98 protein-coding genes and 3 pseudogenes (2 of these 101 cut by a window edge) are annotated in these 113,672 nt (G+C 72.8%); 53 read left to right on the plus strand and 48 right to left on the minus strand.

From position 1 onward, the window contains the following. Positions 1-1,076 carry the end of a GTP-binding protein gene (locus tag ACFYOH_RS14640; RefSeq protein ID WP_388625457.1) on the plus strand. Its footprint begins 1,114 nt before the window's first position, so 1,076 of the gene's 2,190 nt are visible here — the last part of the coding sequence; its start codon lies beyond the left edge, outside the window; its stop codon occupies positions 1,074-1,076. A gap of 69 nt (positions 1,077-1,145) precedes the next feature. Then, positions 1,146-3,026, plus strand: coding sequence for a cellulase family glycosylhydrolase (locus tag ACFYOH_RS14645; RefSeq protein WP_388625459.1), 1,881 nt, complete (start codon positions 1,146-1,148; stop codon positions 3,024-3,026). Positions 3,027-3,092: 66 nt separating this feature from the next. On the opposite strand, the gene ACFYOH_RS14650 is transcribed toward ACFYOH_RS14645, so the two are convergent. Next, positions 3,093-4,346: a YncE family protein gene (locus ACFYOH_RS14650; protein WP_388625462.1), complete on the minus strand. Its 1,254-nt coding sequence runs from the start codon at positions 4,344-4,346 to the stop codon at positions 3,093-3,095. 150 nt (positions 4,347-4,496) lie between these two features. Here ACFYOH_RS14650 and ACFYOH_RS14655 point away from each other — a divergent pair, with 150 nt between their 5' ends. From ACFYOH_RS14655 to ACFYOH_RS14670, 4 genes are all read left to right on the plus strand, one after another. Then, positions 4,497-5,159 (plus strand): TetR/AcrR family transcriptional regulator, encoded by a 663-nt coding sequence (locus tag ACFYOH_RS14655; protein WP_388625464.1) that lies wholly within the window; start codon positions 4,497-4,499, stop codon positions 5,157-5,159. 144 nt (positions 5,160-5,303) lie between these two features. After that, positions 5,304-6,329, plus strand: a complete 1,026-nt coding sequence (locus tag ACFYOH_RS14660) for an alcohol dehydrogenase (protein WP_388625467.1) — start codon at positions 5,304-5,306, stop codon at positions 6,327-6,329. Positions 6,330-6,533: 204 nt separating this feature from the next. Then, positions 6,534-6,671, plus strand: a complete 138-nt coding sequence (locus tag ACFYOH_RS14665) for a hypothetical protein (RefSeq protein ID WP_388625469.1) — start codon at positions 6,534-6,536, stop codon at positions 6,669-6,671. A 103-nt stretch (positions 6,672-6,774) separates the two neighbouring features. Then, positions 6,775-7,233 (plus strand): MarR family winged helix-turn-helix transcriptional regulator, encoded by a 459-nt coding sequence (locus ACFYOH_RS14670; RefSeq protein ID WP_388625472.1) that lies wholly within the window; start codon positions 6,775-6,777, stop codon positions 7,231-7,233. Positions 7,234-7,282: 49 nt separating this feature from the next. Here the strand turns inward: ACFYOH_RS14670 and ACFYOH_RS14675 are convergent, their stop codons facing one another. Next, on the minus strand, positions 7,283-7,648 hold the full coding sequence (locus ACFYOH_RS14675) for a nuclear transport factor 2 family protein (protein ID WP_388625474.1): 366 nt from the start codon (positions 7,646-7,648) through the stop codon (positions 7,283-7,285). Between the two features lie 175 nt (positions 7,649-7,823). On the opposite strand from ACFYOH_RS14675, the gene ACFYOH_RS14680 reads away from it, so the two are divergent. From ACFYOH_RS14680 to ACFYOH_RS14695, 4 genes are all read left to right on the plus strand, one after another. Continuing rightward, complete coding sequence (locus ACFYOH_RS14680) at positions 7,824-8,129, plus strand: hypothetical protein (RefSeq protein WP_388625475.1); 306 nt, start codon at positions 7,824-7,826, stop codon at positions 8,127-8,129. A 632-nt stretch (positions 8,130-8,761) separates the two neighbouring features. Next, positions 8,762-9,847, plus strand: a complete 1,086-nt coding sequence (locus ACFYOH_RS14685) for an S-(hydroxymethyl)mycothiol dehydrogenase (RefSeq protein ID WP_388625478.1) — start codon at positions 8,762-8,764, stop codon at positions 9,845-9,847. Further along, positions 9,847-10,476, plus strand: coding sequence for an MBL fold metallo-hydrolase (locus ACFYOH_RS14690; RefSeq protein WP_388625480.1), 630 nt, complete (start codon positions 9,847-9,849; stop codon positions 10,474-10,476). Before ACFYOH_RS14685 ends, ACFYOH_RS14690 begins: the two co-directional genes overlap by 1 nt. Before the next feature lie 49 nt (positions 10,477-10,525). Further along, positions 10,526-11,314, plus strand: a complete 789-nt coding sequence (locus ACFYOH_RS14695; protein WP_388625483.1) for an SDR family NAD(P)-dependent oxidoreductase — start codon at positions 10,526-10,528, stop codon at positions 11,312-11,314. Positions 11,315-11,318: 4 nt separating this feature from the next. On the opposite strand, the gene ACFYOH_RS14700 is transcribed toward ACFYOH_RS14695, so the two are convergent. Both ACFYOH_RS14700 and ACFYOH_RS14705 read right to left on the minus strand, forming a co-directional pair. Next, positions 11,319-12,707, minus strand: coding sequence for a pyridoxal phosphate-dependent decarboxylase family protein (locus ACFYOH_RS14700; RefSeq protein WP_388625960.1), 1,389 nt, complete (start codon positions 12,705-12,707; stop codon positions 11,319-11,321). 243 nt (positions 12,708-12,950) lie between these two features. Next, positions 12,951-13,756, minus strand: a pseudogene (locus ACFYOH_RS14705) (LysR family transcriptional regulator); the annotation flags it as partial. Between the two features lie 11 nt (positions 13,757-13,767). Here ACFYOH_RS14705 and ACFYOH_RS14710 point away from each other — a divergent pair. Both ACFYOH_RS14710 and ACFYOH_RS14715 read left to right on the plus strand, forming a co-directional pair. Next, positions 13,768-14,367 (plus strand): maleylpyruvate isomerase family mycothiol-dependent enzyme, encoded by a 600-nt coding sequence (locus ACFYOH_RS14710; RefSeq protein WP_388625962.1) that lies wholly within the window; start codon positions 13,768-13,770, stop codon positions 14,365-14,367. A gap of 113 nt (positions 14,368-14,480) precedes the next feature. Continuing rightward, positions 14,481-15,176, plus strand: coding sequence for a L,D-transpeptidase family protein (locus ACFYOH_RS14715; protein WP_388625486.1), 696 nt, complete (start codon positions 14,481-14,483; stop codon positions 15,174-15,176). 42 nt (positions 15,177-15,218) lie between these two features. Here ACFYOH_RS14715 and ACFYOH_RS14720 read toward each other — a convergent pair whose 3' ends face one another. Further along, positions 15,219-16,421 carry a Gfo/Idh/MocA family protein gene (locus ACFYOH_RS14720; protein ID WP_388625489.1) on the minus strand — a complete coding sequence of 401 codons (1,203 nt, stop codon included), beginning with the start codon at positions 16,419-16,421 and terminating at the stop codon, positions 15,219-15,221. A 134-nt stretch (positions 16,422-16,555) separates the two neighbouring features. Here ACFYOH_RS14720 and ACFYOH_RS14725 point away from each other — a divergent pair, with 134 nt between their 5' ends. Both ACFYOH_RS14725 and ACFYOH_RS14730 read left to right on the plus strand, forming a co-directional pair. Next, on the plus strand, positions 16,556-17,704 hold the full coding sequence (locus ACFYOH_RS14725) for an ROK family protein (RefSeq protein ID WP_388625492.1): 1,149 nt from the start codon (positions 16,556-16,558) through the stop codon (positions 17,702-17,704). A gap of 99 nt (positions 17,705-17,803) precedes the next feature. After that, positions 17,804-17,989 (plus strand): hypothetical protein, encoded by a 186-nt coding sequence (locus ACFYOH_RS14730; RefSeq protein ID WP_388625495.1) that lies wholly within the window; start codon positions 17,804-17,806, stop codon positions 17,987-17,989. Positions 17,990-18,086: 97 nt separating this feature from the next. On the opposite strand, the gene ACFYOH_RS14735 is transcribed toward ACFYOH_RS14730, so the two are convergent. Beyond that, a complete protein-coding gene (locus ACFYOH_RS14735) occupies positions 18,087-19,478 on the minus strand; it encodes a S1 family peptidase (RefSeq protein WP_388625497.1) in 1,392 nt (463 codons plus the stop codon). Between the two features lie 134 nt (positions 19,479-19,612). After that, on the minus strand, positions 19,613-20,401 hold the full coding sequence (locus tag ACFYOH_RS14740) for an SAM-dependent methyltransferase (RefSeq protein ID WP_388625964.1): 789 nt from the start codon (positions 20,399-20,401) through the stop codon (positions 19,613-19,615). Positions 20,402-20,588: 187 nt separating this feature from the next. Here ACFYOH_RS14740 and ACFYOH_RS14745 point away from each other — a divergent pair, with 187 nt between their 5' ends. Both ACFYOH_RS14745 and ACFYOH_RS14750 read left to right on the plus strand, forming a co-directional pair. Further along, positions 20,589-21,803: a MalY/PatB family protein gene (locus ACFYOH_RS14745; RefSeq protein ID WP_388625500.1), complete on the plus strand. Its 1,215-nt coding sequence runs from the start codon at positions 20,589-20,591 to the stop codon at positions 21,801-21,803. Positions 21,804-21,813: 10 nt separating this feature from the next. Next, positions 21,814-22,200, plus strand: a complete 387-nt coding sequence (locus tag ACFYOH_RS14750; protein ID WP_388625503.1) for a PPOX class F420-dependent oxidoreductase — start codon at positions 21,814-21,816, stop codon at positions 22,198-22,200. Positions 22,201-22,298: 98 nt separating this feature from the next. Here the strand turns inward: ACFYOH_RS14750 and ACFYOH_RS14755 are convergent, their stop codons facing one another. Both ACFYOH_RS14755 and ACFYOH_RS14760 read right to left on the minus strand, forming a co-directional pair. Beyond that, positions 22,299-22,718 carry a Zn-ribbon domain-containing OB-fold protein gene (locus ACFYOH_RS14755; protein WP_388625505.1) on the minus strand — a complete coding sequence of 140 codons (420 nt, stop codon included), beginning with the start codon at positions 22,716-22,718 and terminating at the stop codon, positions 22,299-22,301. Positions 22,719-22,876: 158 nt separating this feature from the next. Then, entirely contained in the window at positions 22,877-23,623 is a 747-nt protein-coding gene (locus tag ACFYOH_RS14760) for a TetR family transcriptional regulator (protein WP_388625508.1), read from the minus strand. Between the two features lie 262 nt (positions 23,624-23,885). Between ACFYOH_RS14760 and ACFYOH_RS14765 the strand changes: the two genes are divergently transcribed. After that, the gene (locus ACFYOH_RS14765) at positions 23,886-24,737 is read left to right on the plus strand and encodes a hypothetical protein (RefSeq protein ID WP_388625511.1); all 852 of its coding nucleotides are present in this window, start codon (positions 23,886-23,888) and stop codon (positions 24,735-24,737) included. Here the strand turns inward: ACFYOH_RS14765 and ACFYOH_RS14770 are convergent. Beyond that, entirely contained in the window at positions 24,724-24,882 is a 159-nt protein-coding gene (locus ACFYOH_RS14770; RefSeq protein WP_388625514.1) for a hypothetical protein, read from the minus strand. The genes ACFYOH_RS14765 and ACFYOH_RS14770 overlap by 14 nt on opposite strands. A gap of 23 nt (positions 24,883-24,905) precedes the next feature. Between ACFYOH_RS14770 and ACFYOH_RS14775 the strand changes: the two genes are divergently transcribed. Further along, complete coding sequence (locus tag ACFYOH_RS14775; protein ID WP_388625517.1) at positions 24,906-25,547, plus strand: peptidoglycan-binding protein; 642 nt, start codon at positions 24,906-24,908, stop codon at positions 25,545-25,547. A gap of 234 nt (positions 25,548-25,781) precedes the next feature. Beyond that, entirely contained in the window at positions 25,782-26,255 is a 474-nt protein-coding gene (locus ACFYOH_RS14780) for a flavin reductase family protein (RefSeq protein WP_388625965.1), read from the plus strand. Between the two features lie 274 nt (positions 26,256-26,529). On the opposite strand, the gene ACFYOH_RS14785 is transcribed toward ACFYOH_RS14780, so the two are convergent. From ACFYOH_RS14785 to ACFYOH_RS14810, 6 genes are all read right to left on the minus strand, one after another. Beyond that, positions 26,530-28,956 (minus strand): SpoIIE family protein phosphatase, encoded by a 2,427-nt coding sequence (locus tag ACFYOH_RS14785; RefSeq protein WP_388625520.1) that lies wholly within the window; start codon positions 28,954-28,956, stop codon positions 26,530-26,532. A 162-nt stretch (positions 28,957-29,118) separates the two neighbouring features. Beyond that, positions 29,119-29,499 (minus strand): hypothetical protein, encoded by a 381-nt coding sequence (locus ACFYOH_RS14790; RefSeq protein WP_228618288.1) that lies wholly within the window; start codon positions 29,497-29,499, stop codon positions 29,119-29,121. A 446-nt stretch (positions 29,500-29,945) separates the two neighbouring features. Next, a complete protein-coding gene (locus ACFYOH_RS14795; RefSeq protein WP_388625967.1) occupies positions 29,946-30,863 on the minus strand; it encodes a MurR/RpiR family transcriptional regulator in 918 nt (305 codons plus the stop codon). Between the two features lie 78 nt (positions 30,864-30,941). Continuing rightward, positions 30,942-33,116 carry a phospholipid carrier-dependent glycosyltransferase gene (locus ACFYOH_RS14800; protein ID WP_388625524.1) on the minus strand — a complete coding sequence of 725 codons (2,175 nt, stop codon included), beginning with the start codon at positions 33,114-33,116 and terminating at the stop codon, positions 30,942-30,944. 92 nt (positions 33,117-33,208) lie between these two features. Next, the gene (locus tag ACFYOH_RS14805; protein ID WP_388625527.1) at positions 33,209-35,116 is read right to left on the minus strand and encodes a phosphatase PAP2 family protein; all 1,908 of its coding nucleotides are present in this window, start codon (positions 35,114-35,116) and stop codon (positions 33,209-33,211) included. Between the two features lie 208 nt (positions 35,117-35,324). Beyond that, positions 35,325-36,224 carry a BadF/BadG/BcrA/BcrD ATPase family protein gene (locus ACFYOH_RS14810; protein WP_388625529.1) on the minus strand — a complete coding sequence of 300 codons (900 nt, stop codon included), beginning with the start codon at positions 36,222-36,224 and terminating at the stop codon, positions 35,325-35,327. A 283-nt stretch (positions 36,225-36,507) separates the two neighbouring features. Here ACFYOH_RS14810 and ACFYOH_RS14815 point away from each other — a divergent pair, with 283 nt between their 5' ends. From ACFYOH_RS14815 to ACFYOH_RS14835, 5 genes are all read left to right on the plus strand, one after another. Continuing rightward, positions 36,508-37,653: an ROK family transcriptional regulator gene (locus tag ACFYOH_RS14815; protein WP_388625531.1), complete on the plus strand. Its 1,146-nt coding sequence runs from the start codon at positions 36,508-36,510 to the stop codon at positions 37,651-37,653. Between the two features lie 304 nt (positions 37,654-37,957). Beyond that, positions 37,958-39,289: an ABC transporter substrate-binding protein gene (locus ACFYOH_RS14820; RefSeq protein WP_388625534.1), complete on the plus strand. Its 1,332-nt coding sequence runs from the start codon at positions 37,958-37,960 to the stop codon at positions 39,287-39,289. Between the two features lie 136 nt (positions 39,290-39,425). Continuing rightward, positions 39,426-40,403: a carbohydrate ABC transporter permease gene (locus ACFYOH_RS14825; protein ID WP_388625537.1), complete on the plus strand. Its 978-nt coding sequence runs from the start codon at positions 39,426-39,428 to the stop codon at positions 40,401-40,403. Between the two features lie 18 nt (positions 40,404-40,421). Then, positions 40,422-41,300 carry a carbohydrate ABC transporter permease gene (locus ACFYOH_RS14830; RefSeq protein ID WP_388625541.1) on the plus strand — a complete coding sequence of 293 codons (879 nt, stop codon included), beginning with the start codon at positions 40,422-40,424 and terminating at the stop codon, positions 41,298-41,300. A 5-nt stretch (positions 41,301-41,305) separates the two neighbouring features. Continuing rightward, positions 41,306-43,135, plus strand: a complete 1,830-nt coding sequence (locus ACFYOH_RS14835) for a hypothetical protein (protein WP_388625544.1) — start codon at positions 41,306-41,308, stop codon at positions 43,133-43,135. Between the two features lie 6 nt (positions 43,136-43,141). Here the strand turns inward: ACFYOH_RS14835 and ACFYOH_RS14840 are convergent, their stop codons facing one another. Further along, the gene (locus ACFYOH_RS14840; RefSeq protein ID WP_388625547.1) at positions 43,142-43,804 is read right to left on the minus strand and encodes a nucleoside/nucleotide kinase family protein; all 663 of its coding nucleotides are present in this window, start codon (positions 43,802-43,804) and stop codon (positions 43,142-43,144) included. 85 nt (positions 43,805-43,889) lie between these two features. Between ACFYOH_RS14840 and ACFYOH_RS14845 the strand changes: the two genes are divergently transcribed. Then, positions 43,890-44,630, plus strand: a complete 741-nt coding sequence (locus ACFYOH_RS14845) for an HAD family hydrolase (RefSeq protein WP_388625550.1) — start codon at positions 43,890-43,892, stop codon at positions 44,628-44,630. Beyond that, positions 44,627-46,990 carry a glycoside hydrolase family 65 protein gene (locus ACFYOH_RS14850; protein WP_388625552.1) on the plus strand — a complete coding sequence of 788 codons (2,364 nt, stop codon included), beginning with the start codon at positions 44,627-44,629 and terminating at the stop codon, positions 46,988-46,990. The genes ACFYOH_RS14845 and ACFYOH_RS14850 overlap by 4 nt, the downstream gene beginning before the upstream one ends. A gap of 29 nt (positions 46,991-47,019) precedes the next feature. Here ACFYOH_RS14850 and ACFYOH_RS14855 read toward each other — a convergent pair whose 3' ends face one another. Then, positions 47,020-47,913: a M48 family metalloprotease gene (locus ACFYOH_RS14855; RefSeq protein ID WP_388625555.1), complete on the minus strand. Its 894-nt coding sequence runs from the start codon at positions 47,911-47,913 to the stop codon at positions 47,020-47,022. Further along, entirely contained in the window at positions 47,910-48,293 is a 384-nt protein-coding gene (locus tag ACFYOH_RS14860; protein ID WP_388625558.1) for a BlaI/MecI/CopY family transcriptional regulator, read from the minus strand. The genes ACFYOH_RS14855 and ACFYOH_RS14860 overlap by 4 nt, the downstream gene beginning before the upstream one ends. Positions 48,294-48,460: 167 nt before the next feature. Between ACFYOH_RS14860 and ACFYOH_RS14865 the strand changes: the two genes are divergently transcribed. The 3 genes from ACFYOH_RS14865 (at position 48,461) to prcB (ending at position 51,853) form a co-directional block, all read left to right on the plus strand. After that, positions 48,461-49,948, plus strand: a complete 1,488-nt coding sequence (locus ACFYOH_RS14865; protein ID WP_388625968.1) for a hypothetical protein — start codon at positions 48,461-48,463, stop codon at positions 49,946-49,948. Further along, positions 49,945-50,925, plus strand: a complete 981-nt coding sequence (locus ACFYOH_RS14870) for a YbhN family protein (protein ID WP_388625561.1) — start codon at positions 49,945-49,947, stop codon at positions 50,923-50,925. Before ACFYOH_RS14865 ends, ACFYOH_RS14870 begins: the two co-directional genes overlap by 4 nt. A gap of 73 nt (positions 50,926-50,998) precedes the next feature. Beyond that, positions 50,999-51,853: a proteasome subunit beta gene (gene prcB, locus ACFYOH_RS14875; RefSeq protein WP_388625564.1), complete on the plus strand. Its 855-nt coding sequence runs from the start codon at positions 50,999-51,001 to the stop codon at positions 51,851-51,853. 219 nt (positions 51,854-52,072) lie between these two features. On the opposite strand, the gene ACFYOH_RS14880 is transcribed toward prcB, so the two are convergent. Genes ACFYOH_RS14880 through ACFYOH_RS14895 form a run of 4 tightly spaced genes read right to left on the minus strand, consistent with a single transcriptional unit; the run spans position 52,073 to position 54,402 of the window. After that, a complete protein-coding gene (locus ACFYOH_RS14880; protein ID WP_388625567.1) occupies positions 52,073-52,738 on the minus strand; it encodes a response regulator transcription factor in 666 nt (221 codons plus the stop codon). After that, a complete protein-coding gene (locus ACFYOH_RS14885; protein ID WP_388625570.1) occupies positions 52,692-53,447 on the minus strand; it encodes a phosphatase PAP2 family protein in 756 nt (251 codons plus the stop codon). The genes ACFYOH_RS14880 and ACFYOH_RS14885 overlap by 47 nt, the downstream gene beginning before the upstream one ends. Next, positions 53,444-53,743, minus strand: a complete 300-nt coding sequence (locus ACFYOH_RS14890) for a hypothetical protein (protein ID WP_388625573.1) — start codon at positions 53,741-53,743, stop codon at positions 53,444-53,446. The genes ACFYOH_RS14885 and ACFYOH_RS14890 overlap by 4 nt, the downstream gene beginning before the upstream one ends. Next, positions 53,743-54,402: a DedA family protein gene (locus ACFYOH_RS14895; RefSeq protein ID WP_388625576.1), complete on the minus strand. Its 660-nt coding sequence runs from the start codon at positions 54,400-54,402 to the stop codon at positions 53,743-53,745. Before ACFYOH_RS14895 ends, ACFYOH_RS14890 begins: the two co-directional genes overlap by 1 nt. 216 nt (positions 54,403-54,618) lie before the next feature. Between ACFYOH_RS14895 and efeU the strand changes: the two genes are divergently transcribed. From efeU to ACFYOH_RS14920, 5 genes and pseudogenes are all read left to right on the plus strand, one after another. Next, entirely contained in the window at positions 54,619-56,649 is a 2,031-nt protein-coding gene (gene efeU, locus ACFYOH_RS14900) for an iron uptake transporter permease EfeU (RefSeq protein ID WP_388625579.1), read from the plus strand. Positions 56,650-56,705: 56 nt separating this feature from the next. After that, positions 56,706-57,977, plus strand: coding sequence for an iron uptake transporter deferrochelatase/peroxidase subunit (efeB, locus tag ACFYOH_RS14905; RefSeq protein ID WP_388625581.1), 1,272 nt, complete (start codon positions 56,706-56,708; stop codon positions 57,975-57,977). A 102-nt stretch (positions 57,978-58,079) separates the two neighbouring features. Next, positions 58,080-59,237: a HoxN/HupN/NixA family nickel/cobalt transporter gene (locus tag ACFYOH_RS14910; protein WP_388625583.1), complete on the plus strand. Its 1,158-nt coding sequence runs from the start codon at positions 58,080-58,082 to the stop codon at positions 59,235-59,237. Between the two features lie 68 nt (positions 59,238-59,305). After that, a pseudogene (locus ACFYOH_RS14915) lies at positions 59,306-59,781 on the plus strand (DUF5709 domain-containing protein). A 398-nt stretch (positions 59,782-60,179) separates the two neighbouring features. After that, positions 60,180-61,313, plus strand: a complete 1,134-nt coding sequence (locus ACFYOH_RS14920) for a molybdopterin-dependent oxidoreductase (protein ID WP_388625586.1) — start codon at positions 60,180-60,182, stop codon at positions 61,311-61,313. 144 nt (positions 61,314-61,457) lie between these two features. Here the strand turns inward: ACFYOH_RS14920 and ACFYOH_RS14925 are convergent, their stop codons facing one another. Continuing rightward, complete coding sequence (locus ACFYOH_RS14925) at positions 61,458-61,664, minus strand: hypothetical protein (protein WP_388625588.1); 207 nt, start codon at positions 61,662-61,664, stop codon at positions 61,458-61,460. Positions 61,665-61,817: 153 nt separating this feature from the next. Here ACFYOH_RS14925 and ACFYOH_RS14930 point away from each other — a divergent pair, with 153 nt between their 5' ends. Continuing rightward, complete coding sequence (locus tag ACFYOH_RS14930) at positions 61,818-63,668, plus strand: glycoside hydrolase family 15 protein (RefSeq protein WP_388625590.1); 1,851 nt, start codon at positions 61,818-61,820, stop codon at positions 63,666-63,668. Between the two features lie 91 nt (positions 63,669-63,759). Next, positions 63,760-63,993 carry a hypothetical protein gene (locus ACFYOH_RS14935; RefSeq protein ID WP_388625593.1) on the plus strand — a complete coding sequence of 78 codons (234 nt, stop codon included), beginning with the start codon at positions 63,760-63,762 and terminating at the stop codon, positions 63,991-63,993. 13 nt (positions 63,994-64,006) lie between these two features. Here ACFYOH_RS14935 and ACFYOH_RS14940 read toward each other — a convergent pair whose 3' ends face one another. From ACFYOH_RS14940 to ACFYOH_RS14965, 6 genes and pseudogenes are all read right to left on the minus strand, one after another. Continuing rightward, on the minus strand, positions 64,007-65,326 hold the full coding sequence (locus tag ACFYOH_RS14940) for a hypothetical protein (protein WP_388625595.1): 1,320 nt from the start codon (positions 65,324-65,326) through the stop codon (positions 64,007-64,009). Positions 65,327-65,393: 67 nt separating this feature from the next. After that, the gene (locus ACFYOH_RS14945) at positions 65,394-68,132 is read right to left on the minus strand and encodes a SpoIIE family protein phosphatase (protein WP_388625597.1); all 2,739 of its coding nucleotides are present in this window, start codon (positions 68,130-68,132) and stop codon (positions 65,394-65,396) included. 83 nt (positions 68,133-68,215) lie between these two features. After that, positions 68,216-70,726: a SpoIIE family protein phosphatase gene (locus ACFYOH_RS14950; protein WP_388625599.1), complete on the minus strand. Its 2,511-nt coding sequence runs from the start codon at positions 70,724-70,726 to the stop codon at positions 68,216-68,218. A gap of 170 nt (positions 70,727-70,896) precedes the next feature. Further along, positions 70,897-71,634, minus strand: a pseudogene (locus tag ACFYOH_RS14955) (2-phosphosulfolactate phosphatase). A 29-nt stretch (positions 71,635-71,663) separates the two neighbouring features. Continuing rightward, positions 71,664-71,951, minus strand: a complete 288-nt coding sequence (locus ACFYOH_RS14960) for a DUF1232 domain-containing protein (RefSeq protein ID WP_388625602.1) — start codon at positions 71,949-71,951, stop codon at positions 71,664-71,666. Positions 71,952-71,982: 31 nt separating this feature from the next. Then, positions 71,983-73,152 (minus strand): hypothetical protein, encoded by a 1,170-nt coding sequence (locus tag ACFYOH_RS14965; protein ID WP_388625604.1) that lies wholly within the window; start codon positions 73,150-73,152, stop codon positions 71,983-71,985. 327 nt (positions 73,153-73,479) lie between these two features. On the opposite strand from ACFYOH_RS14965, the gene ACFYOH_RS14970 reads away from it, so the two are divergent. After that, on the plus strand, positions 73,480-73,872 hold the full coding sequence (locus ACFYOH_RS14970) for a PadR family transcriptional regulator (RefSeq protein WP_388625970.1): 393 nt from the start codon (positions 73,480-73,482) through the stop codon (positions 73,870-73,872). Next, positions 73,869-74,870 carry a hypothetical protein gene (locus ACFYOH_RS14975; RefSeq protein ID WP_388625607.1) on the plus strand — a complete coding sequence of 334 codons (1,002 nt, stop codon included), beginning with the start codon at positions 73,869-73,871 and terminating at the stop codon, positions 74,868-74,870. The genes ACFYOH_RS14970 and ACFYOH_RS14975 overlap by 4 nt, the downstream gene beginning before the upstream one ends. 235 nt (positions 74,871-75,105) lie before the next feature. Here the strand turns inward: ACFYOH_RS14975 and ACFYOH_RS14980 are convergent, their stop codons facing one another. Beyond that, positions 75,106-76,470 carry an FAD-dependent oxidoreductase gene (locus ACFYOH_RS14980; protein ID WP_388625610.1) on the minus strand — a complete coding sequence of 455 codons (1,365 nt, stop codon included), beginning with the start codon at positions 76,468-76,470 and terminating at the stop codon, positions 75,106-75,108. A gap of 216 nt (positions 76,471-76,686) precedes the next feature. On the opposite strand from ACFYOH_RS14980, the gene ACFYOH_RS14985 reads away from it, so the two are divergent. Further along, entirely contained in the window at positions 76,687-77,745 is a 1,059-nt protein-coding gene (locus ACFYOH_RS14985; protein WP_388625612.1) for an NAD-dependent epimerase/dehydratase family protein, read from the plus strand. A 33-nt stretch (positions 77,746-77,778) separates the two neighbouring features. On the opposite strand, the gene ACFYOH_RS14990 is transcribed toward ACFYOH_RS14985, so the two are convergent. Then, complete coding sequence (locus ACFYOH_RS14990) at positions 77,779-79,566, minus strand: NlpC/P60 family protein (RefSeq protein ID WP_388625614.1); 1,788 nt, start codon at positions 79,564-79,566, stop codon at positions 77,779-77,781. Positions 79,567-79,925: 359 nt separating this feature from the next. Here ACFYOH_RS14990 and ACFYOH_RS14995 point away from each other — a divergent pair, with 359 nt between their 5' ends. Next, positions 79,926-81,911, plus strand: coding sequence for a DUF1996 domain-containing protein (locus ACFYOH_RS14995; RefSeq protein WP_388625617.1), 1,986 nt, complete (start codon positions 79,926-79,928; stop codon positions 81,909-81,911). A gap of 47 nt (positions 81,912-81,958) precedes the next feature. Here ACFYOH_RS14995 and ACFYOH_RS15000 read toward each other — a convergent pair whose 3' ends face one another. Further along, positions 81,959-82,636, minus strand: coding sequence for a lipoprotein (locus ACFYOH_RS15000; protein WP_388625620.1), 678 nt, complete (start codon positions 82,634-82,636; stop codon positions 81,959-81,961). 128 nt (positions 82,637-82,764) lie between these two features. Then, entirely contained in the window at positions 82,765-83,709 is a 945-nt protein-coding gene (locus tag ACFYOH_RS15005; protein WP_388625623.1) for a GNAT family N-acetyltransferase, read from the minus strand. Positions 83,710-83,813: 104 nt separating this feature from the next. On the opposite strand from ACFYOH_RS15005, the gene ACFYOH_RS15010 reads away from it, so the two are divergent. The 3 genes from ACFYOH_RS15010 to ACFYOH_RS15020 all read left to right on the plus strand — a co-directional run bounded on the left by ACFYOH_RS15010 (position 83,814) and on the right by ACFYOH_RS15020 (position 86,924). After that, on the plus strand, positions 83,814-84,272 hold the full coding sequence (locus ACFYOH_RS15010; protein ID WP_388625626.1) for a flavodoxin family protein: 459 nt from the start codon (positions 83,814-83,816) through the stop codon (positions 84,270-84,272). Positions 84,273-84,448: 176 nt separating this feature from the next. After that, the gene (locus tag ACFYOH_RS15015) at positions 84,449-86,623 is read left to right on the plus strand and encodes an acetoacetate decarboxylase family protein (protein WP_388625628.1); all 2,175 of its coding nucleotides are present in this window, start codon (positions 84,449-84,451) and stop codon (positions 86,621-86,623) included. Between the two features lie 37 nt (positions 86,624-86,660). Continuing rightward, a complete protein-coding gene (locus ACFYOH_RS15020; RefSeq protein ID WP_388625631.1) occupies positions 86,661-86,924 on the plus strand; it encodes a hypothetical protein in 264 nt (87 codons plus the stop codon). A 165-nt stretch (positions 86,925-87,089) separates the two neighbouring features. Here the strand turns inward: ACFYOH_RS15020 and ACFYOH_RS15025 are convergent, their stop codons facing one another. The 3 genes from ACFYOH_RS15025 to ACFYOH_RS15035 form a co-directional block, all read right to left on the minus strand. Further along, a complete protein-coding gene (locus ACFYOH_RS15025; protein ID WP_388625634.1) occupies positions 87,090-87,887 on the minus strand; it encodes an SAM-dependent methyltransferase in 798 nt (265 codons plus the stop codon). 41 nt (positions 87,888-87,928) lie between these two features. Beyond that, entirely contained in the window at positions 87,929-88,582 is a 654-nt protein-coding gene (locus tag ACFYOH_RS15030; protein ID WP_388625637.1) for a GNAT family N-acetyltransferase, read from the minus strand. Between the two features lie 535 nt (positions 88,583-89,117). Then, a complete protein-coding gene (locus ACFYOH_RS15035) occupies positions 89,118-89,738 on the minus strand; it encodes an ATP-binding protein (RefSeq protein WP_388625640.1) in 621 nt (206 codons plus the stop codon). A 607-nt stretch (positions 89,739-90,345) separates the two neighbouring features. Between ACFYOH_RS15035 and ACFYOH_RS15040 the strand changes: the two genes are divergently transcribed. From ACFYOH_RS15040 to ACFYOH_RS15050, 3 genes are all read left to right on the plus strand, one after another. Then, positions 90,346-91,221, plus strand: coding sequence for a helix-turn-helix domain-containing protein (locus ACFYOH_RS15040; RefSeq protein WP_388625642.1), 876 nt, complete (start codon positions 90,346-90,348; stop codon positions 91,219-91,221). A gap of 64 nt (positions 91,222-91,285) precedes the next feature. After that, positions 91,286-92,101, plus strand: coding sequence for an SAM-dependent methyltransferase (locus ACFYOH_RS15045; RefSeq protein WP_388625645.1), 816 nt, complete (start codon positions 91,286-91,288; stop codon positions 92,099-92,101). Positions 92,102-92,590: 489 nt separating this feature from the next. Then, positions 92,591-93,091 carry a hypothetical protein gene (locus ACFYOH_RS15050; protein ID WP_388625648.1) on the plus strand — a complete coding sequence of 167 codons (501 nt, stop codon included), beginning with the start codon at positions 92,591-92,593 and terminating at the stop codon, positions 93,089-93,091. 353 nt (positions 93,092-93,444) lie between these two features. Here ACFYOH_RS15050 and ACFYOH_RS15055 read toward each other — a convergent pair whose 3' ends face one another. Then, positions 93,445-94,599, minus strand: a complete 1,155-nt coding sequence (locus tag ACFYOH_RS15055) for a PP2C family protein-serine/threonine phosphatase (protein ID WP_388625650.1) — start codon at positions 94,597-94,599, stop codon at positions 93,445-93,447. Between the two features lie 288 nt (positions 94,600-94,887). Here ACFYOH_RS15055 and ACFYOH_RS15060 point away from each other — a divergent pair, with 288 nt between their 5' ends. The 3 genes from ACFYOH_RS15060 to ACFYOH_RS15070 are packed head-to-tail and all read left to right on the plus strand — an operon-like array spanning position 94,888 to position 96,580. Continuing rightward, positions 94,888-95,565, plus strand: coding sequence for a hypothetical protein (locus ACFYOH_RS15060; protein WP_388625653.1), 678 nt, complete (start codon positions 94,888-94,890; stop codon positions 95,563-95,565). Further along, positions 95,562-95,840, plus strand: a complete 279-nt coding sequence (locus tag ACFYOH_RS15065) for a hypothetical protein (RefSeq protein ID WP_388625655.1) — start codon at positions 95,562-95,564, stop codon at positions 95,838-95,840. The genes ACFYOH_RS15060 and ACFYOH_RS15065 overlap by 4 nt, the downstream gene beginning before the upstream one ends. Then, positions 95,837-96,580, plus strand: a complete 744-nt coding sequence (locus ACFYOH_RS15070; RefSeq protein ID WP_388625658.1) for a metallophosphoesterase — start codon at positions 95,837-95,839, stop codon at positions 96,578-96,580. Before ACFYOH_RS15065 ends, ACFYOH_RS15070 begins: the two co-directional genes overlap by 4 nt. A gap of 504 nt (positions 96,581-97,084) precedes the next feature. Here ACFYOH_RS15070 and ACFYOH_RS15075 read toward each other — a convergent pair. Further along, positions 97,085-98,338, minus strand: a complete 1,254-nt coding sequence (locus ACFYOH_RS15075; RefSeq protein WP_388625972.1) for an MFS transporter — start codon at positions 98,336-98,338, stop codon at positions 97,085-97,087. A gap of 376 nt (positions 98,339-98,714) precedes the next feature. Between ACFYOH_RS15075 and ACFYOH_RS15080 the strand changes: the two genes are divergently transcribed. After that, positions 98,715-99,071, plus strand: a complete 357-nt coding sequence (locus tag ACFYOH_RS15080) for a DUF6343 family protein (protein ID WP_388625661.1) — start codon at positions 98,715-98,717, stop codon at positions 99,069-99,071. Positions 99,072-99,665: 594 nt separating this feature from the next. Here the strand turns inward: ACFYOH_RS15080 and ACFYOH_RS15085 are convergent. After that, complete coding sequence (locus tag ACFYOH_RS15085) at positions 99,666-100,655, minus strand: aldo/keto reductase (protein WP_388625663.1); 990 nt, start codon at positions 100,653-100,655, stop codon at positions 99,666-99,668. Between the two features lie 900 nt (positions 100,656-101,555). Between ACFYOH_RS15085 and ACFYOH_RS15090 the strand changes: the two genes are divergently transcribed. The 3 genes from ACFYOH_RS15090 (at position 101,556) to ACFYOH_RS15100 (ending at position 106,252) form a co-directional block, all read left to right on the plus strand. Next, on the plus strand, positions 101,556-101,705 hold the full coding sequence (locus ACFYOH_RS15090; RefSeq protein WP_388625666.1) for a hypothetical protein: 150 nt from the start codon (positions 101,556-101,558) through the stop codon (positions 101,703-101,705). A gap of 133 nt (positions 101,706-101,838) precedes the next feature. After that, on the plus strand, positions 101,839-102,720 hold the full coding sequence (locus ACFYOH_RS15095) for a hypothetical protein (protein WP_388625669.1): 882 nt from the start codon (positions 101,839-101,841) through the stop codon (positions 102,718-102,720). A 157-nt stretch (positions 102,721-102,877) separates the two neighbouring features. Beyond that, complete coding sequence (locus ACFYOH_RS15100; RefSeq protein ID WP_388625671.1) at positions 102,878-106,252, plus strand: pyruvate carboxylase; 3,375 nt, start codon at positions 102,878-102,880, stop codon at positions 106,250-106,252. Positions 106,253-106,279: 27 nt separating this feature from the next. Here the strand turns inward: ACFYOH_RS15100 and ACFYOH_RS15105 are convergent, their stop codons facing one another. The 8 genes from ACFYOH_RS15105 to ACFYOH_RS15140 all read right to left on the minus strand — a co-directional run. Next, a complete protein-coding gene (locus tag ACFYOH_RS15105) occupies positions 106,280-106,741 on the minus strand; it encodes a hypothetical protein (protein WP_388625674.1) in 462 nt (153 codons plus the stop codon). 91 nt (positions 106,742-106,832) lie between these two features. Next, on the minus strand, positions 106,833-107,609 hold the full coding sequence (locus ACFYOH_RS15110) for a polysaccharide lyase family 7 protein (protein ID WP_388625676.1): 777 nt from the start codon (positions 107,607-107,609) through the stop codon (positions 106,833-106,835). Positions 107,610-107,732: 123 nt separating this feature from the next. Beyond that, positions 107,733-108,941 carry a carbohydrate-binding protein gene (locus ACFYOH_RS15115; protein WP_388625679.1) on the minus strand — a complete coding sequence of 403 codons (1,209 nt, stop codon included), beginning with the start codon at positions 108,939-108,941 and terminating at the stop codon, positions 107,733-107,735. Positions 108,942-109,065: 124 nt separating this feature from the next. Beyond that, complete coding sequence (locus tag ACFYOH_RS15120) at positions 109,066-111,237, minus strand: TIM-barrel domain-containing protein (protein ID WP_388625974.1); 2,172 nt, start codon at positions 111,235-111,237, stop codon at positions 109,066-109,068. 689 nt (positions 111,238-111,926) lie between these two features. Further along, the gene (locus ACFYOH_RS15125; RefSeq protein WP_388625682.1) at positions 111,927-112,343 is read right to left on the minus strand and encodes a PaaI family thioesterase; all 417 of its coding nucleotides are present in this window, start codon (positions 112,341-112,343) and stop codon (positions 111,927-111,929) included. Between the two features lie 47 nt (positions 112,344-112,390). Next, on the minus strand, positions 112,391-112,606 hold the full coding sequence (locus ACFYOH_RS15130; protein ID WP_388625684.1) for a tautomerase family protein: 216 nt from the start codon (positions 112,604-112,606) through the stop codon (positions 112,391-112,393). Positions 112,607-112,633: 27 nt separating this feature from the next. Continuing rightward, complete coding sequence (locus tag ACFYOH_RS15135; RefSeq protein ID WP_388625687.1) at positions 112,634-113,563, minus strand: SDR family NAD(P)-dependent oxidoreductase; 930 nt, start codon at positions 113,561-113,563, stop codon at positions 112,634-112,636. 45 nt (positions 113,564-113,608) lie between these two features. Further along, a protein-coding gene (locus ACFYOH_RS15140; protein ID WP_388625689.1) for an SDR family oxidoreductase crosses the window boundary here: on the minus strand, positions 113,609-113,672 show its final stretch. 749 nt of this gene lie beyond the right edge of the window; only the last 64 of its 813 coding nucleotides appear in the window; its start codon lies beyond the right edge, outside the window; the stop codon is at positions 113,609-113,611.

The raw sequence follows: 113,672 nt of genomic DNA on the forward strand, positions 1-113,672 counted from the left end.
CCGACGTCCGGCAGGACCGCGCAGGTGCCGGGCGGATCGTCAAGGTGTGGGGGCTCGGCGGTGTGCGGATCGGTGACGCGATCGGGCGGCCGGGGAGGGCGTACGCGCACCACTTCGCGCCGCCCACCCTGGAGACCGTCGTCGTGCCCGGTCCCGGCGCCGACCGGCGCTCGCTGCACCTCGCGCTCACCCAGCTCGCCGAGCAGGACCCGCTCATCGGGGTCCGGCACGACGAGTTGCGCGGGGAGACCTCCGTGTCCCTCTACGGCGAGGTGCAGAAGGAGGTGATCCAGGCGACCCTCGCCGAGGAGTACGGCCTGGTCGTCCGCTTCCGCGAGACGACGACCCTGTGCATCGAACGCCCCGTCGGCACCGGACACGCCGTGGAGTTCAACAAGAAGGACGCCAACCCGTTCCTCGCCACCGTCGGTCTGCGCGTCGAGCCCGCACCGCCCGGCTCCGGGGTGGAGTTCCGCCTGGAGGTGGAGCTCGGCTCGATGCCGTACGCCTTCTTCAAGGCCGTGGAGGACACCGTCCGCGAGACGCTCGGTCAGGGACTGCACGGCTGGCGGATCCCCGACTGCACGGTCACCATGACACACTCCGGCTATTCGCCCCGGCAGAGCCACGCCCACCAGGGCTTCGACAAGAGCATGTCGAGCACCGGTTACGACTTCCGGTGCCTGACCCCGCTGGTCCTGGCCGAGGCGCTGCGCCGGGCGGGCACCCGGGTGCACGAGCCCATGCACCGCTTCCGGCTTCAGGCCCCGGCGGACACGCTCGGCGCGCTGCTCCCGGTGCTGGCCCGGCTGGGCGCCGTACCGGAGACCACCGGGGCACTCGGCGCTGCCGTCGCGCTGGAGGGCACGGTGCCGGCCGCCCGGGTGCACGAGCTGGGGCAGCGGCTGCCCGGACTCACCCGGGGCGAGGGCGAGCTGGAGACCGCGTTCGACCACTACGCGCCGGTCACCCGCGGCACGGTCCCGGAACGGCCGCGCACCGACCAGAACCCGCTGAACCGGAAGGAGTACCTGCTCAACGTGACACGCCGGATGGGAGATCGAGCAGCGAGCTGACTGGTGGTCAACTTACTCAAAAGTCACAAGGTGTTGACGCTGTCCGGACATCGCCGGACTGTAGTGGACATGCCGAATATTCGGATGCGTCTGCTGGTTGTCCTGGTCGTCCTCAGTGGACTCCTGACGGTGGCGGGCCTCCCGCCCGCCACCGCCGCGACCCCCGCCATCTCCTTCGCCCTCCCCACCGACTCCCTCTGGTTCGACGGCGCCCCGCTCACCGTGCAGGGCGGCCGCTTCAACGACGGCCAGGGGCGCGAGATCGTCCTGCGCGGCTACAACGTCTCCGGCGAGACCAAGCTGGAGGAGAACGGCGGCCTGCCCTTCGCCTCTGTAGCCGACGCCCGGAAGTCCGCGGCCGCGCTGCGCGCCCTCGGTGGCGCGAACACCGTGCGCTTCCTGTTCTCCTGGGCGCACGCCGAACCCGTGCGCGGCCAGGTGGACACCGGCTACCTGGCCGCCGTCACCGAGCAGTTGCGCACCCTCCTGGACGCGGGCATCCGCGTCTTCCCTGACTTCCACCAGGACCTGTACTCCCGCCACCTGTTCAACAGCGGCAGCTGGTACACGGGCGACGGTGCGCCCAAGTGGGCGGTGGATGCGGGGAGTTACCCGGCCGAGTCGTGCGGCATCTGCCTCTTCTGGGGCCAGAACATCACCCAGAACGCCGCCGTGCGGCAGGCGCAGTACGACTTCTGGCACAACACCTACGGCCTCCGGGACGCCTTCCTCACCACCGCGCAGACGGCCATGACCTACCTCCGACAGCACCTGAACGCCGCCGAGTTCGCGGGCATCACCGGATTCGACCCGTACAACGAGCCCTATGCCGGCAGTTACGACTCCGGGCAGACCTCCCGCACCTGGGAGAGGGACCTGTTGTGGCCGTTCTACGAGAAGTTCCGCGCCCGCATGGACGCCGCCGGCTGGCAGGACAAGCCCGCCTTCGTGGAGCCCAACCTGTTCTGGAACGCCAACATCTCCACCCAGAAGCAGGAGGGCGGCCTGCTGGACGCGGGCGCGCTCGGCCCGGGCTACGTCTTCAACACCCACTTCTACGACCAGATGGCCATCTCCGGCATCCTCATGTGGGGCAAGGCGGCCGACGGCCAGTACGCCTCCGACTTCGCGACCGTCCAGGACCGCGCCGCTGCCGCCGGCACCGCGGCCGTGGTCAGCGAGTTCGGCCACCCCTTGTCCGGCACGGTCTCCGACAAGGCGCCGACCGTGCTGAAGGCCATGTACCAGGCCCTAGACTCCCGCCAGCCGGGCGCGAGTTGGTGGACGAACCCCGCCGCCTCCGGCCCGGTGCTCTCCGGCACCCAGTGGCAGTGGGACCTCTACAGCGGCCGGCATCACGAGCTGATGAACGGCAACCCCGACAAGGTGCTCAGCTCCGGCGACGCCTGGAACGACGAGGACCTCTCCGCCGTACGCCTGGACGACTCCGGGAACGTCACCCTGCGCCAGGACGCCAGGCTGCTGGACCGTCTCTACCCGAGCGCCACGGCCGGTACGGCCCTCGCCTTCACCTACGAGGACCGCTCCCGCGACGGCTCCACGACCCTCACCTGGAACCCGGTGCCGTCCTCGCTGCCGAACGTGGCGAAGCTGGTGGGCTCGGGCCGGTACGGGTTGCTGGTGTGGCGCTCCGGCGACGGCAGCGCCCCCACCGAGCTGCACCTGCCGGCGTCCTTCCCCACCGCGTCCACCACCGTCGTCTCCGACCTGGGCACGGCCTGTGCCCCGCCCGCCTACACCGGCGCCGCCACCCCGGTCGCCGTCGCCCCCGAGCCGGGCGGCACCGGCAGCCGCCGCCTGCTGCTCACCGACACGGACTCCGGCGCCCTGCACTACGCGCTGGTGACCGACGGGGCCGGCGCGCCCTCGGCGGACCTGCTGAGGGCGGCGAAGTCCGAGCTGGACGCGTGGGCGGCGGCGCGCTTCTGAGGCCTGGTGAGCAGGAGCCGTACGGCCCCCGGGAGGAGTGGGGTCACCCCGGGAGCCGTACGGCGCTCAACTCCCCGCCGGGCCCGTCCAGTCGGCCTGGACGTGCCCCAGCCGGACGCGCTGTGGATGGTCGCCGACCGGCACGGACAGCACCTTCTGGCCGGTGGCGAAGTCGATGGCCGTGACCTGGTCGGCGCCGGCCTCGGAGATGACGCAGTCCTTGCCGTCGCCGCTCACGGTCGCCCAGTACGGCGTGGCGGCGGTGATCAGCGGGCCGACGTCGAAGGAGGCCCGGTCGACCACGGTGGCGTAGTTGTCCATCGTCCCGGCGACACACAACTTGGTGCCCCCCGGGTTCATCGAGATGCCGTGGTGGCGCGAGTCCAGCAGCCAGGTGGTGCGGTCCGGGTTCGTCGCCGGGTTCTCCGGCAGGGTCTTCACCCGGGTGATCTTGTCGGCGGCGACGTCGTACTCCAGGAAGCCGTTGAAGAACGACACCTGGAAGTACAGCTTGGACCAGTCGGGGGTGAAGGCGGCGGGCCGGACGGCGTCGGAGAAGTCCTTCAGCCCGATCGCGTCCAGCCGCTGCCGCATGTCGATGGTCCTGACCTGCTTCAACGTCGTCGCGTCGACGACGGTGATGTGCCGGTCGCCCTTCGTCCAGTCCCAGCCCGGAGCGTCGAGGGAGGTGGTCACCTCGCCGATGGACATGTTCCAGATGTACTTGCCGCCGTTCGTGAAGAAGTTCTCGTGCGGCTTGTCGCCGGTGTCGAACTCGCCCAGCTCCTTGCCGGAGTCGATGTCGAGCACCTGCACCTTGTTCGCGGTCGAGGCGGAGACCGCGACCCGGGTGCCGTCGGGCGAGACCGCCATGTGGTCGGCGCGGTAACCCGCCACCGGGAAGCGCCAGTTGATCCTGTCGGTGGCCAGGTCGATGGACACCACGTCGGCGAAGCTGGGCCGGGAGACGACCAGGGACCTGCCGTCGGGCGTGGAGTACATGTCGTCCACGTACTGGTCGTGTCCCTCGCCCACCTGGTTGCGGATGGACGTGTAGTAGATCCACTTGATCGGGTCGGCGTTGATCTCGGCCAGCCGCGCCGCCTTGTCGGGGACGACGTTGATCCGGCCGATCTTCGTGAAGTCGCCGGAGGACTTGATGACATCGGCGGTGCCGTCCCAGTTGTTGCCGACGAACAGCACCTCACGCAGGCCGTCGGAGGCGCCGCTCGCGGCGGACGCGGCGGTCGCCGGGCCGGCGACGGTCAGGGCGAGGGCGGCGGCCACGGAGCACAGGTGCCTGGTTCTGGAGGCAGGCATGACTGCTCTCCTTCCTCGGGGGGTGTGCGGGGAATCTGAACACGGGTGCATTCACAGTGAACTTACTGAAAAGTAAGGAACGGATGGGCTGCTCGACAAGATGTGTGCACGACAAGATTGGGTGACCGGTGGCGGACGGAGGGGGAACACGTGGCGGGCAGGCTCAAGGCGCCGACGGGCCGCTACGGCGGCAGATCCGCCGAGGAGCGGCAGGCCGAGCGGCGCAGGCGGTTCCTGGACGCGGCCCTGGAACTGTTCGGCGGCACCCCCGGCTACCGGGCCACGACGGTCGCCGCGCTGAGCCAGGCCGCCGGTCTGTCGACCCGCCAGTTCTACGAGGAGTTCCGCACCCTGGAGGACGTCCTCGCCGCGCTGCACCTCCAGGTCAACGGCTGGGCCGAACAGGCGGTGCTGGACGCCCTCGCCACGGCGGACGGCCTGCCGCTGGCCGAGCGGGCCGGCGTGCTCTTCCGGGCCTACGCCCGCGACGTCACCTGCGACCCGCGCCGCATCCGTATCACCTTCGTGGAGATCGTCGGCGTCAGCCCCCGCCTGGAGGAGCAGCGGCTGGCCCGCCGGGCCCGCTGGATCGACCTCATCCGCGCCGAGGCGGACGCGGCCGTGGCGCGGGGGGAGGCGGCGCCCCGCGACTACCGCCTCGCCGCGACGGCCTTCATCGGCAGCGTCAACGGCCTGCTGCACGACTGGAGCGCCGGCTGGGTGGACGCCACGCTCGACGAGGTGGTCGACGAGCTGGTGCGGCTGTTGCTCGGCATGCTCCGGCCGGAGGGCTGGCGGCCCCGGGGCGGGTGACCGGGCAAGGGCGTCCGGGCCGCGGGCCGGTGCCGGGCCCGTGGAGCGAGGCCGGCACGGGTCCGAGGGGCTCGACGCGCGCGATCGGCCCGGAGCTGGTGTGCTGGACCTCAGGTCTGTCGTACCCGTTCTCCGGAGAAGCGCATGAGTACGTATCGAGTCGCGCAGGTGACCGCTCCGAACGGCACGTTCGAGCTGGTCGAACGAGAGGTGCCGCAGCCCGGGCCGGGCCAGGTGAGGATCGCCGTGGAGGCGTGCGGGGTCTGCCACAGTGACGCCCTCTTCGTGAGCGGCGGACTACCGGGCGTGACCTTCCCCGAGGTGCCCGGGCACGAGATCGCCGGGCATGTCGAGGAACTCGGCCAGGGCGTGCTGGAACGGGGCTGGAAGGTCGGTGACCGGGTGGCGGTCGGCTGGTTCGGCGGCAGCTGCGGGCACTGCAAGCCGTGCCGGCAGGGCGACTTCATCGTGTGCCCGAACCTGAAGGTCCCGGGGTGGGCCTACGACGGAGGCTTCGCCGAGAAGGTGATCGCGCCCGCCGACGCCCTCGCCCGGATCCCGGAAGGCCTGTCGGCGACCGATGCGGGACCCATGGCCTGCGCGGGCGTGACCACGTTCAACGGGCTGCGGCGCAGCTCCGCCCGGCCGGGAGACCTGGTCGCCGTGCTCGGGCTCGGTGGTCTGGGGCACCTGGGGGTGCAGTACGCCGTCGCGATGGGCTTCGAGACCGTGGCGATCGCCCGGGGCGCGGAGAAGGCCGACTTCGCCAAGCGACTGGGCGCCCACCACTACGTCGACAGCACCTCCGGCACGCCGGTCGCCGAGGCACTGCAGTCCCTCGGCGGCGCCCGGGCCGTGCTGGCCACCGCCGGGAACTCCGACGCCATCACGGCCACCGTGGACGGGCTGGGCCCCCGCGGTGAGCTCGTGGTCATCGGAGCCGACACCGCGCCGATGGGCGTCAATCCGGCCCAGCTGCTGATGGCCGCGCGCGTCGTGCGGGGCCACCCGTCCGGCACATCGCAGGACGTCGAGGACACCATGGCCTTCAGTACCCTGCACGGCATCCGTCCGACGACCGAGACCGTGCCGCTGGACGCCGCCGGCGAGGCCTACCAGAAGATGCTCGCCGGCAAGGCGCGCTTCCGGATGGTCCTCACCAACGGCTGACCCCTGAGGGCCGGCTCCGGCCGGCTCGTCAGCCGCCGAGCCGCTCCAGTGCCGCGAGTACCGGGGCCGCACCGTCCTCGTCGCGGATGCGGGCGCCCAGCGAGCGCGCCCGCTCCCGGTCCGCCCGCCCCCGGGTGACCCGCACCAGGGCCGGGGCCAGCGCGTCGCGGTGGTGCGAACTCCCCTGTCGCGGCGAGCGGTCGCATGCCCGAGCAGGGCCAGCGAGGCGGACAGCAGCAGGACCTCGGCCTCCCGGGCCGCGGTGAGCAGATCCTCGGTCATGCGCCCGACCAGCCGCCGCGCCAGGTCCACCACCCGCAGCAGCTTCCCGGAAACTACTGAGGGAGGCAGCGGGTGCAGGACTCGGTGGACCGGCACGTGGTCGTCTGGGCGCGCGAGCTGGAGTGGCTGGACCCGGTGCGGGAGGCCATCGCCGGCCCGGCTGATGATCCTGGCCCGGCACACGGCGCAGGCCCGCCGGGAGGTGCCGGACGCCGACGGCCTGAAGTACTGGCAGTACAAGGTGCCGTTGACGCTGCGCAGGTCCGGACCGCCGTACGAGTGCAGTCCCTCGGGGCTCGCCGAGCGGCTGGGCCTGACCCGGGGCGCGCTGTCGGCCCGGCTCGGGCCGATCGAGGAGACAGGACTGATCACGCGCACGCAGGAGACCGGTGACCGCCGGCGCGTACGGGTCCGGCTCACCGAGGCCGGCCACGCCGCCTTCGAAGCACACGCGGCAGCGGAGGACACGGGCGAAGGCGCGCTGCTCTCAGCGCTGACCGAAACAGAACAGCGCACACTGGCGGAACTGCTGCGGAAGCTGGTCCTGGCCGTAGAGGGCGAGCCCGGGGCAGCCGCCCCAGGCTCGCCTGCGCCGAGAAGGTCCAGGTCAGCCGGGAGGTGACCCGGACCCTCGCGAATCTCCTTCCGGCACCTGCCATACCGGGGTGCGCCTACTCGTCCCAGGCCTGGATGATCAACTGGTCGGCAATCTTGCCGTCGCGCAACGTGACCATCGACTCGGCGAGGACGCGGGTGCCGTCCCCGTACTGGCAGGACTCACTGAACGCGGCGTGATCGCCCTGGACGACGCACCGGTCCAGCTTGTGTGTCATGTCGCGGCTGTAGATGTCGTCCAGCAACTCGGCGATCTGACCCCGCCCGCGCAGCACGGTGGGGTGGCTGGGCTGGTTGTTGCGGTCGACGATACGGATCTCCGCGTTGTCGGCGTAGAGCGACAGAAGGGTGTTCCCCGTGTTCCCTTCTATTCCCCGGCGCAGTGTCTCGATGTCGAAGGCGGAACCTGTCGCGGTGCCCATGGGTGACCTCCTTCGGGCGCCCGCGGCCCGGCGGGGCGCGGACCGCACGGACCCCCACCCTTCGAGATTCCCCCGGCCCGGCGGCCACGGCAAGCGCAGACGGCGGGCTCCGCCTCACGAGTGAGCGAGGGCCGCCGCCCGTGTCCGGCCGGGGTCCGCGGCCGTTGCTGAGAACATGATCTCAACACGACGTATCGTCGCCGCCCTCGGCCTCGCCGCCGGGGTCACGGGCCTTGCCGCACCGCTGGCGAACGCGGCCGGCGCGAGCGCACCGCACCCCGGGCAGATCAACCCCATGGCCGTGCTCGACTCGCTCACCGTCAGCGACATCCCCGCCCAGCACAAGGCGCAGGTCCCGCGGGTCTCCCAGCAGGTGCGCTCGCTGAACCAGGTCAGCCAGCTGAACCGGCTGAACGAACTGCACCAGGTCACCGACCTCGTGGCACCCGCGACGGGCCTGCTGCCGGCCGTCCAGGCCTGACCCGCACGCGGACACGAGGGGCGCAGGGCATCTGCGCGAGGGCCGTTCCCGGCGGGGCGGCCTCAGTGCCGCACGGCCGCCGGAAGCGGCCCAAGCCGCTGTACGACCCCGGTGGCGGCCCTCACCCCTGTACGGCCCCGGAGCCGGTGCTCGGCCCCGACCGCAGCGCCGCCCAGTCCCGGGACAGCGCGAAAGAGCCGCTGCGCTTCGCGGAGGCGGTCGGTCGGCTGCACCGCGACCGGAGTCCGCACCTGGCTCGAACAGGGCGCGGGTGACGGGCTTCACCCGCCTGCTCCCGGAATGTCTCCCGGACTGCCTCCCGGTCGGTACGGCCTCGGCCCCAGAACTCCGGCTCGGCGGTCTCCGCGCCCACCGGACGGGCGGTGACGTCGGACACCAGGGAGAGGCGTGGCGCACCCGGGCTGGAGCGTGGGGAGATACGGATCGAGGCGCCCGCAGAGGTCGTCCAGCGCTTCGGCGAACACCGGGAACACGTCCAGGAGTTCACGTCCTGTTCCGGGCCGCGGTGCGCACTCCGTTCTCGCCGGGCGCGCCCGGCGAGGCGTCCGCCCCGCTACCGATCGGTCGCGCGTAGGGTCGGCTGCGAAGGCATTCGAGGAAGGGGCCAGACCATGGCGCAGGAAGTGCGCGGCGTGATCGCACCGGGAAAGGACGAGCCCGTACGGGTCGAGACGATCGTGGTGCCGGACCCGGGGCCGGGCGAAGCCGTGGTGCGCGTCCAGGCCTGCGGTGTCTGCCACACCGACCTGCACTACAAGCAGGGCGGCATCTCGGACGACTTCCCCTTCCTCCTCGGCCATGAGGCCGCCGGTGTCGTGGAGTCGGTCGGCGAGGGCGTGAGCGACGTGGCACCCGGTGACTTCGTGATCCTCAACTGGCGGGCCGTGTGCGGACAGTGCCGGGCCTGTCTGCGCGGCCGGCCCTGGTACTGCTTCGACACGCACAACGCTCGGCAGAAGATGACCCTGACCGACGGTACGGAACTCTCGCCCGCACTGGGCATCGGCGCGTTCGCCGAGAAGACGCTCGTCGCCGCCGGCCAGTGCACCAAGGTCGACCCGGCCGTCTCCCCGGCGGTCGCCGGCCTGCTGGGCTGCGGGGTCATGGCCGGCATCGGCGCCGCCCTCAACACCGGCGGCGTCGGCCGGGGCGACTCCGTCGCCGTCATCGGGTGCGGCGGCGTCGGCGACGCCGCCATCGCCGGATCCCGCCTCGCCGGCGCGGCGAGGATCATCGCCGTGGACATCGACGGCCGCAAGCTCGACAAGGCCCGCACCCTGGGCGCCACCCACACCGTCAACTCCGGCGAGACCGACCCGGTCGCGGCGATCCGCGAGCTGACCGGCGGCTTCGGCGCCGACGTCGTCATCGAGGCCGTCGGCCGCCCCGAGACCTACCAGCAGGCCTTCTACGCCCGCGACCTCGCCGGCACCGTCGTCCTCGTGGGCGTCCCCACCCCCGAGATGAAGCTCGAACTGCCCCTGCTGGACGTGTTCGGCCGCGGCGGCGCCCTGAAGTCCAGCTGGTACGGCGACTGCCTGCCCTCCCGTGACTTCCCCATGCTCATCGACCTGCACCTGCAGGGCCGGCTGCCGCTCGACGCGTTCGTCACCGAGACGATCCAACTGGACGAGGTCGAGAAGGCCTTCGAGCGGATGCACCACGGCGACGTGCTGCGCTCGGTGGTGGTCCTCTGATGACCGTACGCATCGAACGCCTCGTCACCTCGGGGCAGTTCACCCTGGACGGCGGCACCTGGGACGTCGAGAACAACGTGTGGATCGTCGGCGACGAGCGGGAGGTGATCGTCATCGACGCCGCCCATGACGCCGAGGCCATCGCCCGCGCCGTCGACGACCGGCGCCTGATCGCCATCGTGTGCACCCATGCCCACAACGACCACATCAACGCCGCCCCCGCCCTCGCCGACCTGACCGGCGCCACCATCTGGCTGCACCCCGACGACCTGCCGCTGTGGAAGACGACCCACCCGCACCGCGACCCCGACCGGCACCTTCTGGACGGCCAGGTCATCGAGGCGGCCGGCGCCGACCTGACCGTGCTGCACACCCCGGGGCACGCCCCCGGCGCCGTCTGCCTGTACGACCCCGGCCTCGGCACCGTCTTCACCGGGGACACCCTCTTCCAGGGCGGCCCGGGCGCGACCGGACGCACCTACTCGCACTTCCCGACGATCATCGACTCCATCCGCGACAAACTCCTCACCCTCCCACCGGAGACCAAGGTCCTCACCGGCCACGGCGACGCCACCACGATCGGCGCCGAGGCACCGCACCTGGACGAATGGATCCGGCGCGGACACTGAGACCGCGCCGGCGATACCGACAGAACTCGCCGGGCCGTACGGTCACCCCATGACCGATCACACCCGCTTCTCAGGACACGGAGTTCTCGTCACCGGCGCGGCCCGCGGCATCGGCGCCGCCGTCGCGCGGAGGCTCGCCGAGGAGGGTGGGCAGGTCCTGGTCACCGACCGGGACCTGCCCGAAGCCGAACGGACCGCCGCCGGCTTGCGCCAACAGGGACTGGTCGCCGAGGCGTTGGCGTGCGACACCGCCGACCGCGGCTCGGTGGAGGCGGCCGTCGCCCACGCCGTCGCCGCGTTCGGCTCACTCGACGTGCTGGTCAACTGCGCCGCCCACTGCACCCCGGACGCCCCGCTCTTCGAGGAGGAGTCCGACGAGGCATGGGCCCAGGACCTCGACGTCACCCTCACCGGCGCCTACCGCTGCTGCCGCGCCGCCCTGCCCCACCTCGCCGCCTCCGGACGCGGCGCGATCGTCGGCATCGGCTCGGTCAACGGGCAGCAGGACTTCGGCAACCACGCCTACAGCGCCGCCAAGGCCGGCCTCGGCTCGCTCACCCGAACCCTCGCCGGGCACGCGGCGGGCCGGGGCGTGCGGGTGAACCTCGTGGTGCCCGGCACGGTCCGCACCTCGGCGTGGGAGGGCCGAGACGACGAACTCGCCGCGATCCGCCCGCTCTACCCGCTCGGCAGGGTCGGCGAACCCGAGGACATCGCCGCCGCGGTCGCCTTCCTCGCCTCCCGCGACGCCGCCTGGATCACCGGCACCACCCTGGTGGTCGACGGCGGGCTCACCGCGGTGAACACCGGCTTCCGCGTGGCCCTGCGGCACCCCTGAACCGTCAGCCCGAGGCCGCCGCCAGCACCTGAAGCACCCGCTCGGTGTCGGCCTCGGTGGTGCGCCAGTTGCTGAAGGCGGCCCGCAGCCCGGGCACCCCGCCGTACACCGTCGGCGTCACATACGCCTCACCCGAATCGGCGACCGCCCGGGCCAGTGCGTCGACCCGCTCCTGCGTGGGGTCCTCGGCGAGGGCGAAACACACGACGTTCAGCCGGACCGGTGCCAGCAGCCTCAGGCCCGGCAGCGCGTCGATGCCCGCGCCGAGCCGGCGCGCCAGGGTCACGTTCCGTTCGACGATCTCGCGATGCCCGGCACGTCCGTAGGCCACCAGCGAGAACCATGCGGGCAGGGCGCGCAGCCGCCGGGAGTTCTCCGGGGTCAGATGCAGGAAGTCGGGCTCGCCGGCGGGCAGGCCGAGATAGGGGGAGGCGTTGTGGAACACCCTGACCTGAAGGTCGCGGCGGCGGGTGAACTGCACGGCCGCGTCGTAGGGGACGTTGAGCCACTTGTGCAGGTCCACGCAGACCGAGTCGGCCGCGTCGAGACCGTCGACCAGCGCGGCGTACTCGGGGGACAGCGCGGCGAAGCCGCCGAACGCCGCGTCCACGTGCAGCCAGAAGCCGTACCGCTCCCTCAGGGCGGCGATCGCCCGCAGATCGTCGAAGTCGACCGTGTTCACGGTGCCCGCGTTCGCCACGACGATCGCCGGCCGGCCGTCCAGGTCCGCGAGGGCCGACTCCAGCGCGGCCACGTCCACGGCCTCCCGGTTGCCGGGCAGCAGCGGCACCTTCCGCAGCCGGTCGCGGCCCAGCCCCAGTACCGACATCGCCTTGGTCACGCTGGAGTGCGGGCTGCCGGAGAGCACCTCGACCGGGCCGAGCGCCGCCGCGCCCTCCCGCGAGACGTCCACACCGAGCCGCTCGCCGAGCCACTCCCGGCCGATCGCCAGCCCGACCGTGTTGGAGGCGGTCGCCCCGGTCACGAACGCCCCGCTGTGCGCCTCGCCCAGCCCGAACAGCTCGCGCAGCCAGGCCACCGTCTCCCGCTCCAGCTCCTGCGCCCAGGAGCCGCCCGCCCCGGACAGGTTCTGGTCGAACGCCGAGGTCAGCCAGTCCCCGGCCACCGACGCGGGGGTCGCGCCACCGGTGACGAAGCCCAGGTAGCGGGGGCCGGCGGAGCCGGAGAACCCAGGCGCCCACCGCTCGGCGAACCGTGCGAGCGCCGCTTCCCCGCCGGCGCCGTCCTCCGGGAGCGGAGCCCGCGTGGGCGCCCCGCCGGGCGCGGCGACCGGCCGCTCGGCCAGCCCCGCCGCCTCGCGGACGGCGACATCGCGGGCGGACTGCAGGAGTTCGGGGAGCCGGGAGAGATCCTCGGCGAGGATGGGGTGCATGTGCCGCAGCGTAGAGGGACGGGGCAGCCACGGACCCGGTCCAATTCCGGGGAAGTGGACTGGACGGGAGCGCGCAGCTACGAGCGCCCGGAAGGGGTGCGGGGAACTGCGCGACCAGCCACCCGTGCACCCGTACCCGGCAATGGCCAGACCCTCCGGACGGCGCTCAGCCGCCCCCGCCCATCCCTCCCACAGTCGCCCCAGAAGCTCTCGCGCCGCCGGTGGCATCGGCCCCTCCGCCCGCCACGCCAGGGCCACCCGGCCGCGTGCCCGTGAGTCCTGCAGGGGGAGGACGGTGAGGCCCGGCCGGGGGCCGAGACCGGGCAGGACAGCAACCCCGAGCCCGCGAGCCGCCAGCCGGCCCAACGCGTCCGGCGTCGCCGCCTCGAACGCGATGTGCGGCCGGAACCCGCCTCGGCGCACAGCCGTTCCAGGACACCGCGCACCCCGGTCCCGCGCGGTAGGCCGATCAGCCGGTGCCCGCGCAGGGCCGCCGGCGGAACGGCGGCGCAGCCGTCGTACTCGGCGAGCAGGGGGTGTCCGGGGACGGCCGCCGCGACCAGCGGCTCGTCGATCACCACGTGGTGCGCGATGCCCGGCGGCGCCTCCTCCGCGACACCGGCCACCGCGAGGTCCAGCTCGCCACGGCGCAGCGCGGCCAGCATCCGGTCGGAGGTGTCCTCGGTGAGTGTGACCTCCACCTGGGGGTGCGCCTCGTGGAAGTCCGCCAGCTGTCCGGCCAGGTCGAAGGGGTGCGCGAGGGTGCCGGGGACCAGACCGACGGCGACCCGGCCGCGCAGCAGGCCGGTGTACTCCGCCACCGTCTGCCGCACCCCGTCGACCGCCGCGAGCGCGGCCCGCGCATATGGCAGTACGGCCTCACCCACCTCCGTCGGCCGCACGGAGCGGCCCGAGCGGTCCAGCAGCGGCTGTCCCAACTCCCGCTCCAGCTGCCGTACTTGCGCGCTCAGCCCGGGCTGGGCCAGATGCAGCCGTGCCGCGGCCCGGGTGAACCCGGCAAGCAGACACCGCAGCAGACAGGGCCGCAACGGCCGCCGCCATCGCCGCCGAGCGTCGAGAACTGGCCGATCTCTTCGAGGCGTTGACGCCCGAGCAGTGGAATGCGCCCAGTCTGTGCGCGGGGTGGCGGGTGCGGGAGGTCGTGGCGCACATGTCGATGGGGTTCCGCCATCCGACGGCGCGGGTGCTGGTGGAGCTGGTCAAGGCGCGCGGCAGCCTGCACCGCGTGACCGACCGGCTCGCCCGCCGGGACGCGGCCGCCCACCCGGACGCCGTACTCGCCGGGTTCCTGCGCACCCATGCCCACCACCCCTGGACGCCCCCGGTCGGCGGCCTCGCCGCGGCCCTCGGCCACGACGTCGTGCACGGCCTGGACGTCACTGTCACCCTCGGGCTGGACCGAGAGGTACCCGAGGACCGGCGGCGGATCCTGCTGGACGCCGTCGACCCGCGCGCCTTCCGGATCTTCGGCACCGACCTCACCGGCGTCCGGCTGTGCGCGGACGACGTCGACTGGTTCTTCGGCTCCGGCGCCCCCCTTCACGGTCGAGGCCAGGACCTCCTGCTGGTCGCGTACGGCCGCAAGCTGCCCGCCGGCCGGCTGCGCGGCGAGGAAGTTCACCGTTTCGTCACAGCCTGACCGGAACCACAACCCCCGGACCCCCGCGCAGGTCTAGTAGTCCGAGATCGCGGGCATCGCGCAGGGGAGCACCCGGGGCAGGCCCTGGGCGAGTTGGGGAGAAGGGGTTGCACATGGGGGACATACGCAGACGGGGTGTCGTCGTGCTGGGCGTCACGGGACTGGTGGCGCCGCTCACGCTCGCCTTCACCGCGGCACCGGCCCAGGCCGCGAGCTGCACCACGCAGACGGGTCCGTACCAGAAGCAGGTGGAGAAGTTCCTCGGCCTGCCGGTCGACGGCAAGCAGTCCGCCGCCGACTGCCAGGCCATCAAGGCCTTCCAGGACAAGCACGGCATCGTGCCCGACATCGGCTACGCCGGCCCGGTCACCTGGGGCGTGATGGACCTGATGAACAAGCAGAAGGCCGTCGGGAACAATCCGAACAAGGACGGCGCGTGCCCGGTGAACAAGGGCCGGATCGCCTGTGTGAACCTCACGCTCCAGCTGAGCTGGATCCAGGACGGCAGGAAACTCGTCCACGGACCGGTCCCCGTGCGTACCGGCCGCAAGGGTTACACCACCCGCACCGGCCTGAAGAAGATCTACTGGCGGGACCTCCACCACGTCTCGACCGTCTACAACGTGCCGATGCCCTACAGCCAGTTCTTCGACGGCGGCCAGGCCTTCCACTCGGTCAACCTGAGCATGTGGAACCCGCCGGGCTCGCACGGCTGCGTCAACATGACGACCAAGGACGCCAAGGCGTACTGGTCGCTGCTGAAGACGGGCGACGACGTCTTCGTGTACGGCCGCAAGCCGGGCACCTGATCACCACCCGGGCGGCACCCGAGTCCGTCGCCGCCCGGACCGTCACGCCTCCGGCGCGTCCCCGAAGTCGGGGATCGGCAGCCGGGCCCCGCCCTGCCGCGCGGACTCGTGCGCGACGATGCCCGGCAGGGTGTAGCGGGCGGCCACCCATGCGTTCACCGAGGGCAGCGAGCGGGTGTTGACCGCGGTGACGAAGTCGTCCACGAGGAAGTGGTGGCTGCCCTCGTGGCCGTTGTGCAGGTGGTCGAACTCCCGTGGCAGCCGCGCCCGTTCGTGCACCGGCGCCGAACCCGAGGTGAAGGCGGCCCGCAGGTCCGGCGCGATGTGCGCCAGGGACGGATCGTCGGGGGCCAGGGTCGGCTTGGGTTCCAGCAGCTCGCTGATGTCCTTCACCCCGTTCTTGTCCTGCCACAGCGCCACCGTCGCCAGCTGCTCCATGCTGGCCTCCGTACCGAAGAACCGGAACCGGGACTCGCGGATGTGCGAGGGATAGCCGACCCGCCGGAACTCGTTCGTACGGAACGATCCGCCGCCCGCGACTTCGAACAACGCGGTCGCGTTGGACACGTCGTTGTCGAACTGGCTGACCGAACGATCGAAAACGCCGTCACCGCGATCGTCCCGCACCCCGATCGCCGACACGCTCACCGCGTGAGTGCGCCAGGCCCCGAGTACCCCGCCCACCGAGTGCGTCGGGTACAGCAGCGGCGGATAGCTGGCCGTCGTCTTCCAGTTGTCGCCGCCGCTGTACTGGTAGGCCTCGTAGAAGCCCAGGTCCATGTCGTGCACGTAGTCGCCCTCGGCGTAGAAGAGCCGGCCGAAGGCACCCTGGGCGATCTGGTTGCGGGCGTGCACGGTCGCCGGGTTGTACTGGCTGGTCTCGCCCATCATGTACGTAAGCCCGGTCGCCCGTACCGCGTCGATGATCGCGGATATCTCCTCCGCGGTGATCGCCATGGGGACGGCGGAGTAGACGTGCTTGCCCGCGCCGAGGCCCGCGAGGACCAGCGGGCCGTGCGTCCAGCGCTGGGTGAAGACCGCGACGGCGTCGACCGCCTTCGACTCCAGCATGGCCTCGTACGACGGGAAGGTGCCGGCGAGACCCTGCGCGGCGGCGAGCCGCTCGGCCCGCTCGGGCAGCAGGTCGGTGACGTAGACGTGACGGACGCCGGGATGGGCCTGGAACAGCGTGGCGAACTGACCGGAGAACTGTCCGGCGCCGACGATACCAAGAGAGAAAGTCATGCCGATTACTTTTGATGCGGAAGAATCACACCGTCAAGGGGTGGGATGGATGTTCTGTGGCGCACCATCGACCGCGTAGGGTTGGGGTGATTACTTCTGAGTCTAAAGAAAAGGAAGGACAAGGGGTTCGTTCCATGACCAGCTGGCTGCCGCTGAGCCCCGCGGAGCGCTCCGTGGCGATCGAGGTGCTCGTGCACGGACCGCTGTCCCGCACCGAGCTGGCCCGGCGACTCGGGCTCTCCCAGGGCAGTCTCACCCGGCTGACCAAGCCGCTGCTGGAGTCCGGGTTGCTGGCCGAGAGCTCCGGGACGGCCGGCCCGGCCCAGGCACGCCAGGGCCGTCCGTCACAGCCGCTCGACGTCGTGGCCGACGTCCGCTCCTTCCTCGGCTTCAAGATCACCGGGGACATGGTCTACGGCGTAGTCACCACCCTGCGCAGCGAGGTGACCGCACGGCTCGACCGGCCGCTCGTCACACACGACCCGGCCGCCGTCGCCGCACTGCTCGCGGAGCTGGCGGCCACCCTGTCCGAGGGGCACCCCGCCCCCGCGGGCATCGGCATCGGCGTGGGCGGCCTGGTGCGCGAACGCGCGGTGGTCGCCGAGTCACCGTTCCTCGGCTGGCGGGACGTTCCGCTCGCCGCGCTGGTCGGGGAGCGCACCGGGCTGCCGGTCGTCGTGGAGAACGACGTGGCCGCCCTGGTCGAGGCCGAGACGTGGTTCGGCGCCGGCCGCGGACTCGACCGCTTCGCCGTCCTGACCATCGGCGCCGGGATCGGGTACGGGCTGGTGCTCGGCGGCAGGCGCGTACCGTTCGCGGAGGACGGTCACGGCTTCGGCCATCACTGGATCATCGACCCGAACGGCCCGCTCACCCCGAGCGGCGCACGCGGCAGTGCCGTGTCGCTGCTCACCATCCCTGGCATCGAGTACCAGATCCGCGCCGCCACCGGCCGTGACGCCAGCTACGAGGAGATCCTCGCCGGCGCCGCCGCGGGCGAGCCCATGGCCACCCGGGTGATCGACGAGGCCGCCCGGGCCCTCGGCACCCTCGTCGCGCAGATCGCCAACCTGGCGATGCCGCAGAAGATCCTGCTCGCCGGAGAGGGGGTCGGCCTGATGGATGTGGCCGGGAACACGGTCCGCGAGACGATCGGCGCCCACCGGCATCCACTGGCCGACCCGGTCGACCTGGAGACGAAGGTGTCCGACTTCCACGACTGGGCACGCGGCGCCGCGGTGCTGGCGATCCAGGTGCTGGTACTGGGTGAGGGCCCGGTGTGAACTCCCGTCCCAGGCTTGACACATCGACGTGATGAGCACCACGTCCGGAATGTCCGCCTCGGGTGTACTTACTCACAGCGCCTTCACCTCGATCGGCATATGCTTCACAGCATGTCCACCACTGTTGAAGCCGCCCCCGAGCGCTCGGCCGCGGAGGTCAACGAGGAGATCAGGGCCCTGTGGCGCCGGTCGGGCGGGACACTGACCACCGAGCAGCGCGCGGAGTACCAGCGCCTCGTGATGGAGTGGGCCGCCGCGGCCCCGCGGTCGCAGCGGGCGGCCTGACCGACCTCGCGCGGACCGCACCGTACCCTTACCTTCAGGGCACCCGTGAGCGCACGGGTGCCCTTCTCGTGTCGCCCGCGTCACCCCGTCGCCCGCGTCAGCCCCAGGTCGCCGAGTAGTAGCGCTGATAGGCCTTGCGGTCCTGTTCGGCCCGGATGTAGCGGGTCGCGACCAGCGCGATCAGGCTGCCCGCGATGACCAGCAGCCCGGGTCCGAGGTTCCGGGTGTCCGTCAGCCGAGCCAGCAGCGTCTCGCCCTGCGCGCCCGTCACCGGCGCCGCGGAACCCGGCGAGGCCGCGTTCGGCGCCACCGCGCCCTGCGCGGCCGAGGCGGACGGCGCGGGGGAGGGGGACGCCTTCCCGGCGGCACCACCGGCGTTCTGCGCCGACACGATCAGCTTCACGTTCAGCGCCGCCAGCGCACGCGTCACCGGCTGGAAGAACGTCGTCCCGCCCGTCGTGCAGTCACCGCTGCCGCCCGAGGTCACACCGAGCGCGATCCCGTTGGAGAACAGCGGGCCGCCGCTGTCGCCGGGTTCGGCGCACACATTGGTCTGGATCAGCCCGGTGACCGTCCCCTCGGGGTAGTTGACGGTCGCGTTCAGCGCGGTGACCGTCCCGTCGTGCAGTCCGCTGGTGCTGCCGCTGCGGAACACCCGCTGTCCCACCGCCGCATCGGCGAGCCCCGTGATCCGCACTCCGTTGCCGCCGCCGATCGCGACGATGTCGGCGCCGTCACCGGCCCTGCCGGAGGCGTACTGCACCAGCGAGAAGTCATTGCCGGGGAAGGTGCTGGCCACCGTCCGGCCGAGCTGCTGATTCCCCTGGTTGTCGGCGAACCAGGTGGATCCCGCGGGACCGCAGTGGCCGGCCGTGAGAATGAAGTCGCTCTGCCCGTTCGTCACATTGAACCCCGCCGAGCAGCGGCCCCCCGTCGACAGGATCGGCTGGGCGCCGTTCAGCCGCGTGGTGAACGTGCTCTTCGTGCGCTCCATCCGCACGAAGCTCCCCGCCTTCGCGGCCACTTGGCTCATCCTGGACCAGTCGCTCGCGGACACCGTGCTGTCCGCGCTGACCAGGACCCGGTTGGTCCGGTAGTCCACCGCCCACGCGGTACCCGCCACCCGCGGCGCCGAACGCAGCGCCGCCGTCGCCGACTTGAGCTCGTTCATGCTGTGCGCCACGACCTTCGCCTCGGCGCCCGCGCGCCGCACCTCCCGCGCCGCCGCCTCGTCGGTCACCGCCACGACCGGCCGCCCGTCGGCGCCGATCCAGCTGCCCGCCGTCCGTGCCGTGCCGAGCCGCGCCACCAGCGCGGTCCCGGTTCCCCCGGCACCGGATGCGCCCGACGCGGCGAGCGGCCTGGCCGCGGCCGGGGGTGTCTCGCTCGCCATGGCCGCCTGGGCGACCATCGCGCCGCCCAGGAGGAGTCCGCCGACCGCCGCCAGGCGTGTCACCCGCCTGACGATCCGTCGTCGTGCGTGCCGCATGCAGGGCTCCCGAAGCCGAACCGAACGCGCGCCGCCCGTGCCGGCGGCGCGGAACCCTCGGGTCGTCGAGGGCCCGTACCTCCATACGCGCCCGGGGGCCCGGGCGTTCAGCGCTCGGCTTCGGAGGGCAGAGCTCAGCCCTTGCGGGCCACCCCGCCGAACATCGCGACCTCCTCCGGCTCGGCCCCGTGGTCGTCCTGCGGGCGCCAGCGCGAGCAGGACACGACACCGGGGTCCAGCAGTTGCAGACTGTCGAAGAAGCGGGCCACGTCCTCGGGGGTGCGCTGGGTCAGCTTCGGGGTGCCGTGCTCGTTCCAGAACGTCACCGCCTCGTCCACGTCCGGCATCGCCGGGTGGGTGACGGTGTGCGACAGCACCAGGTGGCTGCCCGCCGGCAACCGGTCCGTCAACCGCCGCACCAGGCCGTACGGGTCCTCGTCGTCGCCGATGAAGATGACCACGCCGAGCAGCATCAGCGCCACCGGCTCGTTGAAGTCCAGCGTCTTCGCCGCGTGTTCGAGGATCGCCTCGACATTGCGCAGATCCTCGTCCAGATAGTCGGTACGGCCCTCTGGCGTGCTCGTCAGCAGGGCACGCGCGTGCGCGAGGACCAGCGGGTCGTTGTCGACGTACACGATCCGCGCCTGGGGCGCGATCCGCTGGGCGACCTCGTGCGTGTTGCCGGCGCTGGGCAGCCCGGTCCCGATGTCCAGGAACTGCCGGATGCCCACCTCGCCGACCAGGTGGCGCACCGCACGGCCCAGGAACAGCCGGTCGGCACGCGCGTACTCCCCGATGCCGGGGTGCAGTTGGCGGATGCGGTCGCCGGCCGCGCGGTCCACCTCGTAGTTGTCCTTGCCGCCGAGCCAGTAGTTCCAGATCCGGGCGGTGTGCGGCCGGCCGGTGTCGATACGGGCACGCAGCTACACGGACGCGTCGCCGGGGGCTGCCGGGTTGTCGGTCACGTGGGTCAGCTCCTGGGTATGGATGAGTTGCCGGACGAGGGACACACCGTTCAAGACGCAATCCCGGCGCCCGAGTTGATCTCCGCTCGGCTCCCGGGCGTTCCGGTCGTTCCCGCGCCCCGCACGGACTCCTATCGTGAGCCCCATGACCCGCATCCCGCACGCCGTTCCCGGCGAACCCGACCCGCTGCGTACCCTCGGCCTGGAGCAGCTGCGCCGCCGTACCAGCATGAAGTGGCGCACCTACCCCGAGGACGTGCTGCCGCTGTGGGTGGCCGAGATGGACGTACCCCTCGCCGGACCCGTCGTCCGAGCCGCGACCGACGCCCTCGCCCTCGGCGACACCGGATACCCCGCCGGCACCGCCTACGCCGAGGCGCTGGCCGCGTTCGCCGTCGCACGCTGGAACTGGGACGGGATCGCCGTCGAGCGCACCGCGATCGTTCCGGACGTGATGCTCGGTGTGGTCGAGATGCTCAAACTGGTCACCGGGCCCGGCGATCCAGTGATCGTCAACCCGCCGGTGTATCCGCCGTTCTTCCAGTTCGTCACGCACATGGAGCGCCGGGTGGTCGAAGCCCCGCTCGGCCCCGGCCTGCGCATCGACCCGGCCGCCCTGGAGGAGGCGTTCCGGGAGGCGACTGCCGGGACCGGCCGCGCCGCCTTCCTGCTGTGCAGCCCGCACAACCCCACCGGCACCGTGCACACCGCCGACGAACTGGCCGCCGTCGCCGCCCTCGCCGAGCGCTACGGCGTCCGGGTCGTCGCCGACGAGATCCACGCCCCGCTCGTCTTCCCCGGCGTCACCTTCGTGCCGTACCTGAGCGTGCCCGGCGCCGAACGCGGCCTGTCCCTGATGTCGGCCTCCAAGGGCTGGAACCTGGCCGGCCTCAAAGCCGCCCTCGCCCTCGCCGGACCCAAGGCCGCCACCGACCTCGACCGGCTGCCCGAGGAGGTCGGCCACGGCCCCAGCCACCTCGGCGTCATCGCCCACACCGCCGCCCTGCGCGAGGCCACCGGCTGGCTCGACGCCCTGCTCACCGGACTTCAGGCGAACCGGCGACTGCTCACCGGCCTGCTCGCCGAGCAGCTGCCCGCGATCCGCCTGCACCCCGCCGAGGCCACCTGTCTCGCCTGGCTCGACTGCCGCGCCCTCGGCCTCGGCGACGACCCCGCACAGGTCTTCCTCGACCGCGGCCGGGTCGCCCTCAGCTCGGGCCTGCCCTTCGGCACCGGCGGCGCGGGGCACGTACGGCTGAACCTGGCGACCTCTCCGGACATCCTCACCGAGGGGGTACGGCGCATGGCCGCGGCCCTGGCACGACCGAGCGGGGCGCGCACGAGCCGTACGGCCTCCTAGACTGCCGTGCATGGACGACACGCGGCTGGACCGGCTCGGCTCCGGCAAGTACCTGCTGGTCACCAGCCATCGCAGGGACGGCACCCCCGTCGCCACCCCGGTGTGGGTGGTCCGGGACGGTGACACCCTCGGCGTCTGGACGACCGCCGACAGCTTCAAGGTCAAGCGGATCCGCCGCCGCGCCGACGTCCTGGTCGGCCCCTGCGACCTGCGCGGCAACCCCACCGGCGACCAGGTGCCGGCCGCCGCGGAGATCACCGACGCCGCCACCACCGCCCGCTACCGGGACCTCATCGCCCGCAAGTACGGCATCGTCGGCCGCCTCACCCTGCTGGGCAGCCGGCTGCGGCGCGGACTGGACGGAACGGTCGGGATCCGGGTGACCCTGGCGGAGTGAGACGACCCCCGCGGAGTGCGGGCCGCCCGGAACCGAGCCTGCTCCCGCAAGGGAGTTGCCCCCGGAGCCGAGGCGCCGGGGACGGCGGCGCGGTGCCGTCAGGTCCAGGCGCCCCGGTACGGCTCGTCCAGCAGCTGGAAGACCGGCTCGCCCCGCACCGGATCCTGGGCGGTGGACAGCCGGACCCGGTCGCCGCTGTGGATGCCGATCGGCGGGCCCATGACCCGGCCCCGTACGACGAATCCCTCGGCCATCTCTATCAGTGAGACATTGCGTGCCGCGGGCGTGTTGCGGTGCACCACGGTGGAGTGCCGGACCGTGCCGACGCCCTCGCTGCGCTCCGTGCGCAGCTCGCTGCCCTGGCACACCGGACACAGCAGCCGGTGGTACATCGCGGTGCCGCACCAGGTGCACCGCTGGAAGACGATGGCGTCCCTGGAGTCCGCGGAGACGGGGTCGAGAACACCCGCCGCGGAACCGGCCGCCGGATGCGAGGCGCTTGCTGAGTGGTGGTACACGCTGGTCAACTCCCTGCGCTCGGCCGGAATCCCGCGTGTCCGGCGCGCACCGGGCACACGCGTGCGCGGCAGCCGTGCCACCGTGCACGCCGACAGAGTATGGCACTCAGTGTCACTCGTAAAGGCACTGCGTACCCCCAATCTGCGGGCCGGGGGTATCAGGTGCGACCGAGTGCCGTCTCCAGCTCCTGCACCACTCGCCACAGCGGGGCGTCCCGGCGGGACACCAGCACCACCACGTCCTCGGGACCGCCCTCCGTCCCGCCGGGCGGCGGCCATTCGATCCGGGCAGGCGCCGCGACCGGCTCGGTCGTGTGCCCGAACGCCCGTTGCACATACCCCAGCGCGTGGTCCACGGCCGCTCCCGCGTCGCCCAGACCGTCCGAACGCAGCCACGAGCGCAGGGCGTTGTTGTGCGCGGCGACCACGGCGGCCGCGATGACATCCGCCCGCAGTGTTCCGTCGGGCCGGCCCGCGAACCGTCCGCGCAGGTACTCGGCGAGGGCGCGTTCGTAACGCCACACCACCGACAGCTCGTAGGCCCGCAGGCCCGGCACCTGCTTGGTGAGGCGATAGCGCTGCACGGAGAACGCCGGGTTCTCCGCGTACATCCCCAGCACCAGCCGGGCCGCGTCACACACCCGGCGCACCGGCTCGTGCTCCTCCTCGCTCGCGGCGAGAAAGGCGGTCATATCGGCCAGGCAGCGCTCGTGGTCGGGGAAGACCACGTCCTCCTTGGAGGGGAAGTAGCGGAAGAACGAACGCCGGCCGACCCCCGCCAGGGCCACGATGTCGTCCACGGTGGTCTGCTCGTACCCGCGTTCCAGGAAGAGCTGGAACGCCGCCGCGACGAGGGCATCGCGCATCGGCGGCTTCACGGCCGGTGCCGCGCTGCTGGAGCTCATGGAGGGGAACGTAGCACCCGGATGAGCCATATGACACTCAGTGCAGTCCGAGTAGGTGCATGGGGGAACTGAGTGCTGCGGATGGGCGCCGGTCCTGGGGCCGGGGTCCGCGCCGCGCAGCACCGAGTGCGGGTTGCCGGCCAGGTCGGGGCTGGGAACGGGAGCGGCCGTACCCCGACGTAACCTTTCTGCATCCACCGCCGACACGGCGCCTTTCCGTGCCCGCCGCCGACACGGCCGCATCCGCCCGAGGAGACCCCGTATGCCCGCCGCCCGCCCCCGTCTGCTCTACGTCACCGATCTGGCGTACGAGGCCCGCGGGCGCCGCTACTGCGACGAGGACATCTTCCTCACCTCCCGGCTGCGCGCCCGCTTCGACCTCGCCCTGTGCCATCCGCTGGACGCCGAGGCGCTGATGGACGGCTTCGACGCCGTGGTCGTCCGCAACAGCGGGCCCGTCCTCGGCTACCAGCGCGCGTACGACGCCTTCCGCGCGCGTGCCCTCGCCACCGGCGCAGGGGTGTACAACCCGCTCACCGGCAAGGCGGACATGGCCGGCAAGCAGTACCTGCTCGACCTGAGCGCCGCGGGCTTCCCCGTCATACCGACGGTCGGCCGCGCCGAGGAACTGCACCTGCTGCCGGCCGCCGAGCGGTACGTCGTCAAGCCCATGCTGGGCGCCGACTCCCTCGGCCTCAGGATCGTGCCCGCAGGCCAGGTGCCCGCGCTCGCCACCGGCCAGGTCCTGATCCAGCCCTGCGTCGACTTCGTCCACGAGGTGTCCTTCTACTTCGTCGACGACGACTACCAGTACGCCCTGTACGCCCCCGACCCGCGGCGCCGCTGGGAGCTTAAGCCCTATGCGGCCACCGCCGCCGACCTGGAGTTCGCCCGGCGGTTCATCGACTGGAACGACCTCGGCCACGGCATCCAGCGCGTCGACGCCTGCCGCACCCGCGACGGCGACCTCCTGCTGGTCGAACTGGAGGACCTGAACCCCTACCTGTCCCTCCAGGCTCTGCCGGAGGAGGCCAGGGACGCCTTCGTCACCGCGTTCACGGCGTCCCTGAGCCGGTTCGCGCAGGAAGCGCGGGGGATGCTCAGCCCAGCCTGACGGTGACCCGCCGGGTGGCCCCGGCCGTGCCCGTGAGGTCGGCGAAGGGGGCGCCGTGCCCGACGGCGGCACGGGTGTCCTCCGAGCGTTTGGAGGATGTCGGCCACGCCTGAACGGCGGCACTTCCGTCGTCGTATCTCAGCACGGGGACGACGGAAGGAGAGCCAGGTGCCGACACCTCCCGATCCCGAACGGCCGCATCCCCGACCGGTCCTGGAACCCGTCCGGGTCCTGCGGCCCCGCCGTCTCGACGGGCTCGCGGAGCTGATGCGCGAGATGGACAGCGTTCCGGCGCGAGCAGCAGACACCGACGAGGCGGAGACACAGGAGCTCCCGCCCGTACCGCCACAGCCCCGCACCACGTCCGCCCTGCGCCGGACCGCCGTCGCCGGGGCGGTGGCCGCCGCGGCTCTCCTCGGTTTCGGCGGCGCCCTGCTCCTCACCGGCCGCCAGCAGGCCGCGGCGACCGCACCCCCGCATCGGCCGGCGACGACCGCACCGCCCGCCACGTCACCGGCACCGACCCTGACCGCATCCCCCGCGCCCACCGCCGCCACCGACCCCGACGGCCCCGGCACCCTCCGCCCGGGCGACACCGGCCCCGGGGTCACCGAACTGCAGGAACGGCTGCTCCGCATCCCGGACGTCTACCGCGACGGCTCCACCAGCGGTACCTACGACGCCGACCTGACCGCGGCCGTGGCCCGGTTCCAGCTCTGGTACGGCATCAGCGGCGACGAGACCGGTGTCTACGGCGACGACACGCGCCGCGCGCTGGAGTCGCGGACCAGCCTGGGCGACGATTCATGAGAGGGGCGCAGGGAACCCCGGGGAAGCGGCGCGGGCGGCCTCCGGGCCTTCCTGCGTACGCCGAGGCCGGGCCGTAGCGGCGGACGGGAGCGCGGTGCCATGACGGACGTGGACGGGACGCGGAGCACGCGGGACGTGGACGGTGCGGCGGCCCCGGAGGGCATGAACGGCGCCACGGACGGTCCCATGAAGAGCGCCACGGACGACTCCCTGAACGGCCCCCTGCACGGCTCCATGGCCGGCTTCTTCGCACGGCTGGACCCCGACATGTGCGTGGTCACGGCCGTGGCCGACGGTGAGCGGGCCGGGTGTCTGGTCGGCTTCGCCTCGCAGTGCTCCATCCGGCCGCCCCGGTTCACCGTCTGGCTGTCCAAGGCCAACCACACCTACCGTGTCGCCCGGGCCGCCCAGCACCTCGGCGTCCACCTGCTCACCCGGGACCAGCGGGACGTCGCGGAACTCCTCGGCGGCGAGACCGGCGACAAGACCGACAAGTTCGCGCACCTGGAGTGGACGGAAGGGTACGGCGGCGCGATGGTGCTGCGGAACACGGCGGCCTGGTTCGTCGGCACCATCCTCCACCGCACCGACGGAGGCGACCACGTCGGCTTCGTCCTGGATCCGGTGCAGTGGGGCGAGGGACCCGGCGGGCCGCTGCTGCGCCTGTCCGACGCGGTCGGCATCAAGGCCGGTCACCCCGTGGAGTGAGCGGATTCGAACACCGGGAGACACTCCGAAGAAGGCATTGCCCCGGCGGTGACCCGGCGCCATCATGGGCAGCCTGCGGCCGACGGCCGCGCGTACCGCCGCACCACGACCGAAAGCCAGCCCGATGACCGGCTCCCGCATTCCGGGCCTGCTCGTGCCCGCTGTCTTCCTGCTGGCCCTCGTCGTCGGGGTGCTCTGGTACTGGCGGCACCGGAACGACGACTGATCCCGGCCCCGCCCCCGGCGGCGTCACGGGTCCCGGCGCCGCCCGGCCCTAGTCGTCCGTGCCCGGCGCGTCCGCCCCGTCCGTCAGGTCCTCCAGCGGCATCCTGATGTCCAGCACGCACACATCGTCCCGCCCCTCCTCCGCGAGCATCGTGGCGAGCAACGCGTCCAAAGATCCGGACGCGCCGCAGCCCTGGTCGCGCACCGCTTCGGCCAGCCGGTCCAGGCCCGCTTCGAGGCTCTCGCCGGGGCGCTCGACCAGGCCGTCGGTGTACAGCAGCAGCCGGTCCCCGGGCTCCAGGCCGAGTTCCGCCGCCTCGAAGACGGGGGCCGCGCTCGCGCCGAGCAGCATGCCGCCGGGCCGGTCGAGATAGCGCACCTCGCCCCGGCGCGAGAGCAGCGGCGGCAGATGCCCGGCCTGCGCCCAGGCGAGCTCGTGCCGGCGGGGGTCGTAGCGGGCGAGCACCATGGTGGCGGTGGTCTGGGTGTCGCGGGAGTGCAGCAGCAGGTAGTTGAGCCGCAGCAGCACCCCGGTCAGCGAGGAACCGGTGGTGACCATGCCCTTCGCGCTGAACCTGAGCTGGGCCATCGTGGCCACGGCGTCGACGCCGTGGCCCGCGACGTCACCGACCACGAACAGCACGTTGTCGTCGGGCAGTTCGATGGCACTGAACCAGTCGCCGCCCACATGGATTCCGGACTGGGCGGGCAGATACGCGACCTCGATGCGCAGCCCGGCCAGCCGCACCGGCTTGCTCGGCAACGGCAGCAGGGCGTGCTGCAGCCGGGCGGCCAGGGCCCGCTCGGCCTGCAGGATCCCGCGCTGCAGCAGCATCGCCCGCTCGCTCTCCACGAGCGCCAGTTCCGCGCTGCGCTGCCTGGTGAGGTCCTGGACGAAGCCGTGCACCTCGACGGTGGTGCCGTCCGGCGCCCTGACGGCCTCCGCGACCAGCCGCAGATGCCGGACCCCCTCGGGCGTGTCCATGCGGAACGGCATGTCGAACCGCCGGGCGTGGCGGACGAGTTCGGCGATCGCGTGGGTGAGCGGCCCCGCGTCGTCCGGCAGGGCGAGGTCAGGGAGCCGTTCCAGAGCGAGCGGCCGCTCGGCCTGGGGGCGGCCGAGGACGGCGTACGTCTGCTCGGACCAGGAGATCTCCCCGGTGATCAGGTTCCAGTTGGCCCAGCCGAGGTTGCCGAGCCGCTGCACATCGGCCAGCCGCTGCTCCTGCCGCTCGGCGGGGTCGTGCCGCACCCAGGTGACCAGCAGCCCCTCGCCCAGCGGAGCGGCCCGCACCGAGTAGGTGGCGACCACAGGCACGTCGCCGACCACCTCCTGATGGACGAACGACTCGCTCTCGAACGGCACCCCGGCCCCCAGCGCCTGGAGACAGCCCTGCCACAGCGGCTCGCCCGCGACGGCCGGATAGCTCTCCAGGACCTGTCTGCCGACCAACTCCCGGCCGGACCGGCCCAGCACGTCGACCGCCCCGGAGGTGGCGGCCTCGATGCGGTAGTCCGCCACCTCGCCGGAGGCGGCGCGCAGCGGCGTCAGCAGGATCGCCGCGCCCGGCAGCGCGTCGAACACCGCCTGCACGGTCTGGGCGACGGCGCCGCCGGTGCGTTCCCGCGGGGTGTCGAAGGCGCGCAGCCGACCCGCGCACAGCCGGGCCACTGCCTGCAGCAGCCGCCGCTCGCGCGGTTCGAACGTCCCGCCGCGGCTGCGCCACACGCCGAGGACGACATGCGCGGAGTCCCCGGCCGGCATGGGCAGCCAGGCGCGGCTGGGCCAGCGCTCCGGCGACTCCCCGATGATCGGACACCGGTCGCGGTCCCCGGAGAGGTCCTCCAGCCATCGCGGCTCGCCGGACCGCAGGGCGTCGAGCGGGACCGTTCCGGTCGCCGGGGGGACGTACCGCCACTGCGCGGCGAAGGTCGTGTCGAGACCGGCGTGCCCGATCAGTTCGAGACCGCCCTCGGGCAGCCGCGTGTACAGCATCACGGCGTCGGCGTCCGTCTCCGGCGCGATGTGGCCCAGCAGGCACCAGGCCAGCTCGTGCGGCGTGCCGACCCGGACCAGGTCCCGGCCGATGCGCCCGAGTGTCTTGGCGAGGTCCACCGCGCCGGTTGGCGCGCCCCAGGAGTCGGCGGCCTGCGGTTCGGCGGGTGACGTGCCGTCCGGCCGCTCCTTCGGCGGCGGCAGGGCGCCCAGGGTGAGCCAGCACTGTTCCAGGAGCGTGCGGTTGCCGTCCGCGGCGCGCCGCAGCAGCTCCTCGTGCGCGGCCGCCGGGGAACATCCGGTGACGGCCATGAGCACGCCCTTGGCCCTCTCCTGGACCGCCGAGGTGGCGGCCAGGTCCCGCAGCCGTTCCATCTCCGCGCGCTGCCGGGCCACGACCCTGGCCAGTGCGGCCGGATCGCCGCCGACGGGATTCGCCGGGTGAACGGGCTCGCTCGTCACGCGACGAGCATGGCACATCGGGGCCCGCTCGATCACTCTTCTGGCGGGTCGGGATTCATACGAGCTTCACACGAGCTTCGTACGATCACCCGAGGGCACCCGCAAGTCGTCCGTGTGATCCCCGCACGAGGGGAAACGGTGGTGCGCCGTCGGTCGACGGAGCCGGTGGAGGTCTGTGGATCAGCGGCCCGTGCCGCGTCCGGCCAGGGCCTCGCTGACCGCGCGGACGCTGCGCGCTATGTGCTGCAGCTGCAGGACCTCGGCGGCGTACAGCTTGATCGTGTGCTCGATGACCGACTCGGGCAGGCCGAGCATCGGCAGCTCGGCCCGTGCGGTCTGCAGTGCCGTCCGGGCCACCCGGATCTCCTGCTGGACCTGCAGCTGGGCGTGCCGGGCGAGCAGGACGGGGTGGCGGATGAGGGCCGGATAGCTGGCGTAACGCGCGGGGATCAGCTCACGCAGCCACTTGGCCGCCGAGCGCTCCCAGTCGTACGAGCCCGGCGTCTTGACCTGGCAGGGCCAGTCGGGGCTGATACGGGTGCTGGTCAGGGGCATGGTCATCGCTTCCGGTGTGCGGCGTCGTGAGGGTGGTCCGACGGGTGCGGGGCGGCCCCGGCCTAGGGGATGGCCGGGGCCGCCACGGGCGCGTCGCGCAGACGGCGCGCCCCGGTACACCCCGGGCGCCGACGTGGGTAGGGGACGGCGGCTGGGGGTGTCCGTGCGGGGCCCCGGGCGTCGGCAACCGGCGCTGCGTGGTGACTGGGCATACGCATGGGCGGTCCGTCGGCTTTCTCGGGGCGGTTGTGCGAGCGGTGAGTCCGCAGGTGCGGAACGTGCCCGGAGTGGGCCGGGCGCGATCCGTGAGCAGTATTTATATATGCCGTCCGGTTTGCAAGACGTATGAAAACATTCATGCGTGATTTGTCGTGGATGATCCCCGTCCATGGCAGGGGAGACCGCAGGATCTTCACCGCATCCGGCGTCGCGGCCGCACGAATGCGCCGGATTCAGTCCTTCATGAAGAACTGGTGCTGGTCGGAGAGCTGCTCGTACTTCTCCAGCCGGGCCTGGGTGCGCTCCGGATCGGCGTCGGTCATGGCCTGCAGCAGCGCGGCGGCCATCACGCCCGGCGCGGCGTAGGAGTCGAAGACCAGCCGGGAGCCGGTGCCGGTGGCGAAGGTGACGTCGGCCTCGTCGGCCACCGGCCCGAGCGCCAGGTCGGTCACCAGGGCGACCTTCAGACCCGCGCCGCGGGCCACCCGGACGGCCTGCAGCGTCTCCTGGGAGTGCCTCGGCATGGCGAAGGCCAGCACCCAGGTGCCGCCCGCCTCGCGGCACTGCAGCAGCGCGTCGTAGGCCACGCTGCCGCCCCGGGTGACCAGCCGCACGTCGGGGTGGATGCGGCGGGCGGCGTATCCGAAGTACTCGGCGAGCGACTCCGAGATGCGCAGGCCCAGCACCGTCAGCGGGGTGGAGCGGGACAGCTCGCGGCCGACCCGGATGATCTGGTCGGGGTCGGCGAAGTCGCGCCGCAGGTTCTCCAGGTTCTCGATCTCGGCGTCGACGGCCGCCTGCAGCTCGTTGGCCCGGTTCTCCTCGGCCGGCCCGCCGGCCAGCGTGCTCAGCGCGATCGCCTGCAGCCTCTCGCGCAGGGCGGGGTAGCCGCTGAAGCCGACGGCGCCGGCGAAGCGGGTGACCGAGGGCTGGCTGACCCCGACCCGGTCGGCCAGCTCGGTGATGGACAGGAACGCGGCCTCGGTGATGTGCTCGATCAGGTACTGGGCGATGCGCCGCTGCCCCGGCGACAGACGGGGGCCGTCGAAGAGTTCCCTGAGCCGCGAGGTCGGGGCGGCCTCGGCCGCGGGCACGGTCTTGCCGGACGTGATCGCTGATGCCTGTGCGCGTGCCTGCTGCGGCGAGGGCACCGGTCCGCCTCCATTGTCTGCCACAAGCACTCAACATAGCTCACCCACCGTCAGGAACAGGGGGTTGAGCAGGAGGTTTCAGCGCCGGAAGAGGCTGATGGAATCGCCCACGGCACCGGCGGGCCGGCTACTGCCGACCAGCTCGGCGAGCCGCCCGCGCGCCTTGGCGAGCGCGGAGTCCGAGACCACCAGCAGACCGTGTACCCGCTGCGGCGGCACGCTGCGCGGATCGGCGGCGTGGATGCCGTAGTACGACGGCACCCCGCTGCCCTTGTACACCAGCCACACCCGCTCGCCCGGATACCGCTCCCGGAGCCGGTCGGCGAGCCGGCCCAGGTCCTGTCCCCAGTCCACGTTGGAGTCGTGCAGCAGCCGGTGGGTGTGGGCGGGGCCGCCGAAGGCCTCGTTGGAGTACGGCAGGTAGTACGGGAACGTCCGCAGCGAGCTCACGGCCGTGCACAGCACCAGTGCCGCCGTCACGGCGGCCGTCCACCGCCGGCCGGGCCGGGGCACACAGGCCGCCGCCACCGCGAGCAACATCGGCACGAACAGCGCGTACCGCGTGCCGAAGTCCCGCGACCCCGTCATGGCCGCCGCGAGCAGCACCCCGGGCGGCAGCAGCACGTACGGCGCCGCGGGCCGAAGCCGCCGCACCGCCACGACCGCCACCGCACCCGCCGCGCCCAGCGCCAGCAGCCCGAGCGGCGTCTTCACCAGCAGGGCGGCCGGCAGGTAGTACCAGAGCGAGCCGGTGTACAGGTGCCCGAACAGATAGCCCTGCCACGGCTGGTCCTCCAGCCCGAACTGCACCCGCATCCCCGCCCGGTAGGCACCGGGCACCGGCAGCAGGTCCACCAGCCGGCCGCGCAGCCCGTGCAGGGCCGGGACCGGTTCGGCGGGGGAGAACCGCAGGCCGGGATCCACGGCCAGATACGCGGCCCAGACGACGGCGAGCGCCACCCCAGCCACGACGACCGCACCGCCCAGCGCCGACAGCGCATTCCGGCGCCGGCCGCCGGGGGCACCCGCGAGGACGGGCAGAGCCGTGCGCAGGGGCGTACCGGCCGCGCCGGAAGGCGTGGGCAGCGACAGTGCCTCGTGCGGGCGAGCGCCCGCGGGGCCCGCGAGGGCGGAGCGGGCCGTACGCCGGTGAGGATCGGCCCGGGTCGTGAGGGCGGACAGGACCCGCCGGGCCCGGCCCGTGCGCGTCGGCGGCCCGCCGGTCGGAAGGGTGACCCGTTCCCGACCGTCGTCGCTCGTACCCGGGCCGTCGGCGTGCGGTGTCCGCCGCTTCCGGCCGTCGCCCGTGTCCGGCCCGCCGGTTCCCGGCGCCTCCCGCTCCCGGCGGAGGCTCGTGTCAGGGCGCGCGCCGGTCGGGTGCATGTCCCGTTCCGGGCCGATGTCCGTGTGCCGTCCGCCCCTTGCGTGTGCACCCCCTGCCAGGCGCGGGTCCGCGTACGGGCTCGCGTCCGGCCGATCCCCCGGCGGCAGCCCCGGTCCCCCGCGCGCCGTCAGGACGGCCGCCGCGGCCAGCGCCATCAGCACCGGAACCGCCGGCAACGCGCTCATCTTGGTCGCCACAGCCGCGCCGAGAGCCGCCCCGGCGAGCGGCAGGTACGGCCGGGGCCGGCGCCGTGCCCGCCACACCAGCCAGGCCGACGTCAGCACGAACCCGGCCATCGGCACGTCCAGCGTGGCCAGCGAGCCGTGGGCGATCAGATCGGGCGAGAAGGTGTACAGGGCGAGTGCCACCAGGCCGCCCGCCGCGCCCGTCAGGTCGCGGGCGAACGCGAAGGCGACCAGGCCGAACAGCAGCGTCAGCACGATCACCGGAAGCCGCGCCCACAGCATCACACGCCAGGGGTCGTTGCCCGACGCGTAGAGCAGATGCCGGCCCACATCCCCCTGGGTGCCGGTGTACGACGGGTCGTAGTGCGGGTCCGCCACCGCCACACCCGTCGCGATCAGCAGCTTGCCGAGCGGCGGATGCTCGGGGTTGTAGCGGATCCGGTGCTCGTGCAGATAGTCGGTGGCGGTCGCGACGTACACCGGCTCGTCGATGGTCGGGGTCTGCTGGACGGCCGTGGTGACCATCGCCGCGGCCATCTGGGCGAGCAACAGCGCGGCCAGCAGCGGCACCAGCCAGCGCCGGTGGCGGCGCAGCCGGGCGCGGAGGCGGGCGGCGGGCGGCCGGCGCGGGCCCTCCACGGCAGCCGCACGGGTGAGGAGCAAGTGCTGTTCGCGCGCCATCATCCGCCCCGAGGTGGCACCGGCCGGGGCGCGGCGGGAACGGTCGTGGGCCGGATCATGGCCCTACTGTCGCACCGCTCCCGCCGCCGCAGGCGTCACCGCTTCACGAGTCGTACCGACAGACCTTCTGCCGTGTACACGGGTACGGCCCGCAGCCGGTCGGAGTTCACCTCGATCCGGATGAACCGGCCGCGCAGCCGGGGCACGTCGACGACCGGCAGGGTGCTGCCCTCGGCCGGCGGCCGCTCGGTGTCCAGCCGCAGCGACAGCACCGCCGAGCCGCCCAGCACGGCCAGGTGCTGCACCGTCAGCGGCGCCTTGCGGCCGGCTCGCAGGGTGACCTGCAGCGTGCCCGCGTCCTGCGCGTAGGCGCCGCGCACCCGCAGCCGTCCGGCCATCCGCAGGGTGCCGCCCGCGACCCGCACGTCGCCGTGGCCGAGGGCGTCCTCGGAACCGGCGACCAGCGTGCCCTCGGCCAGCACCGTCCCGCCCGTGTAGCGGTTGCGGCCGGTCAGCGTCAGCGAGCCGGTGCCACGCTTGGTCAGGCCGCCGCGCCCGTCGATGTCGTTGCGCCAGGCGTCGGCGGCCGAGAAGCCGCCCGCCGCCGCGTCCAGCGTGACCGAGACATCCGCGTCGAAGGCGCCGTAACCGTCCGCCGCGGCGAACAGGTTGAGCCGGCCCCACTGCTCGAAGCCGTCGAGGAGGACGTACCCGGAGGGCAGGCCGGTGGTGCGCAGCACCTCGCGGCGCTGATCGGCCGTCAGATACGGCAGGCGGGTCTCCAGCAGCACCTCCGCGCCCTTCGGCACGGTCAGCGGCAGATCGCGGCCCTGCCGGGTGAGGACGTACGTCAGCCGGGGCCCGACCGTGCGGGCGCCCGCGTCCCGGTCGGCGTACGGGTCGGTGCCGGTGTGGGCGTAGGCGTACAGCGTGTCGGCGGTGGCACCGGTCTGCGCGGTGAACCAGGCGAGGGCCTGGGCACGGGCGGCGGCCTTCAGACCCGCGTTGGCCGGGTCGGCCAGGGTGGCCGCGGCGAGCGCGGTGGCCATGATCCGGCCGCCGATGACGTCGACGGGGTGGTGCATGCCCGCCACGATCCGGGTGTGGCTCAGCTCGAACGCGCGGGTCACCAGCTCCTGGAAGCGCTCGGGTACGGCGTAGGCGTAGGCCAGCGCGGCCAGGTGGAAGGCGTTGGTGTGGCCGCTCGGGAAGCCGCCGTCGTCGGCCGGGGAGGTGCCGCGCTGGCGCAGCAGCTGCGGGGCGACGACCACCGGTGAGTCGTACACGGGGAAGCCGAACGCGTCCGTCCTCCCCGTGTCGACGACCTCGCTGTCCTCGGTCAGGCGCCACGGACGCGGGTACTGGTAGGCGTACTTGGCGGGGTTGCCGGAGGCGTAGGGTCCGCGCACGGTGTCGACCAGTTCGGCGACCTTGCCGAGGGCCGAGTCGTGGGCGCCGGCGCCGAGGGCCGAGCCGGCCGGGGCGTCGGCCGGTACGGCGTCGCTGACGGTGGTCGCGGGTGTGCCGTCGGGCGCGCTCGTGATCGATGTGACCGCCTTCGCGCCCGCCTTATAGAGGCCGGCGAGCGGGCCGAGGCCGGCGATCAGCGCGTAACTCTGGTGCTGGCGGTCGTAGACGAACGCCTCCTTCGCCTGTGCGTCGGTGCGCGTCTGCGTGACGCGGGCGCAGTAGTCCAGGTCGGCGCGCAGCACCTCGGGGCGCAGCGGGGCGCCGCTGTTCCAGGCGGAACCGGTCTTCCACACCTGGGCGAAGCCGCCGAGGATCCGGATCACCGCGTTGGTCTCGGGCGTGAGGTTGGCGACGACGTTTGTCTTGTAGTCGTCCACGAACGCGGCCGGGGCGGTGGCGGCCTTCGCGTCGGCCGCCGGCAGCCAGGCGGCGACGGCCGGGGCGGCGAGTACGCCCGCCGACGCGGCCAGCGACGTCTTGAGGAACCCGCGCCGGTTCGGCACGGAGGAGGGGTGCCCGGCAGGTGACGGCATGCCTGTGCCTCTCAGGAGTCGTCCACGGGGCGCCCGTCGGGATGTGCCGACTTGTGCGATCCCGTGGAGAAGAAGGGGGAAGAAGTCGAACTGCTGAATATCTAGGGCTGTGGTGTGACCCGCCGGGGAGGCCCCGGTGGTCTCCGCGTGGTCGGCGGGTGAACGCGGGGCGCACGCCGCACAGAAACGCCCAGACCCTGTCCTGGCCTCACAGGAGCGAACGTGCCAGCGCCACCGCCCCGTCGACCGGCGGCACCCGCAGCGGCCGCGGCCGGGTGGACGGCAGGGACTCGGCGAGGGCGGCGGTGAACGCGTCGTAGAGCAGCGGCTGGGCGAGAACCATGCCGCCCGCGACCACCACGTCGTCCGCCGGCACACCTCGCCGGGCCAGCAGCGCCACGAGGGCGGCCAGTGACCGGCCCCCGGCGGCGATCACCGCGTGGGCGAGCGCCGAGCCGGCCTCGGCGGCGGCGAAGACGGCCGGTGCGTGCCGTCCCCACTCGGCGGAGGGATCCGTGGCACGCTCCAACGCCGCTCCCAGAGCGGGCACTTCGGGCACGCCGAACGCCTCCAAGAGCGCCGCCGCCAGCGCGTCGGGTGCCTCGCCGCGGTCGTGCGCGGCCCAGCAGGCGCGGGCCGCCTCCCGGACCAGCCCGGCCGCGCCGCCCTCGTCGCCGAGGGCCGCGCCCCAGCCGCCGACCTGCACGGGGGTGCCGTCGGCGCGCCGGCCCACCGCCACCGAGCCGGTGCCGGCGACCACGCCGACGCCCTTGTCCAACCCGGCGGCGGGGACGAGTAGTTCGGCGTCACCCACGACCAGCGCGGGCACGTCGACGTACGCACGCAGGGCGGTGCGCAGCAGCGCGCACTGGCGCGGGGTCTCACAGGCGTGGCCGCCCACGGCCAGCGCCGACGGGCGGACCCCGGACGGCAGCCCGTCGGTGACCAGCCCGGCCAGCCAGGACGCGGCGGCCGCGGCGTCGTGCGGCCGCCAGCCCCCGCTCGCGCGGACGAGGTCGGCGACTTGAGCGTCCCCGGCCACGGCCCGCAGATGCGTCTTGGTGCCGCCCACGTCGATGCCGACCAGGACGGGCGTGGAGTCCTGCACGCAACCTCTTTCGTCGGTGCGCTGCTTACGACGGTGGGCGAACCGTGCCTGGGTGAAGGGTGGTTGGAGCGGTCGGGAAGCCCCGGGACGGGCCTCGGGCGGAGTACGGCAGGCGAGTACCGTGAAGTTCGTTAGGAAGTTAACTAACCAAGTACAGTGCGTCAAGAGGCGTCGCGCTCAAGGCCCTTGGGATCACCGGGGCCGCCCCGCGTGACGCCGGGCATTCCCAGCGCCGTTGTCCGGGGTGCCCTGCCGACAGCGGTCCTTGACCTGTGGGAGAACCGTGGAACACGACGTGGTGACGGCGCCCTGGCTGTCCGAGAGCGCGAGCGCGGTCTTCGCCGTGCTCGCCCGGGCGGGCAGCGCGACCCGGCCGCAACTGGCGAGCCTCGCCGGGCTGTCCAAGCCGACGGTGTCCTCCGCCGTCGCCGAACTGGAAAGCGCCCGGCTCGCCGCCCTCTCCGGCACCGCCTCCAGCGGCACCGGCCGCACGGCCGCCGTCTACCGGCTCGGCCCGGACGCCGGCGCCGTGCTCGCCGTCGACCTGGGCCCCGACCGCACCCGGGTACGGGGCTGCGCCCTGGACGGGAGCCTGCTGGCCGAGGCCACCGGCTCCCGGGCCGACGCCGCCGACGCCGTACGCGAGGCCCTCGGTACGCTGCCCGCCGGTGTCCCGCTGCGCACCGTCGTCGTCGCCGTCGGCGATGTCACCGCACGGGCGGCGGAGGGCGGCGGGATGCGTCCGGCGACCGACAAGGCGGGCCCGGTCTTCGACTCCATGGCCGTCGCACTGCCCCCGGGAGTCCCCGTCCACCTGGAGAACAACGTCAACTGCGCCGCCCTCGCCGAACTGCACCAGGGCGCCGCCCGGGGCCGCGGCACCTTCGGCTATCTCCGCATCGGCGTGGGCGTCGGCCTCGGCATCGTCGTCGACGGCCGGGTGCTGCGCGGGGCGAACGGCGCCGCCGGTGAGCTGGCCCGGCTGCCCTACCCCTGGGACGACGGCCGCGAGCCGCGCTTGGAGGCGCTGGAGGAGTACATCGGCGCCCGTTCGCTGCTGCGGCGTGCCGCCGAGGCCTGGCGGGCCGTGGACGGCCCCTGCCCGGCCACCACCGCACGGCTGTTCAGGCTCGCGGGCCAGGGGTGCGCCCCGGCCCGCACCGTCGTCGCCCGCCATGCCGCCGACGTGGGCCGGCTCGCAGCCGCCGTGGCCGCCGTGCTCGACCCCGGCCTGATCGTGCTCGGCGGCAGCACCGGCGCCGACCCGCAGCTGCTGCCCGGGGTGCGCACCGAACTGGCGCGGCTGAGCTGGCCCACCGAGGTGGTCAGCAGCACCGTCGGTGACCTGGGCACCGTCGTGGGCGCGGCCCGGCTCGCGGTTGCCCGCGGTGTCCGAACCGTGACCGAGGCCGCGCGAAGGAAGGATTGACGGCCTCCGGCTCGTTCTGCCAATGTCCGGACAAGCGCTTTCTAAGCCGGTCGGGACACCGGCTTGGGGTGGCATCCGGGCCGTACGCGACGTACGGCGCGGCGCACGAGGGCGTGCTCGTGCGTCACCGGCCCGCAGGCGGCCGGGGATCCCACCCGCAACTCAGGCGGCGCGGCCGGGCGAGGCCGCCCCCGGGAGGCGCACGTTCGCCAGTACCGCACCCGTGCCGCAGCGACCGCGCACCCGCACCCCCGTGCCGCGGCGACCGGCCGGACATCCGACACGCACCTTCAGGGAGGACCCGGTGGGTCACCAGATCTCGCGTAGAACCCTCTTCCGCACCGCGAGCGGGCTCGCCGTCGCAGGCGCTCTCGGGCCCGCGCTCACGGCCTGCGCGGGCGGCACCGGAGCCGGCACCACCAGCAGCAGGCTGACCATGACCTGGTGGGGCAGCGACGAGCGGCACGCGGCCTACAAGAAGGCGCTGGCCTACTTCCAGCAGAAGAACCCGAAGATCAGGATCCAGGAGACCTACTCCGGATACGACGGCTACTTCAACAAGTTCAACACCCAGATCGCCGGCGGCAGCACCCCCGACCTGCTGCAGATGGACACCGCGCTGGTCGCCCAGTACGCCCGCAAGGGAGTCCTCGCCCCGCTCGACGACTACGTCGGCAAGTCCCTGGATCTCACCGGCTTCTCCAAGACGCTGCTCGCCGCCGGCACGGTGGACGGCAAGCTGTACGGCGTACCGTCCGGTATCGGCACCAACCAGCTCACCGTCAACCGCAGCGGACTGGAGAAGCTGGGCCTGAAGTTCCCGGACGCCGAGTGGAGCTGGTCCGACCTGAAGAAGATCGCCGTCGACGTCAACAAGAAGAGCGGCGGCAAGCTCTTCGGCGTCGACGACGGTGGCGGCGGCACCCTCAACGCCTTCGAGATCTTCGCCCGCGAGCACGGCCAGAACCTGTTCTCGGACGACGGAAAGAAGCTCGGCTTCACCTCGGACACCCTCCAGGCGTGGTGGGAGTACTGGGCCGAGATGCGCAGGATCAACGCCTCCCCGGCGGCCGCGGTCACCTCCGCGGCGCACAACGACCTCACCAAGAACGGCGTAGTCATCGGCAAGACCCTCTTCACCTTCGACATCGGTGTCTACGGCGCGGGCGGCTCGATCACCAGCGCCACCCTGGACTTCCTGCCCACTCCGCAGGGCGACTGGTCCGGCGCCCGGGAGGGCAACTTCCTCAACGGCGGTGTGCTGCTGAGCGCCACCAAGTCCAGCAAGCGCGTCGCCGACTCCGTGAAGATCATGTCGTTCTTCGCCCAGGACGCCACGGCCATCAAGGACATGCAGCTGCTGCGCGGCATCCCACCGACGGACAAGGCGCGCGGCCTCATCAGCGCGGGCCTGGACGACACCGACAAGCGGGACATGGCGAACGCCGACTACATCTCCAAGCGGGTCGCCAAGGCCACCGGCGCGCTGCCCGCCCCGCCGCCCCCGCCCGCGGCCGCCACTCAGATCTGGGACCTGCTGTTCCAGTCGAATCTCGCCATCGCCTTCGGCAAGACGACGATCAAGGCGCAGCTGGGCAAGTTCTTCGACCAGGCGGCAGGAATCCTGAGCGCCTGAGCGCTCCGCTGGAAGCACGGTGATGAACCCGCGGGCCGGTGGGGGCTGGTCGCGCGGTTCCCCGCGCCGGCACTTCACCAAGGCCGCCTAGCCGCGCCGCACCACCGAACACCGGGAGAGGGCCAGGGAGATGAGTATGACCACCGCGCAGACCGGCGCGGTCGCCGAGGAGCCGTCGGCTCCGGCGGCCCCGTCCGACCAGCGGGAGAGCGACCGGATGCGGCGCCGCCTCGCCCATCGTCGGGGCGGAGGCTGGTGGCCGTACCTTTTCCTGGCCCCTTGGTTCGTGGGCTTGTTCGGCCTGACGATCTACCCGATGCTGGACTCGCTGTACCTGTCCTTCACCAGGTTCGACCTGCTGTCTGCCCCGCAGTGGATCGACGTCGGCAACTACCGGAAGATGTTCACCGACGACCCGGTCTTCTGGGACTCGGTGCACGCCACGCTCCTGTACGTCGTCGTCTCCGTCCCGCTGAAGCTGGCGTTCGCGCTCGGCGTGGCCATGCTGCTCAACCGCCCGCTGAAGGGCATCGGCCTGTACCGGGCCGCCTTCTACCTGCCCTCCCTGCTCGGCGGCGCGGTCGCCGTGGCCATCGTGTGGCGGCAGGTCTTCGGCGGCGACGGCCTGTTCAACCACTTCCTGGGCTGGTTCGGCATCAAGGGCCAGGACTGGATCTCCAGCCCCGACACCGCGCTCTACACGCTGGTGCTGCTGGCCGTCTGGCAGTTCGGCACCCCGATGGTCATCTTCCTGGCCGGTCTGAAGCAACTGCCGAAGGACGTGTACGAGGCGGCCGCCATCGACGGCGCCGGACCCGTCACCCGCTTCTTCAGGATCACCCTGCCGTTGCTCACCCCGATCGTCTTCTTCAACGTCGTCCTGCAGATCATCGACGCGTTCAAGACCTTCACGCCCGCCTTCGTCATCAGCAACGGCACCGGCGGACCGCTCGACTCGACCATGCTCTACTCCCTCTACCTGTACAAGAAGGGCTTCGCAGACCTGCAGATGGGCTACGCATCGGCGCTGGCCTGGGTGCTGTTCCTGGTCATCGCGGGCTTCACGGCGGTCAACTTCGTCGCCGGCCGCTACTGGGTCCACTACGACGACTGAGCGAGGAGCCAGCCGAACATGTCCGCCATCGCCCCGAACGCGTCGCCGCTGCAGAAGCTCCGCTCGCTCACCGGCCCCCGCCGCGTCCTCCTGCACACCCTGCTCATCGGGGTCGCGCTCGTCATGCTCTACCCGCTGCTGTGGATGCTCAGCAGTTCCCTCAAGCCCGACACCCAGATCTTCACGCACCCCGGACTGATCCCGAGCCGGCTGCACCCGCAGAACTACTCCGAGGGCTGGAGCGGCTCCGGAAACTCCTTCTCGCTCTACATCACCAACTCACTGATCGTCACGATCGGGGCGGTGACCGGAAACGTCATCTCCTGCTCGCTGGCCGCCTACGCCTTCGCACGCTTCGAGTTCCGGGGACAGAAGATCTGGTTCGGCCTGATGCTCGGCACGCTCATGCTGCCCATGCAGGCCACGCTGATCCCGCAGTACACGATCTTCTACAACCTGACCTGGATCAACACCTTCCTGCCGCTGATCGTGCCGAAGTTCCTCGCCACGGACGCCTTCTTCATCTTCCTGATGGTGCAGTTCATCCGCTCCATCCCGCGCGAGCTGGACCAGGCCGCGATGATGGACGGCGCCAACCCGCTCCAGATCTACTGGCGGATCATCCTGCCGCTGATGCGGCCGGCCCTGGTCACCACCACGATCTTCACCTTCATCTGGACCTACGACGACTTCCTCAGCCAGCTCGTCTACCTCCAGCAGAACGCCCGCTTCACCGTCCCCCTCGGCCTCACCCTCTTCCTGGACAAGACCAGCGGCTCCTCCTACGGCGCGATGTTCGCCATGTCGACACTCGCGCTCGCCCCGACGCTCATCTGCTTCCTCGTCTTCCAGAAGAGACTGGTGGAAGGCCTGGCCACCACCGGAATGAAGGGCTGAACAGCGTGCATCTGCCCTACCAGCGCGGCCCGCTGCACGACCTGCCGGACACCGCGGACGCGTACGACGCCGTCCTCGCCCACGTCACCGAGCAGGCCCTCGCCCGGATGACCCCCGAGGGCAACCTCGAACACCCCGACGCCCACGACGACATCGGCGACACCTCCCTCGGCATCACCTCGCTGCTCGCCCTGGCCTGGCAACGCGGCAAGGACCCCCGGCTGCCGGAGGCCGTCCGCCGCAGCCTCGCCTTCCATCTGCGCGAGCGCGTGTACACCGAGGACAACCCCGGCTACCCGAATCTCAAGGTCACCGACTCGGGTCTGCCGTACGCCCGTTACGTGCTCAAAGCAGGCGTCCACCCCATCGGCGACTGGCCCAGCACCGTCTGGGCGCTGCTCCAGGCGGTCAACGTCCTCGATGCCGCCGACGGCCTGCTGGACGACGAACAGCGCACTGGACTACGAGAGTTGGCGTACGGCTACTGGCGGTGGCTCACCGAGGCCACCTTCTTCAACCCGCAGGAGGCCGGGAACCAGGCCATCGGCTGCGTCACCGGCGGCCTGATGCTCGCCCGCCATCTCCCGGACCATCAGGGTGAGTCGGTCCGGGTGCGAGCGCTCGGCCTGTACGCCGACGAGATCCGCGCCCACCGCGTACGCGACCGCGGCGCGGTCCTGCCCCCCGAGCACGGCGGCGCCTACGACAACAACTACGGCCCGATCTCCCTGTCCTTCCTGGCCCAGGCCCACCGGGTCAGCGGAGAGGAGATCTTCGCCGAGGACGGCGACGCCCTCGCCCGATACATCGACGCCCGGCTGACGTCCGGCGGCTACGACAACGGCGGCCCCCGGTACAGCGAACAGCACTCCGGTTTTGAAGCCGTCCTGGGACTGCGGTACTTCGGCGCACGCATCGGCTCCGACCTCGGCCGCTACCGGGGTGACACCCGCTGGGGCCGGCATGCCGCCCAGCGGGACGGCCGGATCGACGGGCACTTCGCCTTCATGCTGGTCTGGCAGATCCAGGACCCCACCCGCTGGCACCGCACCCCGTCCTGTGCACCCGCCCGCCACCAACTGCGCTCCGGCAGCGTGTCCCTGGCCTTCGACGGCCGGATGACCCCCTCGCTCATCGAGGCGGGCGGCACCTACTACCTGCCCGCGGCCGTGCGCCGTCAGCACGGGTTCGGGCCGGTCACGGACGGCTTCCTGCTGTGCCGCCCCATGGGCGAGGTCCGGGTCGCGGACGTCCGCGCCGAGGGGCTCGCGGCGAAACTGGTGACCAAGCCCGTCGTCGGCCGCGACCACGTCCTGCGCCATGTCCGCTCGCTGTACGTCACCGACGGCACCAGCCTGTGGGTGGCGGTCGCCGTGGAGCGGCTCGACGGGGCGCCCTACCTGCTGTCCGGGCTGCCGTACGCCGCCGACGACGGCGACCGGGTGCGCCGCACCGCCGAGGGCGAGGTCGTCTCGGCGGGGGGTCTGCGCCTCACGCACCCAGCGGACGCCGGGCCCGACCACTTCGACACCCGCGCCGGACTCACCCAGGAACAGGCCGCGTTCGCGCTCGCCGCCGACCCGCGCGGCTACGGCAACCCCGACGAGGGCTGGCGCCACCTGGTCTCCTCCAGCGCGCTGGAGGCAGAACCGGCACCGGGCGCGCCGGAGGGGCTGCATGTGTTCGCCGTGCGGTACGGGCCGGGCGGCCCCTTCGCGCCGGTGTTCGAGGAGGGCCCGGACGGGCTCATCGCCCGCACGGAGGCGTTCACGGCGGTCGTCGGCGCGGTGGCGGGCGACGGCCGTGGGGAGCCGTCCCTCACGCTCCACCGCTGAGCCTCGTCAGCGCTCGGGCAGCACCGGTGCCGGCAGCGCGCCCGCCGGCACCACCAGGTCCGCCCGCCCCCGCGTCGTCGCCACCAGCTCGGCGTTGCGCTGGTCCGTGCCCAGCACCCAGGCCGCGGCCGTCTCGTGGTCCTTGCCGAACTCCTCGTGCCGGGCGATCAGCCGCCGGATCCGCTGGTCCTCGTCCGTCTCGCAGAACCACACCTCGTCCAGGCACGGCCGCACCCGCGCCCACGAACCCTCCGTCAGCAGAAGGTAGTTGCCCTCGGTCACGACCAGCCGGGCGGCGGGCGGTACCGGGATCGCGCCGGCGATCGGCTGCTCCAGCACCCGCTCGAACCCGGGCGCGTACACCACCTCGCCGGAGTCCTCGCGCAGCCGCCGCAGCAGCGCCGCGTACCCGGCCGCGTCGAAGGTGTCCGGCGCGCCCTTGCGGTCCCGGCGGCCCAGCCGGTCCAGCTCGACGTCGGCGAGGTGGAAGCCGTCCATGGGCACGTGCGCGACCCAGGGCGGCCCGTCGGCGTTCAGGGCGCGCACCAGATGCTCGGCGAGGGTGGTCTTGCCCGCCCCGGGGCTGCCCGTGATGCCCAGCACGGCACGCCGGTCGTCCCGGACGAGGTCACGGGCGCGGTCGAGGAGGTCGTCGAAGGTCAGCGGCACACTGCAGAGTGTGTCACCAGGAGTTCGCGCGGTGTGTGGCGTGTGCCACTCGCTGGACCGCGCCCCATGGGGAACAGTGCTGGGTATGACTCAGCTCGGTCTTCCCGACACCATCCAGGCCTGTCTGTTCGATCTCGACGGGGTCGTCACCAAGACGGCCGTCGTACACGCCGCCGCCTGGAAGGAGACGTTCGACGCGTTCCTGCGGGACTACGCGGGGGAGCAGGGGCGGCCGTTCGACGCGGTCGACGACTACGACGAGTACGTCGACGGCCGCCCTCGCGCCGACGGCGTCCGCGCCTTCCTCGACTCGCGCGGCATCCACCTGCCCGAGGGCACCCCCGAGGACCCGCCGGACGCCCCTACCGTGCACGGCCTCGGCAACCGCAAGAACGTCCTGTTGCTGGAGCGGATCCGCACCGGCGGTGTGGAGGCCTACGAGGGCACCCTGCGCTATCTGGAGGCGGTCCGCGCCGCGGGGCTGCGCACGGCGATCGTCTCCTCCAGCGCCAACTGCAAGGACGTGCTGCGCTCCGTCGGCGCCGAACACTTCTTCGACGTACGGATCGACGGCGTCGTCGCCGCCGAGCGCCATCTGCCGGGCAAGCCGCACCCCGACACCTTCCTCGCCGCCGCCCACGACCTGGGCGTCGAGCCGTCCCGGGCGGCCGTCTTCGAGGACGCGCTGGCCGGCATGGACGCGGGCCGCGCGGGCGGCTTCGGGCATGTCGTCGGCGTGGACCGCGTGGGGCAGGCCGACGCGCTGTACGCGCACGGTGCGAGCATCGTGGTGCGGGATCTGGCCGAGCTGGGAGGCAAGCAGTGATCACCGACCGGTCGTACAGCGTGGAGCCGTGGGCGGTGCGGGAGACGTCCCTCGATCTCGACGTGCTCGCCCAGAGCGAGTCGGTGTTCGCGCTGTCCAACGGGCACGTCGGCTGGCGCGGCAACCTCGACGAGGGCGAACCGCACGGCCTGCCCGGCAGCTACCTCAACGGCGTGCACGAGGTGCACCCGCTGCCGTACGCGGAGGCCGGCTACGGCTACCCGGAGTCCGGCCAGACGGTCATCAACGTCACCAACGGCAAGATCCTCAGGCTGCTGGTGGACGACGAGCCGTTCGACCTGCGCTACGGCCGGCTCGTCGCCCACGAGCGGGTCCTGGACCTGCGCCGCGGGGTGCTGGAGCGAACCTGCGAGTGGACCTCCCCGGCCGGCTCCACGGTCCGGGTGCGCTCCACCCGGCTGGTGTCGCTGACCCAGCGCGCGGTGGCCGCGGTGGCGTACGAGGTGACGGCCGTCGGCAGCCGCAGCCGGGTGGTGATCCAGTCCGAACTGGTCGCCAACGAGAGCCTGCCCGAGTCGAACGGCGATCCGCGGGCGGCCATGGCGCTGCAGTCGCCGCTGGAGCAGGAGGACCACTTCGCCTCCGGCAGCCGGCTGCGGCTGGTGCACCGCACCCGGCGCAGCGGCCTGCGGGTGGCGGTGGCCGCCGAGCATGTCGTCAGCGGCCCCGGGCGCACCACCACGCGCAGCGAGAGCGGCGCCGACGTGGCCCGGCTGACGGTCACCTCCGTGCTGGAGCCCGGGCAGACCCTGCGGGTGGAGAAGCTGGTCGCCCACGGCTGGTCCGGCACCCGTTCGCTGCCCGCGATGGCCGATCAGGTCGACGCCGCGCTCGCCGCCGCCGCGCACGACGGCTGGCAGGGCCTGCTGGCGGACCAGCGGGCCTGCCTGGACGACTTCTGGGCCCGTGCCGACGTCGAGGCGGAGGGCGACGAGCAGGTCCAACAGGCCGTGCGGTTCGCCCTGTTCCACGTCCTGCAGGCCGGGGCCCGCGCCGAGCAGCGCGCCATCCCGGCGAAGGGCCTGACCGGCTCCGGCTACGACGGGCACGCCTTCTGGGACACCGAGATGTTCGTGCTGCCCGTGCTCGTCCACACCGCCCCCGCGGCGGTCGCCGAGGCGCTGCGCTGGCGGTACAACACTTTGGGCGAGGCCCGCGAACGCGCCGCCCAACTCGGGCTCGGCGGGGCCGCGTTCCCGTGGCGGACCATCGCGGGACCGGAGGGCTCGGCGTACTGGCCGGCCGGCACCGCCGCCTTCCACGTCAACGCCGGCATAGCCGACGCGGTGGTCCGGTACGTCGAGGCCACCGGCGACACCCTGTTCGAGCGCGAGGCCGGCGTGGAACTGCTGGTGGAGACGGCCCGGCTGTGGCGCTCGCTGGGACACCACGACGCGCACGGCGTCTTCCACATCGACGGCGTCACCGGACCCGACGAGTACAGCGCGGTCGCCGACGACAACGCCTACACCAACCTCATGGCCCGGCAGAACCTGCTCGCCGCGGCCGACGCCGCCGAACGCCATCCGCGTGAGGCGGCGCGGCTCGGCGTGGACGAGGAGGAGAGCGCGGCCTGGCGGGACGCCGCCGAGGCCATGTACGTCCCCTACAACCACGAACTCCGTGTCCACGAGCAGCATGCCGGGTTCACCCGCTACCAGCGCTGGGACTTCGCGGGCACCCGTCCCGAGCAGTACCCGCTGCTGCTGCACTTCCCCTACTTCGACCTCTACCGCAAGCAGGTCGTCAAGCAGGCCGACCTGGTGCTGGCCATGTACACCTGCGGGGACTTCTTCGACACCGGACACGACGAGGAGGACGCCGAGCAGGCCGCCCGGAACTTCGCCTACTACGAGCCGCTGACCGTGCGGGACTCGTCCCTGTCGGCGTGCTGCCAGGCCGTCGTCGCCGCCCAGACGGGCCATCTGGACCTCGCCTGGGCCTACACCGCAGAGGCAGCCCTGATGGATCTGCAGGACCTGGAGCACAACACGCGCGACGGGCTGCACATCGCCTCGCTGGCCGGCACCTGGATGGCGCTGGTGGCGGGCTTCGGCGGGATGCGCCGCGACGGCGAGCGCCTGCGGTTCGCGCCCCGCCTGCCCGAGCGGCTGAGCCGGCTGGCCTTCAACGTCGAGTTCCGCGGCCGGCGGTTGCGCGTGGACATCGGCGCGGACAAGGCGACGTACGCGCTGCTGGACGGGCCGCCGCTGAGCCTGCGGCACCATGGTGAGCCGCTCACCGTGAGCGCCGACGAGCCGGCGGTGCGGGCGGTGCCGCCGGTCGTTCGCCGTGCCGCTCCCGAGCAGCCGCCGCACCGGGCTCCGAACGGGAGTTGACCCCTTCGGGGCGCTTCTCGCGGGCTCTCTCAGTTCAGGACGCCCGACAGCTGCCGCAGCAAGTCGCCCGTCGCGTCGGCCGCGAGCAGTGCGGACAGGGTGCCCAGGAGGAGGACGGCCGCCGCGGCCGTCCACAGCCGTGGGGGCGGGCTGGTCTGCAGGGCCGCGATCCGGCGGGTGACGGCGCGGTCGGTGAAGTGCAGGGCACAGGCGGTGCGGGCCCGGCCGGTGGTGAGCGCGGCCCGGGCCAGCGCCCGGGCGGTGGTCCGCCGGTCGCCGACCGTGGCCGCCGCCTGCTCGTCGGCCCACCGCTCCACGAGGAAGCCGACGGCCTTGCGCACCGGGCCGAGCAGCGGGTCGGCCGCCGCCGCGAGCGTCGCCGCCGCGACCAAGGGCCCGTGCCGGTGGGCGAGATGGGCGCGCTCGTGCGCGAGGAGCACCCGCCGCTCGGCGGGCTCCAGCGCGCGCAGCATCGCCGAGGTGACCAGGATCCGGCCCGGCCGGCCCGGGATCGCGAACGCCTGCGGCACCTCGGAGGCGGCGACGATCAGCTCGGTGCCCGCCGGGTGCCCCGCGCACAGCCGACGCAGGGCGCGGCGGGTGCGGCGCTCGGCGCGCAGGGCCCGGTACACCCGTACCGCGATCGCCACCAGCGCCAGACAGGCGGCGAGGCCGATCGCCTCGGGCACCGGGTCCGTCACCGGATGCCCGTCCTGGCGGGCCTCGCGGATGACCGGCGGCGCGTCCCCGAGGAGCGCGGCGGCCAGCAGGACCAGTGACCAGGTGGTGGCCGCGGCCGTCAGTACGGCCGCCGAGGTGAGCACCCGCGCGGCCAGCGCCGGAGCGCCCCGGCGGGCGACCAGCGGACCGGCCACCGACAGCAGCAGGGACAGCACCAGCGGTGTGTACACGTCGAACCTCATGCGGCGCCTCCGGCGAGCAGTTCGCGCAGCGCCCGCTCCTCCTCGGGGCTCAGTCCGGTCACGAACTGCTGGAGCGCGGCGATCGGGTCCGGGCCCCGGTCCAGGGCCTCGTGCATCGCCTCGGCGGTCAGTTCGGCCGCGTTCTTCGCCGGACGGTACGCGCCGCGCCGCCCGTCGGCGTCCCGCAGCACCAGCCCTTTGTCGTACAGGCGTTTGAGGATGGTGTGTACCGTGTTGTAGGCGAGCGCCCCGTCGATCTCGGCCTGTATCTCGGCCGGGGTCAGGGGCCGCTCGGTGGCCCAGAGCGCGGCCAGTACCTCACTCTCCAGCTCACCGGCGCTGCGCCGCTCCGCCCTGCCGCGGGACCCTGTGCCAGCCATGCCCCAACCTTACAGCGCGTAGTGCCGTCGGCCGGATGGCCCCATCCTCCCGGCGCGAGGCCCGGGTTCGGGGTAGTTTGGCGGTGTTTTCCCCGACTCCCGTTCGCAACCCTACAGGCTGTAGGGTGACAAGGGTCCCCACATGCCGCGGGGGCAGAGGGGTGATGATGGCCGGCAGCGCGCACGCCACACTCGCCGGAATCCGGCGCTCGCGCTCGTTCCGCACGTCCCGCGGCATCCGGCCGTTCCCTGCCACCGCACCGCTCGCGGCCGTCGCCGTGGCCTTCACCCTGGCCCAACTCCTCCTCGTCCGGCCCGGCATGGGCCTCGGCTGGGACGAGACGGTGTACGTCAGCCAGGTCAGTCCCCAGGCCCCCGCCGCCTTCTTCAGCGCACCCCGCGCGCGGGGCGTCCCGCTGCTCGTCGCGCCCGTCGCCTCCTGGTCCACCTCCACGGCACTGCTACGGATCTACCTCGCCGTCCTGTCCGGCCTCGCCCTGCATCTGGCCCTGCGCGCCTGGCGCGGGCTGTTCCCGGTGCGCGTGCTCGCCCTCGCCGGCGCCCTGTTCGCCTCCCTGTGGGTCACCCTGTTCTACGGCCCGCAGGCCATGCCCAACTACTGGGTCGCCGTCGGCGCCCTGGCCGCCGTCGCCTGCTTCCTGCGCGCCCGCGCCGACCGGGCCGACCGGGCCGCCCCGTGGGGCCTGGCGGCGAGTGCCGCGCTCATGGCCCTGATGCGGCCCATGGACGCCGTCTGGGTGGTGCTGCCGCTCCTCGCCCTCGGCCTCGCCCGCCGGCACTGGCGGGCGCTCGCGGTGCTGCTCGCCGGGCTAGCGGCGGGCAGCACCGAGTGGGTGATCGAGGCGTACACCGATTACGGCGGCCCGGTGCGCCGGCTGTCCGAGGGCTCGCGGATCCAGGGTGGACTCGGCTGGCACTCCGCCGTCGTCGACCAGCTGCGCAGCCTCGGCGGCCGGGCGCTGTGCCGGCCGTGCACCGGTCACCTCCCCAACCCGGTGGTCACCCTCTGGTGGTTCGTCCTGCCCCTGCTCGCCGTGCTCGGGCTCGTCGTCGCCGTCCGCGCCCGGCGTACGACGGCCACGCTGCTGCCGGTCGCCTGCGCGGCCACCGCCGCCTTCCCGTATCTGTTCATGATCGGCTACGCCGCCCCGCGCTTCCTGCTCCCGGCCTACGCCCTGCTGGCACTGCCGGTCGCCGGCGCCCTGGTGTACCTGCTCACCGCGCCGCGCCGGCCCTGGCGCCCGGTCGTCGCCACACTGCTCTGCCTCGGACTCGCCGCCCACCTCGCGGTGCAGCTGGCGGTCCTGGAGAAGACGGTCCGCAACACCACCGCAGACCACCGCGGCTGGTCCCGCACCGCCGCCCTCCTGCACCGGCTCGGCGTCCGCCCGCCCTGCCTGCTCACCGGGGACGGGGCGATCCCTGTCGCGTTCTACACCGGCTGTTCCTCGGCCGCGACGGCCGGGCACAACGCCAACGGCACCCAGGAGGCCATCATCGGGACCGCCCGCCGGATCCCGGTCGCCGCGCTGGTGCCCGACGGCACCAGGCCGCCCGGATACGCCCGCCACTGGCCGTCCGAACCGCTCGACGGACAGCGGCTGTACTACTCCGTACCCAGGGGCGGCCGATGACGTCCCCGCTGCGTACCCGGGAACGGCCGCTGGAGTCCCCGCCGGAACCCACCACGTCCCTGGGCCGGCGGCACGCCTACTGGCACGCGGGCGTCCTGCTCGCCGTCCTGCTCGGCGGGCTGTACCTGGCCCGCCGGCACTGGCCCGCCCTGGAGAGCGGGGCCGGGCGGCTGGCCGGCGCCGACCAGGGCTGGCTGCTGGTCGGCGCCACGGCGGCCGTCGGCACCTGGGCGGCCTCGGCCCTCGCCCAGCAGGGCGCGGTGCTCCAACGGCTGCCCGGACACCGGCTGGTCGCCGCCCAGTTCGCCGCCTCCGCCGCCAACCATCTGCTGCCCGCCGGGCTCGGCGCCGGCGCGGTGAACCTCAGGTTCCTGATGCGCTGCGGACTGCCCGCGGGCCGCTCGGCCAGTGCCCTCGCCGTCAAGGCCACCGCGGGCGCCTCGGTCCGCCTGGCACTGATCGCGCTGCTCGTCCCGGCCTGCCCGGGACTGCTGCGTCCACCGCACCTCACCCCGACGACCCTCGCCGTCGCCCTCGGTGGACTCGTGCTGCTCATGGCCCTGCCGGCCACTCCCTGGTGGGCGCGCTGCCGACGGGCCCTCACGGCCGTCCTGGCCGACATCCGCGCCCTGCACACCTGCCCCGCGCGAGCGGCGGCCCTGTGGGGCGGCTCCCTCGCCTTCGCCGCGCTGCACTCGCTGGTCCTCATCGCCGTCACCCAGGCGGTCGAACTGCCGTTGCCCCCGCTCCAGGTGGCCCTGCTGTACCTCGCCGCCAGCAGCGCCGCCGCCCTGCTGCCCACCCCGGGCGGCCTCGGCTCCCTGGACGCGGCGCTCGTCCTCGCCCTCACCGTCTCCGGCGCGCCCGGCGCGGCCGCCGCCTCCGCCGTGCTCGGGTACCGGCTGCTGACCGTGTGGCTGCCCCTGCTTCCGGGGCTGCTGGTGCTCGGCGTGCTGGTGCGGCGCAAGGCCCTGTGAGGCAGCGGGAGTTTCCCGCACGCCCGCCACAGGTAGGAGTCGGGTGTCGATGCCGTGCAGGAGGGGGAGAGCCATGTCGGGGAACGACACAGCGGGGCTGCCGGGGGAGGCGTTCTTCACGCCGGGGACGTCGTCCTTCACCGAGTTCCTGGCCGCGCACCGCCCCGGGCTGCTGCCCACCGCGCCCGTGCTGCCCGCCGGAGTGCGGATGGCCCCCGACAGGTTCCCGCATGGCACCACCGTGCTCGCCCTCACCTACCGCGACGGCGTGCTGATCGCCGGCGACCGCCGGGCCACCATGGGCAACCTGATAGCCCAGCGCGACCTGGAGAAGGTGCATCCGGCCGACGACCACACGGCCGTCGCCTTCGCCGGCACCGTGGGCCTCGCCGTCGACATGGTGCGGCTCTTCCAGGTCGAGCTGACCCACTTCGAGAAGATCGAGGGCACGCCGATGACCCTGGCCGGCAAGGCGTCCCGGCTCGCGGCCATGATCCGGCAGAATCTCGCCCAGGCCATGCAGGGCCTCGCCGTCGTCCCGCTGCTCGCGGGGTACGACCTCGCCGAGCCCGACGGCGGCCGCGGCCGCATCTTCGGCCTCGACGCGGCCGGCGGACTCTACGAGAAGTACGACTTCCACGCCGAGGGCTCCGGCTCCCCGTACGCCCGTGGCGCGCTGAAGAAGCTGTACCGGCCGGGCCTCACCCGGCGCGAGGCCGTCCTCGCCGCGCTCCAGGCGCTGTACGACGCGGCGGACGACGACTCGGCCACCGGCGGCCCGGACCTGCACCGCCGCATCTTCCCGGTCGTCGCCGTCATCACCGAGGACGGCTTCGAGCGGCTGCCGGGGGAGGAGACCGAGGAACTCAGCCGGGAGATGATCCGGCAGCGCAGCGCCCGCCCGGACGGCCCCCACGCCACCCCCTGACCCCGAGCGGCGCCGGGGCCAGGCCCTGTCGTCGAACTCCTGCCTGCCCCCCGACGCCGTGCACGCTCCCCCAAAGCGGGCACCCCCACTCGGCCCGGCACTCCGCCAGCCAACGGGGACCCCCAGAGCACGCAGCTGACGCCGCGAGGCCCGCCCTCCGGGCGGACGGGGGGAGTTCGACGACAGGACCTGGACCGCCCGGGCCGTCGTGCCACCGTCTCAGGTCAGGCGGTGGCCGATCCCGCGGGATGTGGCGATGGTCCGATCGCAGCCCGCCGTGCGCAGTTTGCGGCGCAGCCGGGTCAGATACTGGTCCAGCGTGTTGTCGCTGACCTGTGCCCCCTCCGGCCAGCCCGCGCGGAGCAGGTCGCGGCGGCGCACCAGCTCCCCGCCGGCCGCGGTGAGCGCCGCCAGCAGCCGGAACTCCGTCGGTGTGAGATCGACGCGCCTGCCGGACACGGTGGCGCTGTGCCGGACGGCGTCCAGCACCAGCTCGCCCGCGGCGGCCGCCGGGGCCGGGGGCGCGGTCCGGCGCAGGGCGGCGCGCAGCCGGGCGGCCAGCTCGGCGAGGTGGAACGGCTTGGGCAGATAGTCGTCCCCGCCGGCCGAGAAACCGGACAGGCGGTCCGTGAGTCCCTGCCGCGCGGTCAGGAAGAGGACCGGGGCCAGGAAGCCGTTGGCCCGCATCGCCTGGCAGACGTCGCGGCCGTCGGCGTCGGGCAGACCGACGTCCAGTACGACGCCGGACACGTCCGGTGTCGCCAGCCGCAGCGCGGTGGCGCCGTCGCCGGCACAGACCGTGTCGAAATCCTCGTCCTGCAGACCGCGGCGCAGCACGTCACGCAGGGCGTGATCGTCCTCGACGATGAGGATCCTCGGGTGCATGTCTCTCCACCGGCCCGTCGGCCGTGTCGTTCGGGTGGGGTGTGCCCCGCTCCGGGGCACGGGGGACGTATCGCCCGGGCAGCCACCGGGCCACCACGCAGACGAAGACACCGAGCCAGCCGACGGCGAGCAGCCAGCCGCCCACCACGTCGGTGAACCAGTGCACGCCCAGGAAGACACGGGTCAGCCCGACCCCCGCCCCCCAGCACGCGACCAGCAGACACAGCACGGTCCGGCCGTGTGGGGCACGCAGGCACAGGGCCGTGATCAGCAGGCCCGCCGTCAGCGCGGCCGTGGTCGTGTGACCCGAGGGGAACGACCAGCCGGAGGCCTGGGTCTGCCAGTCGTACTGCGGCGGCCGGGCCCTGGCGACCAGCTCCATCACGCCGTACCGCACCGCCTGGCCCGCGCCCAGGCAGACCGCGGCGAGCGGCACGGCCACCAGCCGCTGCCGCCCGGTGCGTCCGGCGATCAGCCCGGCCAGGACCACCAGGACGTACGGCACGACACCCGTGCCCGTGGCGGTCAGACCGCGGGCCAGCGCCACCGCGACCGGCGGGCGGTGTTCGACGGACCAGGACAGCAGGCCCCGGTCCGGGGCGAGCGGGCTGCCCTGGTCGCTCACCACCACGGCGGCCAGCGCCGCGAACGCCATCCAGGCGCCCAGGGCCACTGTGCCCGCCGACGCCGCGAGCCGTCCGGACCTCATACGGCTGCCGCCACCAGCAGCGGGCGCAGCCAGGTCCCCGCCAGGGGTGCGGTGCGGCGGGTCTGCGGGCGGCGAAGGACGATCATGGCCAGGAAGCGCGCGCACACCGGGGCGACGGCGCCCGGCTGCCGGGAGACGAAGAACAGGGCGACCGCCGCGGCGCGGGCCGCAGCCGCCACCGGCACGGTCAGCTCCGTACCCGCCGCGTCCGCCCTGTGCCGGCGGCCCCGCCACCGGCCCACCACGTCGAGGTGGAGCGGCCGGTCGGCCGAGGAGCCGGACGGAGCGGACGTCATCAGCGGGTCTCCCTGGCCGCCCTGCGGGAGCGCAGCACCTCGGCCGCGAGCGGGAGGAGGGACACCACGACGATCAGCGCGATCAGCGGAAGCAGGTACTTGTCGATGCTCGGGATCGAGGAGCCCAGCGCGTATCCCGCGAGCGTGACACCGAGACTCCACACGAGGCCGCCCGCCACCTGCCAGAGGGTGAAGGTCCGGGCCGGGACCTCGAGGGCGCCCGCCAGCGGGTTCAGCACCGTGCGCACCACCGGGATGAAGCGGGCCAGCACGATCGCCTTTGCGTGTCCGTACCGCTCCAGGAGTTCCTCGGCGCGCTGCGCGCCCTCGCGCAGCTTCGCCGACCGGCTGCGGGCCAGCAGCGCGCCGCCCGCTTTCCGGCCGATGAGGAACCCGCACTGCGCGCCGACCAGCGCGCCGACGGCCGCCGCGACGAGCAGCGGCCCGAGCGAGAGGTGCACCGCGCTGTCGGACTTGCCCGTGCACAGCAGCCCCGCCGTGAACAGCAGGGAGTCTCCGGGCAGGAAGAACCCGATCAGCAGTCCCGTCTCCGCGAAGAGCACCACGCCGACGCCGAGCACGCCGAAGGCGGCGAGCAGCGAATGGGCGTCGAGCACGTTGACCGCGAGCTGCGACGCCAGGTGTGGGGGAGTGGCCATGCGCCGTACGCCCTTTCCTTCGACTGTGACTTCGACTGGATCCGACTACACATTTGTAGACGGTCTAACGACCCGTAGACGAACGGAGAGCGGCGAACGTTCCCGGACTTTACCCGCCCGTTGCCGCTTCATGACCGGCCGACTACATGATCGTGGTCATGATGGTCCGCGAAGGTAAGGTATGCCTTTGCTAACTAACAGGGAGGGCAGCAGGGCATGTGGGACGACGCGTTTCCGAGTTTCCTGATCGGACTCAGGGAGGGACTGGAAGCCGGACTCATCGTCTCCATCCTGGTCGCCACCCTGGTGCGGGCCGAGGCGCGCTCGCGGCTGCCCCAGGTGTGGACCGGCGTCCTGGCCGCCGTCGCCGTGGCGATGAGCTTCGGTGCGGTGCTCACCTTCACCGCCGCCTCCATGCCGCAGACCGCCCAGGAGGCGTTCGGCGGCACCCTCAGCGTGATCGCGGTCGCGTTCGTCACCGCCATGGTCTTCTGGATGCGCCGCTCGGCCCGCGGCCTCTCCGGCGAGCTGAAGGAGAAGGTGACCGGCGCCCTCGCCATGGGCTCCGGCGTGCTGATCCTCACCTCGTTCCTCGCGGTCGGGCGTGAGGGCCTGGAGACCGCCCTCTTCCTGTGGACCACCGCCCGGGCGGCCGGGGAGTCGGCCGGACCGATGACCGGCGCCGCCATCGGCCTGGTCCTCGCGACAGGCCTGTGCTGGGGCCTGTACCGGCGCGTGCTGAAGATCAACCTGACGAAGTTCTTCACCGCCACCGGCGCCGTGCTGATCGTCATCGCGGCCGGGGTCCTCGGGTACGGCCTGCGCGACCTCCAGGAGGGCGGCGTGCTGCCCGGGAAGACGGCCTACGCGGTCGACCTCGCGAGCAGCGTCGACGCCGGCTCCTGGTACAGCACCCTGATCCAGGGCGTCCTCAACCTCACCCCGACCATGACCTGGCTCCAGGTGCTGGCCTATGTCGCCTACCTGGCCGTCGTGATGACCCTGTTCGTGCGCGGCGTGCGGACCACGGCTCCCAAGCGGGCGAAGGAGCGCCGCGAGCGCGAGCCGAAGGCCGGCCGGCCGCAGCGGCGCCGGCCGGTCTGGGTGGTGCCCGCCGCCGTGGTCGCCGTACCCGCCGTGATCGCCGGATTCGTCGTCGCCCTCTCCCGGCCCAAGCCCGCCGGGGACCAGACCGTCGCGGTCTCCGAGACCGAGTGCGGCAAGGGCTTCACCGCGCCGAAGCCGGGCCGGCAGACCTTCCAGATGCAGAACACCGGCAGCAAGACCTCCGAGGTGTACCTGATCGACCCGTCGACCAGCGCGGTCTACGGCGAGATCGAGGGCCTCGCCCCCGGCACCACCCGCGACCTCGTCGCCACCGTCGCCGGCGGCACCTACGCCTGGCGCTGTGTCCCCACCGGCGGCAAGGCCGTCACCTCCAAGCCGGTCACCGTCAGCGGCGGCGGCGCGTCCAAGCCGGTCGTCCCCGTCTCCGAACAGGACCTCGCGGGCCCCCTGACGGCGTACAAGGCGTACGTCGGCCAGGGTCTGGCCACCCTCGTCGGCCAGACCAGGACCCTCGCCGACGACATCCGGGGCAACCACCTGGACAAGGCCCGCACCGACTGGCTCACCGCCCACCTGACCTACTCCTCGCTCGGCGCCGCCTACGGCACCTTCGAGGACTTCGACAAGAAGATCAACGGCCGGGCCGACGGACTGGCCGACGGCGTGAACGACAAGGACTTCAGTGGCTTCCACCGCATCGAGTACGGCCTGTGGCACGGCCAGTCGGCCAAGGACCTGACCGGCCCGGCCCAGCAGCTCGCCACCGACTCCGCCGGACTGCAGAAGGCGTTCCCGACCCAGGACTTCGACCCGGGCGACCTCCCGCTGCGCGCACACGAGATCCTGGAGAACACCCTCCAGTTCGAGCTGACCGGCGACACCGACGAGGGCAGCGGCACCAACCTCGCCACCGCCGACGCCAACCTCAGCGGCACCCGCGAGCTGCTCACCGTCCTCAAGCCGCTGCTCACCAGCCGCGCGCCCAAGGTGCTCCCGACGGTCGACGCGGACATCGCCCGTGTGCAGAAACTCCTGGACGCCGCCCACGACGGCGGCCACTGGACCCCCGTCGACCGGCTCGCCCAGACCGACCGGCAGCACCTGAACGGTGCCACCGGCCAGCTGCTGGAAGACCTCGCCCCGATCCCGGACCTGCTCGAGATCCGGAAGTCCGCCTGATGTCCGAAGCCCGCCCGATCATGTCCGCGCACCCGCACCCCGAAGGGAACCCCGCGATGTCCACTGCCGAACCGTCGGCCTGCCCCGTCGGCCCCGCCCGCCGCTCCTTCGTGCGGACCGCGCTGGGTGCCGGTGCCGCCGGAGCGGTACTGGCCGGCGGCGGCTTCGCCCTCGGCGAGAGCGGCGGCACCGCGCAGGCGCAGTCGGCGAACGCCGACGGCACGGCCAAGGTCCCCTTCCACGGGGCCCACCAGGCCGGCATCGTCACCCCGGCACCGGCCGCCGCCACCTTCGTCTCGCTGGACGTCATAGCCGACGACCGCAAGGGCCTGACCGACCTGCTGAAGACCATCACCGAGCGGGCCCGCTTCCTCACCTCCGGGGGCGCCCCCGCCGACCTGGGCGTCGGCGCGCCGCCCTCCGACAACGGCATCCTCGGCCCTGAGGTCCCCTCGGACGGCCTCACCGTCACCGTAGGTGTCGGCGCCTCCCTGTTCGACGGCCGCTACGGTCTCGGCAAGGCCAGGCCCGCCCGGCTCACCCCGATGCGGACCTTCCCCAACGACAACCTGAACGCGGCCGAGTGCCACGGGGACCTGTCCCTGCAGATCTGCGCCCAGAGCCAGGACACCGTGCTGCACGCGCTGCGCGACATCGCCCGGCACACCCGCGGCGCAATGCAGATCAAGTGGCGCATCGACGGCTTCCAGAACGCACCGCGCCCCACCGGCGCCCAGCGCAACCTGCTCGGCTTCAAGGACGGCATCGCCAACCCGGACGTCACCTCCGCCCGCGAGACGGACAAGCTGATCTGGGTCGGCGACGGCCAGGGCGAGCCCGCCTGGACCAAGGGCGGCAGCTACCAGGTCATCCGGATCATCCGGATGCTGGTCGAGTTCTGGGACCGGGTCTCGCTCACCGAGCAGGAGAGGATGTTCGGCCGCCGCAAGGACACCGGCGCGCCCCTCGACGGGGCCAAGGAGACCGACATCCCCAACTACGCCAAGGACCCGCACGGCACCGCGATCCCGCTCGACGCCCACATCCGCCTCGCCAACCCGCGCAAGGCCTCGACCGACAGCTCCCGGATCCTGCGCCGCGGCTACAACTACGACCGGGGCGTGGACAACGTCGGCAACCTCGACATGGGCCTGGTCTTCTGCTGCTACAACCAGGACGTCAAGCGCCAGTTCGAGGCGGTGCAGACCCGGCTGATCGACGAGCCCCTCGTGGACTACATCTCCCCGACGGGCGGCGGCTACTTCTTCGCCCTGCCCGGCGTCCGGGACGGCAAGGACTGGCTGGGGCGGGGCATGCTCTCCGGCTGAGGGCACCCGGCGGCCTTATTGCACATTGGTTGCAAGTGCGTTTGTATAGCGCATGGCTGCGCTGTGCAGCCGTACCCGCACCACAGAAGGATGCCCCTCCCGATGACGGCCGCCCCCGGTTCCGCTCCGTCCCTCCCCGCCCAGGCCGACGCCAAGCGCTCGGCCTGGCAACGCGTCCGCGGCTCCATGACGCGCCAGGAATGGACCAGGGTCGGCGGAATGGCCGCGTTCGTGCTCGCCCTGCACATCATCGGCTGGGGCACCCTGATCGGTGTCATCGCTCCGCAGCACTTCAGCGTGGGAACCCAGTCCTTCGGCATCGGCATCGGCGTCACCGCCTACACCCTCGGCATGCGGCACGCCTTCGACGCCGACCACATCGCGGCGATCGACAACACCACCCGCAAGCTCATGGGCCAGGGGCAGCGCCCACTGTCGGTCGGCTTCTGGTTCTCCCTCGGCCACTCCAGCATCGTCTTCGGCCTCTCCCTGCTGCTCTCGCTCGGCATGAAGACCCTGGCCGGACCGGTCCGCGACGACAACTCGCATCTGCACCAGGTGACCGGCCTGATCGGTACGACTGTCTCCGGCACCTTCCTCTACCTCATCGCCGGCATCAACCTCGTCATCCTGGCCGGCATCTGGAAGGTCTTCCGGCAGATGCGCTCCGGCGCCTACGACGAGGCCGCGCTGGAGACACAGCTGAACAACCGCGGCTTCATGAACCGCCTCCTCGGCCGGGTCACCGGCTCGATCAGCAAGCCCTGGCAGATGTACCCGCTCGGCCTGCTGTTCGGCCTCGGCTTCGACACCGCGACCGAGATCGCCCTGCTGGTGCTCGCCGGTTCCGGCGCCGCCTCCGGCCTGCCCTGGTACGCCATCCTCTGCCTGCCCGTGCTCTTCGCGGCCGGCATGTCCCTGCTGGACACCATCGACGGCTCGTTCATGAACTTCGCCTACGAGTGGGCGTTCTCCAAGCCCGTCCGCAAGGTCTACTACAACCTCACCATCACCGGCCTGTCCGTCGCCGTCGCCCTCATCATCGGCACCGTCGAGCTCCTCGGCCTCCTCGCCGACAAGCTCGACCTGCACGGCGCCTTCTGGGACTGGATCTCCGGCCTCGACCTCAACACCGTCGGCTTCGTCATCGTCGGCCTGTTCTTCGCCACCTGGGCCGTCGCCCTGCTGGTGTGGAAGGCGGGCCGCATCGAGGAGAAGTGGACGCAGGGCCTGGCCACGGCCGACCAGTCGGGGTCCTGACCGGGGGTTAGCCGCCCGCTTCCGGGAAACGCGGACCGGGACCGTCGCGAGCCCAGAGGAAGGCGACCATGAGCGACCAGCAGTCCGAGCAGACCCCGATGGCGGACGACGCCTACCAGCCCACCGGAACCAATGAGGAACAGGCGGATGCCGGTCCCCTGGACCTCCAGGACGCGGTCGACGAGCGCACCTACGACGACGTCCTCGACGAGGGCTACTACCCGCCGGAACGCCCCCTGGCCGTCACCAAGAAGGGCACCACCGCCGCCGAGCAGCACGCCGGGGAGACCCTGCACGAACGCCTCGCCCAGGAGACCCCGGACGCGCAGGCACCGCTGGGCGACGAGATCGGCGACCTCCCCGGCGGTGAGGGCGAGCCGGTCGACCCCGAGGCGCGCGAGTCCCGCGCAGGCCGCCTGGTCGCCCCGGACGAGGGCGCGCACACGGACACCACCAAGGAGAGATCGCCCGGGACGTGGGCGTGGACGGGGGAGCGGCGGGGGCGGAAGAGGCAGCCGTGCATGTGGTCGAGGAGGAGACCTGAGCTGGTCGGCCGACGGGACTGGTCCCACCAAGGGGCGCGGGGCCGTATCGATATGCGGCTCCGCCGCGTGGGCGCGAGCAACCACAGACCACCCGCACCCCGGCGCCGAACAGCAACCCCAACGGCGCTACCCCAACCGGTCAACCTGGCGGAGCCGATTCGTCGCGTCCAGCGCAGCGACCTTGTACGACTCGGCCGGCGTCGGACAGTTGAACACCGCGTTGACCAGGTAGACCACGGAGCAGTGAACCCCGAGCAGCGTGCACCTGCGGAGTCTGTCAGCCCTCCGGGCCGCCCCGGAAGGGATCGCCGCCGCCGAAATCCCCGGAGCCGCGCGGCAGTTGCCGCCGGTGCCGGCCTTGGTCGCCGCGCCGGTGCCCCGGGAGGACAATGACGCCATGGGCGAGCGAACCGGCGACGTGAGCTCCCCCGCCCGGCTGGCCGGTCCCGGCGAGGGGATCGGTGCCGACGAACTCGCGCTCGCCACCCGCAACCACGGTCTGCCCCTGGAGGCGCTGCGGCACGACGTCACCCCGCCCGGACTGCACTACGTCCTCACGCACTACGACATCCCGTACGTGCCGGACGCCGGTGCCTGGCGGCTGACCGTCGACGGCCGAGTGCGCACCCCGCTCGACCTGTCCCTCGCAGACCTGCTGTCCTTCCCGCAGGTCACCACCCGGGTGACCCTGGAGTGCGCGGGCAACGGCCGGGCCCTGCTGACCCCGCGGCCGGTCAGCCAGCCCTGGCTGGTGGAGGCGGTCGGCACCGCCGACTGGACCGGCGTGCCGCTCAGGCTGCTGCTCGCCGAGGCGGGCGCGGACCCGGCGGCCGCCGACGTCGTCTTCACCGGCGCCGATCACGGAGTCGAGCGGGGCGTCGAGCAGGACTACCAGCGCGCCCTGCCCCTGGTCGTGGCCACGGGCCACGACCCCGAGGTGCTGGTCGCCACCGCCATGAACGGCGCCCCGCTGCCCCCGCAGCACGGCCGGCCGCTGCGGCTGATCGTGCCCGGCTGGTACGGCATGGCGCAGGTGAAGTGGCTGCGCTCGGTCACGGTGAGCGACGTGCCGTTCACAGGCTTCCAGCAGTCGGTCGCGTATCGGATCAGGCGCACCGCCGACGAGCCGGGCGAGCCGGTCACGCGGGTCGCGCCACGCGCCCTGCTGGTGCCGCCCGGCTTCCCCGACTTCATGTCCCGCACGCGGGTGGTGCGGCCGGGGGCGGTGAGGCTCGTCGGCCGCGCCTGGTCCGGGCAGGCCCCCGTCTCCTCGGTGGAGGTCAGCACGGACGGTGGCGCCCACTGGGTGCCGGCCCACCTCGAGCCGGTGGCGGACGGGCACAGGTGGGCGTGGCGCCGCTGGCACCACGACTGGGCCGCGGTGCCCGGCGCATACGCGGTGGGCGCACGGGCGACCGACGCCGGTGGTCGCAGCCAGCCCCTTGACCAGTGCTGGAACCGGGGTGGCTTCGGCAACAACGCGGTGTGCTGGGTGCGGGTGGTGTGCGTGGCCGACGCCCACTCGCCGTAGCAGCTTGCGTGGTGTGGCGGGGTGCGGGCTGTGCGTGGTTGATCGCACCCCGCGGCGGAGCCGCACATCGCATACGGCCCCGCGCCCATTCGAATCGGCTGTTGTGCCCCCGTTGAAAAGTAGCCCTTGCTTCCCCGGACCGCCCTACGGCATCAGCCTCTCGATGGCTGTCGGGCCCTCCTTCTCCATCTTGCGGCGTGCCCAGTCGAGGTTCTTCGGTGTGACGTCCCTGCCCGCCGCCATCACCAGATCCTCCGGGGTGACATCCCTGGAGGGTGCGGAGTGGAGCAGGGCGTCCGGGGTGCAGTGGTCGTCGGACGACCGGGACTCGTCGGGTGTGATCGTCGACATGATGCCTCCTCCTCGGTCCGGATGACCGCATCCGTGCCGGTGCCGCCGAACGGGGCACTCTCTCACCATTCCCCGCAGCGCCTTCCCACGCCACCCGAGAGCACTCGCACCTAAGCTGGAAAACATCTCGCACCGCTCACCGGGAGGCCGCAGATGGCCGAGACCCCGTTTCCCGAGGACGTCCGGTCCCACCCCCGCTATCTGCCGATCGCCGAGCACGGACTCATCGGCGACCTGCGCAGTGTGGCCCTGGTCGGCACGAACGGCACGATCGACTGGTACTGCTGTCCGTCCTTCGACTCACCGAGCGTCTTCGCGGCCGTCCTCGACGCCGAGCGCGGCGGCTGCTTCGAGCTGGCCGCCGCCGTACCCGCGCGTACCAAGCAGTTCTATTTCCCCGACACCAACGTACTGATCACCCGGTTCTTCACCGAGGACGGCGTCGGCGAGGTGCAGGACTTCATGCCGGTCACCTCCGACGGCACGGCCGGCACGGGCGAGGCGGGCCGGCACCGGCTGATCCGGCGCGTGGTCTGCGTCCGCGGCACCGTACCCTTCCGGGTGCTGATCGCCCCGCGGTTCGACTACGGCGCGGCCCCGCACACCCTGCGCACCATGGGCGGCACCATCGTCTTCGAGTCCGCCGAGCGGTCCCTGGCCCTGATCTCCACCGTCGACCTGGAGCACGACGAGCGGGACGCGCGCGGCGACTTCAAGCTGGGCGAAGGCGAGTCGGCGGTGTTCGCCCTCGACCAGGTGGGCGACGCCGTGGCCCCCCGAGGCTGCGCCCACGCCGAGGCCGAGCACCAGTTCAACGCCACGGTCGCCTACTGGCGGCACTGGCTGCGCCAGTCCCGCTACCGGGGCCGCTGGCGCGAGATGGTGCACCGCTCCGCCCTGACCCTGAAGCTGCTCACCTACGGGCCCACCGGCGCCATCGTCGCCGCCCCCACCACCAGCCTGCCCGAGCAGCTCGGCGGCGAGCGGAACTGGGACTACCGGTATGTGTGGGTACGGGACGCCGCCTTCGCCGTGTACGCGCTGCTGCGGCTCGGTTTCGCCGGGGAGGCCGAGGCCTTCATGCGCTTCCTGACCACGCACGTCAGCCCCTGCGACACCGACAGCTCCGCGCCGCCGCTGCAGATCATGTACGGCATCGACGGCCGCCCCGACCTGCCCGAGCGCGAGCTGCCGCACCTGCAGGGCCATCTGGGCTCCGCCCCGGTCCGGGTCGGCAACGCCGCCGCGGACCAGCTCCAGCTGGACATATACGGGGCCCTGATCGACTCCATCTACCTCTACGACAAATGGGCCCAGCCGATCTCCAGCTGCCAGTGGGACGACGTGTGCAGGCTGGTCGACTGGGTGTGCACGCACTGGGACCAGCCCGACGAGGGCGTGTGGGAGACCCGCGGCGGCCGCAAGAACTTCACGTACTCGCGGCTGATGTGCTGGGTGGCCATCGAGCGGGCCATCCGCCTCGCCAACCACCGCGGCCTGCCCGCCGAGCTGCCCCGCTGGCGGCAGGCCCGCGACACGATCTACCGGCGGATCATGGACCGCGGCTGGTCCGAGCGCCGGTGCGCCTTCGTGCAGCACGAGGGCGGCGACGTGCTGGACGCCTCGCTGCTGATGATGCCGCTCGCCAAGTTCATCGCGCCCACCGACCCCAAGTGGCTGTCCACCCTGGACGCCCTCACCGAGGACCTGGTCTCCGACTCCCTCGTCTACCGCTACGACCCGCAGGCCAGCCCCGACGGACTGCGCGGCGACGAGGGCACCTTCTCCATCTGCTCCTTCTGGTACGTGGAGGCGCTGGTGCGGGCCGGCCGGCTCGACGAGGCCCGGCTGGCCTTCGAGAAGATGCTCACCTACGCCAACCACCTCGGGCTGTACGCGGAGGAGATCGGCCGTACCGGCGAGCAACAGGGGAACTTCCCGCAGGCGTTCACCCACCTGTCCCTGATCAGCGCCGCCTTCAACCTCGACCGCGCCCTCGGCTGACCATCGGGGCGGTGTGTGCGCAGGTCGTACGGGTACCCGGGAGTCTCCGAAAGGAGACCGACGCAGGGTCGACAGAAGGAGGAGACCTCGTATGACCAGCTCCAGTGAGACAGGTGGCGTCACCGGTACCCGCGACAAGAACTACGACCTCATCTGGTACGTCGAGGCGTGTCTGGACAACGCCCTGCGCCTTGAGACGTACATCCAGGACGCCGAACGCGACAACGACCGGGAGCTCATGGACCTGTTCCACAAGGCTCAGGCCGACAGCCGCAAGGGCGCCGAGATGGGCAAGGAACTGCTGCGCGAGCGGCTGAGCGGCTGACCGCCTCCTCCGCTCAGGCGAAGCGGGAACTCGGGACGGGCCCGGCGGAGTCGACGCGCGCCCGGTCGCCGCGCAGCCAGGTGCCCCTGACGGCGCCGGCGAACGCGGCGAACGGGGCGTCGTCGTCCGCCGGGCCCTCGCCGTCCCCGGGATCGGCGGCGGGGTCGGCGGCCGTCACCTCGGCGGCGATCTCCGCCTCCGGGCGGTCGTCCACAGGGCCCCGCTCGACGCCGCCGTCCGCGCCCGCGAGCAGGTGCTCACCCCAGGGCGGCACCACCGACTGGTGCAGCAGCGCCACGCTGTCCGGGGTGATCGCGGGCGGGTCCGTCCAGCAGCTCGCGTGCGCGTGCAGCACCTGACCGGGCACGCGCTCGAAGAGCTGCCCGACGATCTCCGGGCCGCCGTCGTGCGCCGCCAGTCCGTCGAGGTCGTAGGCGACGACCACCGTGTCCGTCCGGCCGGGCGCGAACGGCTCGGCCGGCAGGTCCAGCACCTCCGCCGCGGCGAGACCGAGGATCCGCGAGTCCCGGTCGGGCAGCAGCGACACCGACCGCGGCCGCATCTCGGTGGCTTCGAGCAGCGTGCGCAGCCGCAGCAGACCGCGCAGACAGCCGTCGGGGGTGTCCTGCAGCCAGGCGTAGCGGCCGTGCATGCCCGCGTCGAAGCCGTACGGCGACAGGGTGCCGAGGACCGTGCCGGCGATCACGTACTGCCAGCCGCGCAGATCGGTCAGATCGAGCGAGGACACCCGCTCGGCGTCGGCCGCGCGCTCCAGCACCCGGGTCTGCCGGTCCCGCGCCGGCTGCCACTGCGTGTCCTCGGGGTCGGCCAGCAGTGCGTGCTGGCGCCGGGCCAGCTCCAGATCGCCCGCCAGCACGGCGTTGAACACCAGCAGATAGCGGTCCGGCCAGTCCTGGAACGTCCCTTCGTGCCGGGCGAGTTCGGTGACCGCCTCGCGGTGCCGGCCCTCGTCCTCGTAGGCCGACACCAGCTCCCGCAGCACGACGAGCGAACCGTCGCTGCGGCGCAGCGCCTCGCGGAGCGGCGGGATCGCCAGGTGGGACACGCCGCGTTCGACGCAGGCGTACCCGAAGTCGAAGAGCGCCCTGGGGCGTTCGGGGTCGGCGGCGAGAGCCGCGGCGGCCTCCGCGAGGTCGTCGAAGCCCGCCGCTGCCGCGGCCCGCCGCACCACCAGGGCCACCTCCGCGAGCGGCTGCTCCTCGCCGGCCGCCCGCAACTGCCGCAGCGCACCGGGCACATCCCCCGAGTCCAGGGACTCCCAGGCCTTGAGGAGATCGGGGGACTTCGGGCGGCGATTCCTGCGTGAGAACATGCCGGAGATCATCACCCGTTTGCTGACGTGTCCTCAACACAATTCCCGGACACCGTTCCGCCGAGGTCTACGGCAGCGGCTGCTCGGCCCAGATGATCTTGCCGTCGGAGGTGTAGCGGGTGCCCCAGCGGTCGGCGAGCTGCGCGACCAGGAACAGGCCCCGGCCGCCCTCGTCGGTGGTCGCCGCGTACCGCAGATGCGGGGAGGTCGTGCTGCGGTCGGACACCTCGCAGATCAGAGTGCGGTCGCGCAGCAGCCGTACCCCGATCGGGCCGCGCCCGTAGCGGATGGCGTTGGTGACCAGCTCGCTCAGGATCAGCTCGGTGGTGAAGTCCAGCTCCACCAGGTCCCAGTCGGCGAGCTTCCTGGTCACCGCGCTCCGCACCTCGGACACCGCCGCCGGATCGGACGGCACCTGCCACTCGGCGACCCGGTCGGCGCCCAGCACCCGGGTCCGGGCGACGATCAGCGCGACGTCGTCGCTCGGCCGGGCCGGCAGCCGGTCCAGCACGGCGCGGCAGGTCTCCTCCGGCGAGGCGCCCGGCGTGTCGCGCAGGGCGCCGCTCAGCAGTTCGAGACCCACGTCGATGTCCCGCTCGCGGTCCTCCACCAGCCCGTCGGTGTACAGCACCAGCCGGCTGCCCTCCGCCAGCTCCAGCTCGGCCGTCTCGAACGGCAGCCCGCCCAGACCCAGCGGCGGCCCGGCCGGCACTTCCGGGAACTCCACCCGGCCGTCGGGCTGCACCAGCGCGGGCGGCGGATGGCCGGCCCGGGCAAGACTGCAATGCCGTGCGACCGGGTCGTACACCGCGTACAGGCAGGTCGCTCCGGCGATCGCCGCGGAACCGTCCGTGGCGGTCTCGTCCTGGTCGATCCGGCCCACCAGCTCGTCCAGCAGACCGAGGAGTTCGTCGGGCGGCAGATCCAGCGCGGAGAAGTTGTGCACCGCCGTGCGCAGCCGGCCCATGGTGGCCGCCGCGTGCAGCCCGTGCCCCACCACGTCCCCCACCACCAGCGCCACCCGGGCACCGGACAGCGGCAGCACGTCGAACCAGTCGCCGCCCACCCCGGACTGCGCCGGCAGATAGCGGTAGGCGATCTCCAGCGTGTCCTGCTCCGGCAGCGAGCGCGGCAGCAGACTGCGCTGCAGCGTGACCGCCATGCTGTGCTCGCGGGTGTACCGGCGGGCGTTGTCGATGGACACCGCCGCCCGCGCGACCAGCTCCTCGGCGAGCGCCAGGTCCTCGGAGTCGAACGGCTGCGGCTTCTCCGCACGCCAGAAGTTCGCCACGCCGAGCACCAGGTTGCCCGCCCGGAGCGGCACCGTGATCAGCGAGTGGATGCCGTACGCCAGGACCCGGCCGGTGTGCTCCGGGTTCTGCGCGCGCCAGCCGGGCGCCTCGCGCAGCACGGGCTCCAGGACCGACTGCCCGGTGGTCAGGCTGCGCGCCTGCGGCGAGGTGGCCACGAACCGGATCCGCTCGCCGACCGGATACAGCGGGGAGTCCTCGCGGATGCCGGCACAGGCGGCGCGGCGCAGTGCGGTGCCCGGCTTGGGCTCCTCGCCGTGCAGCACCGCGTCGAACAGGTCCACGGTCGCGAAGTCCGCGAACCTCGGCACCGCAAGCTCGGCCAGTTCCTCGGCGGTACGGGCGACGTTTAGGCTGGTGCCGATGCCCACCCCGGCGTCGTACAGCATGTTCAGCCGCTCGCGCGCCACCTCCGCCCGGCCGGACAGGGCGCGCAGCTCGGTGGAGTCGCGCACCGTGGTGACACTGCCCGCGGGGCCGCCGCGGACATCGGTGGGGCGCTGGTTGATGGCCAGCAGCCGGTCCTTGACCAGGTGCACCTCGTCCGTGGCCACCCGGCCCGAGGCCAGCAGCGCCGCCGTCTCGTCGTCCAGGCCCAGCTCCAGCACGCTGCGCCGCTCGGCGTCCTCGGGCAGGTCCAGCAGCCGGTGCGCCTCGTCGTTGGCGAGCAGCAGCCGGCCTTCGTCGCCGACGATCAGCACACCCTCCCGGACCGCGTGCAGCACCGCGTCGTGGTGCTCGTACATCCGGGTCATCTCGTACGGCCCGAGGCCGTGCGTCTGGCGCAGCAGGCGTCTGCTGACCAGGGCCGTGCCCGCGGTGGCCAGCGCGAGCGCCGCCGCTGCCGCCGAGAGCAGCAGGGGCAGCTGCTGTTTGGCGGCCCCGCCCACATGCGCGGTGGTGATGCCCGCCGACACCAGGCCCACCACCTTGCCGGCCGCGTCCTTCACGGGCACCACGACCTGCACCAGCGGGCCTATGGTGCCGGTGACGTGTTCCACGACCGTGCCGCCGGCCTGCGCGGGGCCGATGGTGCCGACGAACTTCTTTCCGATGCGGTCGGGGTTGGGGTGCGTGTAGCGGATGCCGTCGGTGGTCATCACGACGACGAAGTCCACGCCGGTCGCCTTGCGCGTGGCCTCGGCCTTGGGCTGGAGGATGGCCGTCGGGTCCGGGGAGCGCAGCGCGGCCGCCGTGCCCGGCGCGTTCGCGAACGACTGGGCGACGGCGAGCGAGCGGTTCTGGGCAGCCATGTCGCTGTCGCGCCGCACCTGGAGCACCTGTGCCACCACGGCCGCGACGATCAGCAGCAGCACGATCACCACCTGGAGCACGAACACCTGCCCGGCGACGCTGCGCCCCGTCACCACCGACCGCAGCGCCCCGGGACCGCCGCCGTTCCCGCCCGAGCCCCGCGGCCCCGGGCTCCCCGATGCGCGCGGGGGCCCGGAAGGACGGGGCGGCCGGGTCGCACTTCGGCCGGGCAGTCGCACCATGTGCCCATGTCTACACTGCCCGGCCCGCTCCGGCGAGACCATCACCCGAGGTGGCTACGGCCGTTCGGAGCCGCGCGGTCCGCTCACCGGAGGCGTACGGGGCCCGAACGGCGGGCGGCGAGCAGCAGCGCGACGTCGTCGGGCCGGTCGGTGGCGTGCCGGGCGGCGGCCGTGAGCCGGTCGGCGACCCCGGCCAGCGACCGCCCGCCCCGGCGCCCGGCGGCGGCCCCGGTCCTGGCGAGCGCCAGCCGCAGCGCCTCGATGCCGTCGTCGATGTCCGCGCCCGGCCGCTCCACCAGCCCGTCCGTGTACAGCGCGAGGATCGCGTCCGGCTCCAGCAGCAGTTCGGCCACCGGGTACCGGGCCTGCGGGTCCACCCCGAGGACGACAGCGCCGGGGACGTCCAGCAGCCGGGTCCGCCCGTCGGGGGAACGCAGCAGCGGCGGCGGATGCCCCGCCCGGGCGATCCGGGTACGGCCGGTGGCGGGGTCCAGCCGCAGATAGCAGCAACTGGCGAACTGACCGGGATCGAGGTCGATCAGCAGGTGGTTGGTACCGCTGAGCACTTCGTCGGGCGGCCGGTCGCCCAGCGCGAACGCCCGTACGGCACTGCGCAACTGCCCCATGGTGGCCGCCGCCTGCACCCCGTGCCCCTGCACATCACCGATCACCAGCGCGAGCCCGTCACCCGCCTCGACCACGTCGTACCAGTCACCGCCCACGTCCATGCCCTGCGTGCCCGGCAGATACCGGCCCGCGGTCTCCACCTGCGGATGCGCCGAAAGCCGGCGGGGCAGCAGCGCCTGTTGCAGGCCGCGGGCGAGGGCCGCCTCGCTGTCGTAGCGCTGGGCCCGTTCCATGGCGTGGGCGATCAGCCCGGCGAGCGCGGTGAGGACCGTGCGCTCCTCGGCGCTGAAGCCGCGCGAGCAGTCGAAGCCGAGGATGCACGAGCCGACCGGCCGGCCGGAGGCGATCAGCGGCAGGAAGGCCCGGGCGCCCTCGTCCGCGTCCAGCGGGATGCCCGGGTAGGCGGCCGCCATCTGCTGCATCGACTCGAAGAACAGCGGCCGGCCCGTGGTCAGGCACTCCACGCCCGGCAGCCGCGCGTCGAGGCCGATCCCCTCGAAGGGATCGAGGAACCCCTGCGGGAAGCCCGTCTCCCAGGCGAGATAGAAATGCCGTTCCTGGAGCAGGTAGATGGCGAGGCAGCCGCCGCCGAACGCGGGCAGCAGCTCCCGCACCACCACCGCCGACACCTGCCGGGCGGTCACCGCGTCCGCCAGCGCGATGGCCAGGGCGATCGGCCGGTACAGCGGAGCCAGCGAGCCGCCGACCGTCACCGTGTCCTCCAGGACGTGCTCCTCGACGGCCGGCCCGGCCGGTGGGTCCATCCGGCTGGCCGGGACGAGCGTGCAGCTCAGCAGGTCCTCGCTGCAGTGCACCGACACGGCGAGCCAGTCGTCCGCGCCGGGCTCGCCGCGTTCCCCGGCCGGCCGGCGCACATGGAAGTGCACCGGGCCCGGGGACAGCAGCGCGCCGCGCAGATGGTCGTCGTACGGCGCACCGCCCAGCCACGGCATCGCCTCCCACAGCGAGCGCCCGAGCAGCCACTCCCGGTCCCGGCCGGCGAGCCGGGCCGCGGCCTCGTTGACGTACACGATCAGCCCCAGCCGGTCCAGGCAGAACACGCCCTGCGGCAGCAGGTCGGCCGCGCCGTCCGCGGACTCGGCGCGCCCGGGGGCTACCACCACGCCGTCGACCTGCTCGCCGGCCCCGCCCTCGGTGGCCGGCCACAGGTCCAGCAGCCGCGGCGTGCCGTCCAGCGCCCGCAGGCGCAGCGGCGCGGCGGGCGGCTTCCCGGCCGCGGTGTCGCGCAGCGCGGCCAGGACCAGGTGTGCGTCGTGCGGGGCCAGCGCGTGCGCGAGCGCCGTGTCCGTCCCCTCGAAGTCGCCGGGGGACAGCCCGAGAAGGGCGTGCAGCCGGTCGTCCGCGCGCACCGCCGAGGTCACGGGATCCCAGCCGAACCGCGCCACGACGGCCTGCGCCGGCCGGCTCGCGGGCGGCCGGACGCACAGCGGCTCGCGGTCCCAGGCCACCGCGCCCGGGTCGCCGTCGGCGAGCCCGAGCAACTCGGCACCCAGGCCTTCGGCGAGCCTGTCGAGCAGCTCCCGGTCCAGCAACTCGTCCGCGGTGTCCGTCACCGCCGGGCGCAGCACCATGAGCACCCCGAGCGGCTCGCTCCCGCCCGGCACCGGCACATGCACCGATCCGAACGGGAAGGGCAGGCCCGCCGCGAACTGCGGATACCGGCGCACCGTCTCGGCGGCGTTCGCCAGCACCACGGGCACGCCGAGGCGGTAGGCGTCGGCGACGGGGAAGGGGCGCTGCACGTGCAGTCGCCACCAGGGCCGGAACAGCGGTCCGGGCAGCCCCGCGAGGGCCGCGAGGCGCAGCAGGCCCGGGGTGCCGGAGCGCAGATACACGGCCGCCACCCGGCCGCCGGCCGCACCGAGCGCACCGGTCGAGGTGTCGGCCAGCAGCGCGGCCAGCCGGGCCCGCGTACGGACCGCCTGCTCGCCACCGCTCCCAGTCATCGCCCCTGCCTCGTCCCGTGCGCCTTCAGGTGGATGACACAGCAAGAATGCGCCTGGAGGACCGTGCGACGCACCTGGTACGAGCGGGAAACAGGGAGAGGGCCGAGGAAAGGGGCCGGGACGGTCGGGGTGTGCCGCCGTGGGGCCACCGACCGGGCCCGGCGCGGCTGTCAGCCGGCCGGTCGTGCCGGTCCCGCAAGGTCCGGCTCGGGGTTCCCGGTGTCCGCCGGACGCAGCACCAGATGACCGTCCAGCCGGGCGGCCGCCATCGCGAAGGGGAAGGTGTCCGCCTCCAGGCACATCGCCGCGTCCTCGGGATGGACGCCGGTCCAGCCCCGCCGGACCCCGTCGGCGAGCCGGGCGGCGGCGTCGGAGCGCCGGGCTCGTTCGAGGTAGGGGGCGGGGTCCGCGTCGGCCGCCGGGACGCGGTCCGCGATGTACTCGGCGTACTCGGCGCAGGCGAGATCCTCCTCGGCCCGGCCGCCGTCCCCGGTGACGACGAAGGTCACCGTCTGCGGCCGGGCCCGGCGCAGCACCTCGGCGGTCGTACCGGCCACCACGAAGCTCGCGCACAGCAGCAGCCCGGCGTCCGCCACGGCGAGCACCCCGGCCGTCCCGGCGGTGGTCTTCCGCACGACCGTACGGCCCCGGACGTCCAGCGAACGCAGCCGCGCGGGCGAGTTGGCCAGGTCGAACCCCGGCACCGGCTCGCCGTCCTGGAAGGCGAGCCAGCCAGGGTGACGGGACTTCAGCTCCAGGGCCTCCTGCTGCGCAGCGGCGAAGACGATCCGCTCACCACCGCGGCGGAACGCCCAAGGCGGCCACGGTGAACGCCCGCATGACATCGACGCCACGGCCACGTCCGGGGCCTTCGGCGTACCGGGTATACCGGTGAAATCGGTCTGCATCACTCCATGATCAGGCCCGGGGCGGCCGTTCAGTACTCGGCCGGACCGGGCGGCAGCGGCCGGGCGGCGCGCAGGCTGCGCAGGGCGAGCAGCAGGACGGCGATGTCGTCCAGGTAGACGGGGTCGGGCAGCAGGTCGGTGGGGAGCAGCAGATAGGCGACCGCGCCCCAGAACACCCAGCGCGGGCCCGTCGGCAGCCCGGCTCGCCGCAGCGCGCGCCGGGCGCGCACCAGCCGTACCAGCAGGCCGAGGGCGACCGCGAGCAGCAGTGCCGCGACGACGGCGCCGATCACCAGCAGGGTGGTGGTGGAATCCATGCGGTCTCCCTCCCGGGTTCCGACCGGACGGCTACGACGACCGGTCCGTGCCGTCGGCCGACTCCGTGCTGCCGCTCTCCGCCGCGGGCGGCGACTGCAGCCGGCCCTTCGCCGTAAACCTCAGCCGCTCGAACGTCCGGGTCAGCTGCTGCAGCGCACCGGGAGTCCGGGACGCGGACTGCTGGTGCGGAAGGGCGGGCGCGGGGACGTCACGGTAGGCGGCGAGGGCCTCCAGGGCCTGCTCGGCGGCCTCCTTGTACAGGTCACGGGACTTGGTCATCGCCTCCAGCGCCTCGGCGTACCGGGCGACCTGCCGCCGTTCACGCTCCAGCTCCTCCTGCAGGGTCATCAGGGCCCAGTTGTCCCGCAGGTCGGTCAGCGCCTCCTCGACCGCCCGCGGCAGCGGCCGCGGCAGGGCGGCGAAGTGCCGCAGGGCCGCGAGGAGTTCGGCGGGCTCGGAACCGTCCAGGAAGACGCTGCGGACGGTGTGCTCGCGGCTGTCGTAGCCCTCCGGAGCCGGATCCGGGGGCAGCAGCACCGCGCCGCCGCGCGGCACCTCGACGCCGAGGTCCTTCAGCGCCCAGTTGACGGCACGGAACTGGTGCGGCGCGGCCCGGTGCTCCACCACCCGGTGCCTGAGCCCCGGCGGCAGCAGCCGGGTCAGCGGCAGCCTGCCCTGCTCGTCCGGGGTCATCGCCTCGTGCACGACGACATTGAGGCACCAGGCCTCGCGCGCCGCGTCCCGCAGCCTGCGTCGCATCTCCTTGTCGTCCGCGGGCAGCGCGTTGACCTGCCGCAGGCGCACTCCGGTCACCGTGGAGTGGTGGTCCCAGGAGCCGTCCTCGCCCGCCGCGCCCTCCGGCCAGAACAGCGTCGCCGGCGAGGGCCATGTCTCGTCCCACGGGCGCTCCGCCTCCGCCACGAGCCGCCACTCCTGCCCCGGCCGCCGCTCCTCCTGCGTCACGAGGGTGAGCCGGGCCCGCACGGTCACCGTGCCGGCGACCCGCCAGCGCGCCTCGAACACGCGCCGGGCCGCGTCCTCGGACACGAGGGCCTCGGCGAAGTCGTCGAGGTCGCCGCTCTCCTTGCGCCGGCGCAGGGTGCGGCGGACGACCTCCTCGGGAACGGGACCGGTGTGGCGGCCACGGGCCGCCCAGAGGGTCTGCGGGACGGCGGCGCGGTCGGCGGTGGAGTTCGACATGAGCCAATCTGCTGATGAGGGCGGGTGCGCCTTCCAGTATCACCGCTCGGCGGCGCGCCACGTCGTCCGGGGCCCCGGGGCGGCGCGTCGCGGTGGACGGCGCCCCCGCACCCGGGACGCGCACCCCGCACCCGGGGCGCGCGGGACACGCGTCGGGCGGCCGTCGTTCACACGTGGTCGCGCCCTCGTACGGCTCCCACAATGGTCCGGCGAACGGGGTCCGCCCGCCCATCCGCCCAGGGGCGGACCCCGTTCTCGCAGCGATCACCCCCACTCCTCGATATATATCGGCAGTCGATATATCCTGGCCGCATGACAGCGAAGAGCATGACCCGGGCGGCGTTCTTCGTCCTCACGGCGCTCGCGGACCAGCCCCGCCACGGCTACGGAATCCTGCGCGAGGTGGCGGAACTCTCCGCCGGAGAGCTGCAGTTGCGGGTCGGCACGCTCTACGGAGTGCTGGACCGGCTGACCGCGGACGGCCTGATCGCGCTGGACCGGGAAGAGGTCAGACAGGGCCGGCTGCGGCGCTACTACCGGCTCACCGACGACGGAGTGGCCGCCCTGGACGCGGAAGCCGAGCGGATGGCCGCAGGCGCCGGGGCGGCCAAGCGGCGCATCGCCGAGGGCCGCCGCGCCGGCGCCCCCGCCCGCCCCGCCGCGGGCCCGGCAGGGCTCGAACCCCCCACCGCACCCGGACTCGCGGGAGGCTACGCATGACCACGCTGCTGGAGGCCCGCTACCGCACCGTCCTGCGTCTGCTCCCCGCCTACTACCGGCGGGAACGGGAGGAGGAGATGGTCGAGACGTATCTGGCGGACCTCGACCGCGACACCCAGGACCAGAGCCGGCCCACGCTCGGCGAGGTGGCGAGCATCGCCGCCCTGGCGGTGCGCAGCCGCCTCGGCGCCGCCGGGGCACCCCGGCGCTACGTGCTGCTCGGATCGGGCGCACGGCTCTTCGCGCTCGCCGCCGTCCTGCTCCTGGCGGCCTCCGCGGTCGTCGCCCCGATCCTGCGGCTGACCTGGTCGTTCACCCGGGGCGGCGGGGAACGGCGGCTGTTCCTCGCGGACTTCACCGATCACGGCCCCCTCGCCGCGACCGTCGCCGTCGCCCAGTGGATCCTGCCGCTCGGCTGGACGGTCGCCTACTTCGCCCTCCTGTACGACCGTCGCCGCCTCGCGCGGATCGGCGCCCTGGTGGCCGCGGTGCCCAGCCTGTGGCCGCTGGTCCGCTCGCTGACGGGGGCGACGGTCATCACGGAGCCGGCGTTCGTCGTGACGCTGGCGCTGCTCGCCTGTCTGCCCGCCCTGGCGCTGTGCGCCGCCCACCACCGCGACGCGCCCCCGGCCCGGCTGCCCGTCGGCACCCCCGGTCTGGTCTTCATGGCGGCGTGCGTGGTGACGGGCGCGTCCACGGTGCTCATGCCCGTCGCCGACGACCTGGTGTGGGGGCCCGCCAACTGCTTCGTCGTCGCCGCCCTCGGCCGGCTGCTGTGGAGCGCGCGCCGCGCGGCGAGCGTCGCGCCCGGCGGTGCCCTCGCGCTCGCCGCGCTCGGCCTGCTCCTGCTGGCCGCGCGTGTCGCCGCCGTCTACCCCTGGCTCCGGCTGCCCGGGGCCGCCGCGTACACCGGCGGCGGCCTCGCCCAGACGGCCGCGCTCGCCCTGCTGACCGTGCTCCTGACGGTGGCGGGCCGCCGCGAACTCGCGGCACGCTGAGCCGCACGGGGCGTCGGCGGCCTGCCACGGGTTGCCGCCCAGCGGTGGCACGGACTGCAACGGGCCCGGGCCGCCGGGGTTTTCGCCACCGGCAGGCACAGGCGGAACCCGAGGTCGTGCGCGCCGTCGACACGGGCGGGCGGGCCCGCGCCGGACCTACCGGGTTCATGCAAGACACGGCGAGGGGCCGGCGCATCGGCGCCGGCCCCTCGCCGTGTCTTGTGGAGTCCCGGAATTACGCCCCGCTCTCCCGGAGCATGTCCTCGCGCTCGACGATCTTCACGCGTGCGCGGCCCTGCGGCTCGCCCAGGGCGCGCTCGGCGGCGTCCAGCTTGTACCAGCCCTCCCAGGTGGTGAAGCGGACCTCGCGCTCGGCGAGGAAGGCGTCCACCGCCTCCGGGTCCGGCGAGGCCGGGGTGTGCAGCCGGCCGCCCGCGTAGTCGTCCAGCAGGTTGGCGACGGTCTCGTTGGCGTCGCCCTTGGTGTGGCCGATCAGGCCGATGGGACCGCGCCGGATCCAGCCGGTGACGTAGGTGGACTGGAGGTGGGCGCCGCCCTCCTCGACGACCCGGCCGCCCTCGTCCGGGACGGTGCCAGAGTCGAGGTCCCAGGGCAGCTTGGGCAGCTTCTCGGAGAGGTAGCCGACCGCGCGGTAGACCGCCGTGACGTCCCAGTCCTTGAACTCGCCGGTGCCCTTGACGTTTCCGGTGCCGTCGAGGGCGGTGCGCTCGGTGCGCAGGCCGACGACCCTGCCGTCCTCGCCGAGGATCTCCGCGGGCGACTCGAAGAAGTGCAGGAACAGCTTGTGCGGGCGGTCGCCGACGTCCCGGATCGCCCAGTTCTCCAGGGTCTTGGCCACCATGTCGGCCTGCTTGTTGCCGCGCCGGGTCTCGATCGAGCCCTCGTCGTAGTCGATGTCCTCGGGGTCGACGATGACCTCGATGGTGGGCGAGTGGTCCAGCTCGCGCAGCTCCATCGGGCTGAACTTCGCCTGGGCGGGGCCGCGCCGGCCGAAGACATGGATCTCCACGGCCTTGTTGGCCTTCAGGCCGTCGTAGACGTTCGGCGGGATCTCGGTCGGCAGCAGCTCGTCGGCGGTCTTGGCGAGGATGCGGGCGACGTCGAGGGCGACGTTGCCGACACCGAGGACGGCGACCTTCTCGGCCTCCAGCGGCCAGGTGCGCGGGACGTCCGGGTGGCCGTCGTACCAGGAGACGAAGTCGGCGGCGCCGTAGGAGCCGTCCAGGTCGATGCCGGGTATGGACAGCTCGCGGTCGGCCGTCGCGCCGGTGGAGAAGATCACCGCGTCGTAGAAGGCGCGCAGGTCGTCCAGGCTGATGTCGGTCGGGTAGTCGACGTTGCCGAACAGCCGTATCTGCGGCTTGTCCAGCACCTGGTGCAGGGCGGTGACGATGCCCTTGATGCGCGGGTGGTCGGGGGCGACGCCGTACCGGATCAGGCCGAACGGGGCGGGCATCCGCTCGAAGAGGTCGATGGACACACCGGGGTCGGCGGCCACCTCGGACTTGAGCAGGGCGTCGGCGGCGTAGATCCCGGCGGGGCCGGCTCCGACGATGGCTACCCGCAGGGGGCGCGGCATGATCAGGTTCCCTTCGCGTCTGAATGGGCGACTTGATCAGGAAGCCTAAGCTAAGGCAGGCCTAAGTTGGTACGCGGGTCCCGCCTATGACCCCATAAGTGGATCTTATGACTTGCCCAGCATTGTCTTATGACCCGGAGTGTTCCCCTGGAGCGGCCGGTGCCGGACCCTGTCCTCGGACGGCGGGAAGGGGACGGCGGGAAGGGGAGGGCGGGCGTGGACGGACACGCGGCAACGAGCGTAGCGGTGACGGGCGGCAGCGGCTTCGTCGGCAGCCATCTGGTAAGGCGCCTGCTGGAACGGGGCTACCGGGTCCACGCCACCGTACGGAACCGGGCCGACGCGGCCAAGGTCCGGCCGCTGTGGGAGCTGCAGGAAGCGTTCCCCGGCCAACTCCTTCTCTTCGAGGCGGACTTGATCGAGGGCGGCGCCTTCGATGCGGCGTTCCGCGACTGCGCGGTCGTCTTCCATGTGGCCGCACCGTTCCTGATGCCGGAGCGGATCAAGGACGGCCGACGGGACGTCGTGGACCCGGCACTGCTGGGCACCCGCAACGTACTGGCGGCGATCGAGCGGACCCCGCAGGTGCACACGCTGGTGTTCACGTCCACCGTGGGCGCGATATTCGGCGACTACGCCGATGTGCTCGCGATGGACGGCCGGATCCTGTCCGAGCGGTACTTCAACACCACCAGCACCGTCGAGAACAACCCCTACCACTACGCCAAGACGCTGGCGGAACGCGCCGCGTGGGCGGCCGAGGCGGCGCAGGACCGCTGGCGCATGGTGTCGGTCAACCCCGGGCTGATCCTGGGGCCCTCGTTCACCCCCGCGTCCGACTCCGGCAGCCTCTTCCTGCTGGACGAGCTGTTCCAGGGCTACTTCTGTTACGGCGCACCGGACTTCAGCTTCACCACGGCGGACGTCCGGGACGTGGCCGACGCGCACATCGCCGCCGCCGAGAACCCGGCCGCGCAAGGGCGGTACATCGTGGCGGCCGACACCATGACGTCGTTCCACGAGATGGCCGGCATCCTCCTCGCCCGCCACCCCCTGGACCTCCGGCTGCCGCGCACGAGGCTCCCGCACTGGCCGGTCCGGGTCCTGGGCCCCGCCTTCGGTCTCACCCAGGACTACATCCGCCGGCACCTCGGCATCCGCTTCCGTGTCGACAACAGCCGCAGCATCCGCGAACTGGCCCTGAGGTACCGCCCGTTGGAGGACACCCTGCTCGACCACTACGAGAGCCGGCGCGCACACCGGCGCCGGGGCTGATTCCGGTACCGGTCGCCCCGGTCAACGGACCGCTCAGGAGAGCCGCACGATCCGGTGGATCGCCGACTCCCCGGCGCCGTAGATCGACTCCTCGCGTATGGACGATCCCGGGCCCGGCGCGTGCACCATCATGCCGCCGCCGACATGGAGTCCCACGTGCCGGTCGTCGTCGAAGAAGAGGACCAGATCGCCGGGCTCGATCCCGGCGAGCGTGACCGGCGCACCGGCGAGCGCCTGCTCGTACGCGGCCCGCGGCAGCTGAACCCCGGCGGCCTTCCAGGCGGCCTGGGTGAGGCTGGAGCAGTCGTACGAGTCCGGCCCCGTCGCACCCCACACGCAAGGCTTGCCGATCTGCGCCCGGGCGAACGCGATGGCCTTGGCGGCCCGCACGGCCCGGGGCGACTCGGGGAGCACGACGAGGGAAGCGGCGCCGGTCCCGGAGGCCGGGGTGGCGGGCGAGGCCTCCACGCCCGGCATCGCGGTCACCACCGCACCGGGCGCGCTGGGTGCTTCCCATTCCGGCTGCTGCCATGGGTTGGTGGCGGGGGTGGGGGAGGTGGTCTGGGTGGGTGGTGTGGGCGGTTGGGTTGTGGCGGGCGGGGTGGGTGGCGTCCATTCCGGCTGCTGCCACGGATTGGTGGCGGGGGTGGGGGAGGTGGTCTGGGTGGGTGGTGTGGGCGGTTGGGCTGTGGCGGGTGCGGTGGGTGCCGTCCATTCCGGCTGGTCCCACGGACTGGTGGGGGAGGTGGCCTGCGCGGGTGGTGTGGGGGGTACGGCTGTGGCGGGCGCGGTGGGTGCCGGGGTGACGGGGGGCGACGTTGCGGCCGTCGTCGGCATGGGGGATGCGGCCGTAACAGGCGTGGGTGGTGTGGCCGTCATCGGCGCCGCCTGGGCGGTCGCGGCGGCTGTGGTGAGCCGCGCGGTGTACCGGGTGATCACGTCGCTCGCCGCGGCCAGCTTGCGCTGGTTGTTCGCCTTGGACGTGGCGGGGGAGGGGCGGCCCGGCGCGGCGGGACCGGGCAGTGTCCTGGGTTCCTGGACCGGGGTGCCCTGCGCGGCGGACGGCCCGACCACCGGAAGGACGGCGGTCTCGACGGGTCCGGCGTCGGCCGTCGGTGCCGGACCGAGGCCGGCCGGATACGCCAGACCGAGACCGGTGGGTTCCCCTTGCCCGAGGCCGGCCGGGTCCACCGGATCGAGACCGGCCGGTACACCGCGCGTATCGGGCCCCGCCGGGGCTGCCGCCCCGGGCAGCGCCAGGTACGCGGCGCTCGCGCCGGGCGTACCCGTTCCGTCGAGAGCGGGCAACCCGGGCTGACCACCGGGCAGTTCAAGCCGCCGAGGTCCGTTCAGGGCGACGCGTGCGCTCTCGCGTGCCGCCAGGGCGAGACTCTCCGGATCCGTCGCCCGGCCGGCCGTCAGCTCGGCCACCACGCGGTCGGTGGCGCGCTCCAGGGCCTCGGGCCGTCGCGTGGACACGCCCATGCCCAGGGCGTCCGATGCGCCGCCCGTCCGGCCCCGGGAGCGGCCCGCAGCCGCTGCCGGGCGGTCGGGCAGCCGGTCGGCGGGCAGCGCGGCGGGGACGGTCGGGCCGAGCTTGGCGCGTGCCCCGTCGAACCACTGCCGGGCGATCTCGTCGAGAGCGGGATCCGGTCGCCGCCTCGGGCGCTTGGCCAGCGGGACGCCCCGGGAGCGCGTCACCGAGGCCATGGCCCGGGTCGCGTTGTAGTTCCCGGTCTCGTTCTCGGCCCGGTCGTAGAGGGAGTCGATCCGCTGCCGGACCTCGTCCTGCGCAACCTCGTCGCGGCTCTCCGGCGCCATGGAAGACACGCTCCTTCCTTGCCCCGCAGGGCAGTTGGGCCGATGCGTCCGGTCCGTCGAGGGCCGGGCGGCCTCGCGTCAACCTAGCCAACGTGTGTGCCTCGTGTGAAGGTTGAGGTGTGAAATGTCCGATGCGTATTTGTGATGTTCGTGGTGGTGTTCGAAAGGGAAGGGGCGAGTTCCGCGTTTTCCTGTGAGGTGCCGGTGAATCCGCGATTCCCTTGAACACTTCCGTGCCGCCCTCCGTATGAGTCCGGGGAGCTCCATGCCCGACCGGCGCACACACCACACAGGGGACGACCTTGGCACGCAACAGGCGCAGACGCCCGACCGGCGCACGACGCGCGACCTTCGCAGCGATGGCTCTCATGCTGGGCGGAGGCGGCCTCGTGGCGGCCAACGTCTACGCCTCGGCGACCGAGAGCTGGGGCGACGGTTCCGGCACGAACGGAACCGGACACGTCCTGTCCGCGGGCATGACCACGATCGACTGCCCCGACGTCGGCAGCCGGCTCACCGCCGTACCGGACGCCGCCCGGTCCGACGTGGACCGCGAACTCGCCCTGCTGGACCGGCAGACGGCCGATGCCTACCGGCAGCTCCAGCAGTCGGGACAGGCCGGCGGACAGGACTCCGGCTCGGTCGACGACACGATCATGAGCCCGCTGAAGGAGCAGCGGGCCGCGGCGATCGGCCGGATCACCGACGCCATCGACCGGGCAGGGGAACGCCCGCAGGGCCTGGACGCCCTGGCCGCCTGCACCTTGCGCCCCGGCGGCGACGGCGCGGGCGGCGGCGTCCAGTCCTCCGCCACCCCGACGTCCGCCACCCCGACCTCGGGTGCCCAGCCGAGCGGCGCCGGCCAGGGCGGCAACGGACCCGTCGTCTCCGACTACGCGGACATCACCTCCGCACCGCCCGCCGCGTCGAACCCGCCGCAGCAGGCCGACGCCTCGCGCGGCAGCTTCACCTCCGACTGCGGAGTCAACGCGAACGGCCTGTTCAACTCCGACAACGTCATCGTCGCCCCCGGCGTCTCCAACGGCGCCCACCACTTCCACGACTACGTCGGCAACCAGGGCAACAACGCCTTCGCGAGCGACGACGACCTCGCGAAGGCCGGGACGAGCTGTGTCGACCAGGGCGACAAGTCCTCGTACTACTGGCCGGTGCTGCGCCTGCAGAACGGCACACAGGAGCGGGACGCCGGATCCCCGGGCGGCGGCACGGAGGGCAACGCGGGCCAGATCGTCAGGCCCAAGCAGGTCACGCTGACCTTCACCGGCAACCCGCTCGGCAAGGTCACCGCCATGCCCCGCCTGCTGCGCATCATCACCGGCGACGCCAAGGCCTTCGTCAACGGTCCCGGCAACGCCAACGCGTCCTGGAGCTGCACCGGTTACGAGGACCGGCAGCTGAAGGACAAGTACCCGCTGTGCCCGCCGGGCAGCGACGTGGTGCGCAGCTTCCGGTTCCAGAGCTGCTGGGACGGCCGCAACATCGACAGCGCCAACCACCGCACCCACGTGGCCTTCACCGCCCCCGACGGCTCCTGCCCGGCCGGCTTCCGCGCCATCCCGCAGCTGGTGGAGCGGATCGTCTACGACGTCAAGGCACCCAGCCTCCAGGACGGCGGCCGTACGGTCCCGCTCTTCGCGGTCGACTCCTTCCCCGAGCAGCTGCACAAGCCCGTCACCGACCACGGCGACTTCGTCAACGTCTTCGACGAGGACCTGATGCGCCAGATGGTCGACTGCATCAACTCCGGCCGCACCTGCGGCCCCGGCGGCGACGGCTCGGGTACGACGGCGTCACCCACGGCGAGTTCCGGCTCCGGTACGACGGCCGCCCCGGGCGGCGGTACGGCGCAACAGCCCGGCGCCACCGCCACCTCCACCGCCACCTCCGCGCCGGTGCCCTCGGCCGCACAGCCCAGCGAGGAACCGAGGACCGACGCGACGACCACACCGGCCCGCACCACCGCGCCGGGCCGCACCACCGCGCCGGCCCGCACGACCGCGCCGTCCAACACGACCGCACCGGCCCGCAGTGCCGGGCAGCACCGTACGGCCAAGGCGGACAGCTCCACCGAGCCGGCACGGCACACGCCCACGCCCTCGCTCACCCGCCCCGCGGCCACTCAGTCCGTTCCCGCTCAGTCCGCGCCCGCCGCCCAGGCCACGGCCGCCGGATACGCTCCGCCCACCCCCGCCCAGCCCCAACCCCAGGGCACGCAGGGGGCACTCGCGGAGACCGGCGCCCACCTGTGGCCCGCCGCAATCGGCATCCTGCTCGCGCTGTCGGGCCTGATCATGCTGCTCAGGGCCCGGCGCCTCCGGTACTGAGAGGATGCCGAGATGGAGGGCCTGAGCGCCCTGTCCGCACAGGGCGCTCAGGTCAACTCAAGCGTCTGTTTGGCGAGTTCGTAGGCGGGCCGCATCGCCTCGTGCTCCTCGGTGTCCATCCCGCCGAGGTGCAGGACGACCGGGCCATGGGGCGTGCTGACCGCGAGCGCGGTCTCGCTCTTGGTCTCGTCCAGGAGCTTGCTGGTGTAGAGGTACTCCACCTCCACGCCCTTCAGGCCGCCGCCGGTCCGGAAGGAGTGGTACTTCTCCTTGCTGACGTTGTCCTCCGCGGCGACGAACTCCCGCAGCACGCTGCCCGCGTCGGCCTTGCCCGCCTTGCCCGTCCACACGCGCAGGAAGCCGATGTGGCCCGCCGGCCTGGCGTCGATCTCGCAGGCCGCGGTGACCGGCCCCTGGCGCAGGAAGGCGTCGGCGAGCGCCCCGCTCACCTCGCCGTCGGAAACCTTCGACGCCTTCGACAGCTCCGCCTCGGCGTCGACCGTCTTGGCCTTCCAGTGCCTGGCGATGTCGAAGCGCACGGGCAGTTCGCAGTCCGAACCGGCCGCGCCGATCGACCCGCCGCTCGCCGTCGCCGTCCCCCCGGTCCCTTCGCTCCTGGCGTTCGGGGACGCGCCCGAGGTTTCCTTGCCGTCACCGTCCGCCGACTTCGCGCACCCGCCGAGCACCGCCGCGAGCACCACCGCCACGACCACCGCACCCCGCATGGACCCCACCCTGACCTGCACTTCCCGCTCCCCTCCTGTTCAGGGGCGCAACCATAACCGAGGGCACTGACAGCATCGAACACGTTCTCCCCGCAGTTCGGCCCGGCCCCGGGCCTCCCGTCCCCGGGTCAGCCGGTGACGAGCGGCTTGCCGTAGACCGTGGTGCTGAGCCGGACCGTCATGCCCAGGCGCTCGTACAGCGAGAGCGCACCCGTGCCGGAGTGCGTCCACAGGGTGCACGCCGGCCTGCCGAGGCGGTGGAAGGTGCGGAACGCCTCGCGCAGCAGCGTGCGGGCGATGCCCCGGTCGCGGTGGTCGCGCCGTACCGCGACCCGCTCGACGTAACCCTCGTCGTGGCCCGGAACGTCCAGCGACAGCACGGCCCCGACCAGTCGGCCGCCGGCGAAGGCGAGCGGTGACGCCGCGGGCAGGAACGTGGCGCGTTCGACGGTGTGCCGCGCCCATTCGGGGTAGCTCTTCCGCCGTGGCTGCCACTCGTCGAACGCGTCCTCGGTGAGCCGGTACGCCGCCTGTTCGTCACCAGGCCGGAACGGCCGTACGGTGATGCCCGCCGGTGGATCGGGCACCTCCGGTTCGTGCGGCAGCGCGATCTGCAGCAGCCACTCGGTGACCAGCCGGGAGTACCCGCCGGCCCGCAGGAGAGCGGCCGCGGCACCGTCGCCGTCGGGGACCGTCTGCGCGAGCCGGTCGCCACCCGCGCACCGGGCCCTGGTCTCGGTCCAGGCCAGCAGCGCGCCCCCGAGACCCCGGCCCCGGTGACCGGGGTGCACATGAACCCTGGCCCGCCGTCCCTTCACCCAGCCGTAGCCGGCCGGCGTGCCCGTGCCGTCGTGCACGAGCACCGTGTCGTCCTCCGGCCGCAGACCGGGCAGGGTGAGTTCGGCGGTGATGCGGTCGGCGCCGGTCACGGCACGGCCGTACACCTCGTGTTCGTACGCGGCGACCAGGCGGTGGATCGCGCCGACATCGGCGGTGGTCGCCGGCCGCCACCGATAGCCGGCCGGCAGCCGGTCCGGGCGGAAATCGGCCTCCAGCGCACCCGCTCCGGTCACGGCAGCCCCTCCCGTCCTCCCCGTGCACAGGCTCTACCCCGCCGGGCCGCCCGCCACGCCCGTCTGTTTGCGAGGCGCCGCGGGGGCACGGCAGGGTGCGGGGTGTGCCTACCTTGCTCATCGTCCATCACACCCCGTCGCCCAACTGCCAGGCGCTGTTCGAGGCCGTCGTCTCCGGCGCCACGACACCGGAGATCGAGGGCGTCCGCGTCGTCCGCCGCGCCGCCCTGTCCGCGACCGCCTCCGACGTCCTGGAGGCCGACGGCTACCTGCTCGGCACACCGGCGAACCTCGGATACATGTCCGGCGCCCTGAAACATTTCTTCGACCAGATCTACTACCCCTGCCTCGACGAGACCCGGGGCCGGCCGTTCGGCTACTACGTGCACGGCGGCAACGACGTCACCGGCGCCGTCCGTGCCATCGAGGCCATCACGACCGGCCTCGGCTGGCGCCGTGCGGCCGACGCGGTGACGGTCACCGGAGAGCCCGGCAAGGCCGACACGGAGGCGTGCTGGGAGCTGGGGGCCACGGTCGCGGCGGGGCTGATGCCCGGGGCGTGAACGCCGGGTGAGGAACCGTCCCGCGGGTGCCTACGGGCTTGGCCGGCGTCCGCTACCTGGACGGATGAAGGTGCGGGCCCGGTGTCCCTGGCCGACGATGGGACCGGGGTCGCGCCCTCCGGCGTGGCTGAACCCTGTCATGTGTCGTCGTACGTCGTCGAACGAGGGAGCGTCGGATGCGAGCGGACGGCCACGCACCCGGACGGCCCGTGCCGGACGGCCGGGACGCCAGCGAGCTGCTGCGCCGGTGCGCACGGGACGTGGTGGACGTCGCCGAGGGCATCCGCGCGGTGTCCGAGCGCACCAGCACCGCGCTGTTCGCGCCGCCCCTGACCGCCTCCGCGCGCCGCCGTCCCCGTACCGGCCTCGCCGCCCAGTGGGCGCTGCTGCGGGCCCTGACGAACAAGGAGGGCCTCGGCGGCTCGGCGATCGCCGCGCCGAAGGGCATGGGCCAGGTGCTCGGCGCTGCCGGTGCGGTGCTGGGCCGGGAGAGCCTGGCCGCGCTGGTAGCCGTCACCTCGCTGCGCCTGAGGATCGCCGCCGTCCTCGTCGACCACCCCGAGTTGGCGCGCGACCCGGGCCTGCGCCGGCTGACGCAGGCCGTCACCGCCGACCGCGACCTGGAGGCCGTACGGGCCCTGCGCGCGCTGTTCCGGGACCGGGGCGCCCAGCGTGCCCTGTCCGGGCTGACGCCGCTGATGGCAGAACTGCTCGCCATCCGCGCCCTGCTCGACGAGGGCCCGAAGCACGACGAGACCGGCCGGGTGCGCGCGGCCGGGCGCGAACCGTCCGCCGATCCGCTGCGCCGTCCGCCGCACGGAATCAGCGCCTCGCACCTCGCCTCCATGGACCGGGGGGCGGCCGAGGCCGTCGACCTCACCGACCAGGAGAAGCAGTTCATCGCCACCGAGGGTTCGTTCCTCGGATTCCTCCGCAACATCGAGGTGCTGTCCAGCGACGGGCGGATCCTCGTGCAGAACGTGCGTGGTCCCGACGGTGTCGTCCGCTACGTCGTCCAGGCGCCCGGCATCACGCCGGGCCGCCCGCGCAACCACTCCCTGCAGGACGTCGTCGGTGCCCGGCGGAACCCGTGCACGACCGACTCGCCCTACACCCGCTCGGTCCTGCGCGCCCTGGCGGACTACGGCATCCCGCGCGGGGCCGACCTCGCGCTGATCGGGCACGGGGAGGGCGGGACCGCGCTGCTGAACCTCTCCCAGGACGAGGAGTTCTGCCGCACCTACCGGGTCACGCACGTCGTCGCCGTCGGCTCCCCGGTCGGCGACGAGAAGCCCGCCGACCCGCGCACCTGGGTCGCCGTCGTCACCAACCAGCACGACGTCGTGGCCGTCCAGGACGGCCGGAGCGCGGCCTCCCTGTTCGACCCGCACCCGCACTGGTACCAGGCCGACTACGCCGGGCCCACCCACGAGTTCCCGCTGTGCCACATGCTCCGCGAGTACATCGAGCATCTGCGCACGGTGATCCCCGAGGCCCGCGAGGACATCGACGCGGCGCTCACGCCGTACCGCGGCCCTATCGTGCGCACCCAGGCCTACCAGCTCAAGGACCGCGCCCACCCGCCCGAGGGATACCCCTTCCTCACCCTGCCGACCACCTCGATCCCGACGACTGCCGGCCCGGTCGACGTACCGGTGCGCTACTACGACTCCGCCGCCGCCCATCTCTGCTTCCCAGTCTCCGCCGACGCGGCGCGCGGCCTGCTGCCCGGCGCCACCTGGCTGACCCCGAGCCGGCTGGGCCGACGGGCCCTCGCCGTCCTGTCGCTCTACGAGCACCGCTGCTCCACCATCGGCCCGTACACCGAGATCGCGCTGTCCGTGCTGGTCGACGACCTGTGGCGGCCGCGCCCGTACGACGTCGGCGCGGACCTGCTGCGCCGCGCAGACCTGCGCCGCAGCGGGCGTCACGTCCTCTCCCTCGCCGTCACCAGCGACGAGGCCCGCGTGGTCGCCCGGGAGATCTGGGGCCAGCCCGCGATGCGGACGACCGCCGAGGCCGACCTGACGGACCGGCAGATCGACGTGCGGTCCAGGGACCTCGGGCTCACCGTCGAAGGCCGGCTCGGGCCGGGCATGCGCTGCCCGGAGGCCGACTGGATCCTCTACGGCCGCAGGAAGGACAGCACCGTTCGCACCCTGGTCCGGGCACACGGCAGGCTGCGGCTGCACCGCGGCACCGGCGTGCGGCTGCGGCTGGACACCGCGGCGGCCGAACCCCTCGCCGGACATCTGCGCCGGCTCGGCATCGACCGGGCCCGGCCCCGGTTCGTCCTGAGCTGCCCCCAGTTCATGCTCCACCGCAGCGCCGGCGCCGTCATGCCGCGCTGAAGCCCCCTGCCCTCACCCCAGCCCAGTGGGAGCCGCCATGGTGACCGAGTCCCCCCGAGCGATCACGGCCTCGGCCGACGAACTCCTCGCGCACGCAGACACCCTGCGGGCCGACGCCGACCTTATGGACGGCTACGCCCGTCGGCTGCTCGCCACCGCGGCCACCCTGAGCGGCTGCCCGGCGGCACCCGACTGGAGCCGTCCCACTCTGGAGCGGCAGGCCGCCGCCTGCACCGCGGCGGCGGAGCAACTGCGCACCGCAGCCGAGGCATTGGCCACCCATACCGGAGCCGGGGACTGAGCCGTCCCGCACGGGCCGGAGGCCGGCCTGGGCCCCGACTCGGCATGCCGCCGCCCAGGAGTCCGCCGGGGCGCTCGGCGAGCGGCCGTACGAACAGGGTCACGGCGGCCTCCTCCGCGAAGCCGTCGCGGCGCATCGACTCGGCCGTGGCGGTGTTGCGCCGCCTCAGGGCTTGCGGGCCACGCCGGCATACACCGGCTGCCCTCCAATGACCCGCATCCCCGGCTCGGGATGCCAGCGCGTGGCCGGCACGACACCCGGATCGCACAGGTCCAGGCCCTCGAAGAACCGGCCGATCTCGGCGTGCGAGCGCGCCTGGACCTGGGTGCCACCGGAGCGGTAGACAGCCGTGATCCGCTCCCAGACCTCCGGGTCGAACTCGGTGCCGACGTGGGAGAGCGTCAGAAAGCTGCCGGACGGCAGGGGCTCCAGCAGGGTCCGGACGACACGACGGGGGTCCTGCTCGTCGGTGACGAACGGCAGCAGCGCGATCAGCGACAGGCCCACGGGCCGGCCTAGGTCCAGATGCTCCCGGGCGTACTCCACGATCCGCTCCGGCTCGCGGACATCGGCGTGCAGATAGGCGGTACGGCCCTCGGGCCTGCCCCGGAGCAGGGCTTCGGCGTGCCGCAGCACGATCGGGTCGTTGTCGACGTACACCACCCGGGCGCTCGGGGTGACCGCCTGGACGACCTGGTGCAGATTCGGCTCGGTGGGGATCCCGGTGCCCACGTCCAGGAACTGGTCCACGCCCCGCCGGGCGACGAAGCGGGCGGCCCGGTGCATGAACTCGCGGTTGGCCCAGGCCGTGTCCTTGACGCCCGGGAAGAGCTCCAGCACCCTGCCCGCGGCCTCGGCATCCACGACGTAGTGGTCCTTGCCGTCCAGGAACCAGTCGTACATCCGCGCCGAGTGCGGCTTGCCGGTGTCGATCCGATCCGGGCTGAATCCGGTGTCTGTCACGTCGGCTCTCCGTGATGGGGTGGGGGGTGGACGGGCGGTCGTCAGCGGCAGCGGGAGGCCGCCGCGCTGTCGTGGCGGTGCCAGACGGCCTCGACCACACGGCCGTCGGGCAGGGTGTGCCGGGGCGGCCCCTCGTCCGGTACGAAGCCGGCCCGGGCCAGGGCCCGCCGGCTCGCGGTGTTCCCGGGCTCCGCACCTGCCCGCACCGTGCTCATTCCGGCATGTCTGTGGGCGAGATCCGCGCCGGCGCGGAACAACTCCGCGCCCAGCCCCTGGCCACGGCAGGCCGGCGCCAGCCAGCCGCCCATCTCGCCCGTGCGGTGCTCCAGTTCGAGGGCGCCGGCATAGCCGAGGTCCGACCTGCGCACGCAGACGAGCAGCAGGGGATCGTCCGGGCCGGGTGCGTACGGCTGGGCCAGCTTCCGGGGCATCCGGCGGCCGTCGTCGCCGGCCGGCCGCCAGGCGAGCAGGGCCCTGCGGGTGCCGGGATCGGGCAGGACCAGGTCCGCCTGGGTGCCGAGCCAGCGCTGTGCCTCGGCATCGGCGCAGGCGGCGAGTGCCGCGGCCACGTCCAGCCGGGTCCGGGGCGTGAACAGCAACAGCCGCTCGGTGGCCAGGACATGCCGACCGGCCTCCGGCCCGCACCGACCGGGGACGGGCAGCCCGGCCGGGGCCGCCCGCCTCCGGCGGATCACCCACCAGACCATGCACACCCCCGACCCAACGGTCCGCGCGACTGACACGGGACGCGTACGGACGCCGAGCCCCGAGGGATGCGGACGACCCGCACCGGCGGCGAATGTACCGGGGTTCGGGGGTGGGTGGCGTGTGGGTGGGGGTGGTTTTGGGACGGGAGGGTGAGGTGGGAAGAGCGGTGGGGTGGCCGGGGTCAGTCGGACTGTTCCTGGGAGCCGGGCTTGGGGCGGGTGCGGGTCCAGGACGGGTCGGCGGACGGGGCCGGGGCGGGGGTGGCGATGTGCATGGGCATCCTTCGGACTGGTGGGGGATGGTCCGTGGGTGGTCGAGTGGGGGTGCGGCGGGCCTGGCGTCAGCCGTGGTCGGACGGCAGCTCGGCCCAGACGACTCGGGCGGCCCGGCCGGACACCGGCGTCACGTCCAGGACGGGTCGGCGGACGGGGCCGGGGCGGGGGTGGCGATGTGCATGGGCATCCTTCGGACTGGTGGGGGATGGTCCGTGGGTGGTCGAGTGGGGGTGCGGCGGGCCTGGCGTCAGCCGTGGTCGGACGGCAGCTCGGCCCAGACGACTCGGGCGGGCCGGTCGGACACCGGCGTCACGCCCCAGTCCCGGCTCAGCGTGTCGACCAGCAAGAGCCCGCGCCCGTGCTGGTCGTCGGGTCCGGGGCGGAGCGCGGCCGGCAGCGTGGGGCCGCCGTCCCGGTCCTCGACCTCGATCCGTATCCGGTCGGACGTACCGTGCAGCCAGCAGGTGATCCGCTCGCCGGCCGTGTGCACGAGGGCGTTCGTGACCAGCTCCGAGGTCACCAGGACCGCGTCGTCCCGGGGGCCGTCGGGGATGCCACAGGCGGTCAGCAGGTCCTGTACGACACGCCGGGCCGTGCCGACGGCCGCCGGCTGCGCGGGCAGGTCGAACGCGGCGGCGCGGCGGGGGAGCGGGTCCCCGGAGGCGAGCCGGTCGGGGCCGAGGGGCCCAGGGAGTCGACCGAGGCGCCCGCCTCCGGGTGGTCTCGGGACACCGGCCCCGATCGGCGGCCGGTACGCGTGCTTCAGGGGGCCCGGGACGGGGTGTGGGCCCGCCTCGGAGTCGTCCGTGGCCCGGTCCGGGACGTCCGCCGTGTCCGTGCGCCGGAGCGGTTCCTCAACGGCGTCCACCCGGCCGCCCCGCCGTTCCGCGCTCTCCGGCGCCGGGCGTGACTGGTCCGTGCCGTCCAGGATTCGGGTTGGCTGGTTTGCGCTGTCAAGCGATGGGTGCGGCTGGTCCGCATCCGACCCGCCCGCGTCGTTCGGCATCGGGTGTGGGCGGTCAGCAGTGGCGTCCGGGCGGTCCCCGGAACCGTTCTGGCGGGGTAACGCGGACAGGCGGGACGGGCCGGGACGCAGGGGTGCCTGGGCGGCGCTCCGGTTCTCGGGTCGGTGGTGGAGCGGTCGGGGGAGGGAGGGCGGAGCCATCGCCGTGCGCCTTTCGTCCGGCCTCGCATGGGGGGTTGCGGTATCAGGCCGACCGTGCGCAGCGGACGACACGGCTCCCGCGAGGCCGTGATGCGGCCCTGGTCTCCCCCAACCAGGCCGCGCCGCCTGCTCCTTCGGTCGGCCGGAGCAGTGAATCCACTCTCGCATCGCCCAACAACGGTCCGCAACCAGCAAGTTGAAATTTGCAAGTGGCGAAGTGCATGCTGCTCCGGCCAGAACGTGATCGAATGGGCCCGGGAGAGCGACCGTGTGCGACGGTGTCCCTTGACCTGGTGAGGGGGTGTGGGGCATGACCGCGGAGACCGACTGGGGCGGCGCCCCCTCCGTCCTGCGCATGATCCTCGGCCGGCAACTGGAGGAGCTGCGGACCCGGGCCGGCCTCAGCTACGCCGAGGCGGGCACCGCCATCGGCGTCAGCCACTCCACCATCCGCCGCATGGAGGCCGCCAAGGTGGCCCGGCTGCGCCTCGCGGACGCCGAGAAGCTGCTCCAGGTCTACGGCGTCGCCGACCGGGACGAGATCGACACCTTCCTGAAGTCCGTGCGCGAGGCCAACAAGCGCGGCTGGTGGCACACCTACCGCGATGTGATGCCCGACTGGTTCGCCGCCTATCTCAGCCTGGAACAGGCCGCGTTGCAGATCCGCGCGTACGAGAACCAGTTCGTGCACGGCCTGTTGCAGACCGAGGACTATGCCCGCGCCCTGATCGCCGCGGACAGTCCGCACGCCTCCGCCGAGGCCACCGAGCGCCGGGTCGCGCTGCGCATGCGCCGCCAGGAGCTGCTGGCCCGCGAGGCGCCGCCGCGGGTGTGGGTGGTGATGGACGAGACGGCGCTGCGCTGGCCGGTCGGCGGACCGGCGGTGATGCGGGCGCAGATCGATCACCTCGTCGAGATCAACCGGCTGCCCCACGTGACCCTGCAGCTCATGCCGTTCGCCAACGGACCGCACCCGGCGATGCGGGCGGGCGCCTACCATCTCTTCCGGTTCAGGGCCCGCGAACTGCCCGACATCGTGTACCTCAACGGCCTGGTCGGGGCCGTCTACCTCGACAAGGCCGACGACGTCGTGGTGTACCGGGAGGCGCTGGACCGGCTCGGCGCCCAGGCCGCGCCCGCCAGGAAGACCGAGGCCCTGCTCGCCGCGATCCGCAGGGAGTTGTGACGCACGCCCGCACCGCCCCCCCGTACGCGAGAACCTGACCCCTCGACCGAATGGAGACACGGCGTTGCCCGACAACGGATGGCCGGCCGACCGCATCGACACCGAGAACGCCCACTCCGCCCGCATCTACGACTACATCCTCGGCGGCAAGGACTACTACCCCGCCGACCAGGAGGCCGGTGACGCCATGTCCCGCGAGTGGCCCGCGCTCCCGGTCCACATGCGCGCCAACCGCGACTGGATGAACCGCGCCGTGCGCTGGCTCGCCCAGGAGGCGGGCATGCGCCAGTTCCTGGACATCGGCACCGGCATCCCCACCTCGCCCAACCTGCACGAGATCGCCCAGGCCGTGGCGCCCGAGTCCCGGGTCGTCTACGTCGACAACGACCCGATCGTCCTCACCCTCTCGCAGGGCCTGCTGGCCAGCGCGCCCGAGGGCCGTACCTCGTACATCGAGGCCGACTTCCGAGACCCGGCGGCCATCCTGGACGCCCCTGAGCTGCGCGAGACCCTGGACCTGGACAAGCCCGTCGCGCTCACCGTCATCGCCATCGTCCACTTCATGCTCGACGCGGACGACGCGGTCGGTGTCGTACGCCGGCTGCTGGAGCCGCTGCCCTCGGGCAGCCATCTGGCGATGTCCATCGGCACCGCCGAGTTCGCCCCCGCCGAGGTGGGCCGGGTCGCCCGTGAGTACGCGGCCCGCAACATGCCGATGCGGCTGCGCACGATCGATGAGGCCCATGAGTTCTTCGAGGGCCTTCAGCTGGTCGAGCCGGGCATCGTCCAGGTCCACAAGTGGCACCCCGACGGCACCGGAGAGCGGGACATCCGCGACGAGGACATCGCGATGTACGGCGCGGTCGCCCGCAAGCCCTGACACTCCGATTTCAGGCCTCGACAGACCAGGGGCCGGGGTCCGCACCCACCTCCCGGACCCCGGCCCCGCCACCCCTTTCGTACGGCGGGGCGGCGGTACGCCGGCCGGTATGACCGCCCGCGTCCATACCTTCGACGCCCGGGAGGGCGGTACCTTCCGGGTCTCCCTGAGCTACGACGACCCGTCCGCCACGGGCATCCCACGACGACATCCCCCGCGAGGACAACGAACTGGGCACCCGCATGGCCCTCGACAACCTCGCCCGGCTCGTCGAGGGACCGCACGCCCGCCGGCCGTCCGTGGCGGAATGACCGAAAGGACGCGGAAAGGCGACCGGAATTCGGCACAACCATCCGACTGCCTCATATTCCGGGTCCGGAGTGGGAAAAAGCCGAGAGAAAGCGGAACCGGTGCGAGGGAAATGAGGTCTTAAAGTCCGTCGACGGCCGGGATCAGTCCGGTCGTACCGAAACCGGGGGAATAAGACCTATGTCCGTCCGCAGTCGCAAGATCATAGTCACCGCCGTCGCCCTCACCGGCGGCCTCACGCTGGCCGCCGTGACCCCCGCCCTCGCGGGCACCGGCGCGAGCCGCACCACCCGTGCCGCAGCCGTGTCCTCCGCCCAGGGGGACCCGCGCAATGTCACCCAGCACGTGGCCGACTTCTACGGCGCCTACATCGACGCCGTCTGGTCCACAGACGACAAGTCCGCCGGTGACGCGGCCAAGGCGCTGCGGGCCTTCTACCTCTCCGCCGCCGCACAGAAGAAGGTCGCCGCCTTCGAGAAGAAGGAGCACGCCGACGGCATCCTCTTCGCGCAGAACGTGCCGGTGAAGTGGAAGGTGACCTACACCGGTTCCGGCGCCGGCCACGCCACCAGCCGGGTCACGCTCACCTGGAGCGACGGGCCGCACGCCGAGGTCAGCCGGATCGACGTGCAGTCCGACCTGAAGACCCTGAAGATCACCGACCTCAAGTCGGTCCGCTGACCGGGGGGGCGTGCGGTCCCGCCCCGCCCCCACTCGGGGCGGGGCCCACGCCTGCCGTGACGGCAAAGGCAGTTGAACCCGGCGGCCGTGCGTCCGCAGTGGCTGACCTGTGCGCCGTCCGGCACTGTACCGGGGCCGAGAGTCAGCGCCGGGCCCGCCTTTCGGCCCGCACGGCAACACGATCACCAACCGGCTCGCAAGGCTGTCACCCCGAAGGGCAACTCGCTCGCCGACGCCACCTGGCTGACGCTGTGGACGAAGAGCGGGGCCGATGTGCAGCAGTGGAGCGTGGACGGTTCTGAGCGCGCACGGCCTTCGAGCGTCCCCGGCCTTCCGGCAGGTGCCGCCCGCCCTCACCCGTGCCGGAAGCCGTTCGCGCCGGCGACCCGGCCGTGGTGGCGGCGTCGGTCGACCGTCGTGCGGTGCAGCGCGATGAGCGCGGCGTCGTCGTCCAGCCGGCCACCGGCATGGGCCAGCAGGTCGCGTCGCACATGGTGCATCAGCGCCTCAGGGGCGTCGTCGGTCCAGAGCGCGGCCCGCTCGGTGAGCGGATAGAACCGGCCGCGGGCGTCCCGGGCCTCCACCACGCCGTCGGTGTACAGGAGCAGGGTGTCACCGGGCTCGAAGGAGAAGACGTCCAGCGTGTGCTCGCTGTTGCAGCTGTGCACCCCGAGCGGAGGGGAGGGGTGCAGGCTCGGGACCGTGACGGCGTGGCCGGGGCTCAGCAGCAGCGGCGGCGGATGGCCGCAGCTGGTCATCCGGGTCACCGGATCCCGGTCCGGGATCTCCACCAGCAGCGCGGTGGCGAACCGCTCGCCCGCCTCCTCCGGCGGGTCCAGATCCGCCGCGTAACGGGTGACGCTCTGCTCCAGCAGATCGGCCAGTTCCTCGAGCGGGATGTGCCGGTGGGCGCTCTCCCGGAAGGCGCCGAGCAGCAGCGCGGCCTCGCCGATCGCGGGCAGCCCCTTGCCGCGCACGTCACCGATCAGGACCCGTACCGCGCCGTCGCACCGGGTCGCCGCGTACAGGTCGCCGCCGATCTGCGCCTCGTCCTCCGCCGCCAGATACAGCGAGGCGATCCGCAGCGGGCCGATCTGCTCGGGCAGCGGCCACATCAGTACGTGCTGTGCGGCCTCGGCGACCGTGCGGACCTGGGCCAGCTGGGCCTGCCGGCGCTCCCGCAGCGCGCTGTAGACCACCAGCGTCACCGTCAGCACCGCGAGGGTGATGATCTGCACGATGTGGTTCATGGTGCCGATCCCGCCGTGGGTGAAGCCGATCAGGGTCTGCGCGGCGAGTGCCAGCCCCCCGACGGCCGCCGTGGTCCGGGGCCCGGCGAAGGAAGGGGTGATCGCGGGCGCGATCACCAGCGCCGGGCCCAGGTGGACACTGGTGGGGGCCTGCATGTCCACCACCGTGATCACCACGATGAGGGCGACCGGGAGCAACAGCAGAGCGTGCACCGACTGCCACGGCTGCCGCGGGCCCGCTCTGAGCCAGGGGGTCATCCTTCCAGCGTGCTCCCGGGCCGCGGACGATGCACGCCCGTGCGGCCGCAGGCCGACGAGACGGCGTCCGGCGGGGCACGCTCACCGGCCTCGGCGTGCTGAGCACGCCGGCGGTCGCCGCGGTGCAGGGCGATCCGCGACCCCGCCACCCCGGCGCCGGCCGGGGCGGGCGAGCCGCCGTGAACCCGCCCGACCGTGCGCCGTGTCGGTGCGATCGCGCCGGGTACCCGTACGCCCCTGGGTCCGAACCGGCCGACCCGGGGCCTAGGGGCCGCGAACGGAGATGCCATGACGCACAACGGGGAGGACGCCGCTCCCCTCCGGCGCCCGGAGGTCACCGAGCTGCGCCTCGCCGCGGGCGGACCGGACCAGCCCGCCACGCCCGGACCGGACCTGCCGCAGGACCGCAGCCAGGCGATCCTGGAGGCCGCCAAGGAGATCGGCGCCCTGCTCAAACGCGCCGGCCACCGCTTCGCGCTCGCCGGCAGCGTGGCCGTCTACGCCCACGGCGGCAGCCGCTACCTCCAGCACGACGCCGACTTCTGCGTGCTGCCCGACGACGCCGAGGCGGTGGCCGCGTCCCTGCGCGAGGCCGGCCTGCCCATCCGGACACCGCCCGAGGACTGGCTGCTGAAGACCACATGCCGTGGGCAGAACATCGACATCATCTTCGCCCTCGCGCACCAGCCCGTGACGGAGGAGATGCTGGATCGCGCCCATGTCCTGCCGGTCGACTCGGTGCTGATGCCCGTCCTCTCCCCGACCGATCTGATCCACAGCCTGATCAGCGCCTTCTCCGAGCACTACTGCGATTTCGGGGCCGTCCTGCCGGTGGCCCGCGCCGTCCGCGAGAAGGTCGACTGGGACGCGCTCCGGGTGGCCTGCGGCGATCAGCCCATGCCGGCCGCCTTCCTCTTCCTCCTCGAACGGCTGAACGTGATCGACCCCCAGGAGGGGCAGCCATGACCGACACGAGCCCGCCGCCCCCCTCGGCGGCCGGCAACCTGGACTACCGCGTCGCCCATCTCGCCGAGCGCCTGGCCACCGGGGACCTCGGAGAGCTCGGCGTACGGATGGAGCTGCGCGGCGACGCCATTCTGCTGACCGGCACCGTGCCGTCCAGCCAGTGCCGGGACGACATCTGCCACATGGCCCGCGAAGAACTGGCGGGGCACCCCGTCCACTGCGACATCCTCGTCGCCGGGACCTCCTCGCCCGACCACGGAGAGGACCTGACATGATCCGCGTCGCGGCCGTCGGGGACATCCACATGAGCCCCGAGAGCCAGGGCACGCTGCGCTCCTCCTTCGAGACGCTGCGCGAGTGCGCCGACGTCCTGCTACTCGCCGGGGACCTCACCCGGCACGGTACGACCGAGGAGGCCGCCGTCGTCGCACGGGAGATCAAGGACCTCGGGGTTCCGGTCGTCGCCGTCCTGGGCAACCACGACCACCACGACGAACGGCCCGAGGAGGTCAGCATGATCCTGCGGGACGCCGGGGCCCACGTCCTGGAGGGAGAGGCCGCCGTGGTGGGCAACGGCGGGACCCGGATCGGGGTCGCCGGGACCAAGGGCTTCGGCGGCGGATTCGTCGGACGCTGTGCCGGGGAGTTCGGCGAACCCCTCATGAAGGAGTTCGTCCGCTACAGCCGTCGGTGCGCCGACAGTCTGCACGCGGCCCTGAAGGACCTGGCCGACCGGAACTGCGACGTCCGGATCGCCCTGACCCACTTCTCGCCCGTTCCGGACACCCTGGCCGGGGAGCCGCAGGAGATCTATCCGTTCCTCGGCAGCTATCTGCTCGCGGAGGCGATCGACACCGCCGGCGCCGACCTCGCCGTCCACGGCCATGCCCACGCGGGCACCGAGCACGGCATGACCAGCGGCGGCGTCCGCGTACGGAACGTGGCCCAGCCGGTCATCGGCCAGGCCTTCCACGTGTACAACCTGCCGGGCCACGAGGAGCATGCGCTGGGGTGAGCCGGGCGGACCGACCGCTTCCTGGTCCGTCGGTGTGCCTGCAGCGTGTTTCCTGCCTTGTCGGGGGCGATGCCGAGCGCGTGTCTCTGGGGTGGTCGGGTGTCTGTGGCGGTGTCTCTGGGCGAGCCGGGGGGCGTGGCCGGTGTCTTCGGGCCGGTGTGGCAGCCGGATTCGGGGCTTGCGGCTGGTCAGGGGCTGTGCCCAGTGTCTCTGGGCTGGTCGGGGGGGCGTGGCCGGTGTCTTCGGGCCGGTGTGGCAGCCGGATTCGGGGCTTGCGGCTGGTCAGGGGTCGTACCCAGTGTCTCTGGGCTGGTCAGGGGTCCGTGGCCGGTGCCTTTCGGCCGGTGTGGCAGCCGGATTGGGCGCTTGCGGCTGGTCAGGGGCCGTGCCCAGCGTCTCTGGGCTGGTCAGGGGTCCGTGGCCGGTGTCTCCGGGCTGGTCAGGGGGTCGTGGCCGGTGTCTCCGGGCCGGTCAGGGAGCCGTACCCAGGCGACTCTGGGAGGGTCAGGCGCACGTGCCCAGCGCCTCCCGGGCGGTCATGTCGCCGTCCTTCGCGGGCACGGTCACCGGCACCAGCCCATCGCGCCGCCGGACCAGCAGGCCCGCGCCGATCGACCCGGCGATGAGGAGACCACCGGCGACCAGGGCGCCGCGTGCGCCCGCCCACTCCATGAGCAGACCCAGCAGGGGCGGCCCGCCGAGGCTCCACACGGTGCCGATGCTGCTCCACACCCCGAGCACCCGGCCGCGCAGATGGGCCGGCGGGTCGGTCTGCAGGACGGCCGTCCCCGCGGTGTCGGAGACGGACTCCACCACGGCCATGGGCAGCACCAGCACCATCAGCACGGCCAGCGAGGGCGACAGGCCCGCGACGACCTGGAGGAGGGCGCCCGCCGCCGCGAGCAGCCCCACGACCCGTACCGAGGGCTTGCGGAGCCGGGCGCCGAGGATCGCGCCGATGATGCCGCCGACCGCGAGCACCGTGGAGACGGTGCCGAACGAACCGGCGCCGCCCGCGAGCGGGCCGGTGACGAGGACGGCGAGGGTGAGGCCGTAGTTGCGGCCGAAGACCGAGCTGATCCCGGTGATTCCGGCGAGGGCCATCAGGCGGCGCCGGCGCACGAAGAACCGCAGGCCGTCGCGCACGCTCATCTCCGCCTGTGCCGGGGCGGGGGCTGTCTGCGGCTCGGCCGCCGGCTCCCGCACCGCTCCGTGGACGGGCCGCAGGAAGGGCACGACCGAGGCCACGAACAGGAAGGACAGCCCGTTGGCGGCGTACGCGGCGCCCGTGCCGACGAACCCGACGGCCACACCGGCGAGCGCGGTGCCGGCCAGCCGCCCCGCGCTGTGCACGAGGGCACCCACACCGATCGCCGACGGCACGTCCTCGCGGGGCACCAGATCATTGCCGAGCAGCGCGCACGCCGGCCCGTCGACAGTGGCGATGACGCCGGTCACGGCGGCCAGCACCAGCAGCGTGGTCATGTCGATCCGGTCCAGCGCCACCAGCAGCGCCGTGGTGAACGCGACGGCGCCGAGCAGCGTCTGGCTCACCGCGACCGTCAGCTTCCGGGGCCAGCGGTCCACGGCCGCGCCGCCGAGCATGCTCACGAACAGTGCCGGCGCCGCCTGCACGGAGATCGACAGGCCGGTCGCCGCGGCGGAACCGGTGATGTGCAGCACGAGCAGGTTCTGCACGGTGAGCTGCATCCAGGTGCCGGCGTTCGACACGAAGTTCGCGGCCGACCACCAGCGCATGCTGCGGTGTCGCAAGGACCGCCACGGCGAGCGGGAGACGGGCGCGGAACTGGGCACGGATGTGGGCTGGGCAGGGGCAGCAGACACAGGGGGGTACTCGACAACCAAGGGAGTCGGGGAGAGACCGGCGGAACCCGTCGAGCCGGCTGCACTGCGCGGCCGGGCCGCCCGGTCAGGGCGCCAGCCCATCGTGGCAGACGGCAGGGCACAGTGGTCGGCGAGGTCTCTGCCGAGGGGCTGTCGGGAGGGCCAAAGCCCTGTGCAGGTAGGGCATTTGAGCCCGGCGTGGGGTTCCTCACAGGCCCCGGTTTGCCGGGCGCGAGTGCGGGCTACGCGGTCGGCAGCACACCGTGACGTCCCACCGAAGGAGGCCCTGATGCGTGACGAACACCACGGACGCACGGCGCCACCGGAGCCCCGGTCACGCTCCGGAGCGTTCGGTCACCGCTTTCCGCGTACCGGCACCGAACCGGCCACCGCCCGCAGCGCACTTCGGCTGCGCCAGCTGCTGTCCGCCGTCTTCCTGCCGCTGTTCGCCGCGGCGACGGCCGGCTTCGCCGTCTGGGCGGCGCACTCGGGTCCCGGCGCCGGCCCGGGCAGCGGTCCGCTGACCGCCCTCGCGGTGGTGTGCGGTGTCCTCACGCTGGCGGCGGCGCTGGATCTCGCGGTGGTGACGGCGCGCAGGCGGCGGGAGCGGGGCGTGGACGCCGCGGGTCCGGGCCCTCACCGGTGAGCGGGGCGTGCTCACGAGCACCCTCAGTACGCGCGCCCCTGAGGACCACAGACGGGACCCGCCCCAGCCGCCACCGGTGGTCCGGGCCCGCCGCTGCGTCCTCTCGGCGGACAGGCGTCTGAGGTCCTGGGCCCCCGGCTGTGCCGGATCTGGGTGGTGCGTCCTTTCGGCGGACTGCGTCCGTGGTTCCGGCCCCCGGCCGTGCCGGGCCCCCGGTGTGTCCTCTCGGCGGACTGGCGTCAGCGGTTGCGGCTTCCGGCCGTTCCAGCCCCGCCGGTGTGTCCTCTCGGCGGACCGGCGTCAGCGGTTCCGGCCCCCGGCCGTGCCGGGCCCCGCCGGTGTGCCCTCTCGGCGGACCGGCGTCAGCGGTTCCGGCTCCCGGCCGAACCAGGCGCCGCGGATACGTCCGAGGGCCGCCTGGCGGGCGGCACACGAACCCGTCGAGGGTCCGCAGGGCCCACCTGATCGCCTGCGCCCTACCGCTGCGGGTGGCGGGCAAGCCCCGTCCCGGACATGCGGCTACGGCGCGGGCGCGAACAACCACGACGGACCTGCAGTCACCGGATGGCAGACCCCTTGCACCTCCTGAGGCGCTCAGCGATTGACCGCGCGCATCCCCGCCTCGTCGTACCGCTCGCCCGCCACCTCGGGCAGCTCCGCGTCGATGCGGGCCAGGTCCTCCTTGGTCAGCTCGATGCCGACTGCGGCAGCGTTCTGCTCCAGGTAGGTGCGCCGCTTGGTGCCCGGGATCGGCACCAGGTCCTCACCCTGGGCCAGCACCCAGGCGATGGCCAGCTGGGCAGGCGTCACGTCCTTCTCGGCGGCGATCTCCTTCACCTTCGCCGCCAGCCGCAGGTTCGCCTCCAGATTGGCGTCCGTGAAGCGCGGGTTGTTGCGCCGGAAGTCGTTCTCGTCCAGCTCGTCCGGCGAGGTGAAGCGGCCGGCGAGGAAGCCGCGGCCGAGCGGGGAGTACGGCACGAAGCCGATGCCGAGCTCCCGGCAGGCCGGCAGCACCTCGGCCTCCACATCGCGCGTCCACAGCGAGTACTCGCTCTGGACGGCGGTGATCGGGTGCACCGCGTGCGCCCGCCGGATGGTCTCCGCGCTCGCCTCGCTCAGCCCGATGTGCCGCACCTTGCCCTCGGCGACCAGCTCGCCCAGCGCGCCGACCGTCTCCTCGATGGGCACGTTCGGGTCGACCCGGTGCTGGTAGTACAGGTCGATGTGGTCGGTGCCCAGCCGCTGCAGCGAGCCGTGGACCGACTCACGGACGTGTTCGGCGGAGCCGTCCTGCCGGCCGACGGTCGACATGTCGCCGGGCACAGCGTCGTCCATCCGGTAGTTGAACTTGGTTGCGAGCACATACTCGTCGCGGTGCCCCCGGATCGCCTCGCCGACCAGCGACTCGTTGGTCAGCGGTCCGTACACCTGCGCGGTGTCGAGGAAGTTGATCCCCAGTTCGAGGGCCAGCCGGATGGTCGCGATGCCCTCCTCCTGGTCGGCGGAGCCGTAGAAGGCGGACATGCCCATACAGCCAAGGCCGAGAGCCGATACTTCGAGATCCCGCAGACTGCGCTTCTGCATGTGATGTCCCAGCCTCTCCTGCACACACTCGATGGTCGCTCCGTACGGCACACGCGGATGCGCACACCCGCGTGCCGTACGTCTGCGACGCTACGAGTTGGAGCGCTCTCCAAGTCAAGCAACGCTCCGAGCGCGACCAGGAATCCAGCCGTACCGGCAACTCGAACAGGTCGTTCTGGTTGACCACCGTGTGGACGCGTCCCCGGCCGGGATGGTCTTGCCGCCGACCGGCACGTCCTCGGTGGCGAAGCGGATCAGGACGTGTGAGGTCGGGGTGGGCGGACCGCCTTGCGGAAGCTGTTGAAGCGGGCGGCGCGGGCCTTGCCGGGCGTGGGCCGTGGCCCGCCGGAGGGGGGCGCCGAGCGGAAACGTTCGGCCTCGGCGAGGGCGCGGCCGGGCGGCGCCCGGGGAGGCCGGCCGGGCCCCCTCCGGCGGGGCGGCGGGCCCGTGGACCGGGGCGGCCGCCACGGCGGACGGAGCCTCGGCCGGCGCGGCGGTGCGCGGCAGCGGCAGCGGCCTCGCGGGGTCGGTGAGGATGTCCCGCGGGACGAGCATCAGCACACCCTTGCCGCCGCGCGCGGACGGCCGGAACGACACCGTCAGCAAGGTTCCGCGCTCCATGAACTGAGCGGCCGTACCCGCGCGTTGACCGCGCCGAGAACGACTCGCGCGCTTCGGGCCCGCGCCGCGCCGAGCCGTTCAAGGGGCCTGCATGGGAGGACGGATCCGAGGGGGTGAAGGTTGCCTCCAGGGCCCGGATTCCGCCGCTGTGGGCCTGTGGGTCTTCCCACACCCCTGTCCGTCCGTAAAGGATCTTGACGCTTGCCTCCCGGCTCGCTGAACTGTCACCGATCGGGTCTCACCACCACAGAGGCCCACACCGGGGGAGGGACCGGGCGCATGTCGGAACGGCAGCGGCGCGACCAGCAGGTGATCGACGAGTTCCGGACGGCGGCCGGCGTCGGCGGCGGCCGTCCGCACCACCCGGCCCTGCACCACAACCCCCGCGCCCGCCCCGCCGCCCGCGTCGAAGTCAGCACCGGCACTTGATCCGTACATCTCTACGATGACGGTTGAAACGGGTGGATCACGAAAAAGCGCCCCGAGGCCGGAATGCCGGGACCGGGGTGAAGGGGGCGGTGGACATGACGGGGGAGCCGAAGGCGATGGGCTGCCGTGTCTCATGACGACTGAAGCGCGCATCGAGTGGTGCCGCCCGCTCCTCGCACGGCTCGCCCGCTTCACCGGGCGCACGCTGCGGGGCGAGTGGCACGCCATCGTTGTCGAACCCGTGCGGCGGCTCATGCGGCGCGGACTGTCCGGGCTGCTGCTGGCCTTCGTCGCCGCGTTCGGCGTCATCTTCTTCCACGCGATCGCCCAGCATCCGCTCGGCGCGGTATGGGTGACGCGGCTCGGCGGTGTAAGAGCCGACCTGCCCCTGTGGCTGTCGCTGCTGCGCACGCCCGTGTCTCTGTACGTCCCGGCGCTCGACCTGCCCGTGTGGGCGGGCATCACCCAGCTGTTCCTCGCCTTCGCCTGGGCCGAACTGGCCCTGGGCCGGGGCCGGACGCTGGCGATCTCCTACGCCACCACCGTGGCCGGCACGCTCACCGCCCGCGTGATGATCGCGCTGGGTCCCGGCTGGTGGGGCTTCGGGCTGCCGCACACGTACGCCGGGGTGCTCGACACCGGACCCTCGGCGGCCGTCGTCGGTCTGTTCACCTATCTCTCGGTGGTCAAACGCGCGCCCGTGGTGTTCACCCTGACCGGCGGCTCGATGGTGTGGGAGTCCATCGCCGTGCCCAACCTGGCAGGCCGTGAGCACCTGATCGCGGTGGCCTCGGCGATCGTCCTCGGCCTGCTGCACGGCCGCCGCGCACGACTGCGGGCCCGTCTGCGGTCCCTGCTGCCTGTCCGGGACCGCGGACCCGCGCCCACGGAACCTCCCGTGACCCCCGCGTCCGCACCGCCCCGGACCGTGCCGGTACAGGCGAGCGCCGAACGGTCGCGGGCAGCGTCGCAGGAACGGTCGGAGGACACCGCGATGACTTCCCTGGAGTGCTGATTCCATCGCGTGTGCCTGTGGCGCTGCCCACCCCGTCGATGTGATGGTTTTCGCACGTCCACACACGCGGCCACCCCCTAAGGTTGCCGCGAGGTACCGCAGGGCGTGGCTGACACCGTGGTGTTCGTCGCCGGCAGGCAGCTGAAGGGAATCCAGGATGTTCCGCAAGGTGCTGGTCGCCAACCGTGGAGAGATCGCGATCCGCGCGTTCCGGGCGGGCTACGAACTCGGCGCGCGTACCGTCGCCGTGTTCCCGCACGAAGACCGCAACTCACTGCACCGGCTGAAGGCCGACGAGGCGTACGAGATCGGCGAGCCGGGGCATCCGGTGCGGGCGTATCTCTCCGTCGAGGAGATCGTGGGCGCCGCCCGCCGGGCCGGTGCCGACGCCGTCTACCCGGGCTACGGCTTCCTGTCCGAGAACCCGGAACTGGCCCGCGCCTGCGAGGAGGCGGGTATCACCTTCGTCGGCCCGAGCGCGGCCACGCTGGAGCTGACCGGCAACAAGGCCCGCGCGGTCGCCGCCGCCCGCGCGGCCGGCGTGCCCGTGCTCGGCTCGTCCCAGCCCTCCACCGACGTGGACGAACTGGTGCGCGCCGCCGAGGAGATCGGCTTCCCCGTCTTCGTCAAGGCGGTCGCGGGCGGCGGCGGGCGCGGCATGCGCCGCGTGGAGGACCCGGCCCTGCTGCGCGAGTCCATCGAGGCCGCGTCCCGCGAGGCCGACGCCGCGTTCGGCGACCCGACCGTCTTCCTGGAGAAGGCCGTCGTCAACCCGCGCCACATCGAGGTGCAGATCCTCGCCGACGGCGTGGGCAACGTCATCCACCTCTACGAGCGCGACTGCTCCCTCCAGCGCCGCCACCAGAAGGTCATCGAGCTGGCCCCCGCTCCCAACCTCGACCCCGAGGTACGGGCGCGGATCTGCGACGACGCGGTGCGCTTCGCGCGGGAGATCGGCTACCGCAACGCGGGCACCGTCGAGTTCCTCCTCGACCCCGCGGGCAACCACGTCTTCATCGAGATGAACCCGCGCATCCAGGTCGAGCACACCGTGACGGAGGAAGTCACGGACGTGGACCTCGTCCAGGCCCAGCTGCGGATCGCCTCCGGCGAGACCCTCGCCGACCTCGGTCTCGCCCAGGACACCATCACCCTGCGCGGCGCGGCCCTGCAGTGCCGTATCACCACCGAGGACCCCGCCAACGGCTTCCGCCCGGACACCGGCCGGATCAGCGCCTACCGCTCCCCGGGCGGCTCCGGCATCCGCCTGGACGGCGGAACCACCCACGCCGGTACGGAGATCAGCGCGCACTTCGACTCGATGCTGGTCAAACTCACCTGCCGCGGCCGGGACTTCAAGGCGGCCGTCGGACGCGCCCGGCGTGCCGTGGCCGAGTTCCGCATCCGCGGTGTGGCCACCAACATCCCGTTCCTGCAGGCCGTCCTGGACGACCCGGACTTCCAGGCGGGCCGGGTCACCACCTCCTTCATCGAGCAGCGCCCCCACCTGCTCACCGCCCGCTCCTCCGCCGACCGCGGCACCAAGCTGCTCACCTACCTCGCCGACGTGACCGTCAACAAGCCGCACGGCGAGCGCCCCGACCTGCTCGACCCGGTCACCAAGCTGCCGCCGCTGCCGGCCGGCGAACCGCCCGCGGGCTCCCGCCAGCTGCTGGTCGACCTCGGCCCCGAGGGCTTCGCCCGCCGGCTGCGTGAGTCGCCGACCATCGGTGTCACCGACACCACCTTCCGCGACGCCCACCAGTCCCTGCTCGCCACCCGCGTGCGCACCAAGGACCTCCTCGCCGTCGCCCCGGTCGTCGCCCGCACCCTGCCGCAGCTGCTGTCCCTGGAGTGCTGGGGCGGCGCCACCTACGACGTCGCCCTGCGCTTCCTCGCCGAGGACCCCTGGGAGCGGCTGGCCGCCCTGCGCGAGGCCGTCCCCAACATCTGCCTGCAGATGCTGCTGCGCGGCCGCAACACCGTCGGCTACACGCCGTACCCCACCGAGGTGACCGACGCCTTCGTGCAGGAGGCTGCCGCCACCGGCATCGACATCTTCCGCATCTTCGACGCCCTCAACGACGTCGGCCAGATGCGCCCCGCGATCGACGCCGTACGCGAGACCGGCACCGCGATCGCCGAGGTCGCCCTCTGCTACACCGCCGACCTGGGCGACCCCGCCGAGCGGCTGTACACGCTCGACTACTACCTGCGCCTGGCCGAACAGATCGTCGAGGCCGGCGCCCATGTCCTCGCGGTCAAGGACATGGCCGGACTGCTGCGCGCCCCGGCCGCCGCCAAGCTCGTCTCCGCGCTGCGCCGCGAGTTCGATCTGCCCGTGCATCTGCACACGCACGACACGGCCGGCGGTCAGCTCGCCACCTACCTCGCCGCGATCCAGGCGGGCGCCGACGCCGTGGACGGCGCGGTCGCCTCCATGGCCGGTACGACCTCCCAGCCGTCGCTGTCGGCACTGGTGGCCGCCACCGACCACTCCGACCGTCCCACCGGGCTCGACCTGCAGGCCGTCGGCGACCTGGAACCGTACTGGGAGGGCGTCCGCAAGATCTACGCCCCGTTCGAGGCGGGCCTCGCCTCCCCGACCGGCCGCGTCTACCACCACGAGATCCCCGGCGGCCAGCTGTCCAACCTGCGCACCCAGGCCGTAGCCCTCGGCCTCGGCGACCGCTTCGAGGACATCGAGGCCATGTACGCCGCCGCCGACCGCATCCTGGGCCGCCTGGTCAAGGTCACTCCGTCCTCCAAGGTGGTCGGCGACCTCGCCCTGCACCTGGTCGGCGCCGGTGTCTCCCCGAAGGACTTCGAGGAGACGCCCGAGAGGTTCGACATCCCGGACTCGGTGATCGGCTTCCTGCGCGGCGAGCTGGGCACCCCGCCCGGCGGCTGGCCCGAGCCGTTCCGCACCAAGGCGCTGCAGGGCCGGGCCACGCCCAAGCCGGCGCCCGAGCTGTCCGCCGACGATCGCGAGGGCCTCGCAAAGGACCGCCGGGCAACTCTCAACCGGCTGCTGTTCCCGGGCCCGACGCGGGAGTTCGACACCCACCGGCAGTCCTTCGGCGACACCAGCGTGCTGGACAGCAAGGCGTTCTTCTACGGGCTGCGTCCGGCCAAGGAGTACGCCGTCGACCTGGAGCCCGGCGTCCGGCTGCTGATCGAGCTGCAGGCGATCGGAGAGGCGGACGAGCGTGGCATGCGCACGGTGATGTCCACGCTCAACGGCCAGCTGCGGCCCATCCAGGTCCGCGACCGCGCCGCGGCCTCGGACGTGCCGGTGACGGAGAAGGCCGACCGCGCCAACCCCGGGCATGTGGCGGCGCCCTTCGCCGGTGTGGTGACCCTGGCGGTGGCCGAGGGCGACGAGGTCGCCGCCGGTGCCACCGTCGCCACGATCGAGGCGATGAAGATGGAGGCCACCATCACGGCTCCGAAGGCGGGCCGGGTCTCCCGCCTGGCCATCAACCGCATCCAGCAGGTGGAGGGCGGCGACCTCCTGGCGGAACTCGCCTGACTTCGGCGCCTACCCGCTCGCCGGGACTCAGTCCCAGAGCGGGTAGGTCATGACCTGCTTGAACCCGTCCGGCCGGGCGCCGGTGTAGGTCAGGCTGATCTGCGCGTAGCGCTCGAAGGACGGATGCTTCTTCCACTGCTGCTCGCCGGTCAGCCGGATGACGACCGGGTACTGGTGGAAGGTGCCGGCGGCGCAGTACGGGTTGCAGTCGTTGACCCAGTTCACGCCCTCGGCCTTCGCCCCGCCCGGACCCCACTGGGTCCAGTGGAGTCCGGCGAGCCGGCTGTTGCCGTCGCCGCAGGCCAGGATGAAGTCGGTCGGGCGGACGTTCCGGTGGAAGAAGCAGTCCACCAGCACGGTCCGGGCGGTACTGGCCTTCACGCCGGTCCCGTGGGGGGTCGGGGGACTGGCCGAGGCCGTCGTCATTGCCGTGGTCAGCAGGGCTCCTGCCGCCAGGGTGACCGCCGTTCCCACCAGTGCTCCGCGCATGGCCGCTCCCACCGTCGTGCTGTGTTCGACCGTCCACTCGACGCTACGACCGTGCGGCGGTTTGCACCAATCGCGCAGGTCGCGCGGCGTGTCACCCGTGTGCGACGGTCAGGCCGTAGAACGCGACACGGGCGCCGTTGGTCGTACTGTCCGAGGAGGACTGGTTGTAGGAGCCGGCCTTGAAGTACTGCTTGTACCGCTGGAACGACGACGGGATCCCGTAGTGGGTGGTGGTGCCGTTGACGGTCAGGTCGACGGTGTTGCCGCCGGAGACGGCGATGGTGTAGCTCCAGGTCCTGCCGACCGGCACATGCCCCACGGTGTGCGGGGTCTGCCCGCCGGACGGCGAGTTCTCCGTGCCGAGGACGATGTCGCCGTTCGCGTGGTAGTACAGCTCCAGCAGCGGCTTGGTGGAGGAGCCGCCGCTGCCGAGGTGGATCTGCCCGACGCACACGTTCTTCGTCACGGACACCACGCGCAGGGTCGCGTTCATCCGGTGCGAGCCGGACAGTGCCCAGTCGGCGGCGCTGCCGTCCCGGTTCATCTCGCGCAGCTCGGAGCGGGCGTAGTTGGAGTTCGGGGTCGTCACGCCCTTCTCGGGCGCCCAGAAGGTCATGGCGCCGTCCCGGGCGGCGGTGTAGAAGTACGCGTCCTGGTAGCCGTTCGGGCCCTGGAGCCGGGACGACGGGATGGTGGTGGGGCTGCCGGGGGAGCCGACGGGCTCCTGCAGCTCCCAGACCGACAGGTCGAAGTTGCCGCCGGGGGCGACATGCGGATCGGCGGCGACCGCGCTGGGGCTGCCGAGCAGGGCGAGGGCGAGAGCGAGTCCCGCGGTGGTCGGCACCGCGAGGAGCCGGGATCGGGTCATGTGGGGGGTCCCTTCCGCGAACCTGAGGCGGACGCGGATGCGTTCAGAATGATGAACTCTGAACGCATCCTTGGTCGCTGATGACCCGAGAAGCTAGAGGTCTGAACCAGACACGTCAAGTGCTCAGCAGGCGCCCTCGTCCTGCCACGGCCCCCATTCCGAGGCGCCGGGCACCTCGTTCTGGGTCCACCACTTGGCCTTCCAGTTGTGCTTGTTGTAGGAGACCTCGTTCCCCTGTGTGTACACCGCCGTGGAACTCCACGCGGGCTTGCAGGAGGACGGTGTCGGCGTGGGCGTCGGCGTCGGCGTCGGGGTCGGCGGGGTGACGCCGGCGAACTGCACCGAGTACTTCGCGAAGTCCCACGAGTTCTGGGTGACGCTGGAACATGTCCCGGAGGTACGGCCCCCGTTGTCGGGCGGGCTGCACTGCCGGTCGCGGTTCAGGGACCAGAACGTGAAGCGGTCCATGTTGTGGCTCGTCGCGTAGTCCAGCACCGTCTGGAAGTCGGCCTGGGTGAAGTACTCGCCCGAGTCGCTGCGGCCGTTCATGCCGGAGAAGCCCTCGTGGGCGTACGCGGTCGCCTGGTCCCAGCCGAAGGTCGACTGCAGGATCGAGTTGAAGTTGGTCAGCGCACTGGTCTGGCTCGCCGCCCCGTTGAAGCCACCGTCGAACGGCATGATGGAGAAGTTGTTCGGGGTGAACCCCTGTGACTTGGCCTCCAGCAGCATCTGCTTGCCGAACCAGCCGGTGCCGTCCGCCGTACCGGCCGTCGTCACCGAGACGTACAGCCCCGGGTTGTTCTGCTGGAGGATCTTGGCCGCGCCGATCTCGTTCTTGACGGCCGCGCTGTTCTCGTACTCCGGCTCCTCCAGGTCGAAGTCGATGGCGTGCAGCCCGTACTTGGTGATGACCTGCTGGTAGGCCGCCGCCGTGGCCGCCGCGTCCGCGCACGCCTGGCCCAGCTTCGTGCCGCCGTAGCCGCCGATGGAGACCGAGACGTCACCGCCCTTGGCGCGGACCGTGTTGATCATCGACTGCACGGCCGTGTCGGAGGAGACGGGCGCTGTTCCGCCCCAAGTGGGCGAACAGCCACCGCCGTTGGGGGCGAGGACGAAAGCCAGCTGGAAGGCCTTCAGGCCGGTGACGTCCATGATGGCGGCCGGGTCCGGCGGGTCGTTGTCCAGCGGCATGAGATAGGGGGCGGCGGCGTACCAGCGGTTGCTCAGCGCGCTCGTAGCGCCCGAGGCATTGCTCGCCATGAGCGCGGTCGTGCCGGCGGCGGCGAGTGTGACGGCCGCCGCCGCGCCCAGACATGCCCGAAGACGTCTCACTGCGTGCCTCCAGAGAGTGGGGGAGTCCCCAGAGCGGGGAGCCCCACCCTCCGGGGGCTGTTGCGGTCACGTCAATAATTTGGACTAGACCAATAAACTCTTTGGGCTAGACCATACGATCCCTTTACCTCTCGTCGACCAGTCGCACGGTGAAGCCCCGGTCCAGCGGCAGGCTCGGTGCGGTGATGGTCGTGACCTGCGTGCCGGCGTCGTACGACCAGGCGGAGACGGGGAGTTGGCGGCCGTCGAGGAGGATCCGCGCGGGCGCCCCCTCGCCGTGCACGGTGAACCGGTAGGAGCGGGCGTCCACCTTGCCGGCATAGTCGCCCCTGCTCGCGCCCACCGAGACGGTCGTCCCGCCGCCGTCGGAGTGCAGGGAGACCCGCTGGACGGCGGCGGCGCCCTCGGCGAAGTCGCGGGTCAGCCCGTCGTCCTCGTACAGCGTGTAGTGACTCGTGCCGTGGGCCGCCGGATACAGGTCCCAGTCCAGCTCGTGCCGGTCCCGGGTCTGCCAACTCGTCGTCCCCTTGGGCCACATCGGCACGATCGCGCCCTCACGCACGAACAGCGGGAGTGTGTCGAGCGGGGCGTGGTAGCCATTGAGGGTGGTCGGGCCCTGGTAGGTGCGGCCGGTCCAGTAGTCGGTCCAGGTGCCCTTCGGCAGATAGATGCCGTCGCGCGTGTCGGAGTCCTGGTACACCGGGGCGACGAGGAAGTCGGGGCCGGACAGGAACTCGTACTTCGCCTGGTCGGAGAGGGTGTCCGGGTCGTCCGGGTACTCCAGCCACAGCGGACGCACCGCGCCGACACCGGTCTTCGCCGCCTCGGCGGAGAGTGTGTACATGTACGGCAGCAGCCGCTCCTTCAGCTGCAGGTACTTCCTGTTGACGGAGGTGTACGGCTCGCCGTCGAGCCAGGGCTGCTGGTCGGCGGGCTTGTTGGTGGTGAGGTCGGTCGCCCAGCCGTCCATGGTCATGATGGCCGGCAGGAATGCCTTCCACTCCAGATCGCGGGCGTACATCTTCGCGTCGTGGCGGTAGATGCTGCCCACGTCACCGGTGTTGTAGGCGATACCGGACATGGTCGCCCCGGCATAGGTCGGGATCTGCCAGCGGATGTAGTCCCAGGACAGCTTCTGGTCGCCGCTCCACAGCACCCCGCAGCGCTGGGCGCCCGCCCAGGACACCGGCAGCCACACGAAGCCGCGCGCGCCGCTGTTGTCCTCGATCCCCTTCTTGGCGGCGTCGCACGCGTCGAGCGCGAACCTGTAGCCGTTGCCGACCCAGGCCACGTCCAGCTTGGCCACCCGCTGGCCCGCCCTGACCTGGTCGGCGAGCTTGTCGATGCCGTCCTGGGTCCACAGGCCGAGCTGGGCGTGGTGGTCCTGCAGACCCTGGGCGGTCTGCTGAAGGTTCTCGTACCCGCAGCCGTAGCCGTCGTTGACCAGCATCCAGCCGAGCGGCATCTGGTGCTGTGTGTACCCGTCGGCGATCTTCAACGCGTCCAGGGTGTGCCGCTCGCCCCGGTTGGCGTTGTGCAGGTAGCAGTCGGAGTCGCCGGGTTCGAGACCGTACACCGGCGGCATGAAGGGCCTGCCCACCAACGCCGTGTACTTGCCGATGACCTGCTTGGCGTCGCCGAGGAAGTAGTAGGCGTCCAGCCGCCGTTCCTGCTGGCCCGTGCTCACCGGCGAGCCGAAGGTGTACACGCCCGGCGCGAACGTGTTGCGGAAGGCGCCGTAGCCCGCGCTGGAGAGGTAGAACGGCTGGGAGTTGTTGTAGCCGCCCTCGTTCCAGTCGAAGCTGTTGGCCACGTACATCGTCCGCCCGCGGTGCGAGAAACTGCCGTTCTGCTCCCCGCCGCCGAAGAACTGCTCGTCCGCGCCCCGCGTGAGGCTCTGCCGCATGCCGCCGGTGGACCAGCGCAGCGGCTTGTCCTCCTGCCAGATCCGGGTGCGGTTGTCGGGCTTGTACAGCCCGAAACGCAGCGGCTTCTTGTACACGCGCAGCACGGCCTGCGGCGAGCGGATGCCGTAGTAGTCGCCCGCGTCGAAGGACGAGGTGCGCCGCTCCACGGCCGGCTGCCTGCGCACGATGGCCGTGCCCGCGGGATCGCTCAGCGAGCCGGACGGGTCGGCCTGCAGCCGCAGTTGGCCTCCCGTCAGAATGTCCGCGCGCGCTGTGAGCTGTCCCGCCTCGACGGTGTAGCTGCCGTCGCCGCCCGAGAAGGACGTGAGATCGCCCGCGTCCGTGGTGGCGGGCAGGTACGCGGCGCCCGTGAAGGAGTTGTCGTGCACGTCGTACGGCACGACCACCACGTGGTACGTCCCGGACGCCCGCGGAATCACCGTGGCCTCGGGGTCGGCCGTGCCCGCGCTGGACGCGACCTGCTTGCCGTGGTCGTCGTACACGTACAGGTCGAAGTCGTCGGAGGGCTTCTGCCACCTGATCGACAGGGGGACGCCGCCCTCGGGGTTGTCGTCCCAGTAGCCGTCCGGCACCGAGACGGTCAGATCGAAGCGGTCGCAGACCTTGCCGTCGGGGTCGGCGGCCGGATCGGGACAGCTCTCGGTGCCGCCGCCGGTGCCCTTGGCGTAGACCGGGCTCTGCCAGCTGACGCTGCTGTGCGCGGCGTCGAGTACGGCGCCGGAGGCGGTGGCGGCGGCCCGGGCGGGCGCCGGGGCGGCGAGCAGGGTTCCCGCCAGGGCGGTCGCCAGCCCCAGCGGTACCCAGGCCGGCCACGGCACACGGTGGCGCAGTCTTCGCGATCTTTGCACGGCGGAACAGCTCCCCTCGCAGTACTGCGGACTGACTGTTCTTGCTCTGGTGCGCGCAAGCGCTCGAAACAGGCTTGAATCGAGCAACTTCAAGCAGGCAGCCTCGGGGCTGACACAGGTTCATGTCAATAGCGAGGGCCTGGAACCCCGCCGGACACGACGAAGGCCGACCCCCCGACAGCAGGGGCCGGCCTTCGCGGGCGGGTCGCTCAGCCCGCGTTCTTCCGGAGCACGATCTGGGTCTGCGTGGTCTGGCCGACCAGCCGGTCCCGGTCGTCGCGCAGGTCCGTCTGCACCACGATGAGCGTGCCGCCGAGGTGCAGCGGCCGGGCGGTGGCACGGACGTGCCCGGAGGTGACCCCCCGCAGGAAGTTCGTCTTGGACTCCACCGTCGACGTACCGGTCGCCCCCTCGGGCAGGTTGAGGTAGGCGCACACCGCCCCGACGCTGTCCGCCAGCGCCATCAGGGCACCGCCGTGCAGGGCGCCGCCCGCCGTACACGCCTGCCGGGACCAAGCCAGCGAGCCGACGGTGCGCTCGGCGGTGGCCTCCTTCAACTCGATGCCCAGCCCGGCCGCGAAGGGCATGGCGGCCAGCAGCTCGGCAGGCTCGGGATGCGACGACATGGCGTACCGCCTTTCGTGAGTGCCACGATGATCGGGCAGTGTGCCAGTCAGCCCCCGGACGGCTCCTGGAGCATGGCGAGTTTCAGGACACCGCCGCCGATGCCCCAGCCGCCGTCCGCCACCTCCTCCACCAGGACCATGGTGGCGGCGCGGGCCCGCTCGCCGTAGATCTCGACATACAACTCGGTCGTACGGGTGACGAGCAGCTCCTTCTGCTTGTCGTCCAGGCTGCCGGCAGGCACCTTGAAATTCGCGAACGGCATGGGTTTTCCTCCTTGATCCGAGGGGTGTCAGAGGGAACTGCACGGGGTGAGCAGGTCGTCGAGGCCGGCGCGGCGGAAGAACTCGGTGCGGATGCGGTCGGCGACCGCGGAGACGACCTCGCTGCCGTCACGGGCGGGGTCCACGTGGGTGCGCAGCGGCCGGCGGCCGGCGGGCAGGTCCACCAGGCGTACGACGGCCGCCGCGACCTGCGCCGGGTCCGTGTCCGGCGGGACCAGTGCCCCGAGCCGCTTGTCCAGGTCCGCGAGCAGGGTGCCGTAGCGCTCGGCATAGGCCGCCGCGCGTCCGGTGTCGGCGGGGGCGCCGGCGTGCAGGAAGTGGTTCGTGCCGGCGGTGAAGGCGCCCGGCACGACGAGCGCGCTGTCGATGCCGAACCGGACCAGTTCACCGGCGTAACTGACCGCCAGCGCGTCCATCGCCGCCTTGGCCGCGAAGTACGGCCCCAGGAAGGGCGGACAGCCGCCGCGGGTGCTGGAGCTGCCGATCCATACCAGCAGGCCCTCGCCCTGTTCCCGCAGCCGGGGGAGCGCGGCCCGGTTCACGCGCTGGGCGCCCAGCACGTTGACGTCGTACAGATCCGCGAGCTGCTCGGGCGTGAAGGCCTCGGCGGGCCCCGTGACCATGTGGCCCGCATTGTGCACCAGCACGTCCAGCCGGCCCTCGGCGGCCAGCACGCGGGCCACCGCCGCGTCGGCGGAGTCCTGGGAGGTGACGTCCAGTTCGACGGCGTGCAGGGACACGCAGTGCTCGGCCGCGTACCGGTCCAGGCCGGCTACGGCGGGTGCGTTGCGGCCGGCCGTCTGCCGGATCCCCGCGTAGACGGTGTGGCCGGCGTCGGCGAGGGCGCGCACGGTCAGCGCGCCGAAGCCGCTGGAGGCGCCGGTGACCAGGATGGTCCGGGGTGTGTGGGTGGTCGTTCGGGGAGTGTCCGTGGTCATGGTTCCTCGATGGCGTGGGGATCGGGACAGGATGGGGACGGGAGGTCAGACGATGCCGCCGTTGGCGCGCACGACCTGGCCGTTGATCCAGTGGCCGGCCGGGGAGGCG

This window comes from Streptomyces sp. NPDC007856 (assembly GCF_042868225.1).
GTDB lineage: Bacteria > Actinomycetota > Actinomycetes > Streptomycetales > Streptomycetaceae > Streptomyces.

Bases quoted from the DNA above. Each gene is read 5' to 3' on its own strand.
- ACFYOH_RS14645 (WP_388625459.1), top strand. From the start codon at position 1,146: ATGCCGAATATTCGGATGCGTCTGCTGGTTGTCCTGGTCGTCCTCAGT.
- ACFYOH_RS14650 (WP_388625462.1), bottom strand. From the start codon at position 4,346: ATGCCTGCCTCCAGAACCAGGCACCTGTGCTCCGTGGCCGCCGCCCTC.
- ACFYOH_RS14660 (WP_388625467.1), top strand. From the start codon at position 5,304: ATGAGTACGTATCGAGTCGCGCAGGTGACCGCTCCGAACGGCACGTTC.
- ACFYOH_RS14665 (WP_388625469.1), top strand. From the start codon at position 6,534: ATGCCCGAGCAGGGCCAGCGAGGCGGACAGCAGCAGGACCTCGGCCTC.
- ACFYOH_RS14670 (WP_388625472.1), top strand. From the start codon at position 6,775: ATGATCCTGGCCCGGCACACGGCGCAGGCCCGCCGGGAGGTGCCGGAC.
- ACFYOH_RS14675 (WP_388625474.1), bottom strand. From the start codon at position 7,648: ATGGGCACCGCGACAGGTTCCGCCTTCGACATCGAGACACTGCGCCGG.
- ACFYOH_RS14680 (WP_388625475.1), top strand. From the start codon at position 7,824: ATGATCTCAACACGACGTATCGTCGCCGCCCTCGGCCTCGCCGCCGGG.
- ACFYOH_RS14685 (WP_388625478.1), top strand. From the start codon at position 8,762: ATGGCGCAGGAAGTGCGCGGCGTGATCGCACCGGGAAAGGACGAGCCC.
- ACFYOH_RS14690 (WP_388625480.1), top strand. From the start codon at position 9,847: ATGACCGTACGCATCGAACGCCTCGTCACCTCGGGGCAGTTCACCCTG.
- ACFYOH_RS14695 (WP_388625483.1), top strand. From the start codon at position 10,526: ATGACCGATCACACCCGCTTCTCAGGACACGGAGTTCTCGTCACCGGC.
- ACFYOH_RS14700 (WP_388625960.1), bottom strand. From the start codon at position 12,707: ATGCACCCCATCCTCGCCGAGGATCTCTCCCGGCTCCCCGAACTCCTG.
- ACFYOH_RS14715 (WP_388625486.1), top strand. From the start codon at position 14,481: ATGGGGGACATACGCAGACGGGGTGTCGTCGTGCTGGGCGTCACGGGA.
- ACFYOH_RS14720 (WP_388625489.1), bottom strand. From the start codon at position 16,421: ATGACTTTCTCTCTTGGTATCGTCGGCGCCGGACAGTTCTCCGGTCAG.
- ACFYOH_RS14725 (WP_388625492.1), top strand. From the start codon at position 16,556: ATGACCAGCTGGCTGCCGCTGAGCCCCGCGGAGCGCTCCGTGGCGATC.
- ACFYOH_RS14730 (WP_388625495.1), top strand. From the start codon at position 17,804: ATGCTTCACAGCATGTCCACCACTGTTGAAGCCGCCCCCGAGCGCTCG.
- ACFYOH_RS14735 (WP_388625497.1), bottom strand. From the start codon at position 19,478: ATGCGGCACGCACGACGACGGATCGTCAGGCGGGTGACACGCCTGGCG.
- ACFYOH_RS14745 (WP_388625500.1), top strand. From the start codon at position 20,589: ATGACCCGCATCCCGCACGCCGTTCCCGGCGAACCCGACCCGCTGCGT.
- ACFYOH_RS14750 (WP_388625503.1), top strand. From the start codon at position 21,814: ATGGACGACACGCGGCTGGACCGGCTCGGCTCCGGCAAGTACCTGCTG.
- ACFYOH_RS14760 (WP_388625508.1), bottom strand. From the start codon at position 23,623: ATGAGCTCCAGCAGCGCGGCACCGGCCGTGAAGCCGCCGATGCGCGAT.
- ACFYOH_RS14765 (WP_388625511.1), top strand. From the start codon at position 23,886: ATGCCCGCCGCCCGCCCCCGTCTGCTCTACGTCACCGATCTGGCGTAC.
- ACFYOH_RS14780 (WP_388625965.1), top strand. From the start codon at position 25,782: ATGGCCGGCTTCTTCGCACGGCTGGACCCCGACATGTGCGTGGTCACG.
- ACFYOH_RS14785 (WP_388625520.1), bottom strand. From the start codon at position 28,956: ATGTGCCATGCTCGTCGCGTGACGAGCGAGCCCGTTCACCCGGCGAAT.
- ACFYOH_RS14790 (WP_228618288.1), bottom strand. From the start codon at position 29,499: ATGACCATGCCCCTGACCAGCACCCGTATCAGCCCCGACTGGCCCTGC.
- ACFYOH_RS14800 (WP_388625524.1), bottom strand. From the start codon at position 33,116: ATGATGGCGCGCGAACAGCACTTGCTCCTCACCCGTGCGGCTGCCGTG.
- ACFYOH_RS14805 (WP_388625527.1), bottom strand. From the start codon at position 35,116: ATGCCGTCACCTGCCGGGCACCCCTCCTCCGTGCCGAACCGGCGCGGG.
- ACFYOH_RS14825 (WP_388625537.1), top strand. From the start codon at position 39,426: ATGACCACCGCGCAGACCGGCGCGGTCGCCGAGGAGCCGTCGGCTCCG.
- ACFYOH_RS14830 (WP_388625541.1), top strand. From the start codon at position 40,422: ATGTCCGCCATCGCCCCGAACGCGTCGCCGCTGCAGAAGCTCCGCTCG.
- ACFYOH_RS14845 (WP_388625550.1), top strand. From the start codon at position 43,890: ATGACTCAGCTCGGTCTTCCCGACACCATCCAGGCCTGTCTGTTCGAT.
- ACFYOH_RS14855 (WP_388625555.1), bottom strand. From the start codon at position 47,913: ATGAGGTTCGACGTGTACACACCGCTGGTGCTGTCCCTGCTGCTGTCG.
- ACFYOH_RS14860 (WP_388625558.1), bottom strand. From the start codon at position 48,293: ATGGCTGGCACAGGGTCCCGCGGCAGGGCGGAGCGGCGCAGCGCCGGT.
- ACFYOH_RS14865 (WP_388625968.1), top strand. From the start codon at position 48,461: ATGGCCGGCAGCGCGCACGCCACACTCGCCGGAATCCGGCGCTCGCGC.
- ACFYOH_RS14870 (WP_388625561.1), top strand. From the start codon at position 49,945: ATGACGTCCCCGCTGCGTACCCGGGAACGGCCGCTGGAGTCCCCGCCG.
- prcB (WP_388625564.1), top strand. From the start codon at position 50,999: ATGTCGGGGAACGACACAGCGGGGCTGCCGGGGGAGGCGTTCTTCACG.
- ACFYOH_RS14880 (WP_388625567.1), bottom strand. From the start codon at position 52,738: ATGCACCCGAGGATCCTCATCGTCGAGGACGATCACGCCCTGCGTGAC.
- ACFYOH_RS14885 (WP_388625570.1), bottom strand. From the start codon at position 53,447: ATGAGGTCCGGACGGCTCGCGGCGTCGGCGGGCACAGTGGCCCTGGGC.
- ACFYOH_RS14890 (WP_388625573.1), bottom strand. From the start codon at position 53,743: ATGACGTCCGCTCCGTCCGGCTCCTCGGCCGACCGGCCGCTCCACCTC.
- ACFYOH_RS14895 (WP_388625576.1), bottom strand. From the start codon at position 54,402: ATGGCCACTCCCCCACACCTGGCGTCGCAGCTCGCGGTCAACGTGCTC.
- efeU (WP_388625579.1), top strand. From the start codon at position 54,619: ATGTGGGACGACGCGTTTCCGAGTTTCCTGATCGGACTCAGGGAGGGA.
- efeB (WP_388625581.1), top strand. From the start codon at position 56,706: ATGTCCACTGCCGAACCGTCGGCCTGCCCCGTCGGCCCCGCCCGCCGC.
- ACFYOH_RS14910 (WP_388625583.1), top strand. From the start codon at position 58,080: ATGACGGCCGCCCCCGGTTCCGCTCCGTCCCTCCCCGCCCAGGCCGAC.
- ACFYOH_RS14920 (WP_388625586.1), top strand. From the start codon at position 60,180: ATGGGCGAGCGAACCGGCGACGTGAGCTCCCCCGCCCGGCTGGCCGGT.
- ACFYOH_RS14925 (WP_388625588.1), bottom strand. From the start codon at position 61,664: ATGTCGACGATCACACCCGACGAGTCCCGGTCGTCCGACGACCACTGC.
- ACFYOH_RS14930 (WP_388625590.1), top strand. From the start codon at position 61,818: ATGGCCGAGACCCCGTTTCCCGAGGACGTCCGGTCCCACCCCCGCTAT.
- ACFYOH_RS14935 (WP_388625593.1), top strand. From the start codon at position 63,760: ATGACCAGCTCCAGTGAGACAGGTGGCGTCACCGGTACCCGCGACAAG.
- ACFYOH_RS14940 (WP_388625595.1), bottom strand. From the start codon at position 65,326: ATGTTCTCACGCAGGAATCGCCGCCCGAAGTCCCCCGATCTCCTCAAG.
- ACFYOH_RS14945 (WP_388625597.1), bottom strand. From the start codon at position 68,132: ATGGTGCGACTGCCCGGCCGAAGTGCGACCCGGCCGCCCCGTCCTTCC.
- ACFYOH_RS14950 (WP_388625599.1), bottom strand. From the start codon at position 70,726: ATGACTGGGAGCGGTGGCGAGCAGGCGGTCCGTACGCGGGCCCGGCTG.
- ACFYOH_RS14960 (WP_388625602.1), bottom strand. From the start codon at position 71,951: ATGGATTCCACCACCACCCTGCTGGTGATCGGCGCCGTCGTCGCGGCA.
- ACFYOH_RS14965 (WP_388625604.1), bottom strand. From the start codon at position 73,152: ATGTCGAACTCCACCGCCGACCGCGCCGCCGTCCCGCAGACCCTCTGG.
- ACFYOH_RS14970 (WP_388625970.1), top strand. From the start codon at position 73,480: ATGACCCGGGCGGCGTTCTTCGTCCTCACGGCGCTCGCGGACCAGCCC.
- ACFYOH_RS14975 (WP_388625607.1), top strand. From the start codon at position 73,869: ATGACCACGCTGCTGGAGGCCCGCTACCGCACCGTCCTGCGTCTGCTC.
- ACFYOH_RS14980 (WP_388625610.1), bottom strand. From the start codon at position 76,470: ATGCCGCGCCCCCTGCGGGTAGCCATCGTCGGAGCCGGCCCCGCCGGG.
- ACFYOH_RS14990 (WP_388625614.1), bottom strand. From the start codon at position 79,566: ATGGCGCCGGAGAGCCGCGACGAGGTTGCGCAGGACGAGGTCCGGCAG.
- ACFYOH_RS14995 (WP_388625617.1), top strand. From the start codon at position 79,926: ATGGCTCTCATGCTGGGCGGAGGCGGCCTCGTGGCGGCCAACGTCTAC.
- ACFYOH_RS15000 (WP_388625620.1), bottom strand. From the start codon at position 82,636: ATGCGGGGTGCGGTGGTCGTGGCGGTGGTGCTCGCGGCGGTGCTCGGC.
- ACFYOH_RS15015 (WP_388625628.1), top strand. From the start codon at position 84,449: ATGCGAGCGGACGGCCACGCACCCGGACGGCCCGTGCCGGACGGCCGG.
- ACFYOH_RS15020 (WP_388625631.1), top strand. From the start codon at position 86,661: ATGGTGACCGAGTCCCCCCGAGCGATCACGGCCTCGGCCGACGAACTC.
- ACFYOH_RS15040 (WP_388625642.1), top strand. From the start codon at position 90,346: ATGACCGCGGAGACCGACTGGGGCGGCGCCCCCTCCGTCCTGCGCATG.
- ACFYOH_RS15050 (WP_388625648.1), top strand. From the start codon at position 92,591: ATGTCCGTCCGCAGTCGCAAGATCATAGTCACCGCCGTCGCCCTCACC.
- ACFYOH_RS15055 (WP_388625650.1), bottom strand. From the start codon at position 94,599: ATGACCCCCTGGCTCAGAGCGGGCCCGCGGCAGCCGTGGCAGTCGGTG.
- ACFYOH_RS15060 (WP_388625653.1), top strand. From the start codon at position 94,888: ATGACGCACAACGGGGAGGACGCCGCTCCCCTCCGGCGCCCGGAGGTC.
- ACFYOH_RS15065 (WP_388625655.1), top strand. From the start codon at position 95,562: ATGACCGACACGAGCCCGCCGCCCCCCTCGGCGGCCGGCAACCTGGAC.
- ACFYOH_RS15070 (WP_388625658.1), top strand. From the start codon at position 95,837: ATGATCCGCGTCGCGGCCGTCGGGGACATCCACATGAGCCCCGAGAGC.
- ACFYOH_RS15075 (WP_388625972.1), bottom strand. From the start codon at position 98,338: ATGCGCTGGTGGTCGGCCGCGAACTTCGTGTCGAACGCCGGCACCTGG.
- ACFYOH_RS15080 (WP_388625661.1), top strand. From the start codon at position 98,715: ATGCGTGACGAACACCACGGACGCACGGCGCCACCGGAGCCCCGGTCA.
- ACFYOH_RS15085 (WP_388625663.1), bottom strand. From the start codon at position 100,655: ATGCAGAAGCGCAGTCTGCGGGATCTCGAAGTATCGGCTCTCGGCCTT.
- ACFYOH_RS15090 (WP_388625666.1), top strand. From the start codon at position 101,556: ATGTCGGAACGGCAGCGGCGCGACCAGCAGGTGATCGACGAGTTCCGG.
- ACFYOH_RS15095 (WP_388625669.1), top strand. From the start codon at position 101,839: ATGACGACTGAAGCGCGCATCGAGTGGTGCCGCCCGCTCCTCGCACGG.
- ACFYOH_RS15100 (WP_388625671.1), top strand. From the start codon at position 102,878: ATGTTCCGCAAGGTGCTGGTCGCCAACCGTGGAGAGATCGCGATCCGC.
- ACFYOH_RS15105 (WP_388625674.1), bottom strand. From the start codon at position 106,741: ATGCGCGGAGCACTGGTGGGAACGGCGGTCACCCTGGCGGCAGGAGCC.
- ACFYOH_RS15110 (WP_388625676.1), bottom strand. From the start codon at position 107,609: ATGACCCGATCCCGGCTCCTCGCGGTGCCGACCACCGCGGGACTCGCT.
- ACFYOH_RS15125 (WP_388625682.1), bottom strand. From the start codon at position 112,343: ATGTCGTCGCATCCCGAGCCTGCCGAGCTGCTGGCCGCCATGCCCTTC.
- ACFYOH_RS15130 (WP_388625684.1), bottom strand. From the start codon at position 112,606: ATGCCGTTCGCGAATTTCAAGGTGCCTGCCGGCAGCCTGGACGACAAG.
- ACFYOH_RS15135 (WP_388625687.1), bottom strand. From the start codon at position 113,563: ATGACCACGGACACTCCCCGAACGACCACCCACACACCCCGGACCATC.